Annotated in this window: 88 protein-coding genes and 3 pseudogenes; 65 read left to right on the forward strand and 26 right to left on the reverse strand. The window is 67.3% G+C overall.

Features of this window, described 5'->3' with window-relative positions:
* The 4 genes from ACO0LU_RS17615 to ACO0LU_RS17630 all read right to left on the reverse strand — a co-directional run.
* Nucleotides 1-949 (reverse strand): IS481 family transposase (locus ACO0LU_RS17615; RefSeq protein WP_424791224.1); only part of this gene is annotated, 949 nt, incomplete at its 3' end.
* A gap of 65 nt (nt 950-1,014) precedes the next feature.
* On the reverse strand, nt 1,015-2,370 hold the full coding sequence (locus ACO0LU_RS17620; RefSeq protein WP_424792658.1) for a DUF222 domain-containing protein: 1,356 nt from the start codon (nt 2,368-2,370) through the stop codon (nt 1,015-1,017).
* Between the two features lie 397 nt (nt 2,371-2,767).
* Entirely contained in the window at nt 2,768-3,571 is an 804-nt protein-coding gene (gene thiD / locus ACO0LU_RS17625) for a bifunctional hydroxymethylpyrimidine kinase/phosphomethylpyrimidine kinase (protein WP_424792659.1), read from the reverse strand.
* A 192-nt stretch (nt 3,572-3,763) separates the two neighbouring features.
* Nucleotides 3,764-6,073, reverse strand: a complete 2,310-nt coding sequence (locus tag ACO0LU_RS17630; protein ID WP_424792660.1) for a transketolase-like TK C-terminal-containing protein — start codon at nt 6,071-6,073, stop codon at nt 3,764-3,766.
* 311 nt (nt 6,074-6,384) lie between these two features.
* On the opposite strand from ACO0LU_RS17630, the gene ACO0LU_RS17635 reads away from it, so the two are divergent.
* The 5 genes from ACO0LU_RS17635 (at nt 6,385) to ACO0LU_RS17655 (ending at nt 11,429) form a co-directional block, all read left to right on the forward strand.
* The gene (locus tag ACO0LU_RS17635; RefSeq protein WP_424792661.1) at nt 6,385-6,870 is read left to right on the forward strand and encodes an Lrp/AsnC family transcriptional regulator; all 486 of its coding nucleotides are present in this window, start codon (nt 6,385-6,387) and stop codon (nt 6,868-6,870) included.
* A 196-nt stretch (nt 6,871-7,066) separates the two neighbouring features.
* Nucleotides 7,067-8,401 carry an ABC transporter substrate-binding protein gene (locus tag ACO0LU_RS17640; protein ID WP_424792662.1) on the forward strand — a complete coding sequence of 445 codons (1,335 nt, stop codon included), beginning with the start codon at nt 7,067-7,069 and terminating at the stop codon, nt 8,399-8,401.
* A 3-nt stretch (nt 8,402-8,404) separates the two neighbouring features.
* On the forward strand, nt 8,405-9,352 hold the full coding sequence (locus ACO0LU_RS17645; RefSeq protein WP_424792663.1) for a carbohydrate ABC transporter permease: 948 nt from the start codon (nt 8,405-8,407) through the stop codon (nt 9,350-9,352).
* Entirely contained in the window at nt 9,349-10,182 is an 834-nt protein-coding gene (locus ACO0LU_RS17650; RefSeq protein WP_424792664.1) for a carbohydrate ABC transporter permease, read from the forward strand. Before ACO0LU_RS17645 ends, ACO0LU_RS17650 begins: the two co-directional genes overlap by 4 nt.
* The gene (locus ACO0LU_RS17655) at nt 10,179-11,429 is read left to right on the forward strand and encodes an aminotransferase class V-fold PLP-dependent enzyme (RefSeq protein WP_424792665.1); all 1,251 of its coding nucleotides are present in this window, start codon (nt 10,179-10,181) and stop codon (nt 11,427-11,429) included. The genes ACO0LU_RS17650 and ACO0LU_RS17655 overlap by 4 nt, the downstream gene beginning before the upstream one ends.
* 101 nt (nt 11,430-11,530) lie before the next feature.
* Here the strand turns inward: ACO0LU_RS17655 and ACO0LU_RS17660 are convergent, their stop codons facing one another.
* The gene (locus ACO0LU_RS17660) at nt 11,531-11,746 is read right to left on the reverse strand and encodes a VOC family protein (protein WP_424792666.1); all 216 of its coding nucleotides are present in this window, start codon (nt 11,744-11,746) and stop codon (nt 11,531-11,533) included.
* A 21-nt stretch (nt 11,747-11,767) separates the two neighbouring features.
* Between ACO0LU_RS17660 and ACO0LU_RS17665 the strand changes: the two genes are divergently transcribed.
* Entirely contained in the window at nt 11,768-12,145 is a 378-nt protein-coding gene (locus ACO0LU_RS17665; RefSeq protein WP_424792667.1) for a helix-turn-helix domain-containing protein, read from the forward strand.
* 71 nt (nt 12,146-12,216) lie between these two features.
* On the opposite strand, the gene ACO0LU_RS17670 is transcribed toward ACO0LU_RS17665, so the two are convergent.
* From ACO0LU_RS17670 to ACO0LU_RS17685, 4 genes are all read right to left on the reverse strand, one after another.
* The gene (locus tag ACO0LU_RS17670; RefSeq protein WP_424792668.1) at nt 12,217-13,005 is read right to left on the reverse strand and encodes an AAA family ATPase; all 789 of its coding nucleotides are present in this window, start codon (nt 13,003-13,005) and stop codon (nt 12,217-12,219) included.
* Between the two features lie 623 nt (nt 13,006-13,628).
* Nucleotides 13,629-14,033, reverse strand: coding sequence for a type II toxin-antitoxin system VapC family toxin (locus ACO0LU_RS17675; RefSeq protein WP_424792669.1), 405 nt, complete (start codon nt 14,031-14,033; stop codon nt 13,629-13,631).
* Nucleotides 14,030-14,296: a FitA-like ribbon-helix-helix domain-containing protein gene (locus ACO0LU_RS17680; protein WP_424792670.1), complete on the reverse strand. Its 267-nt coding sequence runs from the start codon at nt 14,294-14,296 to the stop codon at nt 14,030-14,032. Before ACO0LU_RS17680 ends, ACO0LU_RS17675 begins: the two co-directional genes overlap by 4 nt.
* Before the next feature lie 112 nt (nt 14,297-14,408).
* Nucleotides 14,409-15,305, reverse strand: a complete 897-nt coding sequence (locus tag ACO0LU_RS17685) for a helix-turn-helix domain-containing protein (protein WP_424792671.1) — start codon at nt 15,303-15,305, stop codon at nt 14,409-14,411.
* Between the two features lie 141 nt (nt 15,306-15,446).
* Here ACO0LU_RS17685 and ACO0LU_RS17690 point away from each other — a divergent pair, with 141 nt between their 5' ends.
* From ACO0LU_RS17690 to ACO0LU_RS17735, 10 genes are all read left to right on the forward strand, one after another.
* On the forward strand, nt 15,447-18,314 hold the full coding sequence (locus ACO0LU_RS17690) for a sugar-binding domain-containing protein (protein WP_424792672.1): 2,868 nt from the start codon (nt 15,447-15,449) through the stop codon (nt 18,312-18,314).
* Between the two features lie 106 nt (nt 18,315-18,420).
* Nucleotides 18,421-19,740 carry an extracellular solute-binding protein gene (locus tag ACO0LU_RS17695; protein WP_424792673.1) on the forward strand — a complete coding sequence of 440 codons (1,320 nt, stop codon included), beginning with the start codon at nt 18,421-18,423 and terminating at the stop codon, nt 19,738-19,740.
* Nucleotides 19,740-20,705, forward strand: a complete 966-nt coding sequence (locus ACO0LU_RS17700; protein WP_424792674.1) for a carbohydrate ABC transporter permease — start codon at nt 19,740-19,742, stop codon at nt 20,703-20,705. Before ACO0LU_RS17695 ends, ACO0LU_RS17700 begins: the two co-directional genes overlap by 1 nt.
* Complete coding sequence (locus ACO0LU_RS17705; RefSeq protein ID WP_424792675.1) at nt 20,702-21,598, forward strand: carbohydrate ABC transporter permease; 897 nt, start codon at nt 20,702-20,704, stop codon at nt 21,596-21,598. Before ACO0LU_RS17700 ends, ACO0LU_RS17705 begins: the two co-directional genes overlap by 4 nt.
* The gene (locus ACO0LU_RS17710) at nt 21,595-23,691 is read left to right on the forward strand and encodes an alpha-galactosidase (protein WP_424792676.1); all 2,097 of its coding nucleotides are present in this window, start codon (nt 21,595-21,597) and stop codon (nt 23,689-23,691) included. Before ACO0LU_RS17705 ends, ACO0LU_RS17710 begins: the two co-directional genes overlap by 4 nt.
* Before the next feature lie 33 nt (nt 23,692-23,724).
* Complete coding sequence (locus ACO0LU_RS17715; protein WP_424792677.1) at nt 23,725-24,453, forward strand: SDR family NAD(P)-dependent oxidoreductase; 729 nt, start codon at nt 23,725-23,727, stop codon at nt 24,451-24,453.
* 26 nt (nt 24,454-24,479) lie between these two features.
* Entirely contained in the window at nt 24,480-25,199 is a 720-nt protein-coding gene (locus ACO0LU_RS17720; protein ID WP_424792678.1) for a FadR/GntR family transcriptional regulator, read from the forward strand.
* Nucleotides 25,196-26,344, forward strand: a complete 1,149-nt coding sequence (gene dgoD / locus ACO0LU_RS17725; RefSeq protein WP_424792679.1) for a galactonate dehydratase — start codon at nt 25,196-25,198, stop codon at nt 26,342-26,344. The genes ACO0LU_RS17720 and dgoD overlap by 4 nt, the downstream gene beginning before the upstream one ends.
* Before the next feature lie 13 nt (nt 26,345-26,357).
* A complete protein-coding gene (locus ACO0LU_RS17730) occupies nt 26,358-27,299 on the forward strand; it encodes an SMP-30/gluconolactonase/LRE family protein (protein ID WP_424792680.1) in 942 nt (313 codons plus the stop codon).
* A 76-nt stretch (nt 27,300-27,375) separates the two neighbouring features.
* Complete coding sequence (locus tag ACO0LU_RS17735) at nt 27,376-28,170, forward strand: carbohydrate-binding family 9-like protein (RefSeq protein WP_424792681.1); 795 nt, start codon at nt 27,376-27,378, stop codon at nt 28,168-28,170.
* Nucleotides 28,171-28,210: 40 nt separating this feature from the next.
* On the opposite strand, the gene ACO0LU_RS17740 is transcribed toward ACO0LU_RS17735, so the two are convergent.
* Nucleotides 28,211-28,771, reverse strand: coding sequence for a Uma2 family endonuclease (locus tag ACO0LU_RS17740; protein WP_424792682.1), 561 nt, complete (start codon nt 28,769-28,771; stop codon nt 28,211-28,213).
* Nucleotides 28,772-29,018: 247 nt separating this feature from the next.
* Between ACO0LU_RS17740 and ACO0LU_RS17745 the strand changes: the two genes are divergently transcribed.
* The 8 genes from ACO0LU_RS17745 (at nt 29,019) to ACO0LU_RS17780 (ending at nt 38,349) form a co-directional block, all read left to right on the forward strand.
* Entirely contained in the window at nt 29,019-30,260 is a 1,242-nt protein-coding gene (locus tag ACO0LU_RS17745; protein ID WP_424792683.1) for an ROK family transcriptional regulator, read from the forward strand.
* A gap of 55 nt (nt 30,261-30,315) precedes the next feature.
* Nucleotides 30,316-31,650, forward strand: a complete 1,335-nt coding sequence (locus ACO0LU_RS17750) for an ABC transporter substrate-binding protein (protein ID WP_424792684.1) — start codon at nt 30,316-30,318, stop codon at nt 31,648-31,650.
* Nucleotides 31,643-32,587 carry a carbohydrate ABC transporter permease gene (locus ACO0LU_RS17755; protein ID WP_424792685.1) on the forward strand — a complete coding sequence of 315 codons (945 nt, stop codon included), beginning with the start codon at nt 31,643-31,645 and terminating at the stop codon, nt 32,585-32,587. The genes ACO0LU_RS17750 and ACO0LU_RS17755 overlap by 8 nt, the downstream gene beginning before the upstream one ends.
* Nucleotides 32,584-33,408, forward strand: coding sequence for a carbohydrate ABC transporter permease (locus ACO0LU_RS17760; RefSeq protein WP_424792686.1), 825 nt, complete (start codon nt 32,584-32,586; stop codon nt 33,406-33,408). Before ACO0LU_RS17755 ends, ACO0LU_RS17760 begins: the two co-directional genes overlap by 4 nt.
* Nucleotides 33,405-35,675, forward strand: a complete 2,271-nt coding sequence (locus tag ACO0LU_RS17765; RefSeq protein ID WP_424792687.1) for an alpha-N-acetylglucosaminidase TIM-barrel domain-containing protein — start codon at nt 33,405-33,407, stop codon at nt 35,673-35,675. The genes ACO0LU_RS17760 and ACO0LU_RS17765 overlap by 4 nt, the downstream gene beginning before the upstream one ends.
* On the forward strand, nt 35,672-36,574 hold the full coding sequence (locus ACO0LU_RS17770; RefSeq protein ID WP_424792688.1) for an N-acetylmuramic acid 6-phosphate etherase: 903 nt from the start codon (nt 35,672-35,674) through the stop codon (nt 36,572-36,574). The genes ACO0LU_RS17765 and ACO0LU_RS17770 overlap by 4 nt, the downstream gene beginning before the upstream one ends.
* Nucleotides 36,571-37,554 (forward strand): N-acetylglucosamine kinase, encoded by a 984-nt coding sequence (locus tag ACO0LU_RS17775; RefSeq protein WP_424792689.1) that lies wholly within the window; start codon nt 36,571-36,573, stop codon nt 37,552-37,554. Before ACO0LU_RS17770 ends, ACO0LU_RS17775 begins: the two co-directional genes overlap by 4 nt.
* 87 nt (nt 37,555-37,641) lie before the next feature.
* Nucleotides 37,642-38,349, forward strand: coding sequence for a GntR family transcriptional regulator (locus ACO0LU_RS17780; RefSeq protein WP_424792690.1), 708 nt, complete (start codon nt 37,642-37,644; stop codon nt 38,347-38,349).
* A 12-nt stretch (nt 38,350-38,361) separates the two neighbouring features.
* Here ACO0LU_RS17780 and ACO0LU_RS17785 read toward each other — a convergent pair whose 3' ends face one another.
* Nucleotides 38,362-40,611 carry a PQQ-binding-like beta-propeller repeat protein gene (locus ACO0LU_RS17785; RefSeq protein ID WP_424792691.1) on the reverse strand — a complete coding sequence of 750 codons (2,250 nt, stop codon included), beginning with the start codon at nt 40,609-40,611 and terminating at the stop codon, nt 38,362-38,364.
* 303 nt (nt 40,612-40,914) lie between these two features.
* Nucleotides 40,915-42,366, reverse strand: coding sequence for a hypothetical protein (locus ACO0LU_RS17790; RefSeq protein WP_424792692.1), 1,452 nt, complete (start codon nt 42,364-42,366; stop codon nt 40,915-40,917).
* Nucleotides 42,367-42,586: 220 nt separating this feature from the next.
* Between ACO0LU_RS17790 and ACO0LU_RS17795 the strand changes: the two genes are divergently transcribed.
* The 11 genes from ACO0LU_RS17795 to ACO0LU_RS17845 all read left to right on the forward strand — a co-directional run bounded on the left by ACO0LU_RS17795 (nt 42,587) and on the right by ACO0LU_RS17845 (nt 57,172).
* Nucleotides 42,587-43,885 (forward strand): extracellular solute-binding protein, encoded by a 1,299-nt coding sequence (locus tag ACO0LU_RS17795; protein WP_424792693.1) that lies wholly within the window; start codon nt 42,587-42,589, stop codon nt 43,883-43,885.
* A 117-nt stretch (nt 43,886-44,002) separates the two neighbouring features.
* On the forward strand, nt 44,003-44,833 hold the full coding sequence (locus ACO0LU_RS17800) for a carbohydrate ABC transporter permease (RefSeq protein ID WP_424792694.1): 831 nt from the start codon (nt 44,003-44,005) through the stop codon (nt 44,831-44,833).
* Complete coding sequence (locus tag ACO0LU_RS17805) at nt 44,833-45,714, forward strand: carbohydrate ABC transporter permease (RefSeq protein ID WP_424792695.1); 882 nt, start codon at nt 44,833-44,835, stop codon at nt 45,712-45,714. Before ACO0LU_RS17800 ends, ACO0LU_RS17805 begins: the two co-directional genes overlap by 1 nt.
* Entirely contained in the window at nt 45,711-47,195 is a 1,485-nt protein-coding gene (locus tag ACO0LU_RS17810) for a DUF4127 family protein (RefSeq protein ID WP_424792696.1), read from the forward strand. The genes ACO0LU_RS17805 and ACO0LU_RS17810 overlap by 4 nt, the downstream gene beginning before the upstream one ends.
* On the forward strand, nt 47,192-48,271 hold the full coding sequence (locus ACO0LU_RS17815) for a LacI family DNA-binding transcriptional regulator (protein WP_424792697.1): 1,080 nt from the start codon (nt 47,192-47,194) through the stop codon (nt 48,269-48,271). The genes ACO0LU_RS17810 and ACO0LU_RS17815 overlap by 4 nt, the downstream gene beginning before the upstream one ends.
* Nucleotides 48,272-48,276: 5 nt before the next feature.
* The gene (locus tag ACO0LU_RS17820; protein ID WP_424792738.1) at nt 48,277-49,875 is read left to right on the forward strand and encodes an FAD-dependent oxidoreductase; all 1,599 of its coding nucleotides are present in this window, start codon (nt 48,277-48,279) and stop codon (nt 49,873-49,875) included.
* A gap of 21 nt (nt 49,876-49,896) precedes the next feature.
* Nucleotides 49,897-50,577 carry a hypothetical protein gene (locus tag ACO0LU_RS17825; RefSeq protein ID WP_424792698.1) on the forward strand — a complete coding sequence of 227 codons (681 nt, stop codon included), beginning with the start codon at nt 49,897-49,899 and terminating at the stop codon, nt 50,575-50,577.
* 125 nt (nt 50,578-50,702) lie between these two features.
* Complete coding sequence (locus tag ACO0LU_RS17830; RefSeq protein ID WP_424792699.1) at nt 50,703-51,044, forward strand: hypothetical protein; 342 nt, start codon at nt 50,703-50,705, stop codon at nt 51,042-51,044.
* A 494-nt stretch (nt 51,045-51,538) separates the two neighbouring features.
* Entirely contained in the window at nt 51,539-53,671 is a 2,133-nt protein-coding gene (locus tag ACO0LU_RS17835) for a site-specific DNA-methyltransferase (protein ID WP_424792700.1), read from the forward strand.
* Nucleotides 53,671-56,250, forward strand: coding sequence for a DEAD/DEAH box helicase (locus ACO0LU_RS17840; protein WP_424792701.1), 2,580 nt, complete (start codon nt 53,671-53,673; stop codon nt 56,248-56,250). The genes ACO0LU_RS17835 and ACO0LU_RS17840 overlap by 1 nt, the downstream gene beginning before the upstream one ends.
* Before the next feature lies 1 nt (nt 56,251).
* Nucleotides 56,252-57,172: a toll/interleukin-1 receptor domain-containing protein gene (locus tag ACO0LU_RS17845; RefSeq protein ID WP_424792702.1), complete on the forward strand. Its 921-nt coding sequence runs from the start codon at nt 56,252-56,254 to the stop codon at nt 57,170-57,172.
* Here the strand turns inward: ACO0LU_RS17845 and ACO0LU_RS17850 are convergent.
* On the reverse strand, nt 57,135-57,542 hold the full coding sequence (locus ACO0LU_RS17850; RefSeq protein ID WP_424792703.1) for an NERD domain-containing protein: 408 nt from the start codon (nt 57,540-57,542) through the stop codon (nt 57,135-57,137). The genes ACO0LU_RS17845 and ACO0LU_RS17850 overlap by 38 nt on opposite strands.
* 52 nt (nt 57,543-57,594) lie before the next feature.
* Between ACO0LU_RS17850 and ACO0LU_RS17855 the strand changes: the two genes are divergently transcribed.
* From ACO0LU_RS17855 to ACO0LU_RS17870, 4 genes are all read left to right on the forward strand, one after another.
* Nucleotides 57,595-57,861, forward strand: coding sequence for a DUF433 domain-containing protein (locus ACO0LU_RS17855; RefSeq protein WP_424792704.1), 267 nt, complete (start codon nt 57,595-57,597; stop codon nt 57,859-57,861).
* A gap of 4 nt (nt 57,862-57,865) precedes the next feature.
* Entirely contained in the window at nt 57,866-57,991 is a 126-nt protein-coding gene (locus tag ACO0LU_RS17860) for a hypothetical protein (protein ID WP_424792705.1), read from the forward strand.
* A gap of 445 nt (nt 57,992-58,436) precedes the next feature.
* Nucleotides 58,437-59,327 carry an HNH endonuclease gene (locus ACO0LU_RS17865; protein ID WP_424792706.1) on the forward strand — a complete coding sequence of 297 codons (891 nt, stop codon included), beginning with the start codon at nt 58,437-58,439 and terminating at the stop codon, nt 59,325-59,327.
* Between the two features lie 431 nt (nt 59,328-59,758).
* Nucleotides 59,759-61,408: a DNA/RNA helicase domain-containing protein gene (locus ACO0LU_RS17870; RefSeq protein WP_424792707.1), complete on the forward strand. Its 1,650-nt coding sequence runs from the start codon at nt 59,759-59,761 to the stop codon at nt 61,406-61,408.
* Here the strand turns inward: ACO0LU_RS17870 and ACO0LU_RS17875 are convergent.
* Nucleotides 61,350-61,700 carry a nucleotide pyrophosphohydrolase gene (locus ACO0LU_RS17875; RefSeq protein WP_424792708.1) on the reverse strand — a complete coding sequence of 117 codons (351 nt, stop codon included), beginning with the start codon at nt 61,698-61,700 and terminating at the stop codon, nt 61,350-61,352. The two genes, ACO0LU_RS17870 and ACO0LU_RS17875, sit on opposite strands and share 59 nt — an antisense overlap.
* 685 nt (nt 61,701-62,385) lie before the next feature.
* The gene (locus tag ACO0LU_RS17880; protein WP_424792709.1) at nt 62,386-63,531 is read right to left on the reverse strand and encodes a mandelate racemase/muconate lactonizing enzyme family protein; all 1,146 of its coding nucleotides are present in this window, start codon (nt 63,529-63,531) and stop codon (nt 62,386-62,388) included.
* A gap of 195 nt (nt 63,532-63,726) precedes the next feature.
* Between ACO0LU_RS17880 and ACO0LU_RS17885 the strand changes: the two genes are divergently transcribed.
* The 11 genes and pseudogenes from ACO0LU_RS17885 (at nt 63,727) to ACO0LU_RS17935 (ending at nt 75,950) form a co-directional block, all read left to right on the forward strand.
* On the forward strand, nt 63,727-64,809 hold the full coding sequence (locus ACO0LU_RS17885; RefSeq protein WP_424792710.1) for a DctP family TRAP transporter solute-binding subunit: 1,083 nt from the start codon (nt 63,727-63,729) through the stop codon (nt 64,807-64,809).
* A 7-nt stretch (nt 64,810-64,816) separates the two neighbouring features.
* Nucleotides 64,817-65,320: a TRAP transporter small permease gene (locus tag ACO0LU_RS17890; protein ID WP_424792711.1), complete on the forward strand. Its 504-nt coding sequence runs from the start codon at nt 64,817-64,819 to the stop codon at nt 65,318-65,320.
* Nucleotides 65,317-66,588, forward strand: a complete 1,272-nt coding sequence (locus ACO0LU_RS17895) for a TRAP transporter large permease (protein ID WP_424792712.1) — start codon at nt 65,317-65,319, stop codon at nt 66,586-66,588. Before ACO0LU_RS17890 ends, ACO0LU_RS17895 begins: the two co-directional genes overlap by 4 nt.
* A 24-nt stretch (nt 66,589-66,612) precedes the next feature.
* The gene (locus ACO0LU_RS17900; RefSeq protein ID WP_424792739.1) at nt 66,613-67,593 is read left to right on the forward strand and encodes a phosphotriesterase family protein; all 981 of its coding nucleotides are present in this window, start codon (nt 66,613-66,615) and stop codon (nt 67,591-67,593) included.
* A complete protein-coding gene (locus ACO0LU_RS17905; protein ID WP_424792713.1) occupies nt 67,590-68,531 on the forward strand; it encodes an NAD(P)-dependent oxidoreductase in 942 nt (313 codons plus the stop codon). Before ACO0LU_RS17900 ends, ACO0LU_RS17905 begins: the two co-directional genes overlap by 4 nt.
* 75 nt (nt 68,532-68,606) lie before the next feature.
* Nucleotides 68,607-68,852, forward strand: a pseudogene (locus ACO0LU_RS17910) (GntR family transcriptional regulator); the annotation flags it as partial.
* A gap of 24 nt (nt 68,853-68,876) precedes the next feature.
* Nucleotides 68,877-69,329 carry an FCD domain-containing protein gene (locus tag ACO0LU_RS17915; protein WP_424792740.1) on the forward strand — a complete coding sequence of 151 codons (453 nt, stop codon included), beginning with the start codon at nt 68,877-68,879 and terminating at the stop codon, nt 69,327-69,329.
* Nucleotides 69,330-70,874: 1,545 nt separating this feature from the next.
* Nucleotides 70,875-72,230: pseudogene (locus ACO0LU_RS17920) on the forward strand (PD-(D/E)XK nuclease family protein); the annotation flags it as partial.
* A gap of 73 nt (nt 72,231-72,303) precedes the next feature.
* Nucleotides 72,304-72,651 carry a hypothetical protein gene (locus tag ACO0LU_RS17925; RefSeq protein WP_424792741.1) on the forward strand — a complete coding sequence of 116 codons (348 nt, stop codon included), beginning with the start codon at nt 72,304-72,306 and terminating at the stop codon, nt 72,649-72,651.
* Between the two features lie 65 nt (nt 72,652-72,716).
* A pseudogene (locus ACO0LU_RS17930) lies at nt 72,717-75,146 on the forward strand (UvrD-helicase domain-containing protein); the annotation flags it as partial.
* A gap of 48 nt (nt 75,147-75,194) precedes the next feature.
* Nucleotides 75,195-75,950: a PD-(D/E)XK nuclease family protein gene (locus ACO0LU_RS17935; protein ID WP_424792742.1), complete on the forward strand. Its 756-nt coding sequence runs from the start codon at nt 75,195-75,197 to the stop codon at nt 75,948-75,950.
* Nucleotides 75,951-76,024: 74 nt separating this feature from the next.
* Here the strand turns inward: ACO0LU_RS17935 and ACO0LU_RS17940 are convergent, their stop codons facing one another.
* The 6 genes from ACO0LU_RS17940 to ACO0LU_RS17965 form a co-directional block, all read right to left on the reverse strand.
* Entirely contained in the window at nt 76,025-77,425 is a 1,401-nt protein-coding gene (locus ACO0LU_RS17940) for an FAD-binding oxidoreductase (RefSeq protein WP_424792714.1), read from the reverse strand.
* Between the two features lie 249 nt (nt 77,426-77,674).
* Nucleotides 77,675-78,295 (reverse strand): helix-turn-helix transcriptional regulator, encoded by a 621-nt coding sequence (locus tag ACO0LU_RS17945; RefSeq protein ID WP_424792715.1) that lies wholly within the window; start codon nt 78,293-78,295, stop codon nt 77,675-77,677.
* A gap of 121 nt (nt 78,296-78,416) precedes the next feature.
* Nucleotides 78,417-79,295 (reverse strand): CHAD domain-containing protein, encoded by an 879-nt coding sequence (locus ACO0LU_RS17950; protein WP_424792716.1) that lies wholly within the window; start codon nt 79,293-79,295, stop codon nt 78,417-78,419.
* 158 nt (nt 79,296-79,453) lie between these two features.
* Nucleotides 79,454-80,596, reverse strand: coding sequence for an RNA polymerase sigma factor (locus tag ACO0LU_RS17955; protein ID WP_424792717.1), 1,143 nt, complete (start codon nt 80,594-80,596; stop codon nt 79,454-79,456).
* A gap of 18 nt (nt 80,597-80,614) precedes the next feature.
* Nucleotides 80,615-81,046 (reverse strand): YciI family protein, encoded by a 432-nt coding sequence (locus ACO0LU_RS17960; protein ID WP_424792718.1) that lies wholly within the window; start codon nt 81,044-81,046, stop codon nt 80,615-80,617.
* Nucleotides 81,047-81,163: 117 nt separating this feature from the next.
* Entirely contained in the window at nt 81,164-81,496 is a 333-nt protein-coding gene (locus tag ACO0LU_RS17965) for an ArsR/SmtB family transcription factor (RefSeq protein WP_424792719.1), read from the reverse strand.
* 74 nt (nt 81,497-81,570) lie between these two features.
* Here ACO0LU_RS17965 and ACO0LU_RS17970 point away from each other — a divergent pair, with 74 nt between their 5' ends.
* Genes ACO0LU_RS17970 through ACO0LU_RS17980 form a run of 3 tightly spaced genes read left to right on the forward strand, consistent with a single transcriptional unit; the run spans nt 81,571 to nt 84,396 of the window.
* A complete protein-coding gene (locus ACO0LU_RS17970) occupies nt 81,571-82,680 on the forward strand; it encodes a flavin-containing monooxygenase (RefSeq protein ID WP_424792720.1) in 1,110 nt (369 codons plus the stop codon).
* Nucleotides 82,677-83,939 carry an MFS transporter gene (locus ACO0LU_RS17975; RefSeq protein ID WP_424792721.1) on the forward strand — a complete coding sequence of 421 codons (1,263 nt, stop codon included), beginning with the start codon at nt 82,677-82,679 and terminating at the stop codon, nt 83,937-83,939. The genes ACO0LU_RS17970 and ACO0LU_RS17975 overlap by 4 nt, the downstream gene beginning before the upstream one ends.
* 40 nt (nt 83,940-83,979) lie before the next feature.
* Nucleotides 83,980-84,396, forward strand: a complete 417-nt coding sequence (locus ACO0LU_RS17980; protein ID WP_424792722.1) for a YccF domain-containing protein — start codon at nt 83,980-83,982, stop codon at nt 84,394-84,396.
* 85 nt (nt 84,397-84,481) lie between these two features.
* Here ACO0LU_RS17980 and ACO0LU_RS17985 read toward each other — a convergent pair whose 3' ends face one another.
* From ACO0LU_RS17985 to ACO0LU_RS17995, 3 genes are all read right to left on the reverse strand, one after another.
* Nucleotides 84,482-86,083, reverse strand: a complete 1,602-nt coding sequence (locus ACO0LU_RS17985) for a Na+/H+ antiporter NhaC family protein (RefSeq protein WP_424792723.1) — start codon at nt 86,081-86,083, stop codon at nt 84,482-84,484.
* An 82-nt stretch (nt 86,084-86,165) separates the two neighbouring features.
* Nucleotides 86,166-86,390, reverse strand: a complete 225-nt coding sequence (locus ACO0LU_RS17990; protein WP_424792743.1) for a DUF664 domain-containing protein — start codon at nt 86,388-86,390, stop codon at nt 86,166-86,168.
* 117 nt (nt 86,391-86,507) lie between these two features.
* Complete coding sequence (locus ACO0LU_RS17995; protein WP_424792724.1) at nt 86,508-87,116, reverse strand: TetR/AcrR family transcriptional regulator; 609 nt, start codon at nt 87,114-87,116, stop codon at nt 86,508-86,510.
* Nucleotides 87,117-87,197: 81 nt separating this feature from the next.
* Here ACO0LU_RS17995 and ACO0LU_RS18000 point away from each other — a divergent pair, with 81 nt between their 5' ends.
* Nucleotides 87,198-88,235 (forward strand): NADP-dependent oxidoreductase, encoded by a 1,038-nt coding sequence (locus ACO0LU_RS18000; protein WP_424792725.1) that lies wholly within the window; start codon nt 87,198-87,200, stop codon nt 88,233-88,235.
* Nucleotides 88,236-88,298: 63 nt separating this feature from the next.
* Here the strand turns inward: ACO0LU_RS18000 and ACO0LU_RS18005 are convergent, their stop codons facing one another.
* Nucleotides 88,299-90,266, reverse strand: coding sequence for a stealth conserved region 3 domain-containing protein (locus tag ACO0LU_RS18005; protein WP_424792726.1), 1,968 nt, complete (start codon nt 90,264-90,266; stop codon nt 88,299-88,301).
* Nucleotides 90,267-90,537: 271 nt separating this feature from the next.
* On the opposite strand from ACO0LU_RS18005, the gene ACO0LU_RS18010 reads away from it, so the two are divergent.
* Together ACO0LU_RS18010 and ACO0LU_RS18015 are read left to right on the forward strand one after the other, a co-directional pair.
* Entirely contained in the window at nt 90,538-90,981 is a 444-nt protein-coding gene (locus ACO0LU_RS18010) for a nitroreductase family deazaflavin-dependent oxidoreductase (protein WP_424792727.1), read from the forward strand.
* A 117-nt stretch (nt 90,982-91,098) separates the two neighbouring features.
* On the forward strand, nt 91,099-92,133 hold the full coding sequence (locus ACO0LU_RS18015) for an NAD(P)-dependent alcohol dehydrogenase (protein WP_424792728.1): 1,035 nt from the start codon (nt 91,099-91,101) through the stop codon (nt 92,131-92,133).
* A gap of 61 nt (nt 92,134-92,194) precedes the next feature.
* On the opposite strand, the gene ACO0LU_RS18020 is transcribed toward ACO0LU_RS18015, so the two are convergent.
* Nucleotides 92,195-94,087: an NHL domain-containing thioredoxin family protein gene (locus tag ACO0LU_RS18020; protein ID WP_424792729.1), complete on the reverse strand. Its 1,893-nt coding sequence runs from the start codon at nt 94,085-94,087 to the stop codon at nt 92,195-92,197.
* A 101-nt stretch (nt 94,088-94,188) separates the two neighbouring features.
* Between ACO0LU_RS18020 and ACO0LU_RS18025 the strand changes: the two genes are divergently transcribed.
* From ACO0LU_RS18025 to tdh, 9 genes are all read left to right on the forward strand, one after another.
* Nucleotides 94,189-94,998 carry a DeoR/GlpR family DNA-binding transcription regulator gene (locus tag ACO0LU_RS18025; protein ID WP_424792730.1) on the forward strand — a complete coding sequence of 270 codons (810 nt, stop codon included), beginning with the start codon at nt 94,189-94,191 and terminating at the stop codon, nt 94,996-94,998.
* Between the two features lie 471 nt (nt 94,999-95,469).
* Nucleotides 95,470-96,555, forward strand: coding sequence for an ABC transporter permease (locus tag ACO0LU_RS18030; RefSeq protein WP_424792731.1), 1,086 nt, complete (start codon nt 95,470-95,472; stop codon nt 96,553-96,555).
* Nucleotides 96,552-97,448, forward strand: coding sequence for an ABC transporter permease (locus ACO0LU_RS18035; RefSeq protein WP_424792732.1), 897 nt, complete (start codon nt 96,552-96,554; stop codon nt 97,446-97,448). The genes ACO0LU_RS18030 and ACO0LU_RS18035 overlap by 4 nt, the downstream gene beginning before the upstream one ends.
* Nucleotides 97,445-98,479: an ABC transporter ATP-binding protein gene (locus ACO0LU_RS18040; RefSeq protein WP_424792733.1), complete on the forward strand. Its 1,035-nt coding sequence runs from the start codon at nt 97,445-97,447 to the stop codon at nt 98,477-98,479. The genes ACO0LU_RS18035 and ACO0LU_RS18040 overlap by 4 nt, the downstream gene beginning before the upstream one ends.
* Nucleotides 98,476-99,339: an ABC transporter ATP-binding protein gene (locus ACO0LU_RS18045; protein WP_424792734.1), complete on the forward strand. Its 864-nt coding sequence runs from the start codon at nt 98,476-98,478 to the stop codon at nt 99,337-99,339. Before ACO0LU_RS18040 ends, ACO0LU_RS18045 begins: the two co-directional genes overlap by 4 nt.
* Nucleotides 99,340-99,422: 83 nt before the next feature.
* Nucleotides 99,423-101,117, forward strand: coding sequence for an ABC transporter substrate-binding protein (locus tag ACO0LU_RS18050; RefSeq protein ID WP_424792735.1), 1,695 nt, complete (start codon nt 99,423-99,425; stop codon nt 101,115-101,117).
* Nucleotides 101,118-101,210: 93 nt separating this feature from the next.
* Nucleotides 101,211-104,327: a glycoside hydrolase family 2 TIM barrel-domain containing protein gene (locus ACO0LU_RS18055; RefSeq protein WP_424792736.1), complete on the forward strand. Its 3,117-nt coding sequence runs from the start codon at nt 101,211-101,213 to the stop codon at nt 104,325-104,327.
* Nucleotides 104,324-105,490, forward strand: a complete 1,167-nt coding sequence (locus ACO0LU_RS18060) for a Gfo/Idh/MocA family protein (RefSeq protein WP_424792737.1) — start codon at nt 104,324-104,326, stop codon at nt 105,488-105,490. The genes ACO0LU_RS18055 and ACO0LU_RS18060 overlap by 4 nt, the downstream gene beginning before the upstream one ends.
* Nucleotides 105,491-105,528: 38 nt before the next feature.
* Nucleotides 105,529-106,588: L-threonine 3-dehydrogenase (gene tdh, locus ACO0LU_RS18065; RefSeq protein ID WP_424789386.1), on the forward strand; the 1,060-nt coding region annotated here is incomplete at its 3' end.

Below are 106,588 nucleotides of genomic sequence, written 5' to 3' on the forward strand. Positions count from 1 at the left end.
CGATAGCGGTGTGGGCTCGATGATGATTGTAGTCGTGGAGGAATGCCTCGTAGGAGGCTTCACGTTCGGTCTCACTGGAGTAGGGCCTGGCGTAGGCCCACTCGACTATCAGGGTCCGATTGAACCTCTCGGCTTTCCCGTTCGTCTGCGGGCGGCGGGGTTTGGTGCGCTTGTGCTTGACCTGCGGGCCCAGCGCGTGCTTGAAGTCCCCGGACCGGTAGCAGGAACCGTTGTCGGTCATCACTGCCGCCACGGTCACGCCGATCCCGTCGAAGAAGGCGTTGGCGCGGTTCCAGAACGCGGCGGCGGTGTGTTTCTTCTCGTCATCGAGGATTTCGGAGTAGACCAGGCGGGAGTGGTCATCGACGGCGTGGTGCAGGTACCGGTACCCGCGTGAGGGCGACGCGCCAGCTCTGGCTGCCTTGTCGCGTGTTGAACCGGCGCGCCGATCCTGTGATGAACCGCGGCCGTGAGCCCGCCAGCCGCCGCCGTCGGGAATCCGGCCCAGTTTCTTGACGTCGACGTGGACCAACTGGCCGGGCCGATCAACTTCGTACCGGTGAGGCTGGGGCCGGCGCACCGGCAGGCCGGTAGCTTGATCGATGCACTCCAGCCTGGGCATTCGGTACCGGGCCAGCACCCGACCCACAGTCGAGCGGGCAATCCCCAGGTGGTAGCCGATGCGGTGCGGGCCCCACCGCTTGTTGAATCGCAGGGAGATGATGCGCCGCTCGGCGCGCAGCGGCAGCCGGGACGGGCACCGATGCGGGCGGCTGGATCGGTCTTCGAATCCGGCCCCTCTTCGGTGGCGGGCCACCCACCGGGACACGGTAGCCGGTGAGACCTGGAACCGTTCGCCAACCCGGCGCTGGGACCAGCCGGCCTCAACGACCAGGGCAACCATCCGGGCTCTACCTTCAGGTGTCAGGGGTGCATTACGGTGAGTCACGGAGACCTCCGAACGTTCGATGAAATGGTTGGTACACCCATCGATATCGGAGGTCTCCTTCTAACTCACGGACCGATCACAACGTGTCGAGGAAGTACAGCTAGGGCGGTGCGTTGGGTTTCGGTGAAGAGTCGGTTGCCGCGCCCGAGGTCCAGTGGCTGGGATTGACCGCCGAGGACGAGGGGTACCAGGCCGGAGTTGCAGGCGAGTTGGCGGGCGTGGGCGGCGGAGATCTTCTCCCCGGTATCCAACCCGGCGGCTGCCAGGCGCCCACGCAGAATCTCTTCGTCGAGGGTGATCACGATGGTGGCGGCGGTTTTGGGGCTGAGGTGGTCGGTGGGTAGGTGTTCGATCAGTTCTGCCAGGGCCAGGCCGTGGGCGTTGGCCCAGTCGGTGCGCCGGCCCTGGGCGACCCGGGCCGGATCGGGAAGCCCGGACAGGTCCTCCATCGCGCTATCGCTCGTGCCTGTGTGGTGGTGTGCCTTGGCATCCGGTCCGGTGCCCGGCCTGTGGGCCGGGTCCATGCCCGGACCCGCACTGGAACCTGGGGTGTCATCGCCGGAGTCAGGGGCCTTGCCGGTGGCGGCCTCGGTACCGAAGAGCGCGCCCTCACCCGAGCCCGCGTTGCCAAAGGCGGCGCCCGTGCCCCCTGTGGTGGTGGCGTGGAGGTGGTCCCCCGCACGTGTCCTGCGGGTGCCAGTGGCGTTGCCTGCGGGGCCGTTGGTGCGGCGGGGTGCGGTCATGGTGTGGATGACTTTGCGCAGGAGGTGGCCGTGGAAGACCGGCAAGGTGAAGTGTCCGGTGACCGTGCCATCGTGGTTGTCTCGCAGCGTCAACCGGGTTTGTGCCCGCGCGCGTTCTTCCTCGCCGGCGACTTGGGCCTCTTCGTGGGCGTCGACGGCCTCGCGGTCCTTCTCCAGCGCTTCCAGTTGGCGCCGGGCCCGTTGACGTAACACTGAGGGGGGTAACCTCTTGGCCTGCTCCACCAGGCCTTCTTCGACCCGGCCCCGCTCCGCAGTGGTGAGGTCTTCTGGGAGTCTGTCTCCGGCGCCAACGATGATCTCGGCGTGGTCGGCAGAGATGTCTCCTTCATCCAGGGCCTGTTGGGTCCGGCTGCGATCACGCAGCCGGGTGGCCAGCTTCGTCTCCCGGCTGGTGTCTCTGCCGTCGTCGTTGGTGTGCTTGGCCGCCCAGGAGGCGGTATCGGCATGCCCGGACTTCTGGGCAGTGTTGGCCTTCTCGGCCGCGGCGAGGACTTTGAGTTTGTACGCCCGCACCCGCGATTCGATTCGTTTCAGGTCCCCCAGTAACTGCCCCTGTCCGACCGCGCTCAGCCCGCACGGGTCCAACCTCACCAACCCATCCAGCGCGGCGTGCACCTCCTGGGTCGGGGAGATGTGCGGGAGCGGGTGCACTGCCATGAACTCACCCTAGTTGATACAGACGTTCGAGTCAATGGTTCATGCTAATTCGTGTCACATTGCACGGTTCTAGGTGTCTGAGTCTCGTCCAGGCGCTCCTCGTACGTACGCCTCCGGTCCCATGGCCGGCTCGGCAGTGCCCGAACGTCCATGCACCGACGACCGGGGTTCTCCGCATCGAGTGCACGAGAGTGTCGGTGTGGAGGGTTCGCCGGCCAGGGTCGCACCCGTGGCGTCAAGGACCGACGGGTCGTCGCAGGGCAGGGCGAGCGACCCAGCTGCGCCGCAAACCCGTGGCGTCGAGGACCGGTGGGTGCCTGGAACGGCCAAGGGGGTGCTTCTCGGAGACCGGGACCGCCAGTGCCACCGGCACGGTCGTGGCGTGAGTCAGGAGACGCTAGCGGGTACCTGCGGCGCCCTGCCAGAGCACGTCGAAGGGGGTGTTGGCGTTGAGCCGACCTCGGATTCCTTCAGTGACCATGTCCTTGGCGGTCTGCACCGCATCGCGCACCTCGGCTCCCTTGGCAAGTTCGGCGGTGATGGCCGCCGCCAGGGTGCATCCGGCGCCGGAGACCCGCTCCTGACCTATCTTCGGTGCTGAGTACACGTGGATATCGGTGCCGTCGAAGAGCACGTCCACGGCGTCCGGACCGGGCAGTTCCACCCCGCCCTTGGCCAGCACATAGTCCGGGCCCTGGGCGTGGATGCGGCGGGCTGCCTCGGCCAGGTCATCGACGGTCTCGATGCTGTCCATTCCGGCCAGGGTCGTGGACTCGAACACGTTGGGGGTGACCACGGTGGCGTGGGGGAGGATGTGCTCGCGCAGGGCGTTGTCGGTGTCCAGCGCGGCGCCGGGCTCCTGCCCCTTGCAGATCAGCACCGGGTCCAGCACCACATGGGTGAAGGAGCGTTGCGCGAGCGCCTGGGCGACGACCTCGATGGTGGCGGGGGTGCCCAACATCCCGATCTTGACGACGTCCAGGTCATGGGTGGCGGTAGCGGCCTCGATCTGATCGGCGATGACCTGCGGCTCGATCGGCACGAACCGGTGCGCCCAGTCGTTACCTGGGTCGAAGGACACGATGCAGGTGATGGCGCCGGTGCCGTAGACGCCGAGTTGCTGGAAGGTCTTCAGGTCCGCCTGGATCCCGGCACCACCAGTGGCCTCGGATCCGGCGATCACGAACGCGCGGTTGACCATGTGCTCCTCCGATCTCCTCCCCGGTGGTGCGGTGGCGCCCCGGGGTTGCTCACTGCACGAGATTAACGCTGCCGGGGGTCCGGTCGTAAACCGCAGCCACTGTGGATGTGCACGAGTTCGGGCGGTGTGCGGCAGCAGGTGTCCTGTGGCGGCACGTCGTCTACTGCAGCACGTCGTCTACGGCAGCACGTCCTACTGCAGCAGGTCCAACACGGCCCCCACGATGCTGTCGGTGTCGATGCCGTGGTGGCGGTAGACGTCTTGCAGGTCCCCGGACTGGCCGAAGTTGCTCACCCCGAGGTGGCGGGCCCGCACCCCGTTGACGCCGGCGAGGAAGGCCAGGGTGTGCGGGTGCCCGTCCAGGACGGTCACCATCGGTGCCGAACGCTCCGACGGCAGGATCTGGTCCAGGATCCAACTGGGCTCATCACTTTGCCCGTTGCGGCCCTGTAGGGCCTCGAACAACCGGCTCGGGCTGGTCACGCTGACCAGATCGGCGGCGTACCCCAGGTCTGCCAGCCGCTGCACCGCCGCGATCGTCTCGGGGACCATCGCCCCCATCGCCACGATCGTGGCGTCCGGGGTGCGTGCCGCGCTCGCGGTGCTTGGGCTGCTCGCGGGGTCCGCGGCCCGCCGCAGGTATCCACCGGCAATCACCTGGCGACGACGGCGCTCCCGCGCGGCCGGGTCGGTGGGGATGTCGGCCAGTTTCTGATCCACCGGTTTGGTGGACAGCCGCAGGTACGCCGACTTCCCACCGGGCCGGGCCATCTGGCCCATCGCCGCCAGCAGCATCCACTCCACCTCTTGGACGAAGGCCGGCTCGAAACTGATCAGTTCGGGCTGCTCCAAGCCGATGGAGGGGGTCTTGATGGACTGGTGCGCCCCGCCCTCGGGGGCCAGCGACACCCCGGAGGGCGTGCCGATCAGGATGGACTGACCCCCGGCGTACATCCCGTAGGACCACGGCTCCAGGGCGCGTTCCACGAAAGGGTCATAGACCACCCCGATCGGGAACAGCGGCTCACCCCAACGCTCCCAGGTGGTGCCCAGTTCCCCGATCAGGCTAACCAGGTTCACCTCGGCGATCCCCAATTCGATGTGTTGCCCGCTCGGCGCCTCACGCCAGTGCATGATCGTCTCGGGGTCATCGTTGAACCAGTTTGGCCGGCCCTCGGTGGACCACACGCCCACCTTGTTCAACCACCCGGCGATGTTGGTCGTCGAACTCACATCGGGGCTGGCGGTGACCACCCGGGCAGCCGCCTCGGGGGCGGTGCGGGTCAGGTCCAGCAGCACCCGGCCGAAGGCGGCCTGGGTGGTGGAGGTGCCGGTGCGGGTGCGCCCGAAGTCGGTCGGCACCGGCGGCGGGGCGGAGGCCACGTGCGGCTTGCGGGTCAGGGTCTGTGCCGTCCGGGCGCACACCTGCCCGGCCGCGCTGTCCGGGTCAACCCGGGCCCAGGGCGCCTGCGGGTCCATTCCGAGGCCGGCTGCGAAGTCCTGATACTGCTCATCGGTCAGGATCGCGGAGTGGTTCTGCGGGTGCCCCGCCGTGGGCAGGCCGTTGCCTTTGATGGTGTAGGCGATGATCACGGTGGGCCGGGTGTCGTCGATCTGGGCGTAGGCCTGGCGCAGCGCCCCGTGGTCATGGCCACCGAGGTTGCGGATCGCCCGGAGCAAGGTGTCATCGTCGACGGCGCCGATCAGGTCCGCGATCTCGCCGACACCGGAGCCGGTGCCGGGCAGGCGCTGGCGGAGTTCCTCGATCGGGCAGCGCAGCAGGCGCTGGTACTCGGGGTTGGGCATCTGCAGGATCCGGTCCCGCAAGGCCGTGCCCCCAGGGCGGGCGAACAGGTCCTCCAGCAGGGCGCCGAACGTGACCGTGATGACCTGCCAGCCCACGGCCTCGAACATGCGCGCCAGCCGGCGGGCGGCGATATTGGGCACCACCCGGTCCAGGGACTGGCGGTTCAGGTCCACGATCCACACGATCTCGCCCAGGTCCTGCACGTGAGAGTCCAGCAACGCCTCCCACACCGCACCCTCGTCGAGTTCGGCATCGCCCACCAAGGAGTACTGGCGCCCGCCGGTAGCCCTGCCGGAGAGGCCATCGACGTACCGGCGTGACATCGCCCCCCAGATCGGCGCGGTGGCGCCGATGCCCACCGACCCGGTGGAGTAGTCGATCTGACCGGGGTCCTTGCGCCGGCTGGGGTAACTCTGCAGCCCCCCGAACTGGCGCAGGCTGGTCATCTGCTCCTGCGACACGGTGCCGAGCAGGTAGTTGATGCTGTGCAGCACCGGGGCCGCGTGCGGTTTGACCGAGACCCGATCCTGTGGGCGCAGCTGGTCGAACCACAGGGAGGTCATGATGCTGACCATCGAGGCGCTGGAGGCTTGGTGACCCCCGACTTTCAGGCCTGATTCGGAAGCGCGGACCCGGTTGGCGTGGTGGACCATCGAGGTGGACAGCCACAGCACGCGCTCATCGATGGAGGCCATCACCTCAAGCGGCACCTGTTGCCCTGCGGGCACCTGTGGCTCTGCCGGCAGAGGCGGCGAGGAGGAGGCAGCGGACATCACATGGCCCTTCGATTCGTGGACGGCCCTCGTCCAGGACAGACACTCACGGTGCGCCCGGGTCAGGATCCACTGGGCCCCGGGCGTCGGCGGGCCGGTTTGTGACCTGGCAAGCCAGCAAGCGCACCGTGAGCAGAACGCTTCGTATTCGAACAGTCGGGTCCGGCTGGTGCAACCGACGGATGCGAGGATGAGCAGAATGCTCACGCGCCGCTATTTCGAGGCCGATAAGGATGATCACTTTGGAGAGTTCCAGGACCTATGACCGGATCGATGCGATGCTCCTGCGAGCCCTCATCGACGACCCGGACGCCACCATCAGTGCGCTGTCCCACACCACTCGCCTAGCGCGCAATACCGTGCGTTCGCGGCGGGATCGCTACGCCCAGGACGGCACCTTGCGTTCCTTCGAGCGGCGGATCGATCCGCGGTTCCTGGGGTACCCGCTGAGCGCCTATATCGTGACGAAGGTCACCCAACGGAAGTTGGACAGCGTCGCCGCCACCCTGGCCACCATCGACGAAGTCGTTGAAGTGCATGGGCTCTCGGGCATCACCGACCTGCTGATCCATGTGGTGGCCCGCGACGCCGATGATCTGTACCGGATCGCCGGGCGTATCCTGGACGTCGACGGCGTCAAGCGCACCAGCACCGGCCTGGTGATGCGGGAGATGGTCAAGTACCGCATCGGCCAGCTCGTGGATCCGAACGTGTCGTGACGGCGGCCCGAGTGGGCACCTGAGCGCTGCCAAACGTAGGATCACTGAATTGACATGGCGCGAAGAAGGGTCCTATTTTGACCTGGGTGTCAGCTCGGCACCGGGTAAACATCGGATCTCTGGTGCTGGGTTGACGGCTAACCCGTCGTGAGCCCGGTCTCACACTAGAGCCGAACCTCAAAGGAGACGAGGGCTCATGAGAAGCGCAACGGCGCGGGCAGCAACAGCTGCGATTGCTGCGGCAATGTTCCTCACCGCATGCGGTGGAGGCAACGACGGTGGAGGCGGTGGCGACACCGGGACCTCCGGGGGCGATGGCAGCCTCGAGGCCGACTTGAAGATGGTGGAGAGCCTGACCAACCCGGCCCGGACCCAACTCCTTCGGGGCCTGCTCGATGAATTCGAAGACGAGAACCCCGGGGTGAGCGTGGAACTCATCTCACCCCCTACCGAACAGGCCGACCAGACCCTGCAGCAGATGCTCCAGTCCGGATCGGGAGTCGATGTGCTCGAAGTCCGCGACATCACCGTGGGCCCCTTCGGCAACAACGGCTGGCTGCACGACATGACGGACGAACTGGACGGATGGGACGGTTGGGAGGCGATGACGGACAACGCCGTCGAGAACTCCACCCAGGGCGCGAACGGGGAAACCTTCTACATTCCCTACGGGTTCTACGGGCTGAGCCTGTTCTACCGCGCCGACCTCATCGCCGATGCCGGATTCGACGCGCCCCCGCACAGTTGGGACGAACTCGTCGAACAGGCCAATGCCATCCAGAACCCCGCTGAGAACCGGTACGGATACGCCTTCCGCGGCGGGCAGAACGGCACCTTCCAGCTGGCTGCTGCGATCGAGGCCTACGTCGGCACCGATCTGGACCCCGAGAACTCCTACCTGACCACGAGCGGCGAGACGATCTTCTCCACCCCGCAGGCGCAGGAAGCGGCCGATATGTACCTGACCTTGTTCGAGGAGGGTTCCCCGCCGTCGTCGGTCGCCTGGGGTTACCCGGAGATGGTGGAGGGCTTCACCAACGGCTCCACCGCCTTCCTGCTGCAGGACCCCGAGGTCATCGCCACGGTGTCGGAGTCCTCGCTGGAGGAGGACCAGTGGGACGTCACCCCGCTCCCGGTGGGAGCCAGCGGACACGCCGCCCAGCCCGTGGCAACCGCAGGGTGGGGCGTGGCCTCCTCCAGCGACCACACTGAGGCTGCCGTGGCCCTGGTGCAGTTCCTCTCCGGGGAGGCCTCGACCACCTTCGCCAAGGAGAACTCCATGGTGCCGATCCGCACCGAGGCGAACGAGGACCCGTTCTACTCCTCCGGACCCTGGGAGGCCTACATGACCATGACCCAGGACCCCGACACCTATCTGAACGTGCACGAACCTCGCGGGGTGCAGTGGTGGACCGAGTGGAACCAGAAGGCGGACAACGAACTGCAGAGCTTGCTGCTCGGGGAGATGACCACCGAGGAACTGCTGCAGAGTTGGGACGAGTACTGGACCGAGAAGTTGGCGGATGAGTAGGGAATGACCGCTCCCCCCATCATCCCGGCGAAGCGTCCGCCCACCGCGGGCGCTTCGCCGGGGTCTCGGCGTCGCCCGTTCTCGACGCGCAAGGGCTTGACGATCCTGCTGTTCCTGGCCCCCGCGGCCATCTTCATCGGGGTCTTCACCTACTTCCCCATCCTGAGCGGAAGCCGGATGGCGTTCCAGGAATGGAACCTGTGGGACCTCACCGAGACGCCCTGGGTGGGCCTGGACAACTTCCACGCGATCCTGTCCAACCCGATCTTCTGGACCGTCGCTGGCAACAGCGTCATCTGGGTGGTCGGGTCGATCATCCCGCAGTTGGTGATCGGATTCGGCCTGGCGCTGCTGATGCGCAAGTGGTTCCGGGGCCGCGGCATCTATCAGGCACTGGTGTTCTACCCGTGGGCGGTCTCGGGGTTCCTCATCGGGATCCTGTTCCGCTGGATGTTCAACGCCGAGTTCGGCGTGATCAACGACATGCTGCGCAAGACCGGTCTGACCGAGACCAACATCGCGTGGCTGGCTGATGCGGATCTGGCCCTGATCGCTGTGCTGGTGGCCAACATCTGGTACGGCGTGACGTTCTTCGCGATCATGATCCTGGCAGCGTTGCAGTCGGTGGATGAGTCGATGCTGGAAGCCGCGGAGATTGACGGCGCGGGCAAGGCCCGGACGTTGTTCTCCATCATGATCCCGGCCATTCGGCAGACCTTGCTGCTGACGATCCTGTTGCGGGTGATCTGGATCTTCAACTTCCCCGACATCATCTGGGCGATGACCGGTGGCGGCCCGGCCGGGCACACCCACATCGTGACCACCTGGATGATCGAGTTCACCCAGCAGGGCAACTACGGCGTCGCCTCGGCCCTGGGCTTGATCTGCGTGACGATCCTGCTGATCTTCTCGGTGTTTTATCTTCTGGCCAGTAGGGAGAAGGAATCGTGAACCGCGAGACCACCGCGGGGCGGCGGATCAAGTTCGCCATTCTGGGCATCTGGCTGATCATCACGATCTTCCCGCTCTACTGGATCCTCAACACCGCGCTGAAGCCCGCCGGCGAGATCGCCTCATTCCCGCTGACCTATTGGCCGCGCACGCCCACGCTGGAGAACTTCCAGCGCCTGCTGGAACAGTCCGGGTTCTTCCAGAACATCCTGAACAGTGTGATGGTGGCACTGTCCGCGGCGACGGTGGCCACGTTCATCGCGCTGCTGTCCGGTTACGTCCTGGCCCGGTTCACCTTCCGGTCCAAGGGCGCGGTGATGATCGCGTTCCTGATCACCCAGATGATCCCGGCTTTCATCGCGCTGGGACCGCTGTATTTGATGATGACCAGTTTCGGGCTGACCAACTCCCGGTTCGGGCTGTCCCTGGTCTACATGGCAGTGTGCATCCCCTTCTCCACCATCATGTTGCGCGGCTTCTTCGCCAATGTCCCGGATGCGTTGGAAGAGGCGGCGATGATCGACGGTTGCTCACGTCTGCAGGCGCTGTTCCGGGTGATCGTGCCGGTGCTCACCCCCGGCATCATCGCCACCTTCATCTTCAACTTCGTGAACTCCTGGAACGAGTTGTTCCTGTCCGTCACGTTGATCCACTCCAGTGACAAGGTCACCATCCCCGCGGCGCTGAACGGCTTCATCTCCGGTTTCAACGTCGAGTGGGGTCCGTTGGCCGCCGCGGCGGTGCTGACCATCCTGCCGACGATGGCGATGTTCGCCCTGGCTTCGCGGTGGATCATCCAGGGCCTGACCGCCGGGGCAGTGAAGGGATGACCGAGCGGGCCGCATCCACCGAGCCGACAACCGGGCCCACCGAGCCAACTACGGCCCCCGCACCCGAGCCGCTACTGGTCGACGGCGCACCAGCGGAGACCCTGTGGCCCCTGGATCCTGACCAGCGCCACCTCAACCACGGCTCCTTCGGCGCGGTGCCCAACCGGGTCCTGGAGTACCAGGCGGATCTGCGCGACTCGATGGAGGCTTCACCGATCGGCTGGTTCGGCCAGTTGCCCGATCGGGTGAACGCGGCCCGGGCGCAGATGGCCGATTTGCTGCACCTGCCGGCCGGCGGCACCGTGTTCGTGCCCAACGCCAGTGCGGGGATGAGCGTGGCCTACGCCAGCCTGGCGCTGCCGCGCGGGGCGGACGTGGTCGTCACCAACCATGGTTACGGCGCGGTGGTCCAGGGTGCTCGCCGTGCGGCGGCCCGGGCGGGCGGGACGGTCACCGTCGTCGATGTCCCCCTGGGCGCCAGTGACGACGACGCCGAAACCGCAATCCTGGCAGCGATCGGTTCCCGCACGGCCATGCTGGTGCTGGACCACATCACCTCCGCGACCGCCACCTTGTTCCCGGTGCAGCGGATCTGCCGCCGGGCCCGAGAACTGGGCGTGCTGACGGTGGTAGACGGCGCCCACAGCCCCGGGGTGCTGGCCCAGCCGTGGACGCCGGAGGCCGATGTGTGGGTGGGTAACCTGCACAAGTTCGCCTGCGCCCCGAGGGGCAGCGCGGTGCTGGTGGCACGCGAGGAGGTGCGCCAGGATCTGTTCCCGCTGGTGGACTCCTGGGGCGGCACCCTGGCCTTCCCGGAGCGATTCAACTTCGGCGGCACCGATGACCTCACCAGCTATCTGGCCGCACCCTTTGCGTATGACTACCTGGACCAGGTCCTGGGGTGGACGGCCATACGCACCTATACCGGCGAGCTCGCCGACTACGGGCAGGCGGTGGTCTCTGCGGCGATGAGCGAGGCCACCGGGCAGGACGCACATGTGTCGTTGCGCCATCCGGTGGGCCCCTACCGGCTGATCGCACTGCCCCGCGGGCTCGGGCACACTCGCGAGGATGCGGACCGGTTGCGCGATGAGATCCTGCAGGCCCTGGGGATCGAGGCGGCGTTCACCAGTTTCGATGGCCGGGGCTATTGCCGGCTGTCCACACATGCCTACACGGTGGCCGCTGACCACGAGGACTTTGCCGCACGAGCGGTGCCGTGGCTGGTTGAAGCCGCGCACCAGTAGGCGCGCGGTGCACTCACCCTGTGGCCGGGCAGCGTGGCGCACTCACCTGCGGCCTGGTTACTCGCCACTCGCGCTAACCGGACTCAGCCCATCGAGGCGCGCTACTCGTCCAGGCCTTGTTGCACCTGCGCATCGGTGCGGGGTTCCACTCGGGTCATGATGGTCCACCGCACCCCGAACCGGTCCTGGATGGAGGCGAACCGGTCCCCGGTGACGGTGAAGTCATAAGACTCCTCCCGCACCCGCGCGCCACGTTCGCGGGCCAGGGCCAAGGTGGCATCGACGTCGGGCACGTAGACCGCCAGAGAGGAGGACACCTCATCGCTGTCACCCGGTATGTGGGGGCTTCGCCGTTGTGGGTGCTGCGCCGCCACCGGCTCCAGGACGCGGTGGCCGCCCTGGAAGCGGGGGAGGGGCAGGACTTGGCGGCGCCCGCAGCGTCGCTGGGATTCGCCGATCACGCCCACTTCACGCGGGCTTTCACTCAGGTGATCGGGGTGCCGCCCTCGGCCTACCGGGCCGGCGAGGGTTTGCGGGAGTACGATGCGGGTGCCAGTACGCAGGAGATCGAGGTGGAGTTCGGAGGATTCATCGTCAACCTTCCGAGGTCCTTACAGCGTGAGCAAACCAAGGGGGACCACGCCGATTCCATCCGAGCGTCGGTATGCCTGCGGACCGGTATTGATAGTGATGGCATCCAGCAAGCGATCGCCTAACCGCTCGGCGAGCCAGTGTAGATGTTTCGTATCTTGATCGGTGACGGTGGTTGCCAACTTGATCTCGATCGCTAACGCGCGGCCATCCTCTCGCACGACAACGAGGTCGACCTCGCGATCGCCGTTGCGTGTGCGTAGGTGCCCCACGCGTGCCTCAGCAGCCTGGGCGGGTACGCGACAGGAACCGGATCAATGAGCCACAGTGAGGTCAGCACGTCACGGTAGGCGAAGCCGGTGGACGCGGCTGGCTTGTCGCCCTGCCCCGGGGTAGCCGCATTCAGGATCCGTGAGTAACTGGCGGTGGTCGATGTTGCGGCGGCGTAAGCACGGAGCCACGCGAGCATGGATTCCGGCTTGCGCACGGCCAGGCCCTGCTCCGGCACGTCGCGATCCACGGCGTTGCGCAGGTAGGAGTCGAGTTGGAACCGGCCGAGTTGGAACCGGCGTGCGCGAGGCGACAACGGGCGAATCGCCGGAAAGCCGGAGGCCACGACCTCCTCGATGTAATCACTCAGCCCAAGGCTGGATGATCCGGTCAATGGCTCGCGAGTCCCGGAGAGCAGCGCCCGGATGCTGACCGTCGGCTCTGTCACACCCCGTTCGGCGAGAGTCATGGGGCGCATTCGCAGTCTGCCGATCCGCCCTGCCCCGGAGTGCGCCGTGGCATCGGGCGCCGGGCTGGCGCTGCCAGCGAGCAGGAACTGGCCGCCAATCGGACTTTCGTCAATGACCCGGCGGACGACGTCCCACACTTCGGGGACTTTCTGCCACTCATCGATCAGCAACGGTGTCTCTTGCCGTCGGACGAGTTCTGGATCCGCTGCCACGGGTTCCCGGATGGCCCGGGAATCCAAGCGCAAGGTGTCGAGGTGAATCAGTCTATTAGCAGCAGATGAAACATCTCAGACGCATGGCGGCGGGGGAGGGCCAGGACCTGCCGGCGCTCGCAACCACTCTGGGGTTCGCCGATCATGCCCACTTCACCCGGGCCTTCACCCAGGTGATCGGGGTGCCGCCCTCGGCCTACCGGGAGGGGCGGTTAATCCCCGCGCACGGCGATCGGGGCGCCGCCGAAGCCGATCCGGAAGAACGGGGTGGTGCAGGGCCGTCCCAGGCACAGGTCCACGGTGCGCCCCACCGGGTCGAACACCGCTGTGGAGACGGTTTCGGAGCGGCTGCTCGCCCCGTGCTTGCACAGCGAACCAGGGGCGGGTTCCTCCTCGCCCGGCGCCGACCGGGCACCGCCGGCCCAGACGTGGGTGGCCGGTGTCGATCTGGCGCACCACCGCACTGCGGGTGTACCCGCACTCCAGCACGGCGTCCTCGCCGTGGGAATCGACCATGGTCAGGTTGCTCAGCCCCATCTGCGGTATGCCGAGCAGGTAGTCCACCGCCTCCTTGCCCCGGCTGTCACGGGAGTGGAACATCTCAGCCGGGTCTCGCTCCATCCCAACTGGCGGCGCGCGCCAGCATGCCTATGCCTTCATCTGGAGGGCAGGGCAACTCGAACATCGCATTGGACGTCCCGAACGTGTCCAAGGCGAGCATCAGCCGTCACCAGAGCGCATTGGAATGTCTCGGCCACGGCGAAGTAGGCGGCGTCGTACCCGCTCACGTTGTTGCGCAACTCCCACATGCGCTCCAGATGTGGTTCGACGGCGACAAGTTCGATCGTGGTGGTCGCAATCGAGGCCAGGGCATCCCGCGCGCGCTGCTCGCTGATCTTCTGCCCCAGCCATCGACCACGGATCGCGGAAAACGTCTCAACGACGAGATGATCAGGGCCGGCCCAGTGGACGTCCCGGGCGAGTTCAGCACGCGCAGATCTGCCAACGGGCCCATTGTCTGTGAAAGCGTTGGCGAGCACCGAGGCATCGACCACGATCACGGGGCGTTCGCGGCCTCGTCACGTTGGGCCTCACGTTCAACGCGGGCGTGGTCGGCCGCTTCGATTGCCTCGGCCCTGGACAACTGCGAACCATCCTGGCGGTCGGCGAAGCGTTCCAGTGCAGCCAGATTGGTTGAGCGCCGTGCCTCCGCCGTCACCAGAGCCAAGAGGTAGGACTGCAGTGACTGTCCGCGTGCAGCGGCTCGATCGGACAGTGCTCGCCGCACGTCGTCTGGAACGTCCCGAATCTGTAGCGCCACCATGCATGCAGTTTACATGCATGGTGGCGCCGCCTCTAGTAATTCGGGTTGCAACGACGTGCGCCTGCCCGGGCGCCAGTCCAGCGGGTCTGTCATCGGCGAGCCGGGAGTTGCACTAGCCCTCGGCGCCGGCGGCGACGGTGGGCCCGTTACGGAGCCGGAACGCGCTGGGGCTGCAGCCGCGGACGTTGCGGAACTGGCGGGAGAAGTACAGCGGGTCCTCATAGCCCACCATCTGCGCGATCACACGCACCGGCAGTGCGGTGGTGACCAGCAGTTCGCAGGCCCGGGCGGTGCGCAGTCGTTTGATGTAGGTGCCGACGCTGACTCCGGTGGCTTCGCGGAAGAGTGCGGAGAAATGGGAGGTGGAGAAGCCTGCCATCGCAGCCAGCTCGCCGAGCCGGGCGGGCTTGTCGAAGTGCACCCGCAAATGCGACAGCACCCGAAGTACCGGTTCTTGCCGTGTCGGCGGGCCGGCGCGCAGATCGGCGAGCAGGTGTGCCAGCACGTTGGCAGCGGTACCGCTGGCCCGCATCACGGTGGGCAGGCGATCATCGACCTCCACCGTTTCCATCAGGGCGCCCATCAACCCCTGCACCTTGACCGGATCGTGCATGTCGACCACCACGCCGCGCCGGCCGGCATCGGGCAGTGCCCGCTCGAACGCGCGCACGTGCGGGCCGGAGGCGTGCATCCACGCGATCGTCCAGGGGTCGGTAGTGGCCGCGCCGTAACTGTGCGGCACGCCCGAGGGCAGGATCAGAGCCTGGCCTGCCGCCACGGCATGGCGGCCGCGGGTATCGGCGTACCACCCGCGTGCGGCCACGCAGACCATGAGCACCACGGCGTCGGTGCCCCGGGGCCGGGTGCGGCCGTGGTGCCGTGCGCGCGGGTACCACCCGCAGTGCGTCACGAGTAGATCGCTGGTGATGGGCGAGGCCGCCGCCTCGCGTGCCGTGTCGGGGGAGAGGATCCAGGCCCGCTCGCCGGGGAAGCCCGCTTCGAGGCTCATGGCCGAATACTAGCCAGAGTCAGCAGATTCTCCATGCAGGTGCGTGTAGTCGTCCCTTCATCCAATCTCGCTAAGGGGCGAGGATTCGAAGCAGCCATCGTTACATCCATGATGCCCCCGAACCCGGTAAGGACCTCGCACGTGACTATCACGACCTCAGCCCCCGCCCACCTCGACATCGCCGGTACCTGGCAGTGCCGGCTGGACCCCGATTCGGTCGGCGAACTGGACCAGTGGTTCCGAGGACCGCTGCCGCCGGACGGCCCGCAGGTCTCCCTGCCCGGATCCCTGCAGCACCAGGGCATCGGTGCGGAGATCGCCCTGGACACACCCTGGACCGGCGGGATCGTGGACCGCTCCTTCTTCACCGACGAGCGCTACGCCCCCTACCGCGAGCCCGGAAACATCAGCGTGCCGTTCTGGTTGCAGCCCCGGGTCTACTACCAGGGCGCGGCCTGGTTCCAACGCGAGATCGACATCCCCCAGGACTGGGCGGACCGAAGCGTCCTGCTCACCCTGGAGCGGGTGCACTGGGAGTCCACCGTGTGGATCGATGATCGCCGCGTCGGAGCCGACGCGAGCCTGAGCACCGCCCATCGCCACGATCTGGGCCGTCTGGAACCCGGGCGGCACCGCCTGACCATCCGCGTCGACAACCGTGCCGTGGTCAACGTCGGACCGAACGCGCACAGCGTCTCCGACCACACCCAGGGCAACTGGAACGGAATCATCGGCGAGATCAGCCTCACCGCCCAACCCGACGTGCAGATCAATCAGGTCCGGGTGTTCCCGGACGTGCAGCGCAAGTCCGCCCTGGTCAAGGTGGACATCCTTACCGGTACCGCGGTGGTGAAGAACGGACAGATCCGCGTCACGGCACGACGGCGGAACGCCGCGGGTGAGGAGGTGATCGGGCCGGTCACCGCACCTTTCGAGGTCGATCACGGGCGGGACCTGGCCGAGCGCGGACTGACCGCCGGCGGCACCCACCTCGATATCGAGCTCCCCCTCGGCGCCCAGGCGCGAACCTGGGATGAGTTCGACCCGGCGCTGTACGACGTCACCGTGCATCTGCAGGCCGAGGCCTCCGGACGGGCCCACCATGATGAGGTCACCACCGTCGTCGGGCTGCGCGAGATCGGCGTCGAGGGCACCCAGGTCACCATCAACGGCAAGCGCACCTTCATCCGCGGCACGCTGGAATCCTGCGTCTTCCCCCTCACCGGCTACCCCCCGACCGACGTCGGCTCCTGGCGTCACATCATGCAGGTGCTGCGCAGCCACGGCCTGAACCTGCTCCGGTTCCACTCCTGGTGCCCGCCCAAGGCCGCTTTCACGGCGGCCGATGAGGCAGGGGTCTACCTGCAGGTGGAAGGACCGGTGTGGGCGAACCAGGGCGCCGCGATCGGCGAGGGACGGGACGTGGATATCTTCCTCATCGAGGAGACCCAGCGGATCCTGCGCGAGTACGGCAACCACCCCTCCTTCATCATGATGGCGCACGGGAACGAACCCGGCGGCCGGGACTCCGAGTTCCTCTCCGCGTGGGTGAACGCCTGGCGCACCCAGGACCCGCGGCGGCTGTACACCACCGGAGCCGGGTGGCCCGCGGTGCCGGCGAACGACTTCGACAACATTCCCCACCCCCGCGCCCACCGCTGGGGCGAGGGCCTGCAATCACGACTGAACGCGACCCCACCGGAAACCGTCTCCGACTACCGCCAGTGGGTGGAGGCCGCACCCCGGCCCATCATCAGCCACGAGATCGGGCAGTGGTGCGCCTACCCGGACCTCAGCGAAGTTTCCAAGTACACCGGCCTGATGCAGCCGCGGAACTTCGGGATCTTCGCCGACTTCCTCCAGGCCTCCGGCATGGGTGACCAGGCCGAGGGCTTCCTGCACAGTTCCGGGCGGCTGCAGGCGCTGTGCTACAAGGAGGACATCGAAGCCGCGCTGCGCACCGAGGGCTTCGCCGGGTTCCACCTGCTCGGCCTGACCGACTTCCCCGGGCAGGGCACCGCGCTGGTCGGTGTGGTGAACGCGTTCTGGGAGTCCAAGGGCTATGTCACACCGGAGGAATTCGCCAGGTTCAGCGGCCCCACAGTGCCCCTGGCGCGCCTGCCCCGCCGGGTCTGGCGAAACGACGAGGCGATCGCCTTCGATGCCCAGATCGCCCACTTCGGTCCCGAACCGCTGCACGCACTCCTCACCTGGAGCCTGCGCGATCGTGCCGGTGCGGAACTGGCCAGTGTCACGATCGCCCAGGACCTGCCCGTGCCCCTGGGCAACGGCACCCACTGCGGCCCGGTCACCGTGCCCAGCGGCGTGAGCGCCGGGCCGGCGCAGGTGAAACTGGTGCTCACCGTGCAGGGCTCGGACGGCGCCCGGTATGAGAACGACTGGGACCTGTGGATCTTCGCGCCGGAGGAGGCCCCCGAGGAGCCCGCAGTGCGCGCCACCACGCAGATCGCCGAAGCGATCGAACTGGCCACGGCCGGGGAGCGGGTGCTGCTGGAACTGCAGCCCCAGGACGTGCACAACGACATCGCCCTGGGGTTCACCCCGGTGTTCTGGAACACCGCCTGGACCGGCGGCCAGGCTCCCCACACCCTCGGCCTGCTGCACGATCCGGGCCACCCGTTGTTCGCCTCCTTCCCGAGCGACGGGGCAACCAACTGGCAATGGTGGGACCTGCTCCACGGCGCGAAAGCGATCGTGATGGACCGCCTCCCCCAGTCCCTGCGACCCACCGTGCAGGCGATCGACACCTGGTTCGAGGCCCGACGGCTGGGCGTGCTGTTCGAGGCGAACGTCGGTGCCGGCCGCCTGGTGGTGACCTCGCTGAACCTGGACCCGGGCGAGGACCGGTTGGCCGCCCGGCAGTTCCGGCGCAGCCTGCTGACCTACATGGCCGGTGCGGACTTCGCCCCGGAGTCCAGCATCGACGGGCAGGCGCTCGCCGAGGCGCTGCACGATGCCCCGCCACGCTCCGACCAGAACGCGGATTAAACCCTATAATAGGTTGACATCCGCCGGTGGTCGGGGCCAGACTCGTGTGAGCATGACGCGGGCGGCGCCCCGGCCCCCGCTGACGATGACGTCAAAAGGAGGAGTGATGAATCACTCGCGAACACAGATCTCGCGCCGGAACCTGCTGCTAGGCGGTGGTGCGCTGGGCCTCGGCGGCGTGCTCGCCAGTTGCGTGGGCGGTGGCGGCAGCGCCCCGGACGGCAACGGTGGTGGCAACGGGCAGAACGGCGAGGGCGACGCAGGTGGCCCCATCGTCTTCCAGAACTCGCAGCAGAACCCCGGGCCCTTGGAAGCGCTGGAGCACCTGGTCGAGGAGTACGACGACGGCGACGTCACCATGAACTCGGTCGCCACCGAACAGTTCCGTGCCCAGTTGACGAACTACCTGCGGTCCAACGATCCACCGGACGTGTTGAGCTGGTACGCCGGTTCGGTGGCCCGGAACTACGCACGCGAAGGGCTGCTGCTGGACGTCTCCCCCCTCTGGGAGGGTGACGGCGCGTGCGCGAACTTCTCCGATGCGCTGCGCAGTCTGTCCAGCGACGACGACGGGCAACAGATCTTCGTTCCCACCCACTACTACTGGTGGTCGGTGTTCTACAAGAAGTCGGCCTTCGAGGAGTGGGGTGTGGAGCCGCCGACCACGTGGGATGAGTTCCATGCGCTCTGTGAGAACCTCGACGGGCAGGGCATCATCCCGCTGACCAACGGGATCGGCCCGACCCCGTGGATGGCCTCCGGATGGTTCGACTACCTCAACCTGCGGATCAACGGTCCGGAGTACCACCGGGAACTGCTCGCCGGGGAACGGGCCTTCAATGACCCGGAGGTCTTCGACGTGATGGCCGAGTACGAGCGGCTCATCCCCTACTTCCACCCGAACATGGCCTCCTTCGACGAGCAGGAGGCCGTCACGCCGATGGTGCAGAACGAGGCCGCCATGTATCTGGTCGGGGCGTTCGTCACCCAGTTCTTCCCCGAGGACCAGCACGACGACGTCGACTTCTTCTCCGTGCCCGTGATCAACGATTCGGTGCCGACAGCCGAAGAAGCCCCCACCGACGGGTTCTTCGCTGCCTCAGGGAGCAACAACCCGGAGGGAGCGCTGGCCTTCCTCGACTACATGGCCTCGCGAGAAAGCCAGGAGGCCTTCATCGAGATCTCCGGCACCTCGAACCTGCCCACGTCTCCCGACGTCGACACCTCGGCCTTCAGTCCCATCGTGCAGAAGGGCATCGAACTGCTGGAGAACACCGAGGAGATCACCCAATTCTTCAACCGGGACGGATCCGATGCGTTGCAAGCCACCGCCGATGCCGCCCTCACCCGGTTCCTGGACGACCCGGACTCGGTGGGCGACATCCTCGATGAGTGGCAGCGGGCAGCGGAAGCCACCTTCGACTGATGGCGGGTCAGGCACCGGCCCGGACCGGGAGCCCTCGAACGACGACGGCGCCGCCGGCGAAGCGACAGGACGTTCGAGCGCGCGTCTGGGCACGGCTCAAACGGGTGCCGGCACTGGTGTGGCTGTTCCTGCTGCTGCCCGTGGCCTTCGAGATCTTCTGGGTCTTCTGGCCGGCCCTGAACTCGCTGTCGCTCTCGCTCACGCGGTGGAACGGGATCACACCCGCTGAACCGGTCGGCCTGCAGAACTTCGCCGATCTGTGGCAGGACCCGATCTTCCGGACCGCACTGACCAACAACGTGATCTGGCTGTTCGGTTTCGGGGTGCTGTCGGTGGTGATCGGGTTGTCCCTGGCGGTTGCCCTGAACAAACCGGCCCCGATGGTGGGGGTCTACCGCAGCGCGATCTTCCTGCCGATGGTGGTCTCCCTGGTCGTGACCGGTCTGGTGTGGCGGGTGATGTACGCCCCCGAAGGGCCGATCAACGGCATGTTCGGGCTGCTCGGCCTGGAGACGCTGCAACGACAATGGTTGGCCGATCCGGACCTGGCGCTGTATGCGGTGCTGGTCGCCGCGGTCTGGCGCCAGGTCGGTTACATCATGGTGTTGTACCTGGCGGGTCTGAAGGCGACGAACGAATCGCTGGAGGAAGCCGCCGCCGTTGACGGCGCGAACGCCTGGACCCGGTTCTGGCGCATCGTGATGCCCCAACTCAAAGGGGTGCACACGGTGGTGTTCGCGGTGACGGTCATCGACGCGCTGCGCACCTTCGACATCGTCTGGGCGATGACGCGGGGCGGGCCGTACAACCAGACCCAGTTGCTGAGCACCTACATGTTCCAGCAGGCCTTCACCGCCGGGAACCTGGGCTATGCCTCGGCGATCTCGGTGGTGATCTTCGCGCTCGCGATCGGCTTCATCATCATCTACCTCGCCCGCCAAGCCAAGAACGAGGAGGAAGCATGAGCGCCGAAATGCCGGCGACCACCTCCGCCACGGCCGCGGTACCGGCGCGGCCGGCCAAGCGCCGTCGTCGTCCCCGCACCTCCCGTTCGCCGTGGCTGCACGTGGTGATGGCCCCGCTGTCCTTACTGTGGCTCAGCCCGATCATCTTCGCGGTCCTGGTCTCACTGCGGTCCTATGAGGACATCATCACCCGGGGGATCGGGGCCCTGCCCAGGTCGGTCTCCTTCGAAGGCTTCGCCACCGCGTTCGGTAGTGGCGGGCTGTGGCGGGCGCTGGGCAACAGCATCGTGGTCACTGCCGCCGGGGTCATCATGTCTTTGGCGTTGGCCTCGATCGCCGCGTATGCGCTCAGTCGGTTCCAGATCCCGCTGCGCAAGACGATCTTGTTGACGATGCTGGCCGGGAACCTGCTGCCCCCACAGATCCTGCTGGTCCCGATCTCGGCGATCACCGGGGCCCTGGGGATCTATGACACCCTGTTCGCCCTGACGGTGGTGCAGGTGGGCTTCGGCATCGGTTTCTACACCTTCGTCCTCTACGGCTTCATGCGTAACCTCCCCCATGAGGTCTTCGAAGCGGCCCGTATCGACGGGGCCGGCGCGGGACGGATCTTCGTGGCGATCGTGCTGCCGCTGTCCCGCCCCTCGCTGGCGGCGCTCGGGGTGCTGGCCACCACCTGGATCTTCAACGACCTGATCTGGGCGATGACGGTGCTGCGCTCCGAAGCCAAGTTCCCGATCACCGCGCAACTGCTCAACCTGATGGGTGGCTTCGGCAGCCAGTGGAACGTGGTGGCCGCCGGGGCCCTGGTCGCGGCCGTGCCCACCGCGATCGTGTTCTTCATCTTCCAGAAGCAGTTCGTCTCCGGCCTGCTCGTGGGGAGTGACAAGTGAACCCCGAGCACCAGATCTGGCGCCTACCCACCAAGTCCGGTGAGTACGTGGTGGGCCTGACCCCCGATGGCACCGGCCTGATGCTGCGCCACTGGGGCGAGGCCGGGCAGCAGATCCCCCCGATCACACTGCCCCGCAGAACCACCTCCTTCGAGAGCGAACGGGAGCTGCTGCCCCTGGAGACCACCGCCCTGGGCACCCGCTCGGTGCAGTCGGCGGAGATCGTCGCCCGCCGCGCCGATGGCCTGCGGGGGGCGCGCCTGCGCCTGCGCAGCGACATCGTCGTGCATCACGGGGATACCACGCACCTGACCTGCCCCCTGGCCGATGAGGACGCGGGCCTGGAGGTGGACCTGCACATCCGCACCAGCACCGCGCACGAGGTGGTGGAGAAATGGGCCACGCTGCGCAACGTGTCCGACGTCGCCACCGAACTGCTGCGCGCCTGGGGTGGTGCGTTCGAGGTCCATGCCGACCGCGCCACGGTCGAGGTCCTGCACGGGCACTGGTCCCGGGAGTTCACCCCGGCCCGGGTCGGCCTGGGTGCGGGCGAACTGAGCATCGGCAGCCGGCAAGGGATCACCTCCCACACCTACGCCCCGGTGCTGACGGTGCGCGGCGACCAGGACCCGGAACTGGCCCATTCGGTCGCGCTGGCGTGGAGCGGGTCGTGGCGGATGAGCGCCGATGCGGTGCCGTTCACCGGGCGCGTGCGGGTGGCGGGAGGTCCCGACGACGAGAGCGGGATCCTCACCCTGGGCCCCGGGGAAGAACTCAGCACGCCCGTGGTCGCGGGCCTGCAGATCCGCGGGGATGCCGACCGGGTCGCCCGGGCCTGGCATGACTACCAGCGCACCCTGGCGCGGTCCGCCGATCCCTACCAACGCACCCTGACCCGCCCCACCGACACCTACCACCGGCCGGTGGTGTACAACTCCTGGTACGCCACCACGTTCGACGTCACCGTGGACCACCAACTGGCATTGGCGCAGGTGGCGGCCGATCTCGGGGCGGAAGCCTTCGTCGTCGACGACGGGTGGTTCCGCGGGCGCACCTCCGATCGCGCCGGCCTGGGGGACTGGGATCCCGATCCGGACAAGTTCCCCCACGGGCTGGGCCCGTTGGTGCGAGGTGTGCTCGAGCGCGGGATGCGGTTCGGGCTGTGGGTGGAACCGGAGGCGGTGAACGCGAACAGTGACCTGTACCGCGCCCACCCCGACTGGGTCCACCACGCCCGGGGCCGCCCGCTACGCACCCTGCGCAACCAGTACGTACTGGACCTGGGCCGCCCGGAGGTGGAGGCGTGGGTGATCGAGGTGCTGCGCAGTCTGCTCTCCGCGCATGAGATCACCTACCTGAAGTGGGACATGAACCGCTCCATCGAGGACGGTGGCCAGTCGCGTACGGGTGGGGACGACTGGTCCTGGCGCCACACCAACGCCTACTACCGCGTCCTGGACATGATCCGCGCGGAGTTCCCCCGTGTCACCGTGGAAGGGTGCGCCGGTGGCGGTGGCCGGATCGACCTGGAGGTGCTGGCCCGCACCGATGTGGTGTGGCCCAGTGACGAGACCGGACCGCGGGACCGGCTGGGCATCCAGCACGGATTCCTCAGTGCCTTCCCCAGTTGGACGATGAGTTCCTGGGTCACCGATAAGCCGGACCTGATCGATACCGATCCGGCGAGCCTGGACTTCCGTTTCGTGGTGGCCATGGCCGGGGTGCTCGGCGTCGGCGCCGACCTGCTCGCCTGGGACGGCGCGACGCGGGAGAGGGCCCGGGAACTCATCGAGCGGTACCGATCGGTGCGCCGGATCATCTTCGATGGTGTGGTGCGCCGCCACGGTGACCCGGCCGATGACGTCTACGCCCTGCAGTACACGGTGGAGGACGCCACCGTGGTGCTGGCGTGGAAACGCCCCGGGGCGCCTGCCGAAGCGCGGATACCGCTGGGCGGGTTCACGTCTGAGGCGAGGTTCGCCTGCGAGGATGGGGACAACGTGTTCAGCGGGGCGGAGTTGTCGGCCGCGGGCGTGCCGGTGCGCTGGAGGCACGGCGACTGTGACGTCATCGTGCTGCGCAGGGCCGCGTAGAGCACGGAACACAAGATCAGAAGGGAACAGAGGATGCCTGTAGCAGTCGTGACCGGCGCAGCGCGCGGGATCGGTCGGGCGACGGCGCAGACACTGCATGGCGCCGGATGGCGGGTGGCGATGACCGACGTCGATCCACACGTGAGCGAGCGCGCCGCCGAACTGGGTCAGGGAGCCTGCGGGATCGTGGCCGATGCGGCCTCGGCCGAGGACTGGCAGCGCGTGGTCGCCGAGGTCAACGAGCGCCTCGGCCCAGTGGGCGCCCTGGTGCTCAATGCCCTGGCCACCGACGCCAACCCCCTGCACGCGATGAGCGAGGAGGCCTGGCAGCGCCAGCTCGACGTCAACCTGACCGGGGCCTTCCACGGCCTGCGCGCCTGTCTGCCCGATCTGCTCAGCGACGGTCAAGGCCGTGCGGTGATCGTCTCATCGGTGCACGCCCACTTCGGGTTGCTCGACGTGCCCGGCTACGCCGCGACGAAAGCGGGCCAGACCGGGCTGGTCCGCCAGGTTGCTGCGCAATACGGCCCGCGCCTGCGGATCAACTGCGTGGCCCCCGGCCCGATCCGCACCGCGCTGTGGGACCGGATCTCCGAGGCGGAGCGGCAGCGCAGTGGCCGGCAGACGGCGCTGGGCCGGATGGGTGAACCCGAGGAGGTGGCCGAGGTGATCGCGTTCCTCCTCAGCGACCGCGCCTCCTACATCACTGGGGCGACCATTCCCGTCGACGGTGGGTGGAGCATCACCAAGGACTCCGCCTGAGGGCGTGCGACGACTACGGAGGAAGAGTGAATAGCCGATACAAGGGCCGCGGCGTGCACGGGCAGACGGTGGAACTGCTCGGCACGCGCATCGTCAACGGAACGTTCGCCCCCGGGGAGGTGCTGGACCTGACCGCTGTGGGCCACGAACTCGGGCTTTCCCTGACGTCGCTGCGTGAGGCCATCAAGGTCCTGATGGCCAAGGGCCTGCTGGATGCCCGGCAGAAGAAGGGCACCTTCGTGCGCCCACGTGCCGAGTGGAACTCCCTCGACGGCGACGTGCTGCGCTGGCGGCAGACCAACGGTGACTCCCGAGCCCTCTTCCGCGATCTGGCCGAAGTGCGCTCGGCGATCGAACCGCGAGCCGCGGCGCTGGCCGCGCAGCGCCGCACCGAGGAGGATCTGACGGCGCTGCAGGACGCCCTGGAGGGGATGAAACGGGCCCGGGGTGGCACCTCGGAGGAGGCGGCCCGGGCCGACCTGGCCTTCCACCAGGACCTGTTGCGCGCCACCGGCAATGAGCTCTTCGCCCAGATGGCGGTGTTCGTCGAACCCGCGCTGCTGGCCCGGGACCACCTGGTGCACGATCACTCCACCAGCGACCCGGTGCCCACGCACCAGCGCGTGGTCGAGGCGATCGTGGCCCAGGACCCGGAGCAAGCCGCCGCGGCAGCGGAGGCGCTGGTGGCGCAGAGCATCGCCGACGTCGAACGCGTGATGAGTGCCGAACGGCAGGAGACGCCATGAAGATCACGCGGATCGAGACCTTCGCCGTCCCCCCGCGATGGCTGTTCTGCCGGGTGGAAACTGACGACGGCCTCATCGGGTGGGGTGAACCGGTGGTCGAGGGGCGCACCGAGGCGGTGCGCGGGGCGGTCGAGGCGCTGTCCGAACTGCTGATCGGCGAGGACCCCCGGCAGATCGAGCGCCACTGGCAACGGATGACCAAGGGAGGCTTCTACCGTGGCGGGCCGGTGCTCTCCAGCGCGGTCGCGGGCCTGGACCAGGCGCTGTGGGACATCCTCGGCAAGTCCCTCGACGTGCCGGTGCACGTGCTGCTCGGTGGTGCGGTGCGCGATCGGGTGCGGGTGTACGGGTGGATCGGCGGAGACGATCCGGCCCAGGTCGCCGACGCGGCGCTGGCGCAGGCGGAGTCCGGGCTGACGGCGGTGAAGATGAACGCCACCGGCCGGTGGGACCCGTTCGCGCCGGCCTCCGGCGTCGATGCCGCCGTGGCCCGTGCCGAGGCGGTCCGGGTGGCCACCGGTGCGGACTTCGGGCTCGGTCTGGATTTCCACGGCCGGGTGGGCCCTGCCGATGCCAGACGGCTGCTGCGCGCCCTCGAGCCCGTGGCGCCCTTATTCGTGGAGGAACCGGTGCTGCCCGAGTTCGGCGCGCAGTTGCAGGCCCTGGTGGCCGGCACCACGATCCCGCTGGCCACCGGGGAGCGGCTGTACGAGCGGCTGAGTTTCCAGGCCCCGCTCGAGGCGGGCGTCGCCGTCGTGCAGCCGGACCTGTCCCATGCCGGGGGTATCTCGGAGTCGCGCCGCATCGCTGCCCTGGCCGAGATGTACGGAGCATTGTTCGCACCGCACTGCCCGCTGGGCCCGATCGCGCTCGCCGCCTGTTTGCAGGTGGACTTCACCACCCCGAACTTCTTGATCCAGGAGCAGTCCATCGGCATGCACTACAACACCGGTGGGGCGCAGTTGCTCGATTACGTGGTGGACACCGCACCGTTCGAGTTCCGCGACGGGTACATCGAGCGTTGGCAGGGCGCGGGGCTGGGGGTGCAGGTGGATGAGCAGGCCGTGCGCGCCGCCGACGCCCGCAGCCACACCTGGCGCAACCCGATCTGGGAGCACCCCGATGGGTCATTCGCGGAGTGGTGAGAGGAAGGATGGGATGAACAACGTGGCCCCAGGATCTGCAGGTTCGGTGATCACCGGGCAGTGGCAGGCCGTCGATGAGCGCCGCTTCGAACTCGGTGAGGGCGCCCGGTTCCTGCCCTCGGTGACCTTCGGCGACGGCGGGGATCCCGGCGCCGGCTTCGTGTGTGTGGATCTGCTCCGCGGTCAGTTGTGGAGCACTACCGGAGCGCCCGACGGCGGGCTCACCCAGCGCGCCGACCTGGACCAGCCGCTGGGTGCGCTCGCCCAGGTGCGCGGCGACGAGCAGGCGTGGATCGGTGCGGTCGGAGAGGGGTTCGCGCGGTTGCGCAGCGACGGCGGCCGCCTTGCCGTGACCGAGGTCCTGGCTACCCCGGCTGCCGGGCGTGGTGCGGCGCTGCGGATGAACGATGCGGTGGCCGACCCCCAGGGCCGTTTCTGGGCTGGTGCGATGGCCTATGACGGCGCGCGCGGGCAGGGATTCTTGGCCCGGGCGGATCCCGATGGCGGCGTGCAGGTGGTGCTGGAGAGCCTGTCGATCCCCAACGGCCCGGCGTTCAGCGCCGATGGCACCACGATGTATCTGGCCGATACGCCCACGGGGTGGATCCGCCGGTACCGGGTGGATCCGGCGACCGGCGAACTCGGCGCGGCTGAGGACTTCGTCCATGTCAGCGAGGGCGGCCCGGATGGCATGACCGTGGATGCGCAGGGGTGTCTCTGGTCGGCGATCTGGGGCGCCTCGTGCCTGCATCGGTACTCACCACAAGGGGAGCTGGTGGAGCGCATCCCGGTTCCGGTGCGCCAGCCCACCAGTGTGGCGCTGAGCACCGAGGCGCCCTACCGGGCGGTGGTGACCTCGGCAACGATCGGGCTCGATGAGACAGGCGAGCACGACGGCCGCGTCATCACCGCTGCGTCGACGGTGGCGGGCATCCCTGCGGCGGCGTTCGGCTGAGCGCCCCGCAGGTCGGGGCGTCACTCACTCACACCCAGTTCCTAGCACCCGGCGGATCGCCGGTAGGAGGTTGATCGTGTCGTACGTGGCACAACGCTTGACCGATGTGCAGTCCGCAGATGTCGGAGTCCGGTCGGAGTTCTGGGACCTGGCGGAGAGGTCCCAGCGCTTCGTGAACATTGTCAACGGTAAGCCGGCGACCCTTGGTACCCATGCAGCGGTCGTCTGGAGCCGCAGCCACCTGTATGTGAAGTACTGGGTGCAGGAGCCCTTCCTGAACGCGACCCTCGAGGAGCGCGATTCGCTGCTGTTCACCGAGAACAACGTCGAGTTGTTCATCGACGGCGGGGACGTCTACTACGAACTCGAGGTCAATGCCCGCAACACTGTCTACGAGGTGCTGTTCCTCTGGCAGGACGCCATGGCGAACCCCACGAACACGTTGGTGCGTGAGTTGCACCCGATCGAACACGGCGCGGTGACGTTCGGCGGTAACCACGACCGGAACCCGGAGACGTTCTGGACCGGCACGCACCCGCGCGGCCTGCGGTGGGCCTTCACCGACTGGGACATGCCCGGCCTGCAGACCCAGGTGGCACTGGACGGAACGCTGAACGATGACTCCGATGTGGATGCGGGGTGGGAGGCGCTGATCAGCATCCCGTGGGAGTCGCTGCACGGATTCGCCGGGAAGCGGCCTCTCCCACCGGGTGAGGGTGAGGTCTGGATGTTCCAGTTCGCCCGCTACGAGCGGTTGGCCGAACTCGGCCAGAACGTGGGCTGGGCATGGACGCCGGTGGGCAGCGATGACAACCACCGCCCGGAGAAGTTCACACCGATCCAATTCTCCCGCGCCCCGCTGGGGCAGTGAGACCGGGGAACACCGGGCCGTCACGCCTGAGCCGGCCCACCTAGGGCGCGGGTCGGACCAAGTCCGCCGGGACCACCTCGACGGGGAAGGGGCCCTCGAGCACTGCGCGTTCGGTGCCGCTGACGTGCGCGGTGGTGCTGTACGAACCGTCGGTCAGGTCCAGCGCAAGCAGGGAGGGTTCGGCTGGGTCGACGATCCAGTAGGACCGGACGCCGGCGTCCTCGTACTTGGAGCGCTTGAGCACCTGATCCTTGCGACGGGTGGCGGGGGAGAGGACCTCGACGGCGAGGGCCAACGGAGCGGTCACGTGATGCTCCCCGACGTCCTCGTTGCGGGCAATGAGCAGGTCGGGTTGCAGCGAGGTGCGCGTATCCGGGCGCCAGTCCAGTGGGGCGGGCAAGACCTCGTACCCCGGTGGGCATGCCGCGTGCAGGAGGACGAGTAGGCGGGTGATCACGCGTTGGTGCAGTGGCGCCGGGGCCGGACTCACGAGCAACAGCCCGTCGAGCAGTTCGTACTGCAAGCCGTCGTCGGGTAGCAGGTCGAGATCATCGACCGTCCACTCCTCGCCCGTGCGCGGCATCAGCGTCATACCAGTCATGATGCTCCCTCTCGCTGGATCTGTCAGCACTGCGCATGGCTCAAGGATGTCGCTCCGGGTGGTTTCGCGCGGAGGTTATCCACAAGGGCAGCGTGCCGGCGGAACGGACGGAGCAACCGAAACTACGCCCACGATCGAACGTGGCTCTTTAATTTCGTACAGCACGTAAGTATAGTGCGACGCAGCGCCCGCGGACCCGCCGTGGGCCGGCGCCCCGGGACCCGGGCGCGAGTGCCGAGGAGGCCCGATGGCGGACATGCCGGTGGCGGCGGATCTGCGCTTCATGCGCGAGGTCAACGCGACCGCCGTCCTGGAGCGGCTGCGCCGCCAGGACCGGATGAGCGTGGCCGAACTCGCCAAGGCCAGCGGACTCTCCCGCCAGGCCGTCACCCGGTCCCTGGCCGAATTACAGGACGCCGGGTTGGTGGAGTACCTGCCCCCGCAGCGCGACGCCAAGCGCTCGGGGCGACCGGCCCAGTTGGTGCGCTTCCGCGCCCGGGCGGGCTACGTCGTCGGCGCCTTCATCGACCCGCACCAGATCCGCCTCGGCCTGGCCGACCTGCGCGGACAGATGGTCACCTCCCGGCAGGCCGTGCTCGAGCACGGGGCCGACGGCGAGGCAGCGATTGCTCTGATGGTGCAGGAGGTGCAGGAACTGCTCGCGCAGGCCGGGACCGCACCGGAGCAGGTGTACTCGGCCGCGATCGGGGCCCCGGGCATCGTGGACCCCTCCGAGGGCGTGATCCGGTTGGTGCCGTCGATGTCCGGCCTCAGCGGCGACGGCGTGGTCCGGGCCCTGGGGGAGTACCTGGACTGCGCGGTCTATCTGGACAACGACGTCAAACTCGCCACCCGGGGTGAGCAGTGGCACGGGGTGCGCCGCGACGACGAGTCGCTGGTGGTGGTGCACTGGGGCGAGCGCATCGGCGCCGGGATCGTGCTGAACGGCACCCTGTACCGGGGCGCCACGAACGACGCCGGTGACCTGGGTTTCCTGGACGTGATCGCCGAGGGTGAGCACGGCCCCACCGAGTCCGGCCTGGGACGCTTCGAGGCCTGGGCCGGGGCGTCCGCGCTGATCGCCCTCGCCGTGGAGGAGTTGACCCGGTCCGGCGACACCGGCCGGGCCCAACAGGTCCTCGACGCCGGCGACGACGCCCTGGAGATGGTCCTGGCCGCCATCCAGGCCGGCGATCGTGACGCCGGCGCCGCCCTGGCCCGGGTGGCCGAACGTTTCGCGATCGGCCTGGCCGCGATCCGCACGTTGCTGGACCCCCACCTGGTGGTCTTCAGCGGCCCGCTGGCCCGTGTCGGGGAACCACTCCTGGAAGCGCTGCGCACCGCGCTGGCGGACTACCCGCTGGAGTTACCCGAACTGCAGGTCTCCACCCTGGGCGCCGACGCCGTCGTGCAGGGCGGGATCCGGCACTGCCTCGACGAACTGGAACAGAACCGGTACCTCCCCCGCGAGAGAGGAGCCCGACCTTGACGCGGCCGACCCGGCCACCCCACCCGGACCGAATCATTCGAAGGAGAAGGTTTCTATGAAGGCTCCATCCCGCACCACCAGCAGCCTCGGCTTGTTCGCCGCGTCCCTGCTCGTCCTGACCGGCTGCGTGACCGCAGGCAGCGGCAACGGCCAGGATCAGAACGGCGACGACGGCGAGGCTCAGGGCGTCTCGTCCGACGTCACCGAGGAGGAGGTCACCCTGCGCCTGGCCTACACCGACAACCCGCCCACGGAAGCACTCGTGGAGGGTTTCACCGAGCAGTTCCCGAACGTGACCATCGAGACCGAGCAGACCGACTTCGGCAACTACATCACCTCGATCACCCGGTCGATGGCCTCCGACACCGCCCCGGACATCGCGCAGTACAACCCCGGCGCGATGCGTTCTCTGGTTCCGGCCGGGCACGTGCTGGAACTGGGTGAGTACTCGCAGTTGTACGGCTGGGAGGGCGCGTTCCCACCGGCAAGCCTTGAGCAACTGATGTCCGACGACGAGGCCCAGCAGTTCGGCACCGGCGGCCTGTACGCGGTGCCCGGGGCGCTGTCGGTGCTCGGGGTCTACTACAACGAGGACCTCCTCACCGACGCCGGGATCACCGAGCCCCCGGCCACCCTGGATGAGTTCACCGAGGCGATGGCCGCGGTGTCCGGCAACGGGGACCGCCCGCTCAGCCTGGGCGCCCTGGAGGTCGGGGCCCTGCACCTGTGGAACGCGGTGCTGAACAGCGTGGGCCCCAGCCAGGACTACCTGGACTGGGTCTACGGGGCACCGGATGCCACCATCGAGACCGACGCGGCCGCACGTGCCACCGACATCATCGCCGAGTGGGTCGAGGCCGGCTACATCACCGAGGCCGCCAGCGCCACCTCCGATGCCGACGCCCTGGCCGACTTCACCTCCGGGGAGGCCGCCTTCCTGGTCACCGGGAACTGGGCCGCCGCGGCGGTGGACGCCGAGATGGACAACGCCGGCTTCTTCGTCCTGCCCGGCGCCGAGGCCGGTGCCCCCCCGGTGGCCTCGGGCTCCTCGGTGGCGTACTCGATCTCCGCTGCCAGCGAGCACCCGGACGTGGCCGCGGCGTTCCTGGACTACCTGAACTCCCCCGAGGCGGCCGCCATCCAGATCGACACCGGGTTCATGCCGGTGGACACCGGCGCGGACGTGGCCACCGAGGGTCTGCTGGGCGACATCGCCGACAGCTTCGCCCCGGTGGCGCAGGAGAGCAACATCGTGCCCTTCCCCGACTTCGCCGCCCCGGGCATGATCGACGCCCTCACCGGCGGTCTGCAGGGCGTGATCGCCGGGCAGACCTCCTCGGAGGACTACCTGGCCTCGCTGCAGGAGGTGTGGGCCGGCCACCATGGCTGATGCGGCACTGGATTCGCTCGCGCCGCCGCGCACCAGCGGTGGCGCGAGCGGGGGCGCCGGTGCGGCCCGGCGCCCCAGCCGGCGGGCGCTGAAGGCGTGGGTGTACCTGGCGCCCGCGGCGGTGATCTACCTCGGCTTCGCGATCTGGCCGGCGCTGAACACCTTCTACCTGTCCTTCCTGGACTGGGACGGGGTGCAGCAACCCTCGTACGTGGGGCTGAGTAACTACGCCTCGATCCTGCGGGACGCAGCGTTGTACAACTCGATCCTGCACGCCCTGGTGCTGATCATCTTCTTCTCCCTGATCCCGGTGGGCATGGGGCTGTTGATGACGGGCCTGCTGCTGGGCCGGGTGCGCCGCGGCATGACGTTCTTCCGCACCGTCTACTTCCTGCCGCAGGTGCTCCCCCTGGTGGCGGTGGGCATCACCTGGCGGTGGCTGTACAACCAGAACGGGCTGCTGAACCAGTTCCTGGAGGCCATCGGCCTGGGATCGATCACCCGCGCCTGGCTGGGGGATTACAACCTGGCCCTGCACGCGCTGGGCTTCATCGGCACCTGGACCATGAGCGGGTTGTGCATGATGCTCTTCCTCAGCGGCGCCCAGAAGATCGACGGCGCCCTGTACGAGGCGGCCACCCTGGACGGCGCGGGCGCGTTCCGGCAGTTCGTGTCGGTGACCATCCCCGGGGTACGCAAGGAGATCACCATCGCCGCGGTGATCACCACGATCGCCGCGCTGGCCAGTTTCGACCTGGTGTTCGTCACCACCAACGGCGGACCGGCCAACCAGACCACGGTTCCGGCCCTGCTGGTCTACCGGCTGGCGTTCAACGAGGGCGACATCGGCACCGCCAGTGCGCTGGCGATCACCCTGACCGCGCTGGTGATCGTGTTCGTCACCCTGATCCGCCGGGTGGCGCGGGAGGAGTCATGAGGACCACCACCTTCGGGCTCAGCATGCGTTACCTGGTGCTGATCGCCCTGACGTTGATGGTGCTGTTGCCGTTCGTCTCCATCGTGCTGGCGTCCCTGCACCCCTCGGGCTCAACCGTGTCCGGACTGCGGCTGCCGGAGGCCTGGCACTGGGAGAACTTCGCCCTGGCCTGGGAGGCGGGCGGGTATTCCAACCTGATGCGCTCCAGTTTCATCATCTCCGGCGGCGTGGTGCCGTTGGTGGCGGCGTGCGCCACCCTGGCCGGCTACGCCCTGGCAATCCTCAAGGCCTGGGGCGCCCGGCCGATCTCGATCCTGTTCGTGCTCGGGCTGACGCTGCCGGTGGAACTGATCGTGATCGCGCTGTACTACAACCTGCAGAGCGTGGGCCTGACGAACAGCTACACCGGCGTCATCCTGGCCGAGGTGGCCCTGTTCCTGCCGTTCGGGGTGTACTGGATGCAGTCCCACTTCTCCTCGGTGCCCCCCGAACTGGTGGAGGCGGGGCGGATCGACGGCGCCCGGGACCTGACCGTGCTGGGCCGGGTGCTGCTGCCGATCTCCTGGCCCGCGCTGACCACGCTGGCGGTGCTGGTGTTCATGTGGTCCTGGAACCAGTTCCTGCTGGTGATCGTGCTGATGCAGAACCCGGCGATGCGCACCGCACCGGGCGGGCTGGGCTTCTTCGTGGGCCAGTACTCCACGAACATCCCGTTGCTGTCCGCCGCCACCATCATCACCATCGCCCCGATCGTGGTGGTCTACCTGGCCTTCCAGCGCAGTTTTATCTCCGGAATCACCCAGGGAGCGATCAAGGGATGAACAACGCCACGTCACTACCCTCTCCCGGCTGGGCCCCGGCCCTGAACGCTCTGGCTGAGCGGGTTCTGGGGTCTCTCGGCACCCGCGTCACCTTCGGTGCCCTGCCCGGCCAGGGACGCCGGTACGCCTACGGCGCCCGGGGGAACCGGCTGCGGGTCGAGGCCACCGACGCCACCAGCGCCGCGGTGGGGCTGCACCAGTACCTGCGCGAGCAGTGCCGGATCGCCGTCAGCTGGGACGACCTGCGCCCCCCGCCCCCCGGCCACCTTCCGGAGGCGCCGCGCACCGAGGGCGCCGCCCGGGTGGCGCAGACCTACTACCTGAACTTCTGCACCTTCGGCTACACCAGCCCGTGGTGGGACTGGGAGCAGTGGGAACGCGAGATCGACTGGATGGCCCTGCGGGGGATCACCGCCCCGCTGATGATGGTGGGCCACGAAGCCGTGGTGCAGCAGGTGCTGCTCGATGAGGGCGTGCCCGCCGAGACGGTGCGGGACTTCCTCGCCGGCCCGGCCTACCTGCCCTGGTTCGCCATGGGCGCGCTGGAGGGTCACGCCGGTCCGCTGCCGCAGGGCTGGATCGCCGCCCACCGGGACCTGGCCGGCAAGATCCTGACCCGTCAGCGTAAACTGGGGATGCGCCCGGTGCTGCCGGCTTTCACCGGGCACGTGCCCGCTGAACTCGCCACCCCCGCCGGCGCCCGGGACTGGCAGGGTCACCGCACCCACGTCGTCGGGCCGGAGGATCCCACCTTCCGCCGCCTGGCGGCTGCGACGGTGCGTACCCAGCAGGAGTTCTGGGGCACCGACCACCGCTATGCCGCGGACCCCTTCATCGAGATGATCCCGGTGCAGGAGGATCCCGGCTACCCCGGCCGGGTGGCCGAGGCGCTGCTCGCCGGGCTCACCGACGCCGACCCGCACGCCACCTGGTTCCTGCAGACCTGGCCGTTCTCCTACCAGGAGCACTTCTGGACCGCCGAGCGGGTGCGCGCCTTCCTGGGTGACATCGACCCCGGCCGCCTGGTGCTGCTGGACCTGTGGGCAGAGGCGCAGCCGCAGTGGCGCCGGTTCGACGGCTTCGGCGGGCGGGACTGGATGTGGTGCGCGCTGCTGAACTTCGGAGGCCGCAACGAACCGTTGGCAGACCTGCCCGGGGTCACCGAGGAACTCGAGGCCGCCCTGGCCGCCACCCACCCGCCGATGGGTGCCGGGTTGTCGATGGAGGCCACCGGGTCGGTGCCGGTGTTCTTCGAACGCGTACTGGATGCCACCTGGAACCCGCCCGCCCCGCTGTCGGAGTGGCTGGGCGATTGGGCCGCCCGGCGCTACCGGCTGCCCCCGGGCGAGGCCGCCGAGCGTGCCGGCGCTGCCTGGGACGGGTTGGCCCGCACCGTACTGGGCGCTGGGGGCTACCGGATCTTCCCCGAGGCCTTCACCGGGCTGCTCACGATGCGCCCGCCGGTGAACCCGTTCGAGACCACGGTGGCGCGCCCCTCGCAGGCGAACCCTGCCACTCACGACGCCCCCGGGACCAGTGGCACCCAAGCCTCACCCAGCATCCCCGAGGGCCCCGGGCCGCTCGCCGCCGAGGTCCGCGCCCTGCTCCGGTACGAACCGGGCGCGCTGATCCAGGCGTGGGCCACCCTGGTGGAACTGGCCGAGGAACACCCCGACCTCGCTGCCGGGCCGCTGGGCGCGGACCTGGTCGAGACCGCAGTGGGCGTGCTGGCCCGGTGCGGCGAACTCACCTTCCTCACCGCGTTCGATCCCGCCGGCGTGTGCGATGACGAGGCCGCCGAGCGCTTCCTCACCGTGTTCGATGACCTCGAGGCGCTGCTGGCCACCCGACCCGAGTACCGGTACGACCACTGGGAGGCCCAGGCCCTGCGATGGGCGACCAGCGACGAGGACGCGCGCGTGCTCACCGACAACGCCCGCCGCCTGGTGACCGTCTGGGGGCAGGTGGGGGACGGGTACCTCGATGACTACGCGGCCCGGTACTGGTCCGGGCTGGTGGGCTACTACGGCCGCCGCTGGCGCGAATGGGCCCGGTGGCACCCGATCGGGAACGCCGAGGAGTGGCAGGCCCGGCTCCAGGACCTGGAGGCCGGCTTCCTGCGCGATGGCCCCACTGCGCCGCCTGCCCACGATTCGGTCACCGTGGTCTCCCGCCGGTTGCTCGACACCTACGGGCCGTTGTTCATCAACGCCGCCCGCGCGCTGCGCGAGCAGGACATGCCCGCCGACGACGGAGCACCCCGATGACCGAGCCGTCGCCGAGCACCGAAGCGCGCAACCCGGCCACCCGCGACATCGACGTGGTACCGCCCGCGCAGCGGCTGCGGATGATCCTGGCGCAGGACGCCGTCGCGGTTGCGGCCGCCCAGGAGGTGATCCCGGCGCTCGCGGACCTGGTGCAGGCCGCCGTGGACCGCGTCCGTGCCGGGGGCCGGATCCACTACGCCGGCGCCGGCGCCTCCGGACGACTCGCGGTCCTGGACGCCACCGAGTCCACCCCCACCTTCGGCGTCGACCCCGGTCTCATCCGAGCCCACTTCCCCGGCGGGGCGGCGGCCCTGACCGACTCCACCATCGACCTCGAGGACGCCGCGGACCAGGGCCGGGCGGCCCTGACCGGCGTGGGCGCCGGTGATGTGGTGATCGGGGTCAGCGCCTCGGGAAGTACCGCCTACGTGCGCGGCGCGCTGGAGAGCGCCGGACGGGCCGGGGCCCTGACCGCGCTGATCACCAGCAACCCGCGCGCCCCACTGGGTGCGCACGCCCAGATCCTGATCGCCCCGGACACCGGCGCCGAGGCCCTGACCGGCTCCACCCGGTTGAAGGCGGCCACCGCGGCCAAGGTGCTGCTGAACGCCTTCTCCACCGCCGTGATGATCGGGCTGGGGCGCACCTACTCCAACCTGATGGTGGGCCTGGTGGCCAGTAACGAGAAGTTGCGGGAGCGCTCGGTGGCGATTCTTCGTGAGGCTACCGGGAGCCCGGCCGCGCAGTGCCGCACCACCCTGCTGGAGAGTTCGGGACGGGTTCCGGTGGCGCTGGTCCGGTTGCTGACCGGTGCGAGCGTGCTCGAGGCCGAGGGGGCACTGGCCCGGGCCGGCAGCGTCCGCACGGCGCTGGACCTGCTGGCCGGTGACTGCCGATGAGCCGGCAACGGCCCGGGGCGCCGGGCGCCCTGGTGGGGGTGGACGTCGGTGGCAGTGGTGTGCGCGTGCGGGTCCGGGCCGGCCAGGCGCACCCTGGGACGGACGTGGAGGGGCGCTCTGATGTGCCCATCCCGCGAACCCGCGGCCAGGTGGACGTGCCGCAACTCTGCGCGAACGTGCTGGGGCAGGTCCAGCCCCTGATGGCCCGGCTCGGGGCCGAGCGCGCCATCGCCCTGGCGGTGGGGATCACCGGCCTGCCCGGGCTGGTCCCGGACCCGGGGCGGATCGCCCGCACCCTGCGTGCCCAGGTGCGGGTGGGCGCGGTGGTGATCGCCGGGGATGCCCTCACCACCCACGTCGGCGCCCTGGCCGGGCAGCCCGGAGCGGTGGTGGCCGCCGGCACCGGGGTGATCGCCCTGGGCACCAACCACCGAGACGTGTGGCACCAGGTCGATGGCTGGGGGCTGTTCGTGGGCGATGAGGGGGGCGGGGCCTGGATCGGGCGGCGCGGACTGCGGGCGGCCCTGCGTTCCGTCGACGGGCGGCCGGAGGGCTCGGCGGTGCTGGCCGACCGGATGCGGGAGCGGTTCGGGGAGCCGCTGGCGCTGGTGGCCGCGATCCACGGGGCCGAGGCGCCCGCTGCGCTGCTGGCCTCCTTCGCCCCGGCGGTGGCCCAGGCCGCGCGCGAGGGGGACGCGCTCGCGCGGCAGATCTGGGTCGGGGCGGGGCATCGGCTCGCCGGCGCCGCGGCGGCCGCGGTCGGTGATCTTCCGGCCCGGATCAGTTGGGGTGGGGGGCTCTTCGACGCCGGGGACCTGCTCACCGAGGCGTTCCACGCCGGGGTGCACCGGCACCGCCCGGGCGCGCAGGTCCTTCCCCCGCAGGGCAGCGCCCTGGACGGTGCGGTGCTGCTGGCCGCCCGGGCGGCCGCGGGCGACCTGCGCCCGCACCCGCCCTACCTGCAGGTCTTCCCGGACTGACCCGCCCCACCCAGGGCCGGCCCGGAAGGCGTTGGAGCGGGCCGACCGGTGCGCTGCGGTGACCTAGCCTGGACGCAGGAGGCACCGATGGCGCATCAGACCAAGCACGAGGAACTGCGGGAGCGCATTCTCGCCGAGGTGAAGGCCACGATGGCCCCGGACGACATGCTGCCCACCGAGCGCCGGCTGGCCGAGCGGTTCGGCGTCAGCCGGATGACCGTGCGCCAGGCGCTGAAGGGGCTCCGGGATGACGGGATCCTGCGCTCGGTGCGCGGTGTCGGCACCTTCGTGGCCCAGCCCCGGGTATCGAAGGGACCCTCGCTGACCTCCTTCTCCGAGGACCTGGCCGCGCGCGGCTATGACCCCCGCACCGAACTGATCGCGGCCGAGGAGATCCCCGCCGCCACCCACATCGCCGTGGAGCTGGGCATCTCACCGGGCACCATGATCTACCGCATCGAACGCTTGCGTTTGGGCGATGGCAGCCCGATGTGCCACGAGGAGGTGTGCCTGCACGCGGCCCGGTTCCCCGGCCTGCTGGAGGCCGACCTCACCCGGTCCCTCTACCGCCTGCTGGAGCAGCGCTACGGCGTGCGGTTGCAGCGCGCCCACCAGCACGTGCGGGCGGTCAACCTCGGTGAGCGCAGCGCGGAGTTGCTGGATGTGGAACCGAACACCGCGGCCCTGCACGTGAAGCGGATCAGCCGGGATGAGCGTGGCCGGATCGTGGAGAGTGGCCAGTCGCTGTGCCGGGGGGACCTGTATGACTTCTCCTTCGTGGTGGCCCGCCCCTGATGGTTGCGGCGGCTACACCTGGTGCAGGCCAACGACGCCGTGCAGCACCCCGTCCTGACCACCGGCCACCAGCACCTGCTCAGTGCCCGAACCCACCAGCGCGGCGGTGGACTGGGTGTAGTTCGACAGCACCTGCAGCACCTGATCCACCGACTCGTTCGCCAGGTCGATCCGGACCAGCAGGCCGCTCTGGCCCACCAGCCAGTACACCGAGTCATCCTCGGGGCTGGGTACCGGGGCCGCGCCGAAGTTGCGCGGCAGGGCCTCGGCCTGCCACGTCTGGCGCCCGGTGGCCTCATCCACCAGGTGCACCGTGCCGTTGAAGCCGTCCACGAGCAGGATCCCGTACTCGGTCACCGTGGGTGGGGTGTAGAGCAACTGGAGCATCCCCAATTCGTCGCCCTGGCCCTCCCAGCGCACCTGACCGGTGGCGGCCTCGAGGGCGATGGCGTTGGTGAAGGTGGTGAACAGCACCGCACCACCGGTAAGGATGCGCACGTAGCAGGCCCACGGGCCGTACAGCACGTTGCCGTAGGTGCTGCCCCGGTCCACCAGGGTCTCCCGCCAGACCTGCTCACCGGTGCGGGCGTCGAAGGCGTAGGCGTTGCCGTCCCCGCTGCCGATGTAGACCTGGTCGCCATCGGATTCCGGGCGGCCGGCGCAGATGCCGTTCAGTTCGGCCGACCAGAGCACCGCACCGCCCAGGTCCAGGCTGAACAGGGTGGTCCCCACCGCCACGAACACCCGGACCTGCCCGTCCACCTCGCTGAGCGTGAGGTCCCCGGCCAGCGGTGAGCCGAGGTCGGTGGCCCAGACCTCAGCGCCGCTGCCGGCATCGTGGGCGTACAGGTGGTGGTCGGAGGAGGGGACCAGGATCTGTGAGCCGTCGGGGGTGAACACCGGTTGGCGATACACCGGTCCGGTGCCGGTGCGCCACACCGGTCGGTTCGACCGGTGGGTGGGGGCGTAGGCCTCGAGGCGACCTTTGGTGGTGCCGGCCACCACGACGCCGTCGCGCTGCGCGAGGGCGCCCTGGATGCGGCCCTGCAGTTCGGTGGTCCAGCCCACTCGGGCCGTGACGGCCGGTAGTTCGAAGGGCACCACGTCGTCATAGACGGCTCCGTCGGCACCCACCGCGCGTACTTCCATCCGGTGCGGCCCGGGCCACAGGTCGGAGGTGTCGACCTGCCCGGTCCAGCGGCGTCCGCCGGCTTGCCCGGACAGGTTCACCCACCGGTCCAGGTCCCGCCCGTAGGAGTAGGGGTGCACGCGGGCCTGGACCTCGTCCGCGTCCGCGCGCGGATGCAGGTCCACGCGCATCCCCACCTGTGCGCCCTCGGGGTTGGCTCGCATCTGGAACGGACCCAGGTCACCTCCGGGCCCTGGGTCGGCCAGGGGCACGATCGCCAGCGATTCCTCCTGCGCCTGCTCATCGGCGTGCACGGTGACCTCGGTGATCTCCAGGGCCGGCCCGGAGTCGGTGTCGATGTGCTCCACCCAGTAGTAGGACGGCCCGTTCTTCAGGGAGTTACCGATCACCTGGGTGGCACCGTTGTACCGGGAGACCTGGGTGAGGTGGGAGTGGCCCGCGAAGATGGCCCGGACCGGGTAGCGCTCGATGATGCGCAGCACCTCGTCGTCGTTCTGCACATAGTTCCAGTCCGCGCCCATCGCGTAGTGCTGGAACAGGATGATCGGTGTTCCCTCGCGGACCGTGCGCAGGTCCCGTTCCAACCAGTCCAGCACGTCATCGTCGTAGTACCAGCCCCACTCCATCATCACCTGGGGGTCCAGGCCGATGAAGTGCACTCCGCCGGAGTCGAAACTGTAGGTGCCCTCACCCAGGTACTGCTCGTAGAGGTCGTAGTTGACGCTCCACTGTTGTTCGTGGTTGCCAGGCACCTCCCGCATGGCGTCCTGCAGGCTCTCCGGGATGGCGGCCAGGTAGGCCTCGTACTCACGGGCCAGGCCAAGTTCGGTGATGTCACCGCAGTTGAGCACGAAGGCCGGGTTGCGCACTGCGATGTGGGCCATGATTCGCTCGAAGTCGGCGGTGCGGTCGGGACGTTCGTCATCGATGTGCAAGTCCATGAGCATCGCGAAACTGCCCGGTTCACCGCCCGGTACCGCATGTACCCGCCCGCCACCCAGGGCCAGGCCCAGCGCACCGGCTCCGCCGCCCAGTAGGACGGCGCGCCGGCTCACCGATGCGGTGAGGGACTTGAGTGAGGCTGTGGTCGAGGTGGTCTCGGCTGAGGACATCGTCGTTCTCCATGGGGGCTACGGTGCATTGCTGGTCTAGACCAACACTAGAGATCCCCGCCTCCCTGTCAAGGGAAACTTTCATCTACATCTGTCTGTACGGCTTTCCTAGTGCTCCGTGACGGAGGTCGACATCCGAAAGGGGTCTAGACCTGCTGCCGTGCCATCAGGTTGACTCCGGAGGAGGAGCGGATGATTCTGGGGCCCTGTGCGGGCGAGACAGGGTGGGTAAACAGGCGGAGGTGCCCTGACTCTCAGGGCACCTCCGCTGACTCAGACTTCACGGCCGGTAAGTCGCCGAGATCAGGGCCCGTCCTGGTAGGTCAGGTGGATTCGGATGTTCGTCCAGTTTTGTGCGCAGGTGGAATCCGAGCAATTGCTCGGATCATGCACGCCGACGAACTCCGGGGCCGGCGACCACGTCTCGCCGAAGTCGTAGGAGACGTCGAAGTAGGTCGAGTTTGCGAGGTCATCAGGGTCGTACGTCGCCCTGGCGTACATCCCAAACACCGGCGCGATCGCCTCCCAGCCTGGAGAGAAGGACGGCTCACCGTCGATGATGTATCGATCGTCGCGGAGTACCTCGGGGTCGGAGTCGCGAGGGCCGACGATGAGCCACTGTGGCCGGTCGATGAAGGAGTCTTGGCCGAGGTCGTTACTGAGGAACTTCACGTGGTTTGCGGGAACGATCTGGAAGCCACCCATCTCTTCGAGATCCCAGGTGAAGCCAACGTATGGTGAGGTTGAGAACGTCAGTGCACCCGGATGGTTAGTGTCCATCTGTCCGACGTGCGCGAACTCAGTGCCGTGGAACCGGCCGATACCCTCCACCCGCTGGACAACGTCCGCAACCTGCCTCGCTGCGCCCTGCTCGTAACCGACGTAGATGCCACCGTTGGAACTCATGGTCTCGCCGGCCACGGTGTCGCCTGCAGCCCAGTTCTCGAACTCCATATACATCGGTGCGTCGCCGCGAACGATCGGCTTGTGGGCGGTCCACCGTAGTCGCTCAGGGGGCGCGAGATCCGCATCATTGCGGAAGTGCTCGGCGATGGGCCGCCACTCCTCGTCGTCCTCGTGCCAGTAGGTCAGTGGCGATCCGGTGGGCAAGGAACTATCGCCGCCGAAGATTGCCGACCCGCCTGGGATGTCGGTGTAGATCGTCTGATCCAGCCACGCGCCATGGTGAGCACCGATGTACCGGTCCGGCCGGATGTTGAGTAACCGCGTTGTCCAGTCCCGCTCGTCGGTCTCCGGATCGAATCCTTCGTAGTAGGCGGGGTCGTAAGACTCCTCGGGACCGACCTTGCTACGCATCACGTAAACCGACGTCGCCAGTAGGTGGCCCGCCGTCCCGTCGATTGCGGCGGAGTATTTCGATGCCCAGAACCCGTCGGAGGCCGGCGCCGTTGTGGTGGCCGGCCGCTGGACGTTGCCCAGGTGGGTGCGTTCGCCGTCGAGCCTGACGTGCTCGACCTCGCCGTCCTCCACGTTGTGAAGTTCGATGTGGAACTGAGGCTCGAAATCAGGGTTGTTCTCCGGTATGGCATGCGGAGGGATCGGTGAACCGACCATATTGCTGATTCCCGAGGGCCCTCCGGCGTGATTGGGAAGGCCGTCGCTATTGGTGTGGTCGGGTGGCGCGGCGGTGGCTGCCACCATCGACAGGAGCATCGCCGATGTCGCCGTAGTCGCAGCGACCAACCGGGGGATCTTCCTGAGGCGGCCCTTGGGCCCTGATTCGTCGTTGATCATGATCTCCTCATCGAGTCATCGGATGCTAATACGCATTAGCGCGGACCAGAGCGAAACTACCGACGCCGGCCTGTGGGTGTCAAGGGCTGTGGGCTCGGAGCGGAGTTGGCCGAGGGACTTGACTACTAATGCGTATTACCTGCATGGTAATGCGCATCAACAACTGGATGACGCAACGACGCTCGCCCGAGCGCTCACTCCGTCCGAGAGGAGCACCACCATGAATGCACGACGGCTCACCGGGTCGATCGCCGGCCTGCTCGCCTTTGGCCTCGCGATCAGCGCCTGCGGAAGCGGAGGGACCGGGGAAGGTGGTTCCACCGACACCCTCCGCGTATGGTTCCCGGGAAACCATGCCGAAGAGATGGCCCTGATCAACGACGAACTGGTGCCCATCTTCGAGGAGGAACACGACCTCAACGTCGAAGTCGAGTTCATCGACTGGGGCGACCTTGCCGCTCGGCTCTCGACCGGGTTTGCCGGAGGCACCACACCGGACGTATTCGGCCACGGCAACGCGGCTGCGGCGGGGTATGCAGCAGAAGACCGAGTGATCGCCCTGGATGGCTACCTGGAGCAACTCCCCGAGGAAGAGGTCGCCGACTTCACCTTCCTCGACCAGGGAGTGGTTGACGACGAGCACATCATCATGCCGCTGCGGGGCTTCGGCCACCTACTCGCCTACCGCGCGGATCTGTTCGAAGAAGCCGGGCTCGACCCCGCTGCCGCTCCCGGGGACTGGGCCGAGTTGCGCTCCGCAGCCGAGGCGCTCACCGAACGTGATGGGCAGACCATCACACGCGCAGGGATAGTCATGTCCACACAAGACACCACCAGCATGACCCAGGCCTACGGGAACTTCCTCTTCCAGGCCGGTGGCGCATTCCTCGCCGAAGACAACGCCACAGTGACCTGGGACTCCGAGGAAGGCGTGGCGGCCCTTGAATTCCTCGTGGATCTGTACGTCGGCGAGGACGCCGTGGCGAGCGGGCTCGGGGAAGCCACCACCAACGCCGGAGCGCAGCATCCGCTGGTCACCGGACGGGCCGCCATGGCGGTTCTCGATGAGGCAACCCTGAAGACGATTCACGAACAGGCCCCCGAGGTAGCCGAGGACATCGTCGTTGCCGCTCCGATCGCCGAGGCGCAGTCCGCCGCTTTCGGGGGCGCCGGAAACGGCCTCTTCATCAGCGCCGACTCATCCATGCAAGATGAAGCCTGGGAGTTCATCCAGTTCCTCCTCGAGCCGGAGAACGCCAAGGCGTACGTGGAGACGGTCGGCGGGATTCCGGCACGGGCCTCCTTGGCCGATGATCCCGAACTCACCGAGGTGCCCTATATCGCGCCGTACATGGCCGCCGCCGAGGAGTTCCAGGGAAACCCCAACGTTGAACTCTGGACCCAGATTCGGGACGTTCTCGGTAATGAAGTCGAGGCCGCGCTGCATGGTGTCACCCCGCCGGCGGAGGCGTTGAATGCGGCGGCTGCTGAGGCAAACGCCCTGCTCGTGGACAACTGAGCGGGCTGATTCGCCAACATGGCAGTTGACCTGAGGCCGACGGTGGACGCCTCTACCTCACGACGCGGCTCTCGGAATCCGCTGCAGCGGACGCAGCGCCGGGCTGCTTGGATCCTGGTGCTACCTGCCGTTGTCGCGTTGGTGCTGGTGACACTCGTCCCGATCGCCTACGGCTTCTACTTGAGCCTCACCTCCTACAATCCTGTTCAGCGTGGCGGGCCGCAGTTCCACGGACTGGACGGGTACATCCAGATCCTCGGCTCCGGCACGTTCTGGAACGCGGTGTGGGTGACGGTGAAGTACGCCGTGGGCACTCTGCTCATCGCCGTGCCCGGGGCGCTGGGCCTGGCAATGCTGGTGAACCGCACCTTCGCAGGCGTGGGCTTCTTCCGAGCCATCTTCTACCTGCCGCGAGTAGTGCCACTCGTCGCAGTCAGCATGATCTGGCTGTGGCTGTACTCCCATGACGGACTGTTCAACTACCTTCTCGACATCGTCGGTCTCCCGCCTGTCGCATTCCTGACGGACCAGGACACTGCGCTGATGTCCCTCATCGTGATGAGAGCCTGGAAAGCCCTCGGCGGCGGCATGATCATCTTCCTCGCCGGGCTGCAGGGCATTCCTCAGGAGTTGCTCGAGGCTGCGGATGTGGATGGATGCGGCCGCTTCCGGAAATTCCAGCACGTCACGTTGCCGCTCCTGGTCCCAATCACGACCTACGTGATCGTGGTGGACCTGATCTATCTTGCGCAGTCATTCGCGGAGATCTACATCCTGACCCAGGGCGGACCGCTCAGGTCCACCACGGTGGTCAACATGCTGGTCTACAACGAGGCGTTCGAACATTACCGGCTCGGACATGCCAGTGCCATGGCGTTCGTCCTCTTCGCGCTGATCTTCGCCCTGGCCTACGTCAACATCAGGGTCTTGACCCGAGGTGATCGATGATGAGTACTTATGTCGGCCGCGTGATCAGAAGGCGCGGGCTCGTCCGCATCCTGGTGACGGCGGCCGTGGCAGTGATCGTGGCCATGCCGTTCATCTGGATGCTTTCGCTCTCCTTCAAGCCGACCACAGAAGTCTTCAGTTACCCGCCCCAATTGTTGCCGTCGGAACCGACGTGGGAGAACTTCCGATACGTCTGGAACTTCACGAACATCCCGATCGCGATGGTGAACAGCCTCGTCGTGACGACCATCGCCGTGATCGGAAACTGCATGGCCGCCGCTGCCGCCGGGTACGCACTTGCTCATATCAAGTTTCGCGGCTCGAGCCTTCTGTTCTTCACGATTCTGGGTACGGCCATGGTGCCCGCCGTCGTCCAACTCATTCCGCTCTTCCTGTTGACCCAAGGCGTACCGCTGACGGGCGGTAACGACATCTTCGGCGAAGGTGGGACAGGCTTGCTCAACACCCGCACCGGGCTCGTCCTGCCGTTGTTGGTCCAGCCCTTGAATATCTATCTGGCTCGTCAGTACTTCCTGAGTCTCTCGGGTGAGTTCGGGGATGCGGCCCGGGTTGATGGAGCGGGCGAACTGCGCATCTTCACCCGCATCTATATGCCACTGGCCAAGCCGATCATTGCGACGATCGCCATCCTTTCCTTCACCGGAGCCTGGGAGGACTTCCTGTGGCCGCTGGTGATCATCTCCTCACCCAGCATGCAGACGCTGCCCCTGGCGCTCAGTTCCTTCGCTGGAAGTGGGGCACCCCAGTACGGTCCGTTAATGGCCTCCACCCTGATCGCGATCATCCCCGTGCTGATCGTCTTCGCCCTCGGACAACGCCACCTCGCCCAAGGGCTCTCTGCCGGAGGTGTGAAGGGATGACAATGCCTACCTCGCTGGTCGTGACCCTCCTTCCGATCGATGATCGGCCGGTCAACACCACTGACGTTGCTGCGCTGGCGGACATCAGCGGTGTCGACCTGCGGCTGCCGCCGACTGAGTTGCTGCCACCTCAGGGTGAACCATCCGACCGCGACGGGCTTGGGCGGTGGTTGCGCGAGTCTGCGGCAGAGTCGGACGCGGTCGTGGTGAGCATCAATCAACTCGCCTACGGCGGCTACGTCGCCTCCCGCCGTACCACCGAGGCGACCATGCCGATTCTGGAGCGGTTGGGACTCCTTCGATCCGTCCGGGCCGAATACCCGGAACTCCCGATCCACGGGTTCATGACGCTCATGCGCACCCGCCAACGCAACGGGTCCGGAGCCGAACCCCACTACTGCGAGCACCACGGAGCCGACATCTTTGCTCTGTCCCGCGAACTGTATCTACGGGAACACAACCAGCCCGACGAGGTCGAGCGGCGCCGTGGTGCTGTCCCCGAGGAGTACGTCACCGACTTTATGACCCGCAGGATGCGCCTGCACACCGTGCATCTGGCGTGCTTGGACCTTGCACTCGATCGCACCCTCGACACCTTCTGGATCCTCGTTGAGGACAGCACAGTGCAGAGCGTCTCGACCAGTGAGCGGGAATGGATCACTGCTTGGATCGACCGGTTGGGCCTTGCCGACCGGGTGACCTGCTTGCCCGGCGCCGACGAGGCAGGCGGTTCCCTACTCATACGCTCGATCCTGGGCCTGCACGGTCGCCGACCCAAGGTGTTGCTGGAGTGCGCCGCTACCGACGGACTGGACCGGATCGCGCTCTATGAGGACGTCCCGGTCAGGGACACGGTCGAGCAGCAGATCGCGATGGCAGGCGCTGAACTCGTTGCCGAGGCAGGCGAAGCCGATCTCGTCCTCGCCCTTCATCCACCTGCCGAGCCTGCGCGGGATTGGTGCTGGTCGGAGGACTCGGACGATCAAAGCGAAGTCGAACCGCTCATCGCGCGCATCGACGAGCATCGGCGTCAAGGCCGTCCGGTCGCGGTGGCAGACGCGGCGCACGCGAACGGCGCGGATCCAAGCCTGATCCGCGCGCTGCGGGAAGGTCAGGTGCTGGAGGATCTTGCTGGCTATGCGGGGTGGAACACGGCCGGCAACTCGATCGGCAGTGCACTTGCCCAAGGCCTGGCCCACCTCGTTGGCGGTGGACGATTCCGGGAACCGCAGCGGCGCTCACTCACGCGCCGCCTGCTGGATGATTGGGCATACCAGACGATCGCGCGGCGCCCGCTCCTTCAGGGTGCGAGCCTGGACGCGGGGGAGACCGAGAACAGACTCATGGCCGCCCATGCTGAACTCGGGTTGCCCGCCGATTATCCGGTGATCCGGCCCGGCTCCACCCGTTTCCCGTGGGACCGTTCCTTCGAGATCGCATTTGACCTTGTCCAGCCGAACGCGAAGGCGTTGCCACAGTGAGTCCTCCACCACGTAGAACCAGGCGACCCCGCCAAGCCGATATCGCCAAGATCGCCGGCGTCTCTCAAGCCACGGTCTCGCTGGTGTTGAGCAAGAAGGACCCCAGTGGCGTGCGCATCCCGGATGCCACCCGCCGTCAGGTCGAGGAAGTCGCACGCACACTTGGCTATGTCGCCAACCCATTGGCGCGCAGCCTTGCCAACGGGCGAAGCGGACTGATCGGTCTGTACACGTTCGAAGCAGTGTTCCCGATCGACCACCACGACTTCTACCACCCCTTCCTGGTGGGCATTGAGAGCGCGGCCGAGGGCTTCGGCCACGACCTGCTCATGTTCACCAGCGCCACGAGCGAGGACGGCACGCGATCCATCTACCGAGGTGGCGTGAACCGGCTGCAACTGGCCGATGGCTGCGTACTGCTCGGTCAGAACATGGATCGCGACGCCATCGTGCGACTGCGCGATAACGGCTATCCGTTCGTGATGGTCGGACGGCGAGACATCCCCGGTGAGGGCGTCACCTACGTTACGGCCGACTACGGTGACGCCACACGCCAGGTGGTGCACCATCTCGCCGGCCTCGGGCACACCCGGATCGCCTACCTGCCGACAGACCCGCCGACCGAACCCACCGCCGACCGGGACGCCGGCTTCTGGGCGGCACACGATGCGGCCGCGCTCGATTCCCAGGACCTCGTGCTCGGCGTCGACAAGCATGCCGGGCCCACGCCGCAGCAGTTGGACCGGCTCCTGGATGCCGGGGCAACATGCTTCGTCGTTCATGAGGGCGTCGTGGCGGTGAGGGTTCTGGAGATGCTCACGAACCGCGGCCTGGATGTGCCCGGCGACATCTCCGTCGCAGCACTGAACGACCCACCCGAACAACACGACACCGGTGATGGCCCGGCGCTGACCTGCTTCCGGATCCCACGACGCCAGATGGGCGCGGAGTCCGTGCGGCTCCTGATCGACCAGATCGTCGCGACCGAACCAGTTGAGCCGGTGGTGGTCACGCTCCCGTGCACCTTTGACGCGGGTAACACCAGCGGAACAGTTAAACAGAAAGGGAGTACGTGACTCAGATGCGCGTGGATGTGCTTGTCGTCGGTGGGGGGCTCGGAGGGATAGCGGCAGCACTCGCCGCCGCCGAGGGTGGCGCCCGGGTGGCGATGACGGAGGAGTCGGAGTGGTTGGGTGGGCAGTTGACCACCCAACTCGTACCTCCGGACGAGCATCCGTGGATCGAGCAGTTCGGCGCCACCCGCACCTACCGGCGTCTGCGTGAGGGAATCCGCGACTACTACCGCAGGCACTATCCGTTGCGTTCAGCGTCTCGGGACGTGGTCGCCCTGAATCCAGGCGCGGGCGGCGTGGGACCGCTGTGCCACGAACCGCGGGTGGCGCTCTCGGTCATCGAGGCACAACTAGCGCCCTGGGTGGCCGCCGAGCGGATCACGGTGCTGCGCGAGCACGTGCCCATCCGGGCCGACGTCGAAGCAGACAGGGTGCGTGCCGTTACCTTCAAGGATGCTCGAGGCGGGCATGTCACCGTGGAAGCCGAGTACTTCCTCGATGCCACCGAGACCGGCGACCTGCTACCGATCACCGGCACTGAGTTCGTCACCGGGGCGGAATCCAGAGCGGACACCGGCGAGCCGAACGCGCCCGAGGTAGCCGACCCGATGAATATGCAAGCAGTCTCGGTATGTTTTGCGCTCTCCCACCATGCCGGTGAGGACCACAGCATTGCCCGGCCGGCCGACTACGCCCATTGGCGCTCTATCGCACCGGAGTGGTGGCACGGACCCCAGTTCGGATGGGTGGCGCCACATCCGCATACTCTGGCGCCCCGTACCTACGCCTTCGATCCCAATCCCGACGACGATCCTGTCGGTGTGCTTGCCGATCAGAGCAAGGATCCAGGGTCGGACGAGTTATGGACGTTCCGCCGGATCCTGGCGCGGAACCACCTGCGGTCCGGCTTCGCGGACAGCGACATCACCATCGTGAACTGGCCGATGATCGACTACCTCGGCGGGCCGGTTTTCGGCGGGGACGCAGAAGCGGATGCTGCTCACCTCGCCGCGGCCCGCGCGCAGAGCCGGAGTTTCCTGTACTGGCTCCAGACCGAGGCGCCGCGTCCCGACGGCGGAGCGGGCTGGCCGGGGTTGCGGCTTCGTCCGGATGTGGCCGGCACGAACGATGGGTTCGCTATGCGGCCCTACATCCGGGAATCACGCCGCATTCTGGGCCAGTACCGGATCACCGAACATGACGTCGCCGTCTCCGAACGCCCCGACGGCGCAAGGCGCTACCGCGACAGCGTCGGCATCGGTTCGTACCGCATTGACCTGCACCCCTCGACCGGTGGAGACAACTACATCGACGTGCCGTCCTGGCCCTTTCAGATTCCGCTGCGCGCCCTGGTGCCGCAGCGGATGCGGAATGTCCTGGCCGCAGGCAAGAACATCTCCACCACACACATCACCAATGGCTGCTACCGGCTGCACCCAGTGGAATGGAACATCGGTGAGTCGGCCGGGCACCTGGCCGCGTTCTGTCTGGACGAGGGCACCGAGCCGCATGCGGTCGCCGGTTCTGATGCGCTGGTGGGCCAGATCCAAACGCGATTGGAAAGCGCCGGGGTCGAACTCGCCTGGCCGACCATCTCCTACTACTGATCACCCACGAAGCGAGGTCCGATGAAACTGCCAGGTTCCCGATTCGGCGTACTTGTCAGCCTGCCCGCGAACGATGTCGCGTTGGCCGAAGCCGCCCGCGACGGTGGCGCTGACGGGCTCAAGGTACACGTGAACGTTTCCCACCGAGCATCCGGCACAGTGTTCGGATCCGTCGAGGAAGAGCAGGCGCAGTTGCGAGCCATCCTTGATGTCGGGCTACCCACCGGTCTGGTCGTTGGCGCCGGACAGGTCTCCTCCGACCAGATGGCTGCCGCCGCGGACATGGGCTTTGACTATTTCGACACCTACGCCACGGATGCGCCGAGCGACTATGTGCAGGCGTGCGGATCGGTCGCCCCGATGGTTGCGCTAGGCCCGGGGGACGGCCCGGAGCAGGCGCGGGCACTGGTGGGCCTTGGTATCGGAGCCCTCGAACTTTCCACGCTCGAGCCAGAGCGGTACGGCACCGACCTGTCCTTGGCGACTCTCGCCCGGCTGCGGGCAGTCGCTTCGGCTGTCAACGTCCCTGTCGTCGTGCCGACTCAGCACCATCTGCAGGCTTCCGACCTCAGCCTGTTGGCCGACGCGGGCGCTGCGGCTGTGCTCCTTGGTGCGGTGGTTCTGGGTAAGGTCGCGACTGATTACACAAGCAAACTCGAGCCGTATGTGGCGGCCGCCACGAACTGCGGCGTCTCCACCTGAGCGAGCGGCGAAGCATGCGCAGGTCTAGCGCCCAACGGGCCGTCCTGCGGAAGCCTCACTCCGGCAAAGTCCATCGTGTGGCGGACCACAGAGCATGCTCATCCTCAGTCGGCCGAGCGCCCTGAATGGGAGTCCCCCTGGTGGCGGCGCTGGCTGTGGCGCTGGTGGTGATCAGCTTCCAGGTGCGGACCCTGCCGGCCATCATGGGGGCCGGACTGACGTTCGAGGAGTCGGTGCCGGCCCTGGTCGAGCCGTGGCTGGAGTTGGCCGCCGAGTTGGCGCTCTTGATAGGGTTGCCGATGCTGTTGGGGGCGTTCCTCGGCCAGCGCCGAGCCCTGGTGGCCACGTTGCGCGAACGGGCCAGGCGGGCCGAGGAGGAGCAGCGCGATGAGCCCGCTGAGTCAAACAGCACCCGTTTTGTGTTGGCAAGGATGCGTTCCACCCGGTCGCCCGGGCACGTGTGTTGAGTTACCCCCGAACACCACACAACGCGTTCCCGCAGATCAGCGATTCAGAACCGTCGCCGATGTTGCCTCAGTCCGCAGCCGTGCGCACCAGTGCTCCTCTCGACTGGAGCAGGCATGGCACGCTGCACGCCCCTCGAACCACTGGCTTGGGCGTATCTGTTAAAGAACGCCGGTGTCGAAACCGAGACCAAGCCTGATGTGATGTTGCAGCACTATGTCGCTCTCGCAGTCGACAGTGACCATCCACTCTCTCCCCAAGCGACCAGAACACTCATCATGGCAGCCGCGGACGAGACTTGGCGTCGCACCCAGGAGGCTGGACCGTGTCATCTGGTGGCACGAGAGCCCCTTCGCGGGGTGAGTCCGCAACCGGTGTGATGGCGTCACCCGAGTGTCCTCACTGCTCGATAGAGTAATGGCAGAAGCGATATGACCCGGCTGCAGGGACCACACTGCTACCGCTGGTCTACCTACAGCCCACGGGGAGGCAGCCGTTGTCGAGGCTGACAGAATTGCTGCGTCAGGCACGTAAAGCGGATCCGCAACTGGGCGCTGACCTCGAAGCAGAGATCGGGGCGTTGACCAAGCGACGCACCTTCGGCCTGGTCTTCGAGCGGCACCAGCCCGAGGCGGTGGAGTTGCCGGGCCGTCAGGTTCGTCGTGGCGACAAGGTGCGGGTACTGCCATCGCGCGGGGAGGTCAAGGCGGGTGATCAGCGGCTGTGGCGCGTGGCCCGTATCGAACGCACCGACGAGGGCTGGGTGGCGCACCTGGTGGAATTGGACGCCGACGAGCCGGAGACCCAGGTGGCCGGCGTGCAGGACCTGGTGTTCGTCGCCGCCTTCCGCGATCGGCTCTATCCAGGGTTGGTGGAGACCGGCAGGGTTGAACGCGGTGGGGCCGACAAGCCGTTCCACACGGTGATCAACGCCGAGAACTACCACGCCCTGGAGATGCTCACCTACACGCATCGCGGCAAGGTCGACGCGATATATATCGATCCTCCCTATAACACCGGTGCCCGGGACTGGAAATACAACAACAACTATGTGGAGGGCGACGACGACTATCGCCACTCCAAGTGGCTCGCCTTCATGGAGCGGCGACTAAAAATCGCCCGCGACTTACTCAACCCCGACGACTCGGTGCTCATCGTCACCATTGACGAGAAGGAAGTACATCGGTTGGGACTACTTCTTGAACAGACCTTCCCAGACGCACGAATCCAAATGATTAGCACGGTAATTAATCCAGCAGGAGTCAGTCGAGGAGGAGCGTTCGGCCGCCTTGATGAGTATATCTTCATTGCAAGGATCGGTGCAGCGCAGGCTCAACGGGTTAAACTCGGCGATGAATGGCGAGTGAATCCAAAGGACAAGCGTACTACAAAACTGCATTGGTCGATGCTCAATCGAACAGGTACAAATGCCCGGCGAACGGATCGCCCAAACCTGTTTTACCCGATATTCCTTGACGAATCAGGTACGAAAATCGTCGAAGTTGGGGAAGCTATACCGCTCGATAGTGCGAGGTTCTCAGCCGAGCCCGATTCTGACCGAGTCGCCGTATGGCCGATCCGTCGAAATGGATCCGAAGGAAATTGGCAGATATCCCCAGCGGCGTTACGTAAGGCCCTTGCAAAAGGGTATGTGCGAGTGGGACGCCCTAGGGGGGAAGACACAACGATATCCTACTTGAAGGCTGGCGAGCGGGCTAAAATCGAGAACGGAACGTTTCCGATTGTTTCTAGAAGAGATGATGGGTCAGTTGTCACCGACGCTTCGCTCCAAGAATTCCTGCCCGGTACTGCATGGCGGATACCTTCGCACGACTCCTCCCGACATGGTTCAAGTCTGGTTCGTAGATTCATTCCGAATCGACGGTTTCCCTTCCCGAAATCCCTCTACGCTGTCGAGGACGCGCTTCGATTCTTCGTCAAAGATAAGCCTGACGCCTTAGTTCTTGACTTCTTCGCTGGCTCGGGTACCACCGCACACGCGGTCATGCGGCTCAACAAGCAGGATGGTGGCCGTCGTAAGTGCATTTCGGTCACCAACAACGAAGTCTCCGCAGAAGAACAGCACCGGCTCCGTAAGCAGGGACTGCGCCCTGGTGACCCGGAGTGGGAAGCGCTGGGTATCTGTGACTACATCACCAAGCCGCGCGTCACCGCGGCCATCACCGGCAAGACCCCTGAGAGCGAGCCGATCAAGGGTGAATACCGGTTCACCGATGAGTTCCCCATGGCGCAGGGGTTTGCGGAGAACGCGGCGTTCTTCACCCTCACGTACGAATCCCCGTTGTCGGTGAAGCATCATCGGGCGTTCGAGCGAATCGCGCCGATGTTGTGGTTGCGTGCGGGTGCCTGGGGTCGGGTGATCACCGACCTGGGCGAGGACGGTTGGGATGTGGCCGATTCCTACGCGGTGTTGGAGAACGTGGATCAGTCCGCGGATTTCCTGGCCCGGTTAGTCGAAGTGGATGGCGTGGAGACCGCGTTCATCGTCACCGATGATGACAGCGCGTTTCAGATGGTGTGCCGGGACCTGCCCGCCGGTGTGCGTCCGATCCGGTTGTATGAGTCCTATCTGCAGAACTTCCAGATCAATTCCGGAAGGGACCGCTGATGCGTTACACGCTGAAGGACTACCAGGCGGATGCCGTGGCTGATGTGCTGCGGAACTTGGCGCAGGCTCGGGATATGTATGACCGTCACGGGTCGGTTTCGCAGTTCTCCCTGACCGCCACCACTGGTGCGGGCAAGACGGTGATGGCCTCGGCGGTGATCGAGGCGTTGTTCTTCGGTTCCGATGAGTTCGACTTCCCCGCTGACCCCACGGCCACGGTGTTGTGGTTCTCTGATTCGCCGGACCTGAACGAGCAGAGCCGGGCACGGATCCAGGCCGCGGCCAGTGAGTTGGATTCGCGGCTGCGGGTGATCGAGACAACCTTTGCCGAGGACCGGCTGCGCCCGGGCAACGTGTACTTCCTCAACACCCAGAAACTGTCGAAGAACTCCCGGCTGGTGCGCGGGACACCCGAGGCTGCACCGGGGCAGGATCCGCTTTTCGACGCCCCCCGCCCGGATCTGGTGCAGCAGAACATCTATGACGTCATCACCAACACGGTGGCCGATGAGGACACCACGTTGTACTTCGTGCTCGATGAGGCCCACCGCGGGATGGGGACCTCGACCAAGGACCGGCGCACAATCGTGCAGCGGTTGATCAACGGTCAGGGCAGCGTGCCGCCGATGCCGATCGTGTTCGGTATCTCTGCGACGGTGGAGCGGTTCCAGGAGGCGATGAAAGACGCCACCGCCCGCACCGCGCTCCCACCGGTGCTGGTGGACTCGGCCTTGGTACAGGCCAGTGGTCTGTTGAAGGATGACATCGTGCTGTCCATCCCGGCTGAGGACGGGGAGTTCGACACGGTGCTGCTACGCCGAGCGGTGGAGAAGATCAAGGCGGCCAGCCGTGCCTGGGCCGATTACGCCGTCGAGCAGGAAGAGCCTGACCCGGTGCGCCCGCTGCTGGTGGTCCAAGTGGGTGATAAGCCCACCGAGGAGGTGCTGGTGCGCACGCTGGATACCATCTATGAGGAGTGGCCGGCACTGGGCTTCGACGCGGTGGCGAACGTGTTCGGCGAACGGCAGAACCTCACGGTCGCTCAGCAGGTGGTCCCCTACATCGAGCCGCAACGGGTCCAAGACCAATCCCACATTCGGGTGCTGTTGGCCAAGTCGGCGATCTCCACCGGGTGGGACTGCCCCAGGGCCGAGGTGCTGGTCTCCTTCCGCCCGGCCCGGGATGCCACCCACATCACCCAACTGCTGGGGCGGATGATCCGCACCCCGCTGGCCCGGCGCATCCCGGGAAATGAACTGTTGAACTCGGTGGACTGCCTGCTGCCGTACTTCGAACGCAACACCGCCACCTCAGTGGCCCGGATGCTGATGAAGGGCGCGACGTCGACCGATGATGAGGACACCGACACCGGAGGCGGGGAGGGCCGCCGGGTGCTGTTCGACCCGGTGGAGTTGCCCCCCAACCCCGACATCGAGGACGCGGTGTGGGCCGCCTTCGATGAGTTACCCACGGTCACCATCCCGCGGCGTGAGTCCAAACCGATCCGCCGGCTCACTGCGCTGGCGATGGCGATGTCCAAGGACGGACTCATCGACGACGCGGTGGACAAAGCCCACCGTCACCTGCACAGGGCGCTCGATGGGCGCCGGGTGCAGTACCAGGAGCAGGTCGCCAAATCCCGCCAGGACGTGCTGACCATGAGCGGTGAGGAGGTCCGAGGCCGCATCGGCGGCGGCGTGACGTATCAGTCATTCCAGGAATCAGCCGACCCGCGGGCGATCGAGGACGCCTACCGCGCCGCCACCCGCGCGCTCTCCCCCGCGTTGTGCTCCTCCTACGTCGACCACCTCGTGGGCCCCGGTGATGACGAGGAGGACCTGCTGGAAGCCAACATCGTCGTCGCCGCCCTCGGGCGCGTGCCGGAGATCGCTGAGGCGGTGGAAGTCGAAGCCGACCAGCTGGCCCGGCAGTGGCTGAACCACACCCGCGTGGCCCGTAAGGGGCTCAGCGATGAGCGCCAGGCCGAGTACGACGGTTTAGAGGCCCAGTCCAGCCAACCCGAACGCATCAGCCTCACCCGCCCTAAAGCCGCTCAGGCCGACACCAAGGAACGTCTGCCCGACGGCAGCGAGCGCGAACTACCCACCCGCACACTGCACCTGATGGCAGCCGAGGACGGCACCGTGCCGGTGGACCTGAATGAGTGGGAACGGCGCGTGCTGGACTCTGAGATGAACCAGCCCGGGTTCAAAGGCTGGTACCGCAACCCAGAACGAGCGACCAAGGAGTCCCTGGCGATCGCCTACCAAGATGGGACCGGCACCTGGAAGGCATTACGCCCGGACTTCATCTTCTTCGCCACCCGCCACGACGGCACGGTCGCCGCCGACCTAGTTGACCCCCACGGCCACCACCTGGCCGATGCACTACCGAAGTTGCGCGGACTGGCAGAGTTCGCCGAGAAGTTCGCAGACAACTTTCGCCGCATCGAATCCGTCGCCGAGACCGGTGGCGCGCTGCGCGTCCTGGACTTCACTAAGCCCCACGTGCGCGCCGCCATCGGAGAGGCTCACAGTGCTAAGAGTCTGTACGAGTCTGACATCGCGAGCGACTACTGAAATGTCCATACCAATCGCTTCTGCCTTCATCAGTTACTCCCACCAGGACAGGGACATGGTTTACTCGGTGGCCGAAGCACTCCAGGCGGACGACATTCACGTGTGGCTGGACGAATGGGATGTGCGCACCGGCGATTCTTTGGTGGAGCGGATCTCGGCGGCCATCCACGCGGTCGACTTTGTCATGGCTTTCATCTCGGCGGCCAGCGTGGGCAGCGAATGGTGCCGGAAGGAAATATCGCTCGCGATGACCGGCGAACTTGCGGACAGGGGCGTGAAGGTCCTGCCCGTCAGGGTCGATAACGTCACGATGCCATCCTCATTGAAAGATAAGAAGTACCTTGATGCTACGGGGCTGGGATCTGACGAAATCAAGGATCGCCTCGCCACCGACATGCATGCCCATCTGCGCCCCGGACGGACCCTCCCGCCACGACGAGTGCGATCCAAATCTGCTGGGCCATCGCCCGTGGAGGACGGGCCTATCCGGATCGTCGGAGTCGACGCCCAGGGCATCACCTCCCCGCGGAATGACGGCACGCCCGGCTCGGCCCTGTACCGAGTTCCGATTCTTCTATCCCAACAGCCGGATCAGGAGTGGGCTGAACTGATGGAACAGAATTGGGACCGCCCGCCCCGGCACACCAGCATGCACAGACCGGGGATCGGTTCGGTGTCGGGAAGGACGTTCGTCCTCGACGGGACGACGCTGGAAGAGGTCGAGCAGCACCACCTGGAGACCTTGGAGCACGCCATCGGTAGGACGAACCAGCAATATGAGGAGACCGCCCGGCGACAACGCGCACAACAGGATGCCGCTGCTGTAGCCCAGCAGAAGCATGAGTCTCAAGTCGCCTCCGCGCTGGAGCGACTCAACGCCCGCTTCACCGAAGGCACACCCGAATCCGGCGAGCAGTCGTAGCCGATGCGGTGAGGGCCGGGGGAGTCCTCGGCGGGTTTCCCACGGCGTAGTTAGCGTGGTCATCGCTGCGCAGGATGCCGGAGTAGTACTTGAGTTCGATCAGGTGCAGTTGGTCCTTGGCCAGGACCAGCAGGTCGACCTCGTGCGAGCGGCCGCGGCCGTCCCGGAACTCGAAGTTGGACCAGGCCCGGTAGGGAGATTGGTTCGGGAGGAACTCCCGGATGTGCTTCAGGCCTAGGACCTCATCGATCGAGCGCCGTTCCGCCGGATGACGCAACTCCGCAGCGAGATACTGCTGCAAGGATTGGCCGCGTTGCGCCGCGTTGCGCCGCTTTGCGTTGCAACGCGGCATGAACGTCGTCGGGGACATCGCGGAACGTCTGGAAACTGCGACTTCGGTCGCTACCGCGGTCGGACGGTTGATGGTTGTCGGCACCCGCGTGCCGCTAGAGACGTTGATTGCCGCCTTCAAGCCGGGGCAGTCGCCGGAGGCTATCCACGAGTCGTATGACACGGTGCCACTGGCCGACGTCTACGCCGTGCTTGCGTATTACCTGCACCACCGGGCGGAGGTCGAAGCGTATCTCTCCGAGCGGGAGCGGCATGACTCCAAGATCCGAGCACGGATCGAGGCCGAGTACCCGACCGACGGGTTGCGAGCGAAGCTCCTAGCCCGGATGGGCACGTGAGGCGATGGCCGGAGTTTTCATTGCCCCGGCGACGATGCCCGTCGGGACGGTCATCGCTGACCTCGTGGTCGTCGCGCAGGCCAGTGTCAACGCCGACTGGGAGGGACGCGTCACCTACTTGCCGCTGTAGTCACAAACCCAGCCCGTACTCATTCTTAGGTGCATCACCTGACTTCAGACGCCGGGGATGGTGTGCTGGTGCCCGGGAAAAGCGCATCGGAAAGAGTGTCACGGACAGTGCCGAAGCCCGATCTCATCCTGGTTGGATACCGACCACGCCCAGCGCCGGCGCATTCTTGAGGTGGTGAACTTGCTCTCGACCCGGTCCCTTTCGGCGAGTCCCTGAATCCGATATCGCACTAGACTCCCCACCACTGCGGTTCGACGGACTTCTGCTCTCCAGACACGTCCCCTCCGCGCGATGACGCGCGTTCACTGACACGTCGAGAACCTTCGTAACGACGCCGTCGTCGGTCGGTCGGCTGAGGCCGACTCGGTAATGACGGAACAGCGGAACGACAGGCTTCCAATTCACGGACATGCCTCCCCCGCCTCAAAGCGGATGAGGGACATGCATGACGAGTTGGGTGCTCACTATCGCCTCCGACTATCCACAACACTGGGACATCGCCAAGGAAGAGCTGCTGTGGGATATGACCAATCACCGGCAGATCGAGCAGGACGACGTAGTCTACTTCTGGCTAGCGGGACACAATCAATTCCTGGGCCCCGCCGAGGTCGCACGGCCTGCGGCCCGGCTGAGCGGTGACGAGAAACTTCCATGGCACGACGACGGCGAGCGCCGGTACCGGACGCGAATCCACTTCTCCTGGGCCGCTGATGCTGTGGTGGGAGAGGTCCGGTGGAAGGAGGTGCAAGAGCAAACAGGCATCACACAGGGGCTGAATACGATCCCCCATACTGCTGACCCACGGGCTGAGGAATGGCTCGCAAGCCTGTTCGAGCCCGTCGATGAGATCGAGGCCACATTCGGGAGCGAGGATGTGGGGATAGCCGGGGTGCGCGGGCCCGACACCAGAAAGCGCCTATTACGACCCATGAGGGAGCGCCGGGGGCAACCTGCCTTCCGAAGCGCACTCCTGCGGGCGTACGCACAACGCTGCGCAGTCACCGGCTCGACGACGAAACTTGTCCTCGAGGCAGCGCACATTCAGCCGTACCGAGGTGAGCACACCAACGTCGTTCCGAACGGCCTGCTCTTGCGTTCCGACATCCACACGCTGTTCGACCTGCACCAGTTGACAGTCGTCAAAGAGGGCGATGCCTATCGCGTACGGGTGAGCCCCGACCTTGACGAAGACCTCTATCGGGCACTGGACCACCAACCACTCGCAGCCCTGCCCGTCGCGCCTCGCGACCGGCCGGGCAACGAGGTGCTGGAGCAGCACAACCAGCGATGTGAATGGCTGACCCCCTCAAGGATCGACTTGTTCCCCACGCAATAGCAGGCGTGTGACTGCAGCATGCTGCCAATCCAGGCGCCGCTACTGCACTAACGTGGGAGTGAGCGGTACCGACGGACTTCGGCGATCCGACACGTCCCCCACCGCACGGAAATCTCGTGCTGCCCGAGGGGACGTCACACGTGTCGGCATACCGGCTGTCCGCGCGCTCATTGCTCGACCAGACCCATCCTGAACCCTCACGCGTGGAGCAGGCACTGGCCCACTATCTCGCTTACGCAGGCGTGGGGGTCGGGCCCGCTGAACGCGCCTCCTGGCGCAACTCCCTGCCGGTCCTGGCTCAAGACCTCCGCGATGCCGGTCTAGAGCGAGTCGAGGTCCTCATCGAGCACCGCCTTCCGCTGACCAGCAAACGCACCGACGCGATCCTGGCCGGGGTGCACCCGCGAACCGGCGAGCCCTCCTTCCTCATCGTGGAACTGAAGCAATGGTCCCGCGCCCGCAGTTGGGACGGTGAAGCCGCCCTGGTGGATGTGCACGGTGCGCCCTACCGACCGTCGCTGCATCCCAGCGTGCAAGTCGGCGGCTACCGGGATTACCTTCGCGACTTCATGGGCCTCCTTGGGGATCCGAGCACCCATCTGGACGGGGTGGCCTACTTGCATAACGCCACCGACGACGGCGTCTCCGATCTGTGGCATCCCGAGGCGATCCAAGAAGCCCCGATGTTCACTGCCGAGCGGCGAGGGGGCTTCCTGGAACACCTGCACAGTAGGTTCAGCGACCAACCCGGCGCCGAGGCCGCGGATATGTGGTTGAGGTCCAAGATCGCACCTTCGAAGAAGCTCCTCACAGTGGCTGCTGAAGAGATCCGCGAGCGCGAACAGTTCGTTCTCCTCGATGAACAACGGCTCAGTTATGAACTGGTGCTGCGCGAGGTGGAACGTGCACGGACCGAGAACACCAAGACAGCAGTGGTGATCTCCGGGGGCCCGGGTTCGGGAAAGAGCGTCATCGCGTTGTCACTACTGGGTGAGCTTGCGCGGCAGGGACGATCCGTTTTGCACGCCACCGGTTCGAAGAGTTTCACGCAGACCCTCCGCAAAGTCGCGGGGTTTCGCTCCCGCTCCACCCAAGCGCTTTTCAAGTACTTCAACTCGTTCATGGAGGCCGAGAAAAACGGTCTTGACGTGCTCATCCTGGATGAAGCGCACCGGATCCGGGAAACCTCGGTCAATCGGTACACCCCGAAGCAAGTCCGCGACCGCGCTCGCCTTCAAGTCGATGAACTGATCGACGCCGCACGTGTTCCGGTCTTCCTGCTGGATGAGCATCAGGTGGTACGCCCCGGCGAGGCGGGAGACGTGGAACTCATCACCGGGCGCGTACAAGCCCACGGTATCCAGATCCGTCACGTCAACCTGAACGATCAGTTCCGTGCCGGTGGCAGCCAAGCCTATGTGGACTGGGTGCTGCGTCTCCTTGGTCTCTCCGAGCGTTCAGATGAGCCAGGACCCGGTGAGGTGGCACGTTGGAGCGGTGACGATCGGTACGCGTTGGAGATTGTGAGTTCGCCGCAGGACCTGGAGTCCCGTATCCGGACGCTGAATGCCGGCGGTGACACCGCGCGCATGACAGCAGGGTTCTGCTGGCCATGGAGTGATCCCACCAAGGACGGCAGGTTGGTGGCTGACGTTCGGATCGGTGATTGGGCCCGTCCGTGGAACGTGAAATCCGATCGCCGCGTGGGGGAAGCACCGCCGTCGCATCTATGGGCTACAGAACCGGGCGGTATTGATCAGGTGGGGTGCATCTACACCGCGCAGGGTTTCGAGTACGACTGGAACGGCGTGATTCTTGGCGAAGACCTGGTGTGGCGGCAGGACCGGTGGGTCGCCCAACGCGACTTTAGTAAGGACCCGGCGTTCCGGTCCCGAACAGCGGTGACGGACGAGGATTTCGACCGGCTCGTGCGCAACGTCTACAAGGTGCTGCTGACGCGGGGAATGAAAGGCACAATCCTATTCTCCACTGACGCGGAGACACAGGCAATGCTCGAATCGGTCATCCCTGCTGAGCCGGCGGCTCCGAGACCTCAGGCTTCAGGAAGCGGCTCTCGTTGATCGAGAGTTTCTCGGCTGCCGCCTGCATCGCGTCGATGCCGGTCACATCCGCTAACCGGGCAAGGTAGATCAAGAGGTCGGCCATCTCGTAGGCGATACGAGTGCGCAGTTCGGCGTCCTCATGCACCAACTCCGTGCTGCGCGCCCCATCGGACCACTGGAGTTCTGCCACGAGTTCGCCGGCCTCCCCGGCGATCGCCATCGCAAGGTTCTTCGGTGTGTGGAACTGCTCCCAGTCTCGTTCCTCGGCGAACTTGCGGACGGCGGCCACCAGGGTCTCAAAGTCGGTCATCCCCGCATCGTAGGTGCCTGTGCACGCGGGAAGGTCCTATGAGTTCGTAACGGTCCTCAACCTCCGAAAGGGCTTTCGTGCCACCAGATGGCCCGGTCAAGACTCCTAGGCGCGACGCCGAGTTCATCCGCAGCAGCCAGGATGAGTTCTCTCGTGGCTTGTGGAGAGAGTGAATCACTACCGACTGCACGGGCGACGTATCGCTGCAACATGACATCCGGCTTGGTCTCGGTTTCGACACCGGCGTTCATCAAGAGGTACGCCCACGACTGTGGCCCAAGACCGTGGACGGAAACCCATGCCCGCTTAATCGCGGGATCATCAGCGCAGTCCCGGAGCGCAGCCGTGGTCGTCACCCCAACTTCAGGCGCGGCCAGCAAGCGCCAATAGTTGTCGTCTTCAAGCGAGACCACTGATCCGCCTTCCGCCCGGAGCGAGGGAGTCGCAACACCCTGAAGGGCCGCGGGTTGAGATGGAATACGCATCGCAAGGCACAGACGTGTCCTAACCCCTTGCCTGGCCGCACCATCACCGCGAGTGGCTCGTCACGACGCCGCATTCGGGACGCAAGCTGGGAAGCGCGAATAGTAGGGCTGCTCTCTGAGCGGATGAGATTGATCCTCGTGCGACCAGGAAGCTCATGGATCGAACCGTGCAGAGTTGCCGAGCCGAGGCCACTAACCGATTACGTGCCCCTGAGTTGAGCGAAGTTTGGGTCGGTGGCGTATTTCTCAAGTCCTTCCGGGCTCAAGCGGTAACCGAGTCCGGGAACAGTCGGGATCGCTAGACGGCCCCTGGCATCCAGTTCCCATGAGTTCTCAGAGATGTCGTCGATGTAGGCCGAGCCCGTCTTGTACTCCACAAGGTCGGTCTCGGGCAGGGCGGAGGCGAGTTGCAAGTCGGCAGCCAATCCGATGGCGGTGTTCCACCCATGCGGAATCAGTTTGACGCCGAGTTCACTGGCCATCCAGCCGATCCTGCGGGAGTCGCTGAGTCCGCCGCCCTTAGTGACGTCTGGTTGCACGATATCGAATGCTCCTCCTGAGAGGAACGGCAGGAAGGCCTGACGTCGCGTAAGGACCTCGCCACCCGCAATTGGCACCGGCGATTGGCGCCGCAGTTCAGCGAAGTCCGTCACCAGATCTGGAGGTAGCGCCTCCTCGAACCAGGCTACCGAATAGTCAGCGAGCATCTTGGAGGTCCGGATCGCCCACTTCAACCTACCCGGGAAGTCGGCATCGGAACCGCCTGCATCGACTGCAAGTAGAGCGTCCTCGCCAACTGCCTCGCGCGCGGCGGCGACAATCGTCTCGTCGGTTTTGCTGTCAACTCGCCCGAAGTCTCCCCAACCGATCTTGAACGCACGGAAGCCTGCCGCTGCCAACTCCTTGAGTTCGGAAGCAAGGAGTTCGGGGCGCTGCATCAACACCGATGCGTACGGTAGGACGCTCTCCCTATAGCGCCCGCCGAGGAGAACACCGGTGGGCAGACCGGCGAACTGGCCGAGGAGGTCCCACAGCGCAGTGTCGATACCGCTGATGGTGTGCGTAATAGCCCCGCCACGTCCTAGCCAGAATGAGTTTCGGTGCAACTTCTCGGTGACGCGCTCCGTCTCACGAGGGTCCTCGCCGACCAGGAAGGGCTTCAGAAACTCGAGGGCTCCGTGGACGAGAGTGTCGCTCGTGAAACAACTCCCAACGCCTATATGGCCTGTGTCCGTCTCGATCGCGATCAGGGTGTGGACCACGTCGTCGGGTTGAAGTTCGTTTGACCAACCCCCCTCAGGGGTGCCGCCGCGCAGCCCCGTCGACCGTACTTCGGTGATTTTCATCGTGTCTCCATCGTCGGATTATTAACAATCACAGTAGCCCAATCGCCTACTGCTGTCACGTCTTGGGCGCGATAGCGCGAAGTCCTCTGACCATCGACTCCAGAAACTATTGACAATCAATACTCAGTGAACCAGACTCTTCTGCACATCACTGTGTTGCACGTCACCGTGGCCACATCAATGCAAGGAGGCATCATGAACACGACGGATCGCTGTGTCATCTCTGGGCGGGGCCGCCGTAGGGGACCGACCAAGCGGCGACTGGTTGGGGTCGCCGCGGCCTCTCTCAGCCTTGCAGTGGTTGCAGCCTGCGGAGCCACGAGTGGTGGCGACGACGAAGCGGGCGAGGCCGACGCGGAGCCTCGGACCATTCGTCTAGCCCACACTCAAGGCGACTCCCATCCACACCACGCCTGCGGTATCGACGTCATGCAGGAGGAGTTGGAGAGCGCCGATGTCGGCCTCACGCTCGAGGCCTTTCCCAACGCCCAACTCGGCTCGAACGAGGACAACCTCACGGCCATCCAGGGCGGTGAACTTGACGCGGCCCTCCCAGGAGTTGGAAGCCTCAGTGTTTTTGAGCCTCGGGTCGGTGTTCTCGAACTAGCCTTCGCCTACGAATCGTTGGACGACGTACAGGCGGTCGTCGACGGGGAAATCGGCACAGAGATTCTCGAACCGCTGCGGGAGTCCGCCAACGTGCGAGTGCTCGGACCGTTGTGGCCGCTCGGCACCCGGCACGTAACTGCGAACGTGCCGGTGACTTCGCCAGAGGATCTGAGTGGCCTGCAAATGCGATCACAGGATACTCCCAGCAGCCGGGCGACTGTGGAGGCCCTGGGTGCCTCCGCGACACCGATCAACTTCACCGAGTTGTATCTAGCCCTCTCGCAAGGCGTCGTCGACGCCCAGGAGAATCCTCTGAACCAGATCGCATTCGGCGCGTTCGAAGAAGTCCAGGACTATCTCTCCCTCACCGGGCATGTTCAGAATGCCCACGCTTTCGTGATTTCAGAGAGCACCTTCGGGGACCTGTCTGACGAGCAGCGCGAAGCACTCGAGAGCGCGGCTGTGACGGCACAGGAGGCAGCCGGCGAGTGTATCGCCGACGTCGACGCCGAACTGCTCGCGGACTGGGAAGAGCGTGGAGTCATCGAGGTCGTCCCGTCCGAGGAGATCGACTTGGAAGCCTTCCAGGCTCACGCACGGGAGATTTACAGCGACCCCAGTTACGAGGAGTTCGGCGGAGATCTCTACGACGACGTCGCGACGAACTGAAACTCCCATGAAGCGGGCTCTGGGACGTCTGAGCACGGCCTTGGGAACCGTGTCGTTGGCGGCCTCCGCGGCCTTAACGGCAGGGATCTTCCTAGTCGTCCTCGCTCAGGTGTTCTCTCGGTATGTAGTTGGTAGTCCGATTGATGGGACCGACGAGTTCGCACGGTTCCTATTCGTTTGGGCGACCTTCGTCGGGGCCGGAGCCGTGGCCGCCACCCAGGTCGGCCACATATCCACCGACATGCTGAAGACCAGGATTCCGCCCAGCGCGCTCCCGATCTACCAAGTGGTGCACCGCACACTCGTCCTCGTCGCTGCCGCGGTGGTCGCGTACGCGACCTATCGGACGGTGCAACTGACAGGCTCCCAGACCTCGGCATCGCTAGGAGTCTCGATGCGCTGGCTATACCTAGCGCCGCTCGTTGGTTTCCTCTTGGTTGCAGTCCATCAGGTAATCAACCCAGCCGAGGGCACAGCGCAAAGCGAGACCGACCCCGAGGGCCTCATATGACCCTGGTACTCGTCCTTGCGGGGTTTGTCGGCCTGCTGCTGCTGGGCACACCGATCGCTTTCGCAATCCTCATTCCCAGTTTGCTCTACTTCCTGCTCAGCCCTACTTCGTCATTGGCGAGCGTGGCTCCAACGGTGGTTTCGGGCATCGACAGTTTTCCTCTGGTCGCGGTGCCGATGTTCCTGTTATTGGGTTCGATCGCGAGTCGTACCTCGGCCACGGAGAAACTCTTCGTCGCTGCCGAGAAGAACCTGGGGAACCTGCGCGGAAGCCTTGGCTACGTCAACATCGCCACCAGCGTGGGATTCTCGTGGATGAGCGGCTCCGCAATCTCTGATGCCGCAGCCCTGAGCAGGATGCTCGTTCCCACCATGATCAAGCGCGGCTACCCGCGCGGTTACAGTCTCGGAATCACCGCGGCGTCCTCGTTGGTCTCACCCATCATGCCCCCCAGCATCGCGGCGGTCCTGTATGCCGTGGTCAGCGGTGTATCGCTTGGTGGGATGCTCCTGGCGGGAATCGGCCCCGCTCTCGTCCTGATCGCTCTCCTGTGCGCGTACACGTGGGTGTGGTCTCGATTGACTAAGGCTCCGATCCAAAGTGGCGACCGGGTGCGATCTGGGCGCCTGAAGGCCGTGCGCGACGTGCTCCCGGTCCTTGGGGCCCCGCTCATCGTTGTCGGCGGCATCTTGGGTGGGGTCTTCACGCCGACCGAGGCCTCGGCTGTCGCAGTCCTCTATCTAATACTGCTTGGCCTCATCGAGCGGTCACTCAGACTTCGGACGCTGGGCGCGGCCCTGGCTGAGACCGCGAAGGCCGTCGGGTCGATCATGCTCATCGTTGCGGCCGCCTTCGTGTTCGGCAGGATCGTGACCCTCGAAGGTGGCGCGCAGGCGCTCTCGGAGTACATGCTCTCCCTTACCGAGAGTCCACTGATCTTCCTTCTGATTGTCAACGTCACGCTCCTGCTTATAGGGATGGTGTTGGAGGCGGGGGCAGCGATCCTCCTGCTCGTGCCAATCTTGCTGCCGATGGCTACCACGTACGGGATCGATCCGCTGCACTTCGGAGCCATCGTCATCCTCGCCCTCCTACTTGGTCTCCTCACGCCACCCCTCGGTTTGTTGATCTACGTCTTAAGCGGCACTACGGACATCCCGATTTCCGACGTATTCCGCGCGGTCCCACCCGTCCTCGTACCGCTCGCGATCGGTCTTCTCCTCGTGACCTATTTGCCCACCATTAGTCTCTGGATCCCAAACCTCTAGGAGCGTGTTCCGACCGTGAATGTCATGTCAGCTACCGGGCCCGTGTCCGTCGCCGAACTTGGCCCGACCCTCATGCACGAGCACATCTACGTCAATCTCATGCGCGAGTTCCGCGGCACCGGTTTGCTGAACGACGAGCAGGAGGCGGAGGCTGAACTCATTGCATTTGCGAAACTTGGCGGTGGGACGATCCTCGATCTGACACCTGTCGAGTTGTCCGTGGGGGCCGCGCCCGACCCGGGGGACTGGCGCAGCCTCGATCGCTCGATCCCAGACCTCACCCCTCTCAGTCGAAGCGCCGGCAACGTCAAGGCTTTACGGGACCTTTCGACTCGGACCGGAGTGAGAATCATCCTTGGCACCGGTCACTACCGCGATCCCTACCTCGCTGGCACCGCGGTTGAGACCGCCGACCCGGCACAAGTCGCGGACCATATGGTCCGTGACATTGAAGAAGGCTTCAGCGGGACCGAGGTCCGGGCCGGCATCATCGGTGAGGTTGGCGCTGAACGTTGGTTTATCTCGGCGCTCGAGGAACGGTCACTACGCGCCGCCGCAATGGCACATCGTCGAACCTCCCTTCCGATCTCTACCCATGCCGCCCGCTGGCCCAATGGCCTTCTTCAACTCGAGTTGCTCGGCGAACTCGGCGTTCCGCCGGAGGCGGTGATCATCGGACATTGCGACTCGGTGAACATCCCTGAGTATCACCTTGAACTCGCCCGCCGCGGTGCCTACGTACAGTTCGACACGTTCCGAATGTCAGCCGGTCCACATTTCGAACGCCGGGTGGGATTCATCCAGAACCTAATACGGCAAGGATTTGGCGAGCAGATTCTGCTGTCCCATGACGTATGCGAGACAACCCACTTGCGAAGCAATGGTGGGGGCGGATTCACGGTAATCCTCACCGCACTGCAGCAAAGAATGGAAGCCCTGGGTCTGCAAAGTGTCTACGAGGACCTGATCGTTCACAATCCACGACGCGCGCTGGGTGGGGAGTGACTTACGTGCCGATGGTTAGGACTTGGCTCGGGCCCGTCGACATTCCCGGACTTGCGACCACTCTGAGTGATCACGGCGCGCAGTTGGTCGGCCTAAATGAGGAGCCTGAGGTCATCGTCTGGACGGAGCACGCCGGCGTTGCAGACCTGCGTGAAATTCTCGCGAGGACGGCGAGCGTCCGGTTGGTCCAGTTGCCCGCTGCCGGCATCGACGACTTCATAGAGGGCGGTGCATTGGAACGTCGCGATGTCCAATACGCAACCTGTCGTGGTGCGTTCGCGGTGCCCGTCGCCGAACACGCACTCGCTCTCGCTCTGTCAGCCCTCCGCGGGATTCCGGAGCGGGCTCGGGCGCGGAAGTGGGGAGTTCAGGGCGGGGACCTGCTGCGGGGCAAGAAGGCACTTATCGTCGGTGCGGGCGGCGTCGGCTCCGAGGTGGCCCGGCTACTACGAGCTTTTGGAGCGTCGCCGACACTAGTAGGTACACGGACCCGGTCGGTCGAGGTCGCCGGGGAGCCGCAACAGGTGCGTGTGGTTGATGAGTTACTGTCGCTGCTGCCGGCCGCGAACCTGGTAGTTCTGGCCTGCCCCCTGACTCCCCAGACAAGGGGCCTAATCGGTCCTGACGCGTTTGCTTCAATTCGCCCCGGTAGTTACCTCATCAATGTTGGCCGGGGCGCCGTAGTGCAGACCGACGCGCTGGTGGCCGCACTGCAAGATGGCACTATCCGCCGTGCAGCGTTGGACGTCACCGACCCGGAACCCCTCCCCAGCGACCATGTGCTGTGGACCCTTGACAATGTCCTGATCACCCCGCACACAGCAGATACGTTAGAGATGATCACGCCGCTGTTCATCTCACGTGCGGCAGAGAACGTCGAGCGGGATCGACTCGGTCAGCCCCTGGTAGGAGAGGTATCCCTTGACGATGGCTACTAGAGCAACCCGCGGTATGTGGTGTCCTCCCTGGAAGGGTGCGGCGGCGCACCGTTCCGAGTAAGGGAGAATGTCGTGGTGCAGGTTGAACAAGGCGGTAGCGTCCTAGAAGAACGCCTGGGTCCAGGCGTCCTTCAACGAGGTCCAGCGAGCACTGCCGTTGCAGATGCTTTGCGTAATGCCATCGTCGCAGACAGATTGCGGCCAGGGGACCGGCTCAAGCAAGAGGAGTTGATGCAGCACTTCGGGGTAAGCGTTGGTCCGGTCCGGGAGTCATTACGCACCTTAGAAAGTGAAGGGATTGTCGCATCAGTAGCGCGCAAGGGCTACCTGGTAGCTCAGGTGTCCTTGGATGAACTCGAGTTCATCCTGCCGGTGCGGCTGGTTCTGGAGGAGGTGGCCTTCCTGAGGCTCCAGAAACATAAGGACCTGCAGGTACTCGGCAAGTTGGAAGGCCGCATCGAAGCGATCCGGGAGGCAGCCGACCGAGGCAGCGTGAGCGACGTGAACGAAGCCGACCAATCCTTCCACGAGATGGTGATGACTGAATGCTCGGGATCCTCCCAGGCCATCCGGCTGTGGAGGCTCGTCATGCCCAGGGTCCGAATGCTCTTCAATATGCTGACCCCAATGCACGAAAGCCTTAACGCTGTGGCGAAGGAGCACGAGATCCTGCTCGAGGCGGTTAGGAGCGGATCACGGATTCTTCTGCAGTCTGAACTCGAGAAACACATAACTTCGCAGCCCCTTGCTTTCCTCCGGGACTGGAGCAACGCACACCCCGAAGGTCACGGACTCTGAAGGGCCCTGCGCGTGACCGCCGATGAGGTTAGGCCCGTGACGGCTCTACGAGCACCTGCGTGACAAACCTGAAACCGGCACGAAAGTCCGGACAGCCGAACTACCTCAAGCGGTGGGAACGACGTCGAGGATGGTGGTCTTGCGCATCCAGTCAGTCAACTGCTCGGTCGCCGACGAGGTCGCCCTTCCCAAAGTCCGCCGGATGTCACAGCCTCCTGTTCTAATGAAATGAACTGAGATCCGGCGCGGGGGTAGGCAATGCTGCAGCACATCACCACGGCCTATGGGCGTCCTGCGTTGGACCGGCTCCACGAACTCGTCAGCCAAGCCAAGGCCGAGGACCCGATGGCACCGGTCCTGGTGCTCGCGCCGAGCAATGTCGCCGGCACGGTGGTCCGCCGTCATCTGGCCCGCACCGGCTCATCCCACGGCCCGGGGATCGCCGGGATCGACATCACCGTCGCCGCCCGCCTAGCCGAGCAACTCGCTGCCCCGATCCTGGCCCCGCGCCGCCCCTTGACGCGCCAAGTGCTCGCCGCAGGATGGCGCCGCACCCTGGGCACCGACCCCGGGATCTTCACCGAGACCGCTGACCACCCCGCCACCGTGCAGGCACTGATGCAAGCGCACACCGAACTGCGCGACCTGTCCGCGGCCGAACTCGACCAGGTGGCCGCAGCGGGCACGGTCAGCGGTGACCTGGTCCGGTTGCACCGCCACGTCGTCACCGCGCTGGCACCGCAGTGGTATGACCGCACCGACATCCTCACCACCGCTGCAGAACACGTCCCGCAGCAACCACTCGCCGCCACCGTGCTCGTCTACCTCCCGCAAGACCTCACCGTGGCCGAGCAGTCCTTCCTGCGCGTCCTCGCCGGCCGCAACGAGGTCACCGTGCTCCTCGGTAGCACCGGGGTGGAACGCGCCGACGTCGGGCCGCACAAACTCATCGGCAGCGACCCGCCCCCGCGGCCACACACGCGCGTGCCCACCGCCACCGGGATCCTGAACACCTCCGACTCCGACGACGAAGTACGCACCGTGGTGCGCCGCGTCCTGGCCGACCTCAATCGCACCGAGGCGCACCGAGTCGCCGTGCTCTATACCGCCGCGGACTCCTACGCCGCCCTGCTGCATGACCACCTGGGGGCCGCCGGGGTGCGGATCAACGGCACCGGGTCACGCCCGATCATCGACCGGGCGCTGTCCCGCGCCGTCCTCGGGCTGCTCGACCTGGCCGCCGATGACATGCCCCGGGCCGGGTTGTTCCGCACCCTGGCCGACGCACCGTTTCGCACCGTCACCGGAGCCCGGGTGCCGGTGGCCCGCTGGGAACGCATCTCCCGGGAAGCCGGGGTGGTCGCCGGCTCCGACTGGTGCACCCGCCTGGACCGCTATATCCAGCAACAACACCTGCGCGCCGACCGCGCCCGCGAGGCCGACCACGAGGGCGGGGTGCGCTACGCCACCGCCCAGGCCGAAGCCGCCGCCGACCTGCAACAGTTCGTGCACCACCTCACCGGTGAACTCGGCCGCGCCACCCAGATGAGCACCTGGGCGGACCTGGCCACCTGGTGCCAGGACCTGATCACCACCTGCTTCGGCGAACCGGGGGACCTGACCACGCTGCCACCGCAGGAGCAGTACGCCGCCGCGGCGATCCGCACCACCCTGGGCGCCTTGAGCGTCCTCGATGACATCGACTCCACCGCTTCCCTGACCGCCCTGCGCCAAGCCCTGGACGCCGACCTCAGCGAGGCTATCCCCCGCCTGGGCCGCTTCGGCGACGGTGTGCTCGTCGCCCCGCTGTCCCACGCCGTCGGCCTGGAAGCCGATGTGGTGTACGTGCTCGGGCTGAGTGAGGACCTCTACCCCGGCCGGCCCAGCGGGGATTCGCTGCTGCCGGACCCGGTGCGCGCCGCCGTCGGCCCCCTCACCACCCTGCGGGACCGGCACGGCACCGCCTACCGGCACCTGCTGGCCGCCTTCGCCGCCGCACCGCGCGTCGTGGCCTCCTTCCCGCGCGGGGACCTGCGCAGTTCCGCCCGCCGCCTGCCCTCCCGGTGGTTGCTGGGCACCCTGCGCGAACTCGCCGGGGACACCACCCTGGCCGCCACCGACTGGGACACCGTCGGAGACCTGGGCGGGGCGCTGGCCACCTCCAGTTCCTTCTCCGCTGAACTCCTGCGCGGGCCCCACCTTGGCAGCGACCAGGAATGGCGCACCCGGGCCGCGGCCACCGAGCAGCTCAGCGACGCCGTCGTCCGCGCCGCCCAGGACACCCTGCGCGCCCGCGCCGGTGCCACCTTCACCCGCTACGACGGCAACCTCACCACCAGCACCGACCTGCCCGACTACCGCGACGGCAACCGCCCCATCTCACCCACCGCGCTGGAGCGGTACGTGTCCTGCCCGCACGCGTTCTTCGTCGACCGAGTGCTCGGGGTGCGCCCGATCGAACAACCCGAAGACCTCATCACCATCTCCCCGATGGAGATCGGCAACCTGGTGCACCGCAGCTTCGACGCGCTCGTGCACGAATTCGCTGACGACCTGCCCGGTTACGGCCAGCCCTGGTCGACCCAACACCGCACCCGGCTGATCCAGATCCTGCACGACCAAGCCGCCGCCATGGAAGCCGACGGGCTCACCGGCCACCCACGCCTGTGGCGCCGCGAACGCGACCAGCTCGAAGTGGACCTGGCCGCCATGTTGGACGCCGATGCCGCCCGCCGCGCCGAACGCCACGCCTGCGTGGCCGCCAGCGAAATGCCCTTCGGGCTGGGCGGGCACGACCCGGTCACCCTGCAAGTACCCACCGGCAACGTGCTGCTGCTCGGCAGCGCGGACAAAGTGGACCTGGGCGAGGACGGCACCGTGTACGTCACCGACATCAAAACCGGGTCGCGGAAATCCTTCGAGGCGATCAAGCCGGAGAACCCGCTCGCGGGGGGGCACCCGGTTGCAGTTGCCCGTGTATGGGCTCGCCGCGCGGGACCGGTTCGGAGCGCCGGAGACGCCGGTGCGGGCGGAGTACTGGTTCGTGCGCAAGGACCCCGGGTACGTCGGCATCGACGTGGACGCACCGGTGATCGACGCGCTGGCCGCCACCGTGGAACTGCTCACCGAGTCCATCAGTGCCGGACTGTTCCCACCACGACCGCCGCAGACACCGGACTTCATGTGGGTGCAGTGCCCCTACTGCAACCCCGACGGCATCGGGCACGCCACCGCCCGCGAACGCTGGGAACGCCAACGCCACGACCCGGACCTTGCCCACCTGGTCGCACTGCTGGAACCCGAGGCACTGGAGGACGAATGAGCACCGACCAGGCCCTGGCGCTCCGGGACCAGGGCGTGCGGGACCGGATCACCGCCGACACCGCCGCCACCCTGTTCGTCAACGCCGGCGCCGGCTCGGGCAAAACTCGCGCCCTGGTGGACCGCATCGCCACCCTGGTGCTGCACGACGGCGTCCCGATGGCCCACATCGCCGCCGTCACCTTCACCGAGAAAGCCGGCGCGGAACTACGGGACAGGTTGCGCTCGCGCTTCCAACGCGCCTGGCGCGCCGAGGTGTCCGACGACGACACCCGGCTCCTTCACGACCGCGCCTCCAAGGCGCTCGACGAACTGGACCGCGCCGCCGTGGGCACCCTGCATTCCTTCGCCCAGCGGATCCTCACCGAACATGCCGTGGCCGCCGGGTTGCCGCCGCGGGTGGAGGTGATGGATGAGGTGGGCTCCTCGGTGGCGTTTGAGGACCGGTGGTCCCAGATCCTCACCGAACTCCTCGACGATGAATCGATGGAGCCCGCGCTGCTGCTGGGCATGGCCGCCGGGCTGAAAATCGACAGGCACGTCCCGTCCCTGGCCCGGGCGCTGGGTAATGACTGGGACCTCATCGCCGACCGCATCCTGCCCCACCCACCGGCCCCGGCGGTGCTGCCCGATATCTCCGGCGTGCGCCGCCAAGCCACCGAGGTGCTCGACCTCGCCCAGCATTGCACCGAGCCCGACGACAACTTGTTCAAACGGTTCCCGGTGCTCACCTCCGCCACCCACGCCCTGCGCACCGCCCGCGACGACGGCGCCCAGGTGAGCGCGCTGCAGCAACTCGCCGGCCTGAAGTTCGGTCCCCGCACCGGCAACAGCCGCAACTGGTCCTGCGACATCAACGACGTGCGCGCCGCCGGGACCGCCCTCGCCGAGGAGGCCCAGCGGGTGATCGGCCACGTGCTGGACCGGTCCCTGCGGGCGGTGACCTACTGGACGGCGCAGCGGGTGCGCGCCGCCGCCCTGGAACGCCGGCGCGACGGCCGTCTGGAGTTCCACGACCTGCTCGTGCTCACCCGCGACTTACTGCGGCATAACGCCGAAGTACGCACCGCGCTGCACCACACCTACCAGCGGCTGCTGCTCGATGAGTTCCAGGACACCGACCCCATCCAGATCGAACTGGCCGTGCGCATCGCCGGCGGGCCGCAGGCCGACGCCCCGGACTGGCAGGACGTGCCCGTGCCGCCGGGCCGGCTGTTCGTGGTCGGGGACGCCAAACAGTCGATCTACCGGTTCCGCCGCGCCGACATCAACATGTACTTGGGCGCCCAGGAACACCTGGGCACCGCGGTGTCGCTGACCACGAACTTCCGCACCGTCGACCCGATCCTGGACTGGGTCAACCACGTGTTCTCCCACCTGATCACCCCCGACCCGGGCCGCCAACCCGCGTATGAACCCCTGGACTCCCATCGCACCTACGCCCCACCCGCCGGCCCGGCGGTGACCGTGCTGGGCTCTCAAGGTCACGACGGCACCGCGCAACCGGAAGGGAAGATGACCGCCGAGCGGTTGCGCATCCTGGAGGCCGACGACGTCGCAGCAGCCATCGGCGTCATGCTCACCGAGGGGTGGCAGGTCCAGCAGGGCGATCAGTGGCGGGCGGTGCGCCCGGCCGACATCGCCATTCTGGTGCCGGCCCGCACGTCACTGTCCTACCTGGAGGCCGCCCTGACCTCCGCCGGGGTGCCCTACCGGGCCGAAGCCAGTTCGCTGGTGTACCAGGCCGCGGAGATCCGGGCTCTGATGGCCTGTGCCCGGGCGCTCGCGGACTTCAGCGACGAGTTGTCCCTGCTCACCGCGTTGCGCTCGACCCTGTTCGGCTGTGGGGATGACGACTTGTGGGACTGGCGCCGGCACGGTGGCCGGTTCACCCTGCGCCGGCAACCCGATGAGCAGATGCCGGAGCAGGTGCGCACCGGCCCGGTGGCCACCGCGTTGGATGCGCTGCGTTCGCTGGCGCGGCAGGTCCGATGGTCCACCCCGAGCCAGGTGCTGGAGGCGATCGTCACCGAACGCCGCATGTTCGAGGTGGCCGCCACCGGCCAGGACCGCCGGGATGTATGGCGCCGGCTGCGGTTCGTGGTGGACCAGGCCCGGGCCTGGTCGCAGGTCACCCGCGGGGGGCTGCGGGCCTACCTGGCGTGGGCGGCCCACCAGGGCGATGAATCCTCCCGGGTGAGTGAATCGGTGCTGCCCGAAACCGACGTCGACGCGGTGCACATCTCCACTATCCACGCCGCCAAGGGCTTGGAGTACCCGGTGGTCATCATGTCCGGGATGACGTCGCAGCCCCAACGCCGCCCGGGCTTGCAACTGCTCTGGCCGCCCGAGGGCGGGTATGCGGTGCGGATCAGTTCGCGCCTGCAAACCTCCGACTTCACCGAAGCGCTGCCCGTCGATGAGCAGATGGATGCCGCCGAGCGGATGCGGTTACTGTACGTCGGGGCCACGCGGGCCCGCGACCACCTGGTGGTGTCCTTGCACCGTGACGGTGGCTCCAGGACGCAGACCGCGGCCAAGGTCATGGCTGACGCGGGCGCTGCGTCGAAAGCGGTGCGGTTGGAGGACCTGTCCGTTCCGCGCTCGCTGGCGTTGGGCCGCCCAGAGTCCGACGTCGTGCCCGCGCCGCCATGGCAGGACTGGGTGGCGCTGCGGGACCGGGCGCGGGTCAGCGCGGACCGTGATGCGGCCATGGTGGCCTCCGGGTTGGAGGGCTCTGAACCGTCGGTGGTGCTGACCGATGCCGACCCCGGGTCCCACAAGGCCCAGCGGGACCTGGTGCTGCCGCCGTGGTCCAAGGGACGGTACGGCTCCGCGATCGGGCGGGCCGTGCACGGGGTGCTGCAAAGCGTGGACCTGGGCGCAGGGCAGGTTCCGAACGCGGCGGTCGATGCCCAATGCGTGGCCGAAGGAGTGACCGACCACCGGGAACTGGTCACTGCCCTCGTGCGGTCAGCGCTGCAGTCCGAGGTGGTGGGTGAGGCGGCCGCGCGCCGGCACTGGCGCGAGACCTACGTAGGCACCACCCATGAGGACGGCACCATCCTGGAAGGCTACGTGGACCTGATCTACGACGACGACAACGGCGACCTGGTCATCGTGGACTACAAGACCGACGCCGTCCCCGCCGCCGCGATCGACACCCGCATCGCCTACTACCAACCCCAGATGCAGGCCTACGCCACGTGCCTGTCCCAGGCCACCGGCCGCACCGTGCGCTGCGTGCTGCTGTTCCTGCACCCCGAGGGGGCGGTAGCGCGGGAGGTGGCTGTTCAATAGGTGGGGCGCCCGCGAGGAATGCGCGCGCATGCCCACCGTGCCCTCGGTCGTCCTACTGACAGTTGGGTGACCGGTCAGCGCCGCTGCGCGGCGGTAGCGAAGACGCCGTCCGGGTCGTAGGCGGCGCGGATCTCGGCGAGCCGAGCCTGGTTGCCGAGGGTCTCGGGGAGGGTGACGTCTGGCTCGTCGTCGAACCCGGAGAAGTTCACGTAGACCCCTCCGGTGGCGTAGGGCCGCATCGCCGTCCACATCGCTCGCGCCCATCCGATCGTGCGCTCGTCGTCGGCCGGGTCGGACCACGCGGCGTCGATGCTGAGGTTGAACCGCCGTCCGCGGTGCGGGTAGGCACTCTGATCGGCCGGGACCCGGTCGATCGCACCGCCCAGGGTGCGGATCGCGACCAGGATCCGGTCGCTGGGACGCTGGTCGTATAAGTCGACCATCGTGGCGATCGCCTCGTCCGAGATCTCATCGAGGAAGTGAGACTTGAAGAAGTACCGGTCGCCGTCGGGTGCCATGGGGTCGACGGAGGCCTGGATGTCGACGTAGGGCAGGACGCCACCGAGGTCGGCCAGTGGTTCGCCGAGGTCCGTCAGGGGGTCGAGCACCGGGGTCGCCTCGGCGGGATCGCCGGCGAACAGGCCCAGCGACATCACCACCGGCCTGCCGTGCAACTCCTCGGGAACGCTCGGGTCAGCAGGCACGCTCCACAGCAGCAGTTGGGGCGTGACGGTCTCGGGCGCTGCCAGCGCAGCCTCGCGCCACCGGCGGGCCACCGATGCAGCCTCGGGGAGGTCGAACAGCACCCACGCGGCGGCGACCTGGGGGCCGAGGGGGCGGAGGGTGAACTCGAACGAGGTGACCACACCCAGCCCGCGCCCGCCCCCGCGGGCGGCCCACAACAACTCGGGGTGCTGGGTGGCGTCGGCCGTGCGGACCACCCCGTCGCCGGTCACGATCTCGATCGCGCGGACATTGTCACAGGCCAGGCCGAAGGAGCGCTGCAGCAGGCCCATGCCACCGCCAAGGGTCAGTCCGCCCACTCCAGTCGCGGAGACCTCACCACCGGTCGTCGCCAAACCGAAGTGCTGCGTCGCCCGGTCCACGTCGCGCCAGAGGGCGCCGCCCTGGACGCGGGCCGTGCGAGCGTCGGGATCGACGTCTACGGCGTTCATCTCCGACAGGTCGATGACCAGCCCGTCCTCGCAGACGGCGCTGCCGGCTACCTGGTGACCGCCACCGCGGATCGCGACCTCGATGGCATGACGACGAGCCACCTCCACGGCGGTGACAACATCGGCAACACCGCTGCAGCGAGCGATCACACCTGGCCGGCGGTCGATCACGCCGTTCCAGACGGCGCGGGCCTGCTCATAGGCAGTATCGCCCGGTGTGATTACCGTGCCGTCGAGGGCAGTCCGCAGTTCCTCGACCGCCTCCGCCGTGACGGCGTGGGGGTGGGTCACGTGCTGCATGGTGGACCTCCTGCTCCCGTGAACGGCTTGGTCGACGCCGAGCCGTGCGGTGGTCGTCGCGTCCCTGTTCTGGACGGTCCGACCCGGCCTCGGCCTGCTGGAACGGTATTCGGCTGCGAGCGCTCCTCGCTTCGCACGTTCCGGCCATCTTGGCGACCGGGCCATGGCCGATACGGGCCATGGCGAGGGGGTGAGCGTCAGATCCTGCCGCGCGTGGCGGTGCAGCGGGGCGCCGGAGGGGAGTAGGTGTCAGATCCAGCCGCGTGCGGTGGCAAGGGCGGTGGCTGCCGCGCGAGTGGGAACATCAAGGCGGGTCAGGATGTTGGCGACGTGGCGATGCACGGTGTGCTCGGACAGTCCGAGTCCTGCCGCGATCTGGCGGTCCCCGTGGCCCTCGGCGACGAGGCGCAGGATTTCGGCCTGGCGAGCGGTGAGCGCCGAACTGTTCCCGGGTGCGGGGTCAACGCTGCCGAGTCCGGTCAGCACCCCGGTCGGTTCCAACCGGGCCCGGGCGGCCTTGCTGAGGATGCGTCCGCACTCGAACAGATCGGCGGCCTCCTCCAGGCACCTCCGTGCCCACTCGAGGTCGCTGCCGGCCAGGCTCGCGATGCGGACCTGCCACTCCTGGGCCGCGGCCCGGTGAGGACCGTTCGCCCGGGGCACGGTGCGGACGAAGCGATCGACCAGCGCGGCCGCCGCCCACGTCTGCTCCACCTCGAGTGCGATGCGGGCCGGAGTCAACTCCTCTCGCGTCTCCGTGGTGTCCGCCTGAGTGAGCGCCTGCTCCAACCGGGCGCGTGCCTCGGACCAGGTGCCACGCTTGAGCGACCTGTTGCTGTCGGCGGCACTATCACGCATCTCGAACGTCATCGGCGATCCCTCGCGCGATCGGGCGGATGGTGGAAAGTATCCGCCTGCGGACCCTGCCGCGCTACCCCTTTCGGTGAAGTTGACCCGACTGGCCCGCAGGTGGCCGGCATAGTCGGTCGACTCAGCCGACCAGTCGCCGAGACCCGGCCCGGGTGGCGCGCTCCAGGGCCCGGTGGCCGCGGGCCCGAGCCTGATCACCCTGCTCGGAGATCCGACCGATCAGGATCCCGTAGGTCAGTGCCGGTTCGCCCTGCTCCTCAGCGATGCGCGCGATCTGCAGCAGCCGGGCCGTCGCGGTGCGGGCGTCCTGGAACTCCCCGAGCGCTTCGGTGACCTCCTCCCATGCCGCGGCCGCGCGGGTAGCGCGCTTCCCGAACACCGGGGCGAGCGCGTCGCAGGCGTAGCGGGCCGCCTTGGCCTTCTTGCGGGTCCGGTGGAACAACGCATCCCGCTCGGCTTCCTGCTCCGCCGCCAGCGCGCCGGCCCACGTTCGTTCCACCCGCACGATCGAGGCCTCCACCAGCGGCGGCAGCACCTTCTTGGCCTTCTTCCGGGCTCGGCCGCGCCAGGGCACCTGTCCATCGAGCAGCGCCAGCATGGCGCTGCACCGGGGGGAGTCCATGGCGGCGAGCAGGTTCTGCCGCGCCGCCTGGTGCTCGCGGTCCAACTCGGTCCGCAGCCGCTGCTCCACCGGCCCGTGGCGGTGCTCACCGGGCAGGTCCGCCAGCGCGGTGAGCAACCGCTCCCGGAGCACCTCGGCATCCCGCACCGGCCCCAGCTCCCCGGCGAACCAGCGCAGTTCGCCCCGCACCGGCTCGGTCAGTTCCCGCCGCACCAGCCGGTGGAACACCCGTAGCGTGGTGCGCACCCGGCGAGTGGCCACCCGCACCTGGTGCGCCGCGTCGGCAGCGTCGGCCCGCAGATCCTCCTGACCGCCGGTGATCGTTTCCACCTGGGCGCGCAGGTACGAATCGACCACCGGCTGAGCCTTGACTCCCACGGCGACCTCCATCAATTCGCGGCTCCCGAACCGGTCCAGGACCGCCGGCGGCACTGCCTCCCTGCCGGTGCCCGGCGCCGTGGCCGTTCGTGCCGAATTTGGTGCCCCGCCTTGATTATCGCACCGTGGCCGATCGGCGCCCGGTGACGAGGGCCCACTTACGGCTGCATACGGGCGCCTTGGCGGGTGAGGTGGTCGCGTTCGGGGATGCTGGTGGCAACGTCGGCGGCTTCGGCGTACAGGGCTCGGGCCTGGCCGGTATTGCCGGCTCGTTCGTGCAGATAGGCGCGCACGGCGGCATGGCGGGGCACATCCGGCGGGACAGCCTCGGCGGCGCGCAACCCGGCCAAGGGGCCATCGACCTGCCCGACGGCGACCGCCCGGTTCAGCGCCACGACGGGGCTGTCGGTGAGCGCGGAGAGTTCGTCGTACCACTGCAGGATCTGGGGCCAGTCGGTCTCCTCGGCCGATCGGGCGTCGGCGTGCAGCGCGGCGATCGCGGCCTGCGCCTGGTACTCGCCGAGCCGGTCCCGGGCCAAGGCGTGCTGCAGGACCTGCACGCCTTCGGCGATGAGGGTGGTGTCCCAGGCTGAGCGGTCCTGCTGTGCCAACGGGATGAGGTCACCGCTATCGGTATGACGGGTAGCCCGGCGGGCGTGGTGGATCAGCATCAGTGCCAGCAGGCCGGCGACCTCCGGCTCCTCGCTCGCGGCGGCCGCCTGTCGCGTCAGACGGATGGCCTCGGCAGCCAGGTCCACCTGGCCGTCATAGCCTTCGTTGAAGATCAGGTACAGCACCTTCAACACGGTGCCCAGGTCACCGGGCTCGTTGAGTCGCTTCCCCCGCAGGGTGGCCTTGGCACGGCTGATCCGCTGGGCCATCGTGGCCTCCGGCACCAGGTAGGCCCGGGCGATCTGCGCGGTGGTCAACCCCGCCACCGCCCGCAACGTCAGCGCCACCGCCGAGGCCGGGGTGAGCGCCGGGTGGGCGGCCAGGAACAACAGCAGCAATGTGTCATCGGCCTGCTGCGCCGGGCCCGGGGCGGGGGCGGCGTACTCACGTTCCTCCCGGCGGGCGCGGGCGGCCTCGGAGCGGACGGCGTCGGTGTACTTGCGCCAGGCGACGGTGACCAGCCAGGCCCGGGGGTTGTCCGGGGGCTCGGCCGGCCACCGTCGCACCGCCTCGAGCAGTGCTTCCTGGACGGCGTCCTCGGCGGAGGCGAAGTCGGCGCCGCGGCGCACCAGCACCCCCAGCACCTGGGGACCCAACTCGCGCAGGCGTGCACCGTCGTCGTCGATCATCGCGCTACTGCCGTCGCGCTACTGCGCCGCGGACATCCAGGTCTCCACGTCGCTGGCCTGCTGGGCCAGGAACGGGCGCACCTCGATCCACTCCTGCAGCGGCCTGCCACCCGGACCGGGCGCGGAGGACAGGAACGCCGCCGCTTCGTGGGCACGCTCCTGGGAGTCCACGTCGATGATCATCCACCCGGCGATGAGGTCCTTGGTCTCCGCGAACGGGCCATCGGTCACCGGGGCCTTGCCCTGGGCGTCGAAGCGCACGAAGGTGCCCTGAGGGGACAGCGCCTGGGAATCGACGAACTCCCCGCGTTCGGTGAGCACTTGAGCCACGTGGTCCATGAACGCCACGTGGTCGGTGATCTCCTGTTCGGTCCAGTCCTCCATCGGCACCGCGGGTTCGGTGCGCTCCGGTCCGCCCCGGTAGTGCTTGAGCAACAGATACTTGGCCATGGTCGTCCCTTGTGTGTCGGTGGCGGCCATTGTGCCGCCCTCACCTGATAGACGGAACCGGGTTGCCGGATTCGACATCGGGTGCTTCCGCGGAAGCATCAGGACGTGGAGCGCAGGTCAGCAGCAGACTTCCAGGTAGGCCTGCAGATCGGCCAGGGCGGCCCTGATCCCGTCGCGGTCACCGCGGTAACGGATGATCTTCCCCTCACGAACGGAGGTGACCACACCGCCGCGGCGCATCAGGGCCAGGTGTTCCGAAGCCGTGGATTGGCTCACGCCGGCCCGCTCGGCAACCTCGCCGACGGACAACTCCGCGCCGTCGAAGAACAGCAACATGATGCGCTGCCTGGTGGGGCTGGCGAGCGCCTTGAGGAAGTCGTGCGTGCCGGGCTGGAGTTCCGCGGGCATCGCCTCGGCGTCCGCGCCGGTCGCAACCGCTGCCTGTGCCATCTGCTCAATCCTCCTGCTCGAGATTGTACCCGAGAACGTATTGACGTTTCGGAATATGGCGATATGTTGGGCACATGAGCACACCACAGCAGACAGTCCTGATCATCGGCGGCGGGCAGTCCGGCCTCGCCGCGGCGCGTGCGGCACGGGATCACCACCTTCGCCCGATCGTACTGGAGGCAGGGGAGCGAGCCGTCGGTTCCTGGCCCCACTACTACAACAGCCTCGCCCTGTTCTCGCCGGCACAGTTCAGCGGCTTCCCCGGCTTCGCCTTCCCCGGCGATGGCGATCACTACCCCACTCGCGATGAGGTGGTCACCCACCTGGAGAACTACGCCGAGAGCCTGGACGTGGAGATCCGCACCAGCACCAGGGTGCGCGCGGTCGAGTCCGACGGCGATGGTTTCACCGTGCACACCACGGGCGGGGATGTCCTCACCGCTCCCGCCCTGGTCGCCGCCACCGGCTCGTTCGCCAACCCGCACCTGCCGGCGGTGCCCGGCTCGGAGACCTTCGCCGGCACCATCAAGCATGTGGCCGACTATCGCGATCCCAGCGAGTACCGGGGGAAGCGGGTGATCGTGGTCGGGGGCGGTAACTCTGCGGTCCAGGTCGCCGTCGAGTTGGCGCGCACGGCCGCGGTGACCCTCGCCTCCCGTCAGCCCTTGCAGTTCTGGGAGCAGCGGATCAACGGCCTGGACCTGCACCACGCACTGGTCGAGACCGGGTTCGATCTGCTGCCGCCGTACTGGTTGGCGCAACTGGTCACCGGCACCCTGGTGATCGACACCGGCGGTTACCAGCAGGCCTTCGCCACCGGGCTCCTGGACCGGCGGCCGATGTTCACCCGGTTCACTGAGGACGGCATCGAGTGGTCCGACGGCAGCCGTGAGCAGGTGGACGCGGTGCTGTTCGCCACCGGCTACCGCCCTGCGCTGGAGTACCTGCGGCCCCTGGGCGCGCTGGACCAGACCGGCGCCCCGCTGCACGCGGGCGGGTTGTCCATGACCCACCTGGGGCTGGCCTACCTGGGCCTGGAGTTCCAGCGCTCCTTCTCCTCCAACACCCTGCGCGGGGTGCACCGCGACGCCGAGCATGTGCTGGCGCCGCTGGCCGCGTACACCCGTGGATCCTGGAGCGCGACCGCGGCGCATCAGGTGCGGCCGAGCATGTCCGCGGTGTGAGGGCGGCAGGCTCCGGTGCCGGCCCTGCGGTGTCCACCGCGGTGGCGCACCGACGACGGCGTGTGCTGAGTGTGCTGTGCGGCACCCAGATCGTCAGTTGGGGGGTGCTGTACTACGCCTTCCCCGTGCTCGCACCCGATATCGCCGCCCGGGCGGGGTGGTCGACGACGGCGATCACCGGCGCCTTCTCCGCCGGCCTCCTGGTGTCGGCCGGAGTGGGCATCCCGGTGGGTCGCCGGCTGGACGTCGCCGGGCCGCGGCGGATCATGGCAGGTGGTTCGGTGCTGGGCGCCACCGCGCTGGTGCTGATCGCGCTCGCCCCGAGCCAGATCGCCTTCACCGTCGGCTGGTTGGTCGCCGGAGTCGCGATGGCCGGGGTGCTTTACCCCCCGGCCTTCACCGCGATCGCCCGCTGGTACGGGCCGGACCGTGTCCGCGCCCTGACCGTCCTGACCTTGGCGGGCGGGCTGGCCAGCACGGTCTTCGCGCCATTGACCGCCGCGCTGCAGGACCACCTGACCTGGCGGGGCGTCTACCTCACCCTGGCGGCGATCCTGCTGGTGGTGACCGTGCCGGCCCACTGGTGGGGTCTGCGCGCCCCGTGGCCGGCGCCGGATGCCCCGCCGGGCCGGGGCAGTGTCGGCGCTGCGGGGACGGACTCTCCCGGCCGCGTCGTGGGTAGCCCGCGCTTCGTCGCCGTCGTCACCGCCCTGGCCCTTGCCGGGTTCGCGGCGTTCGCAGCCCTGATCAACCTGGTGCCGTTGCTGCTCGAGCGTGGGATGGACGCTCGTTCCGCTGCCCTGGCGCTGGGTCTGGGCGGCGCCGGGCAGGTGGTCGGGCGCCTTGCCTATCCCGCGCTGTCCGCCCGCGTCGGCGTGCGCGCACGAACGGTGGTGATCCTCCTCGCCGTCGCGCTGAGCATCACGGCACTCGGTGTGTTCCGTTCGCCCCCGGTGCTGATCCTTGCGGCCGTCGGTGCCGGGGTGGCCAGAGGACTGTTCACCCTCGTTCACGCCACCGCTGTCAGCGACCGGTGGGGCGCGGCCCACTACGGCCGGCTGACGGGCGTGCTCTCCGCGCCCATCACGGTGACCGTGGCGCTCGCCCCCTGGGCCGGGACGGTGCTGGCCGATCTGCTCGGAACCTACGCCGCGGCGTTCTATCTGATGGGCGTGCTCAGCCTGATCGGCGCCCTGGTCGCCGCCCTGCTCGATCGCGGCCCGGGGCAGCGCGTCGGCATCACGACCGCGAGCCGCTGACGCTCCCGCGGGAGTGCCGTGGCGGCGTTACCGTTAGGCCATGCGAACGCTCGGGAACGTGCTGTGGTTCATCCTGGCCGGCTGGTGGCTCGCGCTGGCGTACGTGATCGCGGGGGTGATCGCGTGCATCCTGATCATCACCATCCCCTTCGGCATCGCCTCCTTCCGGCTGGCGAGTTACGTGCTGTGGCCGTTCGGGCGCCGCACCGAGTTCCGGGCCGATTTCGGGGTCCTGGCCGTGATCGGCAACATCCTCTGGATCGTGCTGCTGGGCTGGGAGCTGGCGATCGGTCACCTGATCGCCGGATTGCTGCTGTGCCTGACCATCGTGGGCATCCCGTTCGGGATCGCGTGCTGGAAGATGGTGCCGTTGGCGTTCTTGCCGCTGGGTCAGCGGATCGTCCCGGTGCGCTCGCGCGCGGAGGACCCCTTCGCCGGGGCGCCCGGGCACCCCTGACCGGGTCGCGGACTGCCGGCAGGTGCCGGTCGCCGTCGTCGGTGCTCAGAAGTCAGTGCACGGCGGCGTGCGGTGCCCGGGCCCCTCACCCGCGGGCGATGGTGCGATCGGTGCTCACCTGCTCGTCCAGCGGTGTGGAGCGGGCGCGCCCGATGAGGACGAAGGCGGCGATGGCCGCGAACGTGGCGGCGAGCCCGGCCAGGACGTTGCCGGTCAACGCCAGCACCGCGTAACCGGCCAGGGCCGCGGCCCCTGCGGCGATCGCATAGGGCACCTGGGTCACCACGTGGGTGATGACGTTGGCGCCGGCCCCGGTCGAGGACAGGATCGTGGTGTCCGAGATCGGGGAGACGTGATCGCCCAGCACCGCCCCGGCCAGCACCGCGCCGAAGGCCGGCAGCAACAGCTCCGGCTGGTCCACGGAGGTCATGATCGCCCCGGCGATCGGCAGCAGCAGGCCGAACGAACCCCAGGACGTGCCCGTCGCGAACGCGATCAGGGAGGCGACGACGAACATCACCGGGATCAGCCAAGCCGGGGGCATGTTGGCTCGCTCGACCAGGTCGCCGAGATACTCACCGGTGCCCAGCGTCCCGATCAGGTCACCGAGTGTCCACGCCAGGAGCAGGATCGCGATGGCCGGCAGCATCGACTTCACGCCCTCGAGCCACCCGCGGCCGAACTCGGCCGCGGAGAAGTCCGGGTTCTTCGAGGTGTTGCGGAAGTAGTAGTAGAGCGCGAAGACCAGTCCGATGAGTCCGCCGAGCACCAGCGCGGCCGAGGCGTCGGTGTCGGCCAGGATCGCCACCCAGTCCCAGGTCCCGGCGGCCCGGTAGCCGGTGAGGGTCAGCCCGGCGAGCACTCCGAGGACCAGGGCCAGGAACGGAACGACCAGCGCCCGCCGCACGCCGGGGTAGTGCACCGGCAGGTCCTCGGCCAGTTCACCGGGGATCGTGGCGCCATCGGCGTAGACCTTCCCCTCGGTCAGCGCGCGGCGTTCCTCCTTGCGCATCGGCCCCACGTCCAGGCGGAGCAGAACGATCACCCAGACCAGCACGACGGCGGCGATCGCGTAGTAGTTCGCGACCGCGGCGCGCAGGAACGCCTCCAGGCTGCCCATGGTCAGAGCGGAGGCGGCCAGCAGCGGGGCGATCAGGCCCATGATGTAGGCGCCCCAACTGGAGAACGGCGCCAGAACCGCCACCGGCGCGGAGGTGGAGTCCACGATGTAGGCGAGTTTGGCCCGGGAGACCCGGTGCTTGTCCGTCACCGGGCGGCTGACCTGGCCCACCGCCAGGGCATTGAAGTAGTCGTCGATGAAGATGATCAGCCCGAGCACCGCCGGCACCCCTTGGGCTCCGCGCCGGCTCGTGACCCGGGTGATCGCCCAGTCGGCCAGCGCGCGGGTGCCGCCGGACATCATGATGAACGCGGCGATCGCCCCGAGCAGCAACAGGAAGATGAGGATGTAGACGTACCAGGTGTTGACCGCGCCCTCGTCCCAGAAGATCACCGCGAATGACGCCCAGACCTCGCGCAACGTGGCGAGCGGGTCGAATTCGGCGATCAGGATCGCGGCGGCGAGCACGCCCAGGCCCAAACTGATCAGCACCTTCCTGGTGGCGATCGCCAGGCCGATGGCCAGCAACGGGGGGATGAGCGTCAGGATCGGATAGTTCTCGGTCATCATCGTCCGCCTTCCGGTGAGCGCGATAGTAGTACCGCGAGGGGCGGACGCGGGAGGGGATGGGCCGGGGCTGTCCCGATCGTTACTCGCCGGTGAGTCCGTCCACGGCCTCGCGGAGCAGGTCGGCATGGCCGCTGTGGCGGGCGTACTCCTCCACCATGTGCACCACCAGGACCCACCGCAGGCTCACGGCGCCACCATCGACAAAAGGACGCTTCGCGACCTGGGCGAGGTCGCCGTCGTCGGCTATCAGTTCGGTGACCAGGTCCCGGGACCGCTGAACCGCCTCCCGCCACAGCCTGTGCAGTTCCTACGGGCTGTCCCGGGCCGCGGAGTGCCAGTCCCAGTCCGGGTCGGCGTCCAGCGTGCCCGTCTCAATCGGTGTTCATCGGCGGTTCGGGGCGGCCCTGCTCATCGACGGCGGTCATCGGACTGTCGTTGCCGGCTCGTGGTCGGTGACGGCGAGGATGACCCGGGTGAGGACGCTGCGGGCGCGCGCCGGGCTGATCTTGTCCTCGAGCGCGCCGCGGACCAGGGAGTCACCGGCACCGATGATGCTTCGCAGGACCGCGGCGTCCAACGGACCGGTGAACGGCTCCAGGGCCTCACGGCACATCGCGAGGTAGTCCTCCTCGGCCTCCTGGCGCAGTTCACTCAGGCGGGCCGAGCCGGCAAGGGCGGCGACGACGTCGACCAGTTCGCGCCCCTCCGCCAGGCAGCAATCGATGTAGGCGCCCGCCACCAGGCCCGCCACCGCCGCCAGTTCGGGCTCGGCATCATCGAGCGCCGCCGCGAGTACCCGGCGCTGGCGGGCCTCGAACTCCCGATACAACTCCGCGAGCACCCCGGCCCGGTCACCGAAGTGGTCATACACCAACGGCTTGGTCACCCCGGCCCGCTCGGCGAGGCGACCGAGGGTCAGTTCATCGGTGCCGGCCTCCCGGATGAACTCACGCGCCACGTCCAGCAGTTGGGCGCGCCGCTCCGACTTCGAGAGCCGACGACGCGGGTTCGCCCCAGCGGGGTCGGTCATCGCCCCTCCTCGATCGCTCCGACAACTTACCTATGGTAACTTACCACAAGTAACTTCCGCTCAGGTGAAGGAGAACGCTCGATGCCTACCCACGCCACATCCGGCCCGGAGGTGCGCCTCGGACAGGAGGTGCGCCTGCGCTCGCGTCCCGCCGGGGAGCCGACTGCGGACAACTTCGAACTCGTCGACGTCGAGATCCCCTCGCCCGCCCCCGGGCAGGTCCTGGTGCGCAACACCTGGATGTCGGTGGACCCGTACATGCGGGGCCGGATGGATGACACCGAGTCCTACATCGCCCCGTTCGCGCTGGGTGCTCCCTTGGAGGGTGGCGCGATCGGGCAGGTAGTGGCCTCGAACGCCGTCGATGTGCCGGTGGGGTCGACCGTGTCCCACCGTGCCGGATGGCGCTCCCACGCCGTGCTGGACGCGGTTGCCGTCACCCCTGTGGACACCTCGATCGCTCCGCCCGAGCACTACCTGGGTGTCCTCGGCATGACCGGCCTGACCGCCTATGTTGCGCTCACCGACACCGCGCCGGTTGAGGAGGGCGATGTGGTCTTCATCTCCGCGGCGGCCGGTGCGGTGGGCAGCGTCGCGGGCCAACTGGCCCGCCTCCTGGGTGCCTCGAGGGTGATCGGCTCCGCCGGCGGGGCTGCCAAGGTCGCCCGGGCGGTTGCGGACTTCGGCTTCGACGCCGCGATCGACTACACCGCCGGGGACGTGACCGGCCAACTCGCCGCCCTGGCACCCGAGGGCATCGACGTCTACATCGACCTCGTTGGTGGTGAGCACCTCGAGGCGGCGCTCGGCGCCCTGCGCCGGAACGGACGCGTCGCGATCGTGGGTGCGATCAGCGGGTACAACGCCACCGGTCCCGCCCACGGCCCGGCCAACTTCTACCGCACCCTTCCGCGGCGGTTGAGCCTGCGCGGGATGATCGTCAGCGATCACGCGGACCGCACCAGCGAATACGTCGAACGAGCCACGGGGTGGTTGGCCGACGGTTCCCTGCGCGCCGAGAACACCGTGGTGGAGGGGCTGGCGAACGCTCCGGCGGCGTTCCTGAGTCTGTTCCGCGGTGCCAATACCGGCAAACTTCTCGTCCACCTCGGCGGGTAGGGGCCGGGGGCAGCGCTCAGTCGCCGACTTCAGCACCCCGCCGACGTCAGCACCCCGCCGACCTCAGGGCGAGGAAGTGAGCCGGCCGGATTGGTCGGTGTGCTCCGCGGCGTAGCGCGCCGCCGACGCCGTGTGTGCGTGGTGGCCGGGGTGCGCCGCGGGCAACTCGAAGGAACTGGGTAGCGGGTAGTACTGCTGGAGGAACTCGCGCAGCAACGGCCCGCTCCCTTCCTCGCCCACGCCGGGGGAATCGTTCAGGCAGAACACATCGAACTGCCGCTCGCGCAACAGCGCGCGGAACCGGCGGGCAGCCCGCGGGTGCGCCAGGTCCAGATACAGGTAGGCCAACCGCCCGGGGACCGCCTTGCCCAGGGCGTGGGCGTAGTAGTGGTGCAGCGATGAGGAGATCGACAGGTCATCGGGGTGGCGGAACTTGGAGGCGGCCACCTGGGCGAACATCTCCGGGTGCTCGGCCTCCATCAACTCCAGCACGGAGCGCAGTTGGGGGTGCGGGGTGTGCTGGAACAGGTGGGTCACCCGGCGCCCGAACACCTCGGCGATCAACGCCCGGTTGTTCTTCGCCGCGCTCATCACCGGCACGTCATCGGCTTGGTGCTCCTGGGCGTCGATGAGCGCGGAGGCCATGAAGAACTTCGCCAGCCCGTTGGCGTGGAAGAACGCGTCCGGGCCCACCGGGCGGCCGAAGAACACGTCGTCGTTCAGGTACAGGTACTGCTCGGCCAGGCCGGAGATGTGGTGCAGTTGCGACTCGATCGCGTGGGAGTTGAACACCGGCAGCACGTCGGGGTCGGTGAAGACCTCCCGGTGGTCCACCACGTGAATCCTCGGGTGGTCGGTGTCGAGCCAGGCCGGTGCGTGCCCGGCGGTGACGATGTGCACCCGGCGCACCCACGGGGCGAACATCTCCAGGGAGCGCAACGAGTAGCGCAACTCATCATGGGAACGGAACCGGGCCGCGTGCGTGGCTGCCTCCTGCGCCTGCTCGGCCACCGGCAGCCCGAGCGCGGCCATCCGCTCGGTGTTCCACTGCGGGTCGGCGCCGTCCACCCAGGTGTAGACCACATCGATGGGCCGCGCCACCTCGAACACGTGCGGGTCCTGGCCCACCTCCAACGACCCACGCTGAACGGCCTGCTGCCACTGCTCCGGGCTCAACCGGGAAGTCCAATGCTGCCGGCGCGGGGACACCACGGCGGCCTCGCTCTCCGCCGGGGCCGGACCGACGTCACCGGGCTGCACGTGCGTCCATACCTGCACGTCCACACCCACCTGCGCGCCCACCAGGGCCCCCGCCGCGCCGGGCAGGTCACGGTACAACCGGAACCCATCGTGTCGGCGCGCGGCTCGGGTGAGTCGGGCCGAGGTGACCCGGCGGCCGCGTGACTCGAGCGGCTCCGCCTCCAGGTCGACCACACGCCACGTGCTGTCCAGGCCCAGGGCGAGGGCGGCGCATGCCGGTGTCAGGTCACTGCTTCGGACGACGACGACGGCCCCCTCCCCGGCAGGTACCACCGTGGTGGGTACTCCGGCGATCCGCAGCACTTGCAGGATGTGGGAACGGCGCACCTGCTGTTCCGCGGCGTGGCTGTACTCCGCCGTCCGGGCGGCGTGGGCGAACTCCCGCCCGTCGGCCGTAGCCAGGGACGCCGGCCCCCGGTTCCTGGTGGCGATCCGCGTGCTGGTGCTCGGGGCGGGCGCGGCGTCGCCGGCGTTCGGCCCGGGTGCCACGTCGCGTCGGCGGGGACGCTTGGCCAGGCTCCGCGACAGTCTCTGTGACCGGCGGGCGAACGCGGTGCGCAGCGGCTTGGGCAGGGCGGTGGCGAGCCGGCTGCGCAGCGCGGCGAGACGGTGCCGGCTCAGGCGATCGGGGCTGACTGTGTCGGTGTACAGCAGCAGTTCGTTGCCGAGGCCATCGACGGTGTACTTGACCTCACGGACCCGGGAGCCGCCGTCGTCCTCGACCACGACGGTCGGTTCGAAGCCCGCCAGTGCTCTGGTGCGTGCTGGCATCACAGCCACCTTTCTCGTTGTGCGCCTGCGGTGAGCGGCGGCCTTTCGGCGCGCTCGAACCATGGGCGCAATGTGCTCGGTAGGGGCGCGTGGACCGCGGTTGACCGAGAAGATCGCGCAGCGACGGGGCCAGATTCCCAGACCACCGGTGCGCGTGGATATGCCCATTGTATCGCCTGGTACGAAATCACACGTTGGTGGGGCCTCGGCCACGTGTGCCTGGGCCTGCGCCGAGCTGGGCGGTAGGGGCGATGTGGTGTAGACAGAACCCATGCCTCTTGACGGAGAATACGTCCCCAGCCCCCGCCAACGCGTGCGAGAGCACGTCGAGTTGTATGAGCGCACCGGCGGCGCCGAGGGCGGCACCCTGGGCGGGGTGCCGGTGATCATCCTGACCAGCCGCGGCGCCAAGTCCGGCAAGGTGCGCAAGATCCCCCTGATGCGGGTGGAGCATGAGGGCGCCTACGCGGTGGTGGCCTCGATGGGCGGGGCTCCCACCCACCCGCTCTGGTACTACAACCTCAAGGCCCACCCGCACGTGCAACTGCAGGACGGGGCGCGCACGTGGGATATGCACGCCCGTGAACTCACCGGCGCGGAGAAGCACCAGTGGTGGGAGCGTGCCGTGGCCACCTTCCCCCCGTACGCGGAGTACCAGGACAAGACCGACCGGGAGATCCCGGTGTTCGTGCTGGAGCGCCTCGAGGACCGTTAGGCGCACTGGTCGCGCGGCATCGAAGCGGGACCTATGGCCCGCGCGGGCAGCACGCCTTCCTGCCACCCTGGAGTTGGAGCCGGTGAGGGCCGCCGGCTGGGACGAGAGGACGTCAAGATGAAGGCGCTGCAGTACCGCACGATCGGGTCCGCCCCGGAAGTCGTGGAGATCGCGACGCCGGAACCGGGGCCCGGGCAGGTGCGCCTGAAGGTCACCGCCGCGGGCGTATGCCACTCCGATGCGTTCGTGATGAGCCTGCCCGAGGAGGCCTACATCTACGGCCTGCCGTTGACCCTGGGTCACGAGGGCGCCGGGATCGTGGACAAGCTCGGTGACGGTGTCACCGGTGTGGAACTCGGGGCTTCGATGGCCGTGTACGGGCCGTGGGGGTGCGGGCACTGCTACACCTGCGCCCAGGGCAAGGAGAACTACTGCCAACGGGCCCTCGAACTGGGGATCACCCCGCCGGGGCTGGGCGCGCCTGGTGCGATGGCCGAGTACATGATCGTCAACAACGCCCGTCACCTGGTGCCGCTGGGTGAGTTGGATCCGGTGGAGAACGTGTCCCTGACCGATGCCGGGCTGACGCCGTATCACGCCATCAAGGAGTCCCTGGGCAAACTCACCCCCGGGTCCACCGCCGTGGCGATCGGTATCGGCGGGCTGGGTCACGTGGGCATCCAGATCCTGCGCGCCATCACCTCCGCCACCGTGGTAGCCCTGGACATCAGCGAGGACAAACTCCAGTTGGCCCGCGACGTCGGGGCGCACCACGCCTTCCTGTCCAATGATGAGGCCGTGGAGCAGGTGCGTACCCTCACCGGGGGCCGCGGAGCGACGGCGGTGTTCGATTTCGTCGGTGCGCAACCCACCATGGACCTGGGGGCGAAGATGATCGCCATGGAGGGCGACCAGGTGCTGGTCGGTGTGGGCAACGGCACGCTGCCCGTGGGGTTGCTGGACCGACCATATGAGTCCTCCGTGCGCGCCCCGTACTGGGGCTACCGCAGCGAACTCTTCGAGGTCCTGGATCTGGCTCGGGTTGGGGCGATCTCGGTGGAGACCGAGGCGTTCTCCCTGGACGATGCGCCCCGGGCGTACGAGAAACTCGAGGCCGGCACCTTGCGCGGACGCGCGGTGATCGTGCCCTAAGACCCGGGGGGTGCGCGTCGGGGGCGCGCACGGGCACCTGGTCCGCTGGCGGCAGCAGCCGTCAGCCGGCCAGGTGCAGCACCAGTTCCGACGGGCCGTCCGGCACCACCCGCACCGGGATTCCCCAGTCCTGGGCGGCCAGGTGGCAGGCGGGTGCGGGCACGGCGGGGTCGTCATCACAGGATGCGGCCTTGGCCGTCACCGACAACACCGCACCGTCGGCGCCCTCGGCCAGGGTCAGGTCCCGGTGCAACGAGGTGCCGGTACCGGCACCATTTAGCAGCGCTCCGGAACTGGCCGAGACCTCCAACTGGGTGGAGGGGCCGAACCGATCGTCCAACTTGCGACCCGGCGGGGCGGTGAACCGCACCTGCAGGCGCACCTGCGGCCCCACCTCGGTGACCTCGCGTTGCGTGCGGTAGGCCGCGCCCTCGTGCTGGCCAGCGTGCCCTGCTGGCTGCCCGGGATCGACCCGGGTGAGGCGATGCGCGGCCGACTCCACCACGATCACGGCGGCGCCGTCGTCGGTCGGTACCAGCCCGGACGGTTCGGCCAGGCCGGTGGCCAGGGTGCCTACCTGCTCGGTCTCCGGGTCGAACACGCGCACCGCCCCGTTGTAGGTGTCGGCGATCACCACCCGCCCATCGGCCAGCACGGCCACGCCCAGGGGGTGCTGGAGCAGCGACTGCGCGGCCGGCCCGTCGCGGTGGCCGAACTCGAACAGGCCCTGCCCGATCGCGGTGTGCACCTCCCCGGTGCCCACATCGAGCCGGCGCAGCGCGGACGTCTCGGCGTCGGCCAGCCAGATGCTCCCGCCGGCGTCGGTGGCGAGCCCGGAGGGCTGGGCGAACCAGGCCTGACGGAGCGGCCCGTCCACCAGGCCCTCGTTCATGGTGCCGCCCAGGCGGGTCAGGTACCCGTCGCCGGGTTCGAACGTCCACACGGTGTGGTGCCCGGCCATCGCGATCACCACCGCGCCGGCAGCGTCGGACCAGGCCACATCCCAGGGGGAGGAGAGTTTGATGCGCCGTGCCGGGCCGTAGTCGGCGGTGGCGGGGGTGGGGTCATCAGGGTCGAGCAGCACGTTGTCCGGGGCGCCGAGCATGAACTGGTTCCCGGTGCCGGCGATCGTGGTGACGGTGCCGGAGTCCAGGTGCACCCCGCGCAGCAAGTGGTTGACCGTATCGGCGACGACGACGTCGTAGCCCACCTGCGTCGCGACATGGGGCGGGAGCAGGCACAGCCCGTTGGGTTCGCTGAACTGCGCGACGGTACCGTCGCCGTCGGTGTATCCGCGCTCGCCGGACCCGATGACGCCAACCAAGGTTTCGCCGTCGGCCCCGGTTTCGACCAGGCGGTGGTGTCCGGCGTCGGCGATGAGCAGGTTGCCGCTGGGCAGGCGGATCGCCTTGGCGGGGAACTTCAGCAGCTCGGTGCTGGGCGCCGGTGGCACGTAGGGGCCATCCCCGCGGTGCAGGGTGCCGGCGGCTGCGTGCTCGCTGATCAGGCCCTCGATCAGGGCGCGCAGGTTCGGGGCGTGCCCCTCCCCGGCCATGTGGGCCACGATGTAACCCTCGGGGTCGATCAGCACCAGGGTGGGCCAGGCGCGCGCGGTGTAGGCCTTCCAGGTGCCCAGTTCCGGGTCATCGAGCACCGGGTGGGCCACGTCGTACCGCTCGATCGCGGCGGCCAGGGCGTCGGGGTCGGCCTCGTGGACGAACTTGGGGGAGTGCACCCCGATGGTGACCAGGACGTCGGCGAAGTCCTCCTCGAGCTCACGCAGCTCATCGATCACGTGCAGGCAGTTGATGCAGCAGAAGGTCCAGAAGTCCAGCAGCACGATCTTGCCGCGCAGGCCCTGCAGGGACAGGTCGGCGCCGCCGGTGTTCAGCCAGCCGCGGCCAGTGAGTTCGCTGGCGCGAACCTTCGGGAGGCGTTCGGTGGTGGGGGGCATGGGTCCAGTGTCGCTGACCGGCGAGCGGCCGGAGCACTACGGTGTGAGCGAGGCAGGAACCCCTGGCTTACCGGAGTCGGGGACGATTCAGAAAGCCAATGATGCGACAACAACAGCGGCTCAACCAGATCCTGGACGCGCTGAGCACGGATGGTCACCTCACGATCGATGAGATTGTCGACCAGTTCGGAATCTCGGCTGCGACCGCGCGACGGGACCTCGGCATCCTGTCCCGGCAACGTCTGGCCACCCGCACCCACGGCGGAGCCGTCTCGATGGGCAATGCGTACGAGTTGCCGTTGCAGTACAAAATTGCGCGCAACGCCGAATCGAAACTTGCGATCGCCGCCACTGCCGTGGAACTGCTCTCACCCGGTGAAACCGTGGGTCTGACCGGAGGGACCACCACCACAGAAGTCGCACGGGTACTTGGCGCCGACCCTCGGCTGTGCAGCGATCGCGACCCCTCGCTCACAGTCGTCACGAACGCCCTCAACATCGCTTACGAACTGGCTATCCGACGGCATATCAAACTCGTCGTCACCGGTGGCGTTGCTCGGCCACTGACCTTCGAACTGGTTGGACCCATGGTCGGCGACGCTATTGCTGGTCTCGTACTGGACTGGGCGATTGTCGGCGCGGACGGCCTTGATGCCCGCTACGGCGTGACGACTGTTGACGACGGTGAAGCAACTGTGAATCGCGAACTGGTCAAGGCCGCACGCAAGGTCATGGTCGTGGCCGACCGTTCGAAACTCGGTCACTCGACCTTTGCTCGGATATGCACGCTCGGCGAGGTCACGACCCTCGTTACGGACGCACAACCAGAACCCGAACTTGGTGATGCCCTCGCCCGAGCGGGTGTCGAAGTCCTGGTCAGCCCGCCGAAGGGCTCCCACGCTACTTCCTGACTGCTGGCGCGGACAGTCGTGAGAGCGCAGCGTCCGGATCGGCGGATACGGATCGGGAAGCGGCCTTCACCACCTCGCACCGGCGTACCAGCGATCGCGTGAGCGGAAGGCCGTGTTCGACCCTCAAAGGGCAAGCCTGCCGCGGCTCTGATGACCTTCGGTCTCCAAGCGGAGACCTCGGTCACCCTCCTCTCTCTCGCCTCCCTTCTCTCTCGCGCACGCCTCCCGAGCGATCGTTTGCGTACGCGCGCGTACCCGGGGTGGGGTGATCGACCACGTGCAAGGCATGCGCAGTTATGATGCATACTTGATCAAAGCAGTCATGATCGATCACTTGTGTGAATGGCAGTTCGGGCCTGTCACGTATGAGGAGGCAAAGATGCAAACCAGGATCGGTTCTCTGACCACCTCACGTCAGCCCGAACCGTGCTCAGGTCACGCGTTGTCCTTCCGGAGCGGAAGGCCGGTCAGGTGACGCTCGAGGAAGCGCCCGGCAGCACCCGGGAGGTTGAGGCCGAACGCCAGGCCCGCACCCGATCCAGGTACAAGCGCGGGGGCGGGGGCAGATTCCTCCTCCGGCGCCTCGGCTTCTACTCGGTCACGGCCTTCGTTGCCGTTGTGCTCAACTTCATGATCCCGCGCCTGATGCCCGGCGACCCGGTCATCAACCTGGCACGGCAGATTCAGCGGCAAACCGGAGCGCCACTGACCGAGGAAACGTTGCAGGCGCTGTACATGCTGTACGGCCGCCCGGATGAAAACATCTTCAGCCAGTTCTTCAACTATATGAGCGGTCTGCTGCAGGGTGACCTGGGGATTTCGATTTTGAACTACCCCACACCGGTGACCGAGGTAGTCGGGAACGCCCTGCCGTGGACCGTGGGCCTCGTGGGGATCACCACGCTGCTGGCCTGGCTGATCGGCACCGCCCTGGGCTGCTGGGTAGGGTTCAAGCCCGGATCCCGGCTGGACACCATCCTCACTCCGGGTTCACAGTTCTTCAGCGCCTTCCCCGCCTTCTGGGTAGCGATGTTGGCGCTCTGGTTGTTTGCGTTCAACCTTGGGTGGTTCCCGCGTGCGGGGGGTTATGACCCGAACGTGCCGTTCGAAATCAACAACGTCTGGTTCCTGCTCAGCGTGCTGCACTACGGAGCCCTCCCCGCGCTGACCCTGGTCCTGGTCGGGTTTGCGAGTTGGCTCTTCGGCATGCGGAACATGACCGTCTCCACCATCTCCGAGGACTACGTCGTGCTGGCCAAGGCCAAGGGGCTGAGCGGGAGACGAGTGCTGTTCGGCTACGCCGCGCGCAACGCCCTGCTGCCCAACATCACCAGCCTGGCCATGGCGATCGGCGGAATTATCGGGGGCACCGTGCTCACCGAGATCGTGTTTACCTACCCCGGGATGGGTCAGCTGCTGCTCCAGGCGGTGAACACCCAGGACTTCCCGGTGATGCAGATGATCTTCCTCATGCTGGTCTTCACCGCGCTGGTGGCCAACTTCATCGTGGACTCGATCTACGTCCTTCTGGACCCACGCACGAGGGAGACGTCATGAGGCTCGAAGTCCTGCGCAGCTGGAAGGTCCGCAGCGGCCTGATCATCATCGCCTTCTCCATCCTGATCGCGGTCTTCGGGCCGATGATCTCCGGCTGGCTGGATCTGAGCCCTCGGAGGATCAACTACGACGCCATCGGCGCCCCACCGAGCCTGAACCACTGGTTCGGTACCACGCTCGGTGGTCACGACGTCTTCGCCCAGATGCTCTACGGCGCTCGGGGTTCGGTGTTCGTGGGGCTCCTGGCCGGCACCATCTCCGTGGTCATCGCCGTCGTGGTAGGCACGTGGTCCGGTTACGTGGGCGGCGCCCTGGACCGTTTCACCGTCGCTCTGATCAACGTGCTGATGACCATGCCCGGACTGGCCGTCATGTTCATCATCGCCGGTTACATCCGCGAGACCGGAATGATCCTGATCGCCATCGTCATCGGGCTGCTCAGCTGGCCCGGCGGCGCCCGTGTGATCCGCGCGCAGACCCTGTCATTGCGAAACCGGGACTTCACCGCCGCTTTGCGGGCCATCGGCGAGAAGCGCTGGCGGATCGTCATCGTCGAGATCCTGCCGCACCTGATGGGGGTCGTCTCCGCGATGTTCCTCAGCGCCATGGTGGCAGGCATCTTCGCCGAGGCCTCGCTGGCGTTCCTCGGGATCGGCAATGTCGACGGGGTGTCGTGGGGCATGATCATCAGCCACGCCCAGACCCAAGGCGCGATCCTGCGCGGTATGTGGTGGTGGTTCCTTCCGCCTGGCCTCATGATCGCGCTGATCGGCTTCGCCACCGCGATGGTCAACTTCGGGCTCGACGAAGTCACCAATCCCCGCTTGAACGCACGCCTGGCCGCGCTCACGCGCAAGTTCGAGGCCGACAAACGGAAGAAGGCAACACGATGACCGACACGGCTCGCGAAGCCCTCACCGATACGCCCCTGCTGACCGTCGACAACCTGACTGTCGACTACCTCGGCGGGCGCCGGCCGGCGCGAGCGTGCAACGAGATCAGTTTCACCCTCAACCGTGGCGAGATCCTGGGTGTGGCCGGTGAGTCCGCATCCGGCAAGACGACCCTGCTGACGGCGATCATGAGGCTGCAGCGGCCACCGGCGGTCATTGCCGACGGTACCGTCCTGTACCACCGCGCCGACGGCACCACGATTGATCTCGCTTCGGCGCCCGAGTCGAAGATCCGCCCGTTGCGGTGGGTGGATCTCTCCATCGTGATGCAGAGCGCCATGGCCGCGCTCAACCCGGTCACCCGGCTCGGTAAGCAGTTCTATGACGTCCTTCGGATGCACTATCCGGAGATGAGCGTCAAGGCGCAGGAACAGCGGGCCGGCGACCTGTTGGAGATGGTCGGCATTTCCCGAGACGTATTGCGCAAGTTCCCGCACGAGATGTCCGGTGGGATGCGCCAGCGCTCGCTCATCGCCCTCGCCATGGCCTGTGACCCGGAACTCATCGTGATGGATGAGCCCACTACCGCGGTCGACGTCGTCATGCAGCGCGAGATCCTGGAGCAGATCCTGGAGTTACAGGCTGACCACGGCTTCGCGATCATCTTCGTCACCCATGACCTCTCCCTGCTCCTTGAGATGGCTGACCGCATTGCGATCATGTATGCCGGCCGGATCGTGGAGATCGCAGATGGGGAGGATATCGCGGATGCGCCACGGCACCCCTACACCGAGGGTCTGCGCAATGCCTTCCCCTCCCTCACCGAGCCACTGCGCGAGTTGCATGGAATCCCCGGCTCACCTCCGAACCTGCTTGACTTGCCCAGCGGGTGCTCCTTCCATCCTCGCTGTCCCCTGAAGATCGACCGCTGTGAGACCGACCGGCCGGGACTGGACCCAGATACTCCAGGTCGGCGCGTGGCGTGCCACGTCCGGGTGGGCTCTGACGTGGCCCGGAGGATCACCCGATGACCACGGTGCAGAACGCGAGGCCCCACGAGGCGGACGCAGGCGCCACCCCGATGATGGAATCGCGGGACGTGCGCGTGGTGTTCCGCACCGGGATCGGTGCTGCCCGCAACGAAGTTGTGGCGTGCGACGACGTCAACCTGCAACTCAACCGCGGGGAAATCGTCTCCCTGGTCGGAGAGTCCGGATCGGGCAAGTCCACCCTGGCCCGGGCGATGAACCTGCTGCAGCAGGTCGACTCCGGTGAAATCCGGCTCGACGGGCAGCCGGTGGTGACCCGAGGGAGGGGGAAGGTCAAACCCCTGCAGTACTACAAGGACGTCCAGATGATCTTCCAGGACCCCTTCGGCTCTCTCAACGGCCTGAAGCCGGTCAGCCACATCATCGGCCGGGCACTGAAACTGCATGGCCTGGCCGGCACCCGCGCCGAGGTGCGCGAGAGGACACTGGAAGTCCTGGAGCGGGTGCACCTGTCTCCGGCGAAGGAGTACATCGACCGCTATCCCACCGCCCTGTCAGGTGGGCAGATGCAACGCATCGCGATCGCCCGTGCCCTGGCCGTCGAGCCCAAGGTCATCCTTGCCGATGAGCCGACGTCCATGCTTGATGTTTCCATCCGGCTCGGCGTACTCAACCTGCTCAGCGAACTACGCGACAAGCAGGGCGTCTCGATCCTGTACATCACCCACGACATCGCCTCGGCCCGGTACCTCGCCGATCGGATGGCGGTGATGTACAAAGGCCGGCTGGTCGAGGTGGGCGCCACCGAACAGGTGATCTCCGAACCACGACATGAGTACACCCGAACCCTGATCGGTGCCGCACCCGACCCGAGCAGACGGAAGAAGAAGCGGCGTACCTGACCACGAACCACCGCCCGCACCAGGCCCGATCCCAGGATCGGGTCCGGCGACAACGCCCGGAAACCCCAAGAGAAGGAATCAGAATGAAGAAGACACTCAGGCGATCAATCGCCGTGGCGGGCGCAGCCGCGCTCGTGGCCCTGGCCGGTTGTAGCACCGACCGTGGTGATAGCGATGGCGGAGCGGGCGTCGGCGCCAACGAAGGCGAAGCCGCCAATGACGGCATTCTGGAGATCATGGGCTGGGGCGGAACTACGTGGAACCAGAACTTCAACACCTGGTCCCCCACCGCTTCCGCCGTTACTCCCGGCACTTCTTTCTTCTATGAGCCGCTGGTGCGGGTGGACCGCGTCAGCGGTGGTGAAGTGCTGCCCTACCTGGCTGAGGACTGGGAGTTCAACGACGAGGGCAGCGAACTGACGTTCCACCTGCGCCAGGACGTCACATGGTCAGACGGGGAGCCCCTCACCTCGGCGGATGTCGCCTACAGCTGGGATCTGGCCCTGTCCGATGAAACCGCCGTCGTCTATCCCTTCGATGACTACGAGGTGGTGGACGAGCACACGATCACCGTCGACTACGGCGACACCAACTTCACCGACCTGGTGGCCTTCGGGAGCCGGCCGATCATCCCTGAGCACATCTGGCAGGAGGAGGACGTGGCCTCCTGGACCAACCCGGAACCAGTCGGAACCGGCCCGTTCGAGCTGGACAGTTTCTCGCCCCAGCAGGTGCAACTCTCGTTGCGTGACGACTACTGGGGCCCGGACTCCAACGGCGTGCAGACCGTGCGCTTCCGCGCCATGAGCCCGGAAGCGGGCCGGGACGCCTTGCTCAAGGGCGAACTCGACTACACCACCATGGGCTGGGAGAACGCAGAGGAAGAATTCGTCGCCGTCGATCCCGAGACGAACGTGTACAACTTCTACCCGGTGGGAGGCTCCGACGGGTACTTCTTCAACACGCTCGAGGCCCCCTACGACGACCCGGCGGTGCGCCGGGCGCTGCGCGACTCCCTGGATCTGCAGACCGCGGCCGACCTGGTCCGGGTGGGATACGACGTTCCCACCAAGGCAGGGTTCGACCCTGTGGTGATGGAGGACTTCCTACCCGAGGACCCCTCCGACTGGGAGCAGAACCAGGACGCTGAGGCCGCCCTGGCAGAACTCGAGAACGCCGGGTGGTCCGTCGAGAACGGCCAACTCCTCGACTCCGATGGTGAGGCCTACTCGGTCGTCATCGACGTCTACCAGCCCTACACCGAGTGGGTCCTGACCGCGCAGATCATGGCCGACCAGTGGGGCGACGCGCTCGGTCTCGATGTCGACGTCAACCAGCTCGGCGAGAACCAGTACAGCGAAGTGATCGACGAGGGCCGGTTCGGCATCGTCAGTGGCGTCTCCATGCCGGGGAACACCACGATGTACAACTACTTCCGCTACTTCGACTCCTCCCTGGTGGGAGAACCGGGCGACAACCAATCCGGTAACGACGCGTTCTGGCAGAACGAGGACATGGACGAGGTCACCCGGGAGATCGCAGCCATCCCACCCGGTGAGGAGGAGCAGCGACTGCAGGAACTCGCACGTGCGGGTCAGATGATCCTGACCGAGGAAGCCCCGGCCATCCACGTTGCCACGGCCGGATGGAAGGCCACCCTTTACACCGGCAAGTGGGACGGCTGGCCCACACCGGGCGAAACCGACTACGTCCCCAACAACACGCTGCTGGCCGACCCCATCCTCACGGTGCTGAACCTGCACCCACGAGAGGGCTGAGGCCCTCCAGTCCCGGGCCCAACCGGTTGCCCACCAGTTGGGCCCGGGACGTTTCTCGACCCAGTCCGTCGACCCGAACTCCAGGAGAAGACCGTGCCCACCCCTGCCTACCTGACTGACTACAGCCCGGGCCACGGTGCGCTGAGCCCCAGATCCCGCCTCGAGACTGACGCGCCGACTCTGGACCTGACCGGCACTTGGGACTTCCGCCTACACCGGGCCGCCGACCCGGCGGTCACGGCATGGGAGGACGACGATGAGGCACCCTGGGAGGACCTGGTCCTGCCCTGCCACTGGGTTCTGGCGGGGCAGGGGCGTTATGGCCGTCCCATCTACACCAACCAGACCTATCCCTTCCCGGTGGATCCCCCGCACATCCCCGATGCCAACCCCACCGGTGACCACCGGCGCACCTTCGCCCTGCCGGACGAGCCCGCCTGGACGGATGCGGAGGGGTACTACCTACGCTTCGACGGCGTAGAGTCGGCCTACAAGGTCTGGGTGAACGGCACCGAGATCGGAGTGGGCAAGGGCAGCCGGCTGGTGCACGAGTTCGACATCACCGACGCCCTGCGCGCTGGGGAGAACACCCTGGCGGTTCGGGTGCATCAGTGGTCGGACGGCACCTACCTCGAGGACCAGGACCAGTGGTGGTTGCCCGGGATCTTTCGCGACGTGACGCTGCTGGCACGCCCGGCCGGTGGTATCGAGGACGCCTGGGTGCGCACTGGCTACGACCACACCACCGGCGAGGGCCGGCTGGACCCGGAGATCAAGGCCGATACCGACGCCTTCCCCGTGCGATTGCAGATCCCGGACCTGGACATCGACCACACCTGGAACACGCCGGCGGACGTGGGCGCACTGGAGGCGGGGCCGGTACAGCCTTGGACCGCTGAGACCCCGCACCGTTACGAACTGCTGCTGACCTCATCGGGGGAACGGGTGCGCCTGCACGCCGGCTTCCGTACCGTGGCCATCGTCGGGGATCAAATCCAGGTCAATGGGCACAAGGTCATGCTGCGCGGGGTGAACCGGCACGAGATCGAGGCCACCCGGGGGCGGGTTTTCGACGCGGCCCACGCCCGCGCGGACCTGGCGCTGATGAAGCGGCACAACATCAACGCCATCCGCACAAGTCACTACCCACCACACCCCGGTGTGCTCGACCTGGCCGATGAGATGGGCTTCTGGGTGATGGATGAATGCGACCTGGAGACCCACGGCTTCTACATCCACGGGGGTGGCTGGGCGAGCACCCCGCCGAACGCCCCGGCCGATGATCCGCGCTGGCACCAGGCCCATATGGACCGGATCAGGCGCACCGTGGAGCGGGACAAGAACCACCCCTCGATCATCATGTGGTCGCTGGGCAATGAGTCCGGGACCGGACAGAACCTGCAGGCGATGGCCGACTGGGTGCATCAGCGCGACCCGGAGCGGCCGGTGCATTACGAAGGTGACTACTGGGGCCGCTATACCGATGTCTACTCACGGATGTACACCTCGCTCACGGGCCTGGACGCCATCGGCGGCTCCTCCGGTGAGTTGACCTACGTCAGCCCTGGCGAGGCCGAGCGACATCGCGGCAAACCCTTCCTCATGTGCGAGTACGCCCATGCGATGGGGAACGGGCCCGGCGGGCTGTCCGATTACCAGGAGCGGTTCGTCCGGTACCCGCGCATGCACGGCGGGTTCGTGTGGGAGTGGCGCGATCACGGGCTGCTCACCACCACCGAGGACGGGACGTCCTTCTACGCTTACGGCGGTGACTTCGGCGAGGAGATCCACGACGGAAACTTCGTCACCGACGGACTCGTCCTCTCCGACGGGACCCCTTCCCCCGGCCTCGGCGAGTTCGCCGCCGTCGTCGCCCCGGTCCGTGCGGTGCTAACCGAGATCGCCGGGCGGGCAGTCGTTCGCATCACCAACGAGCGCCACACCGCTGACACCGCCGACCTGATCGTGCGGTGGCACGTGGAAGTCGATGGCACCATCACCGCCCACGGCAACCTCGACGTCGCGCCGGTGGCCGCTGGTAGCGAAGCCGACCTCCCGCTTCCAGACCCGCTCACCGAGTCCCTAGCCGCAGCAGGTGAGCAGGCAGGAGCCTCGACAGAGATCTTCCTGCGCCTCACCGTGGAGCTGGCCGAGGCAACCGGGTGGGCGCCGGCCGGTCACGTGCTGGCGTCACGGCAGAGCGATTTGAGCTGCTCGCCCCTCACCGGTGGCTACCCCTACCGTCCCGAGCGCTTGCCCAGGGCCGGCACAGCGACGCCGTCGCCGGGCGACGCGGTGACCACCCTGGGCCCGGCGTGCTTCGATGCCGCCACCGGGGATCTGCTCAGCCTCGGCGGACTCACCGTCTCTGGACCCACCACCGAGTTGTGGCGCGCTCCCACCGACAACGACCTCGGCGCCGGTTCCGGCTTCTACGAGGACCTCCGGCCGGGTGAGCAACGACCCGAAACATTCGGTCCCCCGCTGGCCCAGCGCTGGGCCGCGGCCGGGCTGGACCGATTGCATCGCCGCGTCCTGGGTGTGCACCAGGACGCGGACCGGTTCACCGTCCGGGCGCGCTACGCGCCCGCCGCCGGCGTGCACGGCGTAGACACCACGCTCACCTACCTCATGGCCGACGACGAACTGTTCATGCGTGTGCACATCGCTCCGGTGGGACGATGGACGACTTCGTGGCCACGCGTGGGCGTTCGGCTACGGCTTCCCGGCGACCTGGAGAACGCCACCTGGTTCGGTCAGGGGCCTGAGGAAGCTTACCCGGACACCGACACCGCCGCTCTGGTCGGCCACTACCGCCGGGCGATCGACGACCTGGCGGTCGAGTACGCCAAACCGCAGGAGACCGGTCATCGGCCCGGGCTGCGCTGGGTCAGGCTCACCACGCCACAGGGCGCTGGCCTGCTGGTGCGATCAGTTCATGGCGGCCACGGTGGCGCCGGAGCGCAGGTTCATACCGACCGGCCCGGCTTCACGGCCACCCGGCACACCGCCCAAGAGCTCGCCGCCGCGGACCATCCCCACGAGTTGCCGGTGAGCGATCATGTCCACCTCTACCTGGACGCCGGCCAGTACGGAATCGGCAGCGGAGCCTGCGGCCCGGGCGCCCTGCCGCGGTACCAGCTCTGGCCCGGTTCCTACACCTTCGCAGTTGCCCTGCGCCCGCTATCGGAGAACAAGGAGAACCCGTGACACAGAAGATCGGCATCGTCGGCTACGGCTTGCGCGGCGGTTTGGCCAAGCACGCCCACCGACCCGAGGATGGCTCCACCGTCACCATCGTGTGTGACACCAGCGAGCGGGGACGCGCCGATGCCGCCGAGGCATTCCCGGAGGCCACCATCACCGCTGATCTGACCGAGTTGTTGGACTCGGGAATCGACGCAGTCCTGGTGCTGACCCCGGACCACACGCATCACGCGATCGTCCGCCTGACCCTGGCAGCCGGGATCGCCACGTTCTGTGAGAAGCCCCTGGCGGTCACGGTTTCCGACGCCACCGAGTTGCTGCAGATCGCCTATGACAACCGGACCCGGTTGTACGTGGGCCACAACATGCGCCACATGCCGGTGGTGACGCAGATGCGCGAGTTGATCCGAAGCGGTCGTATCGGGGAGGTCACCGCGATCTGGTGCCGCCACTTCGTGGGTCACGGCGGTGACTTCTACTTCAAGGACTGGCACGCAGACCGGCGCAACACCACGTCCCTTCTGCTGCAGAAGGCCGCGCATGACATTGACGTGATCCACTGGCTCGCCGGCGGCTACACCCGAAGGGTCTCGGCCATGGGCGCGCTGCAGGTCTACGGCCGGATCACCGACCGGCGCGACCGCACCGGTGAGCGGATGGGTGACTGGTCCTCCGTGGACAACTGGCCGCCGCTGAGCCAGACCGGCCTGAACCCCGTGGTGGATGTTGAAGATCTTTCCATGGTGCACATGGACTTGGACGGCGGGGTCCTCGCCTCCTACCAACAGTGCCACTACACACCGGACTACTGGCGTAACTACACCGTGATCGGCACACAGGGACGCCTGGAGAACCAGGGCGACGGCGCCGGCGGGCGAATCGAGATCTGGGACCGACGCCACCCCGGATGGGCGGCGCCCGATGCGACCATCCCGATCGAGGCCGGCGCCGGTGGCCACGGGGGCGCCGATCCCGTCCTGATCGGGGAGTTCCTACGCTTCGCGCGCGAAGGTGGAGATACCGAAACCTCACCGGTGGCCGCCTGGCAGTCGGTAGTGACCGGTGTGTTAGCCACCCAGTCGCTGCGCTCGGACGGTTCGGCCCTGGACGTGCCTCGTTTGCCTCGTGAGGTGGAGGAGTATTTCAACGCCGGCCAGCCCACCTGACCAAAGCCTGATACTGAACGCCGATCTGGAGGCATCCGTTGCGTGCCCTTTATAAGCCCGGCCCGCGTGCTGGTCTGGAACTTGTCGAACGTCCTGAGCCTGAGCCTGGTCGGGCGGAGGTGAAGATCCGGGTGTTGACTACGGGGATTTGCGGGACGGATCTGCATATCCGTAATTGGGACTCCTGGGCGGCCTCGATGGTGACTGCTCCCTATATTCCCGGGCATGAGTTCTATGGCGAGGTGGTGGCCGTGGGGGATCTGGTGCAGGACGTCAAGGTCGGGGACAGGGTCTCTGGTGAGGGTCATATCGTGTGCGGGACCTGCCGCAACTGTCGCGCCGGGCAACGCCAGTTGTGTATCCGCACCATCTCGGTGGGGGTGCAGCGCGACGGGGCTTTCGCTGAGTTCGTGGTGATTCCGGCGGAGAATGTGTGGGTGCACACCTTCCGGGAGGGGCAGCAGCCCATCACTGCCGAACTGGGTGCGATCTTTGACCCGTTCGGTAATGCGGTGCATACCGCGTTGAAGTTCTCGGTGGTGGGTGAGGATGTGCTGATCACCGGCGCCGGGCCGATCGGGTTGATGGCCGCGGCGGTGGTGCGTCATGTGGGTGCCCGGTACATCGCGATCACCGATGTGTCCGCGCCCCGGTTGGCTCTGGCCGAGCGGATGGGGGTGGACCTGAGTGTGGATGTGTCCAAGACCAGCATCGAGTGGGCTTTCGGGGAGTTGGGGTTGAAGGAGGGGTTCGATGTGGGCCTGGAGATGTCCGGGCACCCCGATGCGCTGCCGGAGATGATCCGGGATATGAACCACGGGGGTCGTATCGCGCTGCTGGGGCTGCCTACTGCCTCCATCGATATCGACTGGTCGGTGGTGGTGACGCACATGCTCACGTTGCAGGGGATCTACGGGCGGGAGATGTTCGAGACCTGGAACGCGATGGCCGCGATGCTGAGTTCGTCCACCTGGCTGCACCACACCATCTCCTCGGTGATCACCGACGTCCTACCCGCCACCCAGTGGGAGCGCGGCTTCGAGATCGCCGCCAACGGCACCAGCGGCAAAGTCGTCCTGGACTGGTCCACCCTCTCCT

This window comes from Pseudactinotalea sp. Z1748 (assembly GCF_049725185.1).
Taxonomy (GTDB): Bacteria; Actinomycetota; Actinomycetes; order Actinomycetales; family Beutenbergiaceae; genus CALKWS01.

Excerpts from the sequence above, each read along its gene's own strand:
- ACO0LU_RS17880 (WP_424792709.1), bottom strand. The coding sequence starts at position 63,531 with ATGAAAATCACCGAAGTACGGTCGACGGGGCTGCGCGGCGGCACCCCT.
- ACO0LU_RS17760 (WP_424792686.1), top strand. The coding sequence starts at position 32,584 with ATGAGGACCACCACCTTCGGGCTCAGCATGCGTTACCTGGTGCTGATC.
- ACO0LU_RS17695 (WP_424792673.1), top strand. The coding sequence starts at position 18,421 with ATGAATCACTCGCGAACACAGATCTCGCGCCGGAACCTGCTGCTAGGC.
- ACO0LU_RS17985 (WP_424792723.1), bottom strand. The coding sequence starts at position 86,083 with ATGACCGAGAACTATCCGATCCTGACGCTCATCCCCCCGTTGCTGGCC.
- ACO0LU_RS17825 (WP_424792698.1), top strand. The coding sequence starts at position 49,897 with ATGAAACTGCCAGGTTCCCGATTCGGCGTACTTGTCAGCCTGCCCGCG.
- ACO0LU_RS17730 (WP_424792680.1), top strand. The coding sequence starts at position 26,358 with ATGAACAACGTGGCCCCAGGATCTGCAGGTTCGGTGATCACCGGGCAG.
- ACO0LU_RS18045 (WP_424792734.1), top strand. The coding sequence starts at position 98,476 with ATGACCACGGTGCAGAACGCGAGGCCCCACGAGGCGGACGCAGGCGCC.
- ACO0LU_RS17635 (WP_424792661.1), top strand. The coding sequence starts at position 6,385 with ATGATCACTTTGGAGAGTTCCAGGACCTATGACCGGATCGATGCGATG.
- ACO0LU_RS17775 (WP_424792689.1), top strand. The coding sequence starts at position 36,571 with ATGAGCCGGCAACGGCCCGGGGCGCCGGGCGCCCTGGTGGGGGTGGAC.
- ACO0LU_RS17745 (WP_424792683.1), top strand. The coding sequence starts at position 29,019 with ATGGCGGACATGCCGGTGGCGGCGGATCTGCGCTTCATGCGCGAGGTC.
- ACO0LU_RS18020 (WP_424792729.1), bottom strand. The coding sequence starts at position 94,087 with ATGCCCCCCACCACCGAACGCCTCCCGAAGGTTCGCGCCAGCGAACTC.
- dgoD (WP_424792679.1), top strand. The coding sequence starts at position 25,196 with ATGAAGATCACGCGGATCGAGACCTTCGCCGTCCCCCCGCGATGGCTG.
- ACO0LU_RS17940 (WP_424792714.1), bottom strand. The coding sequence starts at position 77,425 with ATGCAGCACGTGACCCACCCCCACGCCGTCACGGCGGAGGCGGTCGAG.
- ACO0LU_RS17700 (WP_424792674.1), top strand. The coding sequence starts at position 19,740 with ATGGCGGGTCAGGCACCGGCCCGGACCGGGAGCCCTCGAACGACGACG.
- ACO0LU_RS17790 (WP_424792692.1), bottom strand. The coding sequence starts at position 42,366 with ATGATCAACGACGAATCAGGGCCCAAGGGCCGCCTCAGGAAGATCCCC.
- ACO0LU_RS17980 (WP_424792722.1), top strand. The coding sequence starts at position 83,980 with ATGCGAACGCTCGGGAACGTGCTGTGGTTCATCCTGGCCGGCTGGTGG.
- ACO0LU_RS17965 (WP_424792719.1), bottom strand. The coding sequence starts at position 81,496 with ATGGCACAGGCAGCGGTTGCGACCGGCGCGGACGCCGAGGCGATGCCC.
- ACO0LU_RS17780 (WP_424792690.1), top strand. The coding sequence starts at position 37,642 with ATGGCGCATCAGACCAAGCACGAGGAACTGCGGGAGCGCATTCTCGCC.
- ACO0LU_RS18005 (WP_424792726.1), bottom strand. The coding sequence starts at position 90,266 with ATGCCAGCACGCACCAGAGCACTGGCGGGCTTCGAACCGACCGTCGTG.
- thiD (WP_424792659.1), bottom strand. The coding sequence starts at position 3,571 with ATGGTCAACCGCGCGTTCGTGATCGCCGGATCCGAGGCCACTGGTGGT.
- ACO0LU_RS18050 (WP_424792735.1), top strand. The coding sequence starts at position 99,423 with ATGAAGAAGACACTCAGGCGATCAATCGCCGTGGCGGGCGCAGCCGCG.
- ACO0LU_RS18010 (WP_424792727.1), top strand. The coding sequence starts at position 90,538 with ATGCCTCTTGACGGAGAATACGTCCCCAGCCCCCGCCAACGCGTGCGA.
- ACO0LU_RS17885 (WP_424792710.1), top strand. The coding sequence starts at position 63,727 with ATGAACACGACGGATCGCTGTGTCATCTCTGGGCGGGGCCGCCGTAGG.
- ACO0LU_RS17900 (WP_424792739.1), top strand. The coding sequence starts at position 66,613 with ATGTCAGCTACCGGGCCCGTGTCCGTCGCCGAACTTGGCCCGACCCTC.
- ACO0LU_RS17740 (WP_424792682.1), bottom strand. The coding sequence starts at position 28,771 with ATGACTGGTATGACGCTGATGCCGCGCACGGGCGAGGAGTGGACGGTC.
- ACO0LU_RS17680 (WP_424792670.1), bottom strand. The coding sequence starts at position 14,296 with ATGGTGGCGCTACAGATTCGGGACGTTCCAGACGACGTGCGGCGAGCA.
- ACO0LU_RS18025 (WP_424792730.1), top strand. The coding sequence starts at position 94,189 with ATGCGACAACAACAGCGGCTCAACCAGATCCTGGACGCGCTGAGCACG.
- ACO0LU_RS17715 (WP_424792677.1), top strand. The coding sequence starts at position 23,725 with ATGCCTGTAGCAGTCGTGACCGGCGCAGCGCGCGGGATCGGTCGGGCG.
- ACO0LU_RS18035 (WP_424792732.1), top strand. The coding sequence starts at position 96,552 with ATGAGGCTCGAAGTCCTGCGCAGCTGGAAGGTCCGCAGCGGCCTGATC.
- ACO0LU_RS17750 (WP_424792684.1), top strand. The coding sequence starts at position 30,316 with ATGAAGGCTCCATCCCGCACCACCAGCAGCCTCGGCTTGTTCGCCGCG.
- ACO0LU_RS17865 (WP_424792706.1), top strand. The coding sequence starts at position 58,437 with ATGACGAGTTGGGTGCTCACTATCGCCTCCGACTATCCACAACACTGG.
- ACO0LU_RS17805 (WP_424792695.1), top strand. The coding sequence starts at position 44,833 with ATGAGTACTTATGTCGGCCGCGTGATCAGAAGGCGCGGGCTCGTCCGC.
- ACO0LU_RS17685 (WP_424792671.1), bottom strand. The coding sequence starts at position 15,305 with ATGAGCCTCGAAGCGGGCTTCCCCGGCGAGCGGGCCTGGATCCTCTCC.
- ACO0LU_RS17855 (WP_424792704.1), top strand. The coding sequence starts at position 57,595 with ATGGTTGTCGGCACCCGCGTGCCGCTAGAGACGTTGATTGCCGCCTTC.
- ACO0LU_RS17970 (WP_424792720.1), top strand. The coding sequence starts at position 81,571 with ATGAGCACACCACAGCAGACAGTCCTGATCATCGGCGGCGGGCAGTCC.
- ACO0LU_RS18015 (WP_424792728.1), top strand. The coding sequence starts at position 91,099 with ATGAAGGCGCTGCAGTACCGCACGATCGGGTCCGCCCCGGAAGTCGTG.
- ACO0LU_RS17895 (WP_424792712.1), top strand. The coding sequence starts at position 65,317 with ATGACCCTGGTACTCGTCCTTGCGGGGTTTGTCGGCCTGCTGCTGCTG.
- ACO0LU_RS17645 (WP_424792663.1), top strand. The coding sequence starts at position 8,405 with ATGACCGCTCCCCCCATCATCCCGGCGAAGCGTCCGCCCACCGCGGGC.
- ACO0LU_RS17655 (WP_424792665.1), top strand. The coding sequence starts at position 10,179 with ATGACCGAGCGGGCCGCATCCACCGAGCCGACAACCGGGCCCACCGAG.
- ACO0LU_RS17945 (WP_424792715.1), bottom strand. The coding sequence starts at position 78,295 with ATGACGTTCGAGATGCGTGATAGTGCCGCCGACAGCAACAGGTCGCTC.
- ACO0LU_RS17820 (WP_424792738.1), top strand. The coding sequence starts at position 48,277 with ATGCGCGTGGATGTGCTTGTCGTCGGTGGGGGGCTCGGAGGGATAGCG.
- ACO0LU_RS17860 (WP_424792705.1), top strand. The coding sequence starts at position 57,866 with ATGGCCGGAGTTTTCATTGCCCCGGCGACGATGCCCGTCGGGACGGTC.
- ACO0LU_RS17785 (WP_424792691.1), bottom strand. The coding sequence starts at position 40,611 with ATGTCCTCAGCCGAGACCACCTCGACCACAGCCTCACTCAAGTCCCTC.
- ACO0LU_RS17995 (WP_424792724.1), bottom strand. The coding sequence starts at position 87,116 with ATGACCGACCCCGCTGGGGCGAACCCGCGTCGTCGGCTCTCGAAGTCG.
- ACO0LU_RS17960 (WP_424792718.1), bottom strand. The coding sequence starts at position 81,046 with ATGGCCAAGTATCTGTTGCTCAAGCACTACCGGGGCGGACCGGAGCGC.
- ACO0LU_RS17770 (WP_424792688.1), top strand. The coding sequence starts at position 35,672 with ATGACCGAGCCGTCGCCGAGCACCGAAGCGCGCAACCCGGCCACCCGC.
- ACO0LU_RS17765 (WP_424792687.1), top strand. The coding sequence starts at position 33,405 with ATGAACAACGCCACGTCACTACCCTCTCCCGGCTGGGCCCCGGCCCTG.
- ACO0LU_RS17830 (WP_424792699.1), top strand. The coding sequence starts at position 50,703 with ATGGGAGTCCCCCTGGTGGCGGCGCTGGCTGTGGCGCTGGTGGTGATC.
- ACO0LU_RS17845 (WP_424792702.1), top strand. The coding sequence starts at position 56,252 with ATGTCCATACCAATCGCTTCTGCCTTCATCAGTTACTCCCACCAGGAC.
- ACO0LU_RS17630 (WP_424792660.1), bottom strand. The coding sequence starts at position 6,073 with ATGGCCTCCATCGATGAGCGCGTGCTGTGGCTGTCCACCTCGATGGTC.
- ACO0LU_RS17755 (WP_424792685.1), top strand. The coding sequence starts at position 31,643 with ATGGCTGATGCGGCACTGGATTCGCTCGCGCCGCCGCGCACCAGCGGT.
- ACO0LU_RS17875 (WP_424792708.1), bottom strand. The coding sequence starts at position 61,700 with ATGACCGACTTTGAGACCCTGGTGGCCGCCGTCCGCAAGTTCGCCGAG.
- ACO0LU_RS17890 (WP_424792711.1), top strand. The coding sequence starts at position 64,817 with ATGAAGCGGGCTCTGGGACGTCTGAGCACGGCCTTGGGAACCGTGTCG.
- ACO0LU_RS17705 (WP_424792675.1), top strand. The coding sequence starts at position 20,702 with ATGAGCGCCGAAATGCCGGCGACCACCTCCGCCACGGCCGCGGTACCG.
- ACO0LU_RS18000 (WP_424792725.1), top strand. The coding sequence starts at position 87,198 with ATGCCTACCCACGCCACATCCGGCCCGGAGGTGCGCCTCGGACAGGAG.
- ACO0LU_RS18040 (WP_424792733.1), top strand. The coding sequence starts at position 97,445 with ATGACCGACACGGCTCGCGAAGCCCTCACCGATACGCCCCTGCTGACC.
- ACO0LU_RS17850 (WP_424792703.1), bottom strand. The coding sequence starts at position 57,542 with ATGTCCCCGACGACGTTCATGCCGCGTTGCAACGCAAAGCGGCGCAAC.
- ACO0LU_RS17640 (WP_424792662.1), top strand. The coding sequence starts at position 7,067 with ATGAGAAGCGCAACGGCGCGGGCAGCAACAGCTGCGATTGCTGCGGCA.
- ACO0LU_RS17620 (WP_424792658.1), bottom strand. The coding sequence starts at position 2,370 with ATGGCAGTGCACCCGCTCCCGCACATCTCCCCGACCCAGGAGGTGCAC.
- ACO0LU_RS17955 (WP_424792717.1), bottom strand. The coding sequence starts at position 80,596 with ATGATCGACGACGACGGTGCACGCCTGCGCGAGTTGGGTCCCCAGGTG.
- ACO0LU_RS17810 (WP_424792696.1), top strand. The coding sequence starts at position 45,711 with ATGACAATGCCTACCTCGCTGGTCGTGACCCTCCTTCCGATCGATGAT.
- ACO0LU_RS17795 (WP_424792693.1), top strand. The coding sequence starts at position 42,587 with ATGAATGCACGACGGCTCACCGGGTCGATCGCCGGCCTGCTCGCCTTT.
- ACO0LU_RS17840 (WP_424792701.1), top strand. The coding sequence starts at position 53,671 with ATGCGTTACACGCTGAAGGACTACCAGGCGGATGCCGTGGCTGATGTG.
- ACO0LU_RS17935 (WP_424792742.1), top strand. The coding sequence starts at position 75,195 with ATGGCTGACGCGGGCGCTGCGTCGAAAGCGGTGCGGTTGGAGGACCTG.